Origin of the sequence: Psychrobacter sp. SZ93C1, assembly GCF_015864635.1 — a bacterium.
Classification (GTDB): Bacteria; Pseudomonadota; Gammaproteobacteria; order Pseudomonadales; family Moraxellaceae; genus Psychrobacter; species Psychrobacter fozii.
Genome location: NZ_JADYWY010000003.1, coordinates 57,672 through 173,014 on the forward strand (window position 1 = coordinate 57,672; position 115,343 = coordinate 173,014).

General features: G+C 42.5%; 96 protein-coding genes and 1 pseudogene (2 of these 97 cut by a window edge). 46 read left to right on the forward strand and 51 right to left on the reverse strand.

Features of this window, described 5'->3' with window-relative positions; all coding sequences use genetic code 11:
* Positions 1–50, reverse strand: the beginning of a protein-coding gene (locus tag I6E83_RS04920) for a hypothetical protein (protein WP_197100212.1). 418 nt of this gene lie to the left of the window's left edge; the window shows 50 of its 468 coding nt (coding positions 1–50); it begins with the start codon at positions 48–50; its stop codon lies off the left edge, out of view.
* A 321-nt stretch (positions 51–371) separates the two neighbouring features.
* On the reverse strand, positions 372–2,426 hold the full coding sequence (locus I6E83_RS14970; protein ID WP_197100213.1) for a hypothetical protein: 2,055 nt from the start codon (positions 2,424–2,426) through the stop codon (positions 372–374).
* A 610-nt stretch (positions 2,427–3,036) separates the two neighbouring features.
* Here I6E83_RS14970 and aceE point away from each other — a divergent pair.
* Together aceE and I6E83_RS04935 are read left to right on the forward strand one after the other, a co-directional pair.
* Positions 3,037–5,850 (forward strand): pyruvate dehydrogenase (acetyl-transferring), homodimeric type, encoded by a 2,814-nt coding sequence (gene aceE, locus I6E83_RS04930; protein ID WP_197100214.1) that lies wholly within the window; start codon positions 3,037–3,039, stop codon positions 5,848–5,850.
* 25 nt (positions 5,851–5,875) lie between these two features.
* The gene (locus tag I6E83_RS04935) at positions 5,876–7,603 is read left to right on the forward strand and encodes a 2-oxo acid dehydrogenase subunit E2 (RefSeq protein ID WP_197100215.1); all 1,728 of its coding nucleotides are present in this window, start codon (positions 5,876–5,878) and stop codon (positions 7,601–7,603) included.
* Between the two features lie 239 nt (positions 7,604–7,842).
* On the opposite strand, the gene I6E83_RS04940 is transcribed toward I6E83_RS04935, so the two are convergent.
* A complete protein-coding gene (locus tag I6E83_RS04940; RefSeq protein ID WP_197100216.1) occupies positions 7,843–8,475 on the reverse strand; it encodes an OmpW/AlkL family protein in 633 nt (210 codons plus the stop codon).
* A 352-nt stretch (positions 8,476–8,827) separates the two neighbouring features.
* Here I6E83_RS04940 and I6E83_RS04945 point away from each other — a divergent pair, with 352 nt between their 5' ends.
* Entirely contained in the window at positions 8,828–9,061 is a 234-nt protein-coding gene (locus I6E83_RS04945) for a hypothetical protein (protein ID WP_197100217.1), read from the forward strand.
* A 102-nt stretch (positions 9,062–9,163) separates the two neighbouring features.
* Positions 9,164–10,147, forward strand: a complete 984-nt coding sequence (locus I6E83_RS04950; protein ID WP_197100218.1) for an ion transporter — start codon at positions 9,164–9,166, stop codon at positions 10,145–10,147.
* A gap of 104 nt (positions 10,148–10,251) precedes the next feature.
* Here I6E83_RS04950 and I6E83_RS04955 read toward each other — a convergent pair whose 3' ends face one another.
* The 3 genes from I6E83_RS04955 to I6E83_RS04965 form a co-directional block, all read right to left on the reverse strand.
* Complete coding sequence (locus I6E83_RS04955) at positions 10,252–10,896, reverse strand: TerD family protein (RefSeq protein ID WP_197100219.1); 645 nt, start codon at positions 10,894–10,896, stop codon at positions 10,252–10,254.
* Positions 10,897–11,003: 107 nt separating this feature from the next.
* Positions 11,004–12,122 carry a helix-turn-helix transcriptional regulator gene (locus tag I6E83_RS04960; RefSeq protein ID WP_197100220.1) on the reverse strand — a complete coding sequence of 373 codons (1,119 nt, stop codon included), beginning with the start codon at positions 12,120–12,122 and terminating at the stop codon, positions 11,004–11,006.
* A gap of 167 nt (positions 12,123–12,289) precedes the next feature.
* Complete coding sequence (locus tag I6E83_RS04965; RefSeq protein WP_197100221.1) at positions 12,290–15,118, reverse strand: ATP-binding protein; 2,829 nt, start codon at positions 15,116–15,118, stop codon at positions 12,290–12,292.
* Between the two features lie 388 nt (positions 15,119–15,506).
* Here I6E83_RS04965 and rsmG point away from each other — a divergent pair, with 388 nt between their 5' ends.
* The 10 genes from rsmG to I6E83_RS05015 all read left to right on the forward strand — a co-directional run bounded on the left by rsmG (position 15,507) and on the right by I6E83_RS05015 (position 25,515).
* On the forward strand, positions 15,507–16,223 hold the full coding sequence (rsmG, locus tag I6E83_RS04970) for a 16S rRNA (guanine(527)-N(7))-methyltransferase RsmG (RefSeq protein ID WP_197100222.1): 717 nt from the start codon (positions 15,507–15,509) through the stop codon (positions 16,221–16,223).
* 215 nt (positions 16,224–16,438) lie between these two features.
* Positions 16,439–17,218, forward strand: a complete 780-nt coding sequence (locus I6E83_RS04975; RefSeq protein ID WP_194197440.1) for a ParA family protein — start codon at positions 16,439–16,441, stop codon at positions 17,216–17,218.
* Positions 17,219–17,359: 141 nt separating this feature from the next.
* Positions 17,360–18,508, forward strand: coding sequence for a ParB/RepB/Spo0J family partition protein (locus I6E83_RS04980; protein ID WP_197100223.1), 1,149 nt, complete (start codon positions 17,360–17,362; stop codon positions 18,506–18,508).
* An 85-nt stretch (positions 18,509–18,593) separates the two neighbouring features.
* Positions 18,594–19,316, forward strand: a complete 723-nt coding sequence (locus I6E83_RS04985) for a MotA/TolQ/ExbB proton channel family protein (protein ID WP_110923040.1) — start codon at positions 18,594–18,596, stop codon at positions 19,314–19,316.
* Positions 19,317–19,434: 118 nt separating this feature from the next.
* Positions 19,435–19,866 (forward strand): ExbD/TolR family protein, encoded by a 432-nt coding sequence (locus I6E83_RS04990; protein ID WP_110923039.1) that lies wholly within the window; start codon positions 19,435–19,437, stop codon positions 19,864–19,866.
* A 90-nt stretch (positions 19,867–19,956) separates the two neighbouring features.
* Positions 19,957–21,744: a lipid A export permease/ATP-binding protein MsbA gene (msbA, locus tag I6E83_RS04995; RefSeq protein ID WP_227680819.1), complete on the forward strand. Its 1,788-nt coding sequence runs from the start codon at positions 19,957–19,959 to the stop codon at positions 21,742–21,744.
* A gap of 75 nt (positions 21,745–21,819) precedes the next feature.
* Complete coding sequence (gene lpxK / locus I6E83_RS05000) at positions 21,820–22,956, forward strand: tetraacyldisaccharide 4'-kinase (RefSeq protein WP_197100224.1); 1,137 nt, start codon at positions 21,820–21,822, stop codon at positions 22,954–22,956.
* 51 nt (positions 22,957–23,007) lie between these two features.
* Entirely contained in the window at positions 23,008–23,826 is an 819-nt protein-coding gene (gene kdsB, locus I6E83_RS05005; RefSeq protein ID WP_197100225.1) for a 3-deoxy-manno-octulosonate cytidylyltransferase, read from the forward strand.
* 94 nt (positions 23,827–23,920) lie between these two features.
* Positions 23,921–25,054 carry a DNA polymerase III subunit delta' gene (locus I6E83_RS05010; RefSeq protein WP_227680820.1) on the forward strand — a complete coding sequence of 378 codons (1,134 nt, stop codon included), beginning with the start codon at positions 23,921–23,923 and terminating at the stop codon, positions 25,052–25,054.
* A gap of 113 nt (positions 25,055–25,167) precedes the next feature.
* Positions 25,168–25,515, forward strand: coding sequence for a PilZ domain-containing protein (locus I6E83_RS05015; RefSeq protein ID WP_110923035.1), 348 nt, complete (start codon positions 25,168–25,170; stop codon positions 25,513–25,515).
* A 137-nt stretch (positions 25,516–25,652) separates the two neighbouring features.
* On the opposite strand, the gene ppk2 is transcribed toward I6E83_RS05015, so the two are convergent.
* Both ppk2 and I6E83_RS05025 read right to left on the reverse strand, forming a co-directional pair.
* Entirely contained in the window at positions 25,653–26,732 is a 1,080-nt protein-coding gene (gene ppk2 / locus I6E83_RS05020) for a polyphosphate kinase 2 (RefSeq protein WP_265091204.1), read from the reverse strand.
* A gap of 184 nt (positions 26,733–26,916) precedes the next feature.
* Positions 26,917–28,455, reverse strand: a complete 1,539-nt coding sequence (locus tag I6E83_RS05025; RefSeq protein ID WP_227680821.1) for an acetyl-CoA C-acetyltransferase — start codon at positions 28,453–28,455, stop codon at positions 26,917–26,919.
* Positions 28,456–29,024: 569 nt separating this feature from the next.
* Here I6E83_RS05025 and I6E83_RS05030 point away from each other — a divergent pair.
* From I6E83_RS05030 to I6E83_RS05045, 4 genes are all read left to right on the forward strand, one after another.
* Positions 29,025–30,425, forward strand: a complete 1,401-nt coding sequence (locus I6E83_RS05030) for a 3-oxoacyl-ACP reductase (protein WP_197100226.1) — start codon at positions 29,025–29,027, stop codon at positions 30,423–30,425.
* Between the two features lie 347 nt (positions 30,426–30,772).
* On the forward strand, positions 30,773–31,687 hold the full coding sequence (locus I6E83_RS05035) for a MaoC family dehydratase (protein ID WP_197100227.1): 915 nt from the start codon (positions 30,773–30,775) through the stop codon (positions 31,685–31,687).
* Positions 31,688–31,773: 86 nt separating this feature from the next.
* Positions 31,774–32,358 carry a beta-lactamase hydrolase domain-containing protein gene (locus I6E83_RS05040; protein ID WP_197100228.1) on the forward strand — a complete coding sequence of 195 codons (585 nt, stop codon included), beginning with the start codon at positions 31,774–31,776 and terminating at the stop codon, positions 32,356–32,358.
* A gap of 164 nt (positions 32,359–32,522) precedes the next feature.
* Positions 32,523–33,920, forward strand: a complete 1,398-nt coding sequence (locus I6E83_RS05045; RefSeq protein ID WP_197100229.1) for a serine hydrolase domain-containing protein — start codon at positions 32,523–32,525, stop codon at positions 33,918–33,920.
* A gap of 17 nt (positions 33,921–33,937) precedes the next feature.
* On the opposite strand, the gene I6E83_RS05050 is transcribed toward I6E83_RS05045, so the two are convergent.
* From I6E83_RS05050 to I6E83_RS05060, 3 genes are all read right to left on the reverse strand, one after another.
* On the reverse strand, positions 33,938–35,239 hold the full coding sequence (locus tag I6E83_RS05050) for a cation:proton antiporter (RefSeq protein WP_320158379.1): 1,302 nt from the start codon (positions 35,237–35,239) through the stop codon (positions 33,938–33,940).
* A gap of 164 nt (positions 35,240–35,403) precedes the next feature.
* The gene (gene ilvD, locus I6E83_RS05055; RefSeq protein WP_197100231.1) at positions 35,404–37,290 is read right to left on the reverse strand and encodes a dihydroxy-acid dehydratase; all 1,887 of its coding nucleotides are present in this window, start codon (positions 37,288–37,290) and stop codon (positions 35,404–35,406) included.
* Between the two features lie 180 nt (positions 37,291–37,470).
* Positions 37,471–38,232, reverse strand: coding sequence for a hypothetical protein (locus tag I6E83_RS05060; protein ID WP_197100232.1), 762 nt, complete (start codon positions 38,230–38,232; stop codon positions 37,471–37,473).
* Positions 38,233–38,451: 219 nt separating this feature from the next.
* On the opposite strand from I6E83_RS05060, the gene I6E83_RS05065 reads away from it, so the two are divergent.
* From I6E83_RS05065 to truC, 7 genes are all read left to right on the forward strand, one after another.
* A complete protein-coding gene (locus tag I6E83_RS05065) occupies positions 38,452–39,468 on the forward strand; it encodes a hypothetical protein (RefSeq protein WP_197100233.1) in 1,017 nt (338 codons plus the stop codon).
* A 127-nt stretch (positions 39,469–39,595) separates the two neighbouring features.
* Complete coding sequence (locus I6E83_RS05070) at positions 39,596–40,039, forward strand: HIT family protein (RefSeq protein ID WP_197100234.1); 444 nt, start codon at positions 39,596–39,598, stop codon at positions 40,037–40,039.
* Positions 40,040–40,456: 417 nt separating this feature from the next.
* A complete protein-coding gene (locus I6E83_RS05075) occupies positions 40,457–42,502 on the forward strand; it encodes a BCCT family transporter (protein WP_110923025.1) in 2,046 nt (681 codons plus the stop codon).
* Between the two features lie 117 nt (positions 42,503–42,619).
* Positions 42,620–43,651, forward strand: a complete 1,032-nt coding sequence (gene dusB / locus I6E83_RS05080) for a tRNA dihydrouridine synthase DusB (protein ID WP_110923024.1) — start codon at positions 42,620–42,622, stop codon at positions 43,649–43,651.
* Positions 43,652–43,863: 212 nt separating this feature from the next.
* Positions 43,864–44,751, forward strand: a complete 888-nt coding sequence (locus I6E83_RS05085; RefSeq protein WP_197100235.1) for an SDR family NAD(P)-dependent oxidoreductase — start codon at positions 43,864–43,866, stop codon at positions 44,749–44,751.
* 456 nt (positions 44,752–45,207) lie between these two features.
* The gene (locus I6E83_RS05090; protein WP_265091206.1) at positions 45,208–45,498 is read left to right on the forward strand and encodes a glutaredoxin domain-containing protein; all 291 of its coding nucleotides are present in this window, start codon (positions 45,208–45,210) and stop codon (positions 45,496–45,498) included.
* A gap of 59 nt (positions 45,499–45,557) precedes the next feature.
* On the forward strand, positions 45,558–46,325 hold the full coding sequence (truC, locus tag I6E83_RS05095; RefSeq protein ID WP_197100501.1) for a tRNA pseudouridine(65) synthase TruC: 768 nt from the start codon (positions 45,558–45,560) through the stop codon (positions 46,323–46,325).
* Between the two features lie 66 nt (positions 46,326–46,391).
* On the opposite strand, the gene I6E83_RS14915 is transcribed toward truC, so the two are convergent.
* The 9 genes and pseudogenes from I6E83_RS14915 to I6E83_RS05135 all read right to left on the reverse strand — a co-directional run bounded on the left by I6E83_RS14915 (position 46,392) and on the right by I6E83_RS05135 (position 53,601).
* Entirely contained in the window at positions 46,392–46,574 is a 183-nt protein-coding gene (locus I6E83_RS14915; RefSeq protein WP_281269548.1) for a tetratricopeptide repeat protein, read from the reverse strand.
* Positions 46,554–47,069: pseudogene (locus I6E83_RS05100) on the reverse strand (tetratricopeptide repeat protein); the annotation flags it as partial. The pseudogene I6E83_RS05100 and the gene I6E83_RS14915, both read right to left, overlap by 21 nt.
* A gap of 390 nt (positions 47,070–47,459) precedes the next feature.
* Positions 47,460–48,644, reverse strand: coding sequence for a hypothetical protein (locus I6E83_RS05105; protein ID WP_110923021.1), 1,185 nt, complete (start codon positions 48,642–48,644; stop codon positions 47,460–47,462).
* Positions 48,645–48,828: 184 nt separating this feature from the next.
* Complete coding sequence (locus I6E83_RS05110) at positions 48,829–49,707, reverse strand: carotenoid biosynthesis protein (protein ID WP_110923020.1); 879 nt, start codon at positions 49,705–49,707, stop codon at positions 48,829–48,831.
* A 24-nt stretch (positions 49,708–49,731) separates the two neighbouring features.
* Positions 49,732–50,820: an NAD(P)/FAD-dependent oxidoreductase gene (locus I6E83_RS05115; RefSeq protein ID WP_197100238.1), complete on the reverse strand. Its 1,089-nt coding sequence runs from the start codon at positions 50,818–50,820 to the stop codon at positions 49,732–49,734.
* 12 nt (positions 50,821–50,832) lie between these two features.
* Positions 50,833–51,798 carry a hypothetical protein gene (locus I6E83_RS05120; RefSeq protein ID WP_197100239.1) on the reverse strand — a complete coding sequence of 322 codons (966 nt, stop codon included), beginning with the start codon at positions 51,796–51,798 and terminating at the stop codon, positions 50,833–50,835.
* 70 nt (positions 51,799–51,868) lie between these two features.
* Positions 51,869–52,522 (reverse strand): TetR/AcrR family transcriptional regulator, encoded by a 654-nt coding sequence (locus I6E83_RS05125; protein WP_110923017.1) that lies wholly within the window; start codon positions 52,520–52,522, stop codon positions 51,869–51,871.
* Positions 52,523–52,599: 77 nt separating this feature from the next.
* Positions 52,600–52,806: a DUF4298 domain-containing protein gene (locus tag I6E83_RS14975; protein ID WP_181416264.1), complete on the reverse strand. Its 207-nt coding sequence runs from the start codon at positions 52,804–52,806 to the stop codon at positions 52,600–52,602.
* Between the two features lie 186 nt (positions 52,807–52,992).
* A complete protein-coding gene (locus I6E83_RS05135) occupies positions 52,993–53,601 on the reverse strand; it encodes a nitroreductase family protein (RefSeq protein WP_110923015.1) in 609 nt (202 codons plus the stop codon).
* A 164-nt stretch (positions 53,602–53,765) separates the two neighbouring features.
* On the opposite strand from I6E83_RS05135, the gene I6E83_RS05140 reads away from it, so the two are divergent.
* The gene (locus I6E83_RS05140; RefSeq protein ID WP_181416263.1) at positions 53,766–53,924 is read left to right on the forward strand and encodes a hypothetical protein; all 159 of its coding nucleotides are present in this window, start codon (positions 53,766–53,768) and stop codon (positions 53,922–53,924) included.
* A gap of 347 nt (positions 53,925–54,271) precedes the next feature.
* Here I6E83_RS05140 and I6E83_RS05145 read toward each other — a convergent pair whose 3' ends face one another.
* The 3 genes from I6E83_RS05145 to lipB all read right to left on the reverse strand — a co-directional run bounded on the left by I6E83_RS05145 (position 54,272) and on the right by lipB (position 56,461).
* Positions 54,272–54,739, reverse strand: coding sequence for a hypothetical protein (locus I6E83_RS05145; protein ID WP_110923014.1), 468 nt, complete (start codon positions 54,737–54,739; stop codon positions 54,272–54,274).
* Between the two features lie 159 nt (positions 54,740–54,898).
* Positions 54,899–55,429 (reverse strand): inorganic diphosphatase, encoded by a 531-nt coding sequence (locus I6E83_RS05150; protein WP_010198287.1) that lies wholly within the window; start codon positions 55,427–55,429, stop codon positions 54,899–54,901.
* Between the two features lie 198 nt (positions 55,430–55,627).
* On the reverse strand, positions 55,628–56,461 hold the full coding sequence (gene lipB, locus I6E83_RS05155) for a lipoyl(octanoyl) transferase LipB (protein ID WP_197100240.1): 834 nt from the start codon (positions 56,459–56,461) through the stop codon (positions 55,628–55,630).
* Positions 56,462–56,881: 420 nt separating this feature from the next.
* Here lipB and I6E83_RS05160 point away from each other — a divergent pair, with 420 nt between their 5' ends.
* The 4 genes from I6E83_RS05160 to pncB all read left to right on the forward strand — a co-directional run bounded on the left by I6E83_RS05160 (position 56,882) and on the right by pncB (position 63,160).
* Positions 56,882–58,366: a coniferyl aldehyde dehydrogenase gene (locus tag I6E83_RS05160; RefSeq protein WP_197100241.1), complete on the forward strand. Its 1,485-nt coding sequence runs from the start codon at positions 56,882–56,884 to the stop codon at positions 58,364–58,366.
* 350 nt (positions 58,367–58,716) lie between these two features.
* Positions 58,717–60,672: a glycine betaine ABC transporter substrate-binding protein gene (locus tag I6E83_RS05165; RefSeq protein WP_197100242.1), complete on the forward strand. Its 1,956-nt coding sequence runs from the start codon at positions 58,717–58,719 to the stop codon at positions 60,670–60,672.
* A gap of 151 nt (positions 60,673–60,823) precedes the next feature.
* Positions 60,824–61,708 carry an ATP-binding cassette domain-containing protein gene (locus I6E83_RS05170; RefSeq protein WP_197100243.1) on the forward strand — a complete coding sequence of 295 codons (885 nt, stop codon included), beginning with the start codon at positions 60,824–60,826 and terminating at the stop codon, positions 61,706–61,708.
* Positions 61,709–61,933: 225 nt separating this feature from the next.
* The gene (gene pncB, locus I6E83_RS05175) at positions 61,934–63,160 is read left to right on the forward strand and encodes a nicotinate phosphoribosyltransferase (protein ID WP_197100244.1); all 1,227 of its coding nucleotides are present in this window, start codon (positions 61,934–61,936) and stop codon (positions 63,158–63,160) included.
* A gap of 7 nt (positions 63,161–63,167) precedes the next feature.
* Here the strand turns inward: pncB and xseB are convergent, their stop codons facing one another.
* The 3 genes from xseB to I6E83_RS05190 form a co-directional block, all read right to left on the reverse strand.
* Positions 63,168–63,413, reverse strand: a complete 246-nt coding sequence (gene xseB, locus I6E83_RS05180; RefSeq protein ID WP_197100245.1) for an exodeoxyribonuclease VII small subunit — start codon at positions 63,411–63,413, stop codon at positions 63,168–63,170.
* Between the two features lie 45 nt (positions 63,414–63,458).
* Entirely contained in the window at positions 63,459–65,021 is a 1,563-nt protein-coding gene (gene xseA, locus I6E83_RS05185; protein WP_197100246.1) for an exodeoxyribonuclease VII large subunit, read from the reverse strand.
* Positions 65,022–65,251: 230 nt separating this feature from the next.
* On the reverse strand, positions 65,252–65,620 hold the full coding sequence (locus tag I6E83_RS05190) for a hypothetical protein (protein WP_197100247.1): 369 nt from the start codon (positions 65,618–65,620) through the stop codon (positions 65,252–65,254).
* Between the two features lie 378 nt (positions 65,621–65,998).
* On the opposite strand from I6E83_RS05190, the gene I6E83_RS05195 reads away from it, so the two are divergent.
* From I6E83_RS05195 to purF, 9 genes are all read left to right on the forward strand, one after another.
* The gene (locus I6E83_RS05195) at positions 65,999–66,646 is read left to right on the forward strand and encodes an alpha/beta hydrolase (RefSeq protein ID WP_197100248.1); all 648 of its coding nucleotides are present in this window, start codon (positions 65,999–66,001) and stop codon (positions 66,644–66,646) included.
* 248 nt (positions 66,647–66,894) lie between these two features.
* Complete coding sequence (gene zapE, locus I6E83_RS05200; RefSeq protein ID WP_197100249.1) at positions 66,895–68,001, forward strand: cell division protein ZapE; 1,107 nt, start codon at positions 66,895–66,897, stop codon at positions 67,999–68,001.
* Positions 68,002–68,048: 47 nt separating this feature from the next.
* Positions 68,049–68,693 carry a nitroreductase gene (locus tag I6E83_RS05205; RefSeq protein ID WP_197100250.1) on the forward strand — a complete coding sequence of 215 codons (645 nt, stop codon included), beginning with the start codon at positions 68,049–68,051 and terminating at the stop codon, positions 68,691–68,693.
* A gap of 131 nt (positions 68,694–68,824) precedes the next feature.
* Complete coding sequence (locus I6E83_RS05210) at positions 68,825–70,120, forward strand: NAD(P)H-dependent glycerol-3-phosphate dehydrogenase (RefSeq protein ID WP_197100251.1); 1,296 nt, start codon at positions 68,825–68,827, stop codon at positions 70,118–70,120.
* An 84-nt stretch (positions 70,121–70,204) separates the two neighbouring features.
* The gene (locus I6E83_RS05215; protein ID WP_197100252.1) at positions 70,205–70,663 is read left to right on the forward strand and encodes a SixA phosphatase family protein; all 459 of its coding nucleotides are present in this window, start codon (positions 70,205–70,207) and stop codon (positions 70,661–70,663) included.
* Between the two features lie 338 nt (positions 70,664–71,001).
* Entirely contained in the window at positions 71,002–71,592 is a 591-nt protein-coding gene (locus I6E83_RS05220) for a DUF4870 family protein (protein ID WP_227680822.1), read from the forward strand.
* Positions 71,593–71,753: 161 nt separating this feature from the next.
* Positions 71,754–72,788, forward strand: a complete 1,035-nt coding sequence (locus I6E83_RS05225; RefSeq protein WP_197100253.1) for a quinone-dependent dihydroorotate dehydrogenase — start codon at positions 71,754–71,756, stop codon at positions 72,786–72,788.
* 104 nt (positions 72,789–72,892) lie between these two features.
* Positions 72,893–73,390 (forward strand): CvpA family protein, encoded by a 498-nt coding sequence (locus tag I6E83_RS05230; RefSeq protein WP_197100254.1) that lies wholly within the window; start codon positions 72,893–72,895, stop codon positions 73,388–73,390.
* A gap of 324 nt (positions 73,391–73,714) precedes the next feature.
* Entirely contained in the window at positions 73,715–75,250 is a 1,536-nt protein-coding gene (gene purF / locus I6E83_RS05235) for an amidophosphoribosyltransferase (protein ID WP_110922997.1), read from the forward strand.
* 135 nt (positions 75,251–75,385) lie between these two features.
* On the opposite strand, the gene I6E83_RS05240 is transcribed toward purF, so the two are convergent.
* From I6E83_RS05240 to yajC, 6 genes are all read right to left on the reverse strand, one after another.
* Positions 75,386–75,745 carry an AzlD domain-containing protein gene (locus tag I6E83_RS05240; protein ID WP_197100255.1) on the reverse strand — a complete coding sequence of 120 codons (360 nt, stop codon included), beginning with the start codon at positions 75,743–75,745 and terminating at the stop codon, positions 75,386–75,388.
* Positions 75,735–76,484, reverse strand: coding sequence for an AzlC family ABC transporter permease (locus tag I6E83_RS05245; RefSeq protein WP_413787050.1), 750 nt, complete (start codon positions 76,482–76,484; stop codon positions 75,735–75,737). Before I6E83_RS05245 ends, I6E83_RS05240 begins: the two co-directional genes overlap by 11 nt.
* A 102-nt stretch (positions 76,485–76,586) precedes the next feature.
* Positions 76,587–78,005 (reverse strand): MATE family efflux transporter, encoded by a 1,419-nt coding sequence (locus I6E83_RS05250; protein WP_197100256.1) that lies wholly within the window; start codon positions 78,003–78,005, stop codon positions 76,587–76,589.
* A gap of 304 nt (positions 78,006–78,309) precedes the next feature.
* On the reverse strand, positions 78,310–79,569 hold the full coding sequence (secF, locus tag I6E83_RS05255) for a protein translocase subunit SecF (protein WP_197100257.1): 1,260 nt from the start codon (positions 79,567–79,569) through the stop codon (positions 78,310–78,312).
* A 9-nt stretch (positions 79,570–79,578) separates the two neighbouring features.
* The gene (secD, locus tag I6E83_RS05260) at positions 79,579–81,456 is read right to left on the reverse strand and encodes a protein translocase subunit SecD (protein WP_197100258.1); all 1,878 of its coding nucleotides are present in this window, start codon (positions 81,454–81,456) and stop codon (positions 79,579–79,581) included.
* A 336-nt stretch (positions 81,457–81,792) separates the two neighbouring features.
* The gene (yajC, locus tag I6E83_RS05265; protein ID WP_110922992.1) at positions 81,793–82,119 is read right to left on the reverse strand and encodes a preprotein translocase subunit YajC; all 327 of its coding nucleotides are present in this window, start codon (positions 82,117–82,119) and stop codon (positions 81,793–81,795) included.
* Between the two features lie 710 nt (positions 82,120–82,829).
* Here yajC and I6E83_RS05270 point away from each other — a divergent pair.
* The 3 genes from I6E83_RS05270 (at position 82,830) to I6E83_RS05280 (ending at position 88,370) form a co-directional block, all read left to right on the forward strand.
* The gene (locus tag I6E83_RS05270) at positions 82,830–83,981 is read left to right on the forward strand and encodes a hemolysin family protein (RefSeq protein ID WP_413787052.1); all 1,152 of its coding nucleotides are present in this window, start codon (positions 82,830–82,832) and stop codon (positions 83,979–83,981) included.
* A 506-nt stretch (positions 83,982–84,487) separates the two neighbouring features.
* Entirely contained in the window at positions 84,488–84,982 is a 495-nt protein-coding gene (locus I6E83_RS05275) for a nuclear transport factor 2 family protein (protein ID WP_197100259.1), read from the forward strand.
* 403 nt (positions 84,983–85,385) lie between these two features.
* Positions 85,386–88,370 (forward strand): LysM peptidoglycan-binding domain-containing protein, encoded by a 2,985-nt coding sequence (locus I6E83_RS05280; RefSeq protein ID WP_197100260.1) that lies wholly within the window; start codon positions 85,386–85,388, stop codon positions 88,368–88,370.
* Positions 88,371–88,515: 145 nt separating this feature from the next.
* Here I6E83_RS05280 and I6E83_RS05285 read toward each other — a convergent pair whose 3' ends face one another.
* Complete coding sequence (locus tag I6E83_RS05285) at positions 88,516–89,724, reverse strand: transglycosylase SLT domain-containing protein (RefSeq protein WP_197100261.1); 1,209 nt, start codon at positions 89,722–89,724, stop codon at positions 88,516–88,518.
* Between the two features lie 1,012 nt (positions 89,725–90,736).
* Complete coding sequence (locus tag I6E83_RS05290; protein ID WP_197100262.1) at positions 90,737–91,561, reverse strand: Nif3-like dinuclear metal center hexameric protein; 825 nt, start codon at positions 91,559–91,561, stop codon at positions 90,737–90,739.
* 308 nt (positions 91,562–91,869) lie between these two features.
* Here I6E83_RS05290 and I6E83_RS05295 point away from each other — a divergent pair, with 308 nt between their 5' ends.
* The gene (locus tag I6E83_RS05295) at positions 91,870–93,189 is read left to right on the forward strand and encodes a S1C family serine protease (RefSeq protein WP_110922986.1); all 1,320 of its coding nucleotides are present in this window, start codon (positions 91,870–91,872) and stop codon (positions 93,187–93,189) included.
* 100 nt (positions 93,190–93,289) lie between these two features.
* On the opposite strand, the gene yfaE is transcribed toward I6E83_RS05295, so the two are convergent.
* The 5 genes from yfaE to I6E83_RS05320 form a co-directional block, all read right to left on the reverse strand.
* Complete coding sequence (gene yfaE / locus I6E83_RS05300; RefSeq protein ID WP_110922985.1) at positions 93,290–93,556, reverse strand: class I ribonucleotide reductase maintenance protein YfaE; 267 nt, start codon at positions 93,554–93,556, stop codon at positions 93,290–93,292.
* A 151-nt stretch (positions 93,557–93,707) separates the two neighbouring features.
* A complete protein-coding gene (gene nrdB / locus I6E83_RS05305) occupies positions 93,708–94,841 on the reverse strand; it encodes a class Ia ribonucleoside-diphosphate reductase subunit beta (RefSeq protein ID WP_110922984.1) in 1,134 nt (377 codons plus the stop codon).
* 67 nt (positions 94,842–94,908) lie between these two features.
* Complete coding sequence (locus I6E83_RS05310) at positions 94,909–95,316, reverse strand: hypothetical protein (RefSeq protein WP_227680823.1); 408 nt, start codon at positions 95,314–95,316, stop codon at positions 94,909–94,911.
* A 14-nt stretch (positions 95,317–95,330) separates the two neighbouring features.
* A complete protein-coding gene (locus I6E83_RS05315; RefSeq protein ID WP_110922983.1) occupies positions 95,331–96,170 on the reverse strand; it encodes a hypothetical protein in 840 nt (279 codons plus the stop codon).
* 29 nt (positions 96,171–96,199) lie between these two features.
* Positions 96,200–97,276, reverse strand: a complete 1,077-nt coding sequence (locus tag I6E83_RS05320) for a hypothetical protein (RefSeq protein WP_146221329.1) — start codon at positions 97,274–97,276, stop codon at positions 96,200–96,202.
* Positions 97,277–97,432: 156 nt separating this feature from the next.
* On the opposite strand from I6E83_RS05320, the gene I6E83_RS05325 reads away from it, so the two are divergent.
* Complete coding sequence (locus I6E83_RS05325; protein WP_110922981.1) at positions 97,433–98,026, forward strand: hypothetical protein; 594 nt, start codon at positions 97,433–97,435, stop codon at positions 98,024–98,026.
* Between the two features lie 81 nt (positions 98,027–98,107).
* On the opposite strand, the gene I6E83_RS05330 is transcribed toward I6E83_RS05325, so the two are convergent.
* The 12 genes from I6E83_RS05330 to I6E83_RS05385 form a co-directional block, all read right to left on the reverse strand.
* Positions 98,108–98,476: a hypothetical protein gene (locus I6E83_RS05330; protein ID WP_110922980.1), complete on the reverse strand. Its 369-nt coding sequence runs from the start codon at positions 98,474–98,476 to the stop codon at positions 98,108–98,110.
* A gap of 572 nt (positions 98,477–99,048) precedes the next feature.
* Positions 99,049–99,255, reverse strand: coding sequence for a hypothetical protein (locus I6E83_RS05335; RefSeq protein WP_110922978.1), 207 nt, complete (start codon positions 99,253–99,255; stop codon positions 99,049–99,051).
* Between the two features lie 4 nt (positions 99,256–99,259).
* Positions 99,260–99,904 (reverse strand): hypothetical protein, encoded by a 645-nt coding sequence (locus I6E83_RS05340; protein WP_110922977.1) that lies wholly within the window; start codon positions 99,902–99,904, stop codon positions 99,260–99,262.
* 51 nt (positions 99,905–99,955) lie between these two features.
* On the reverse strand, positions 99,956–102,232 hold the full coding sequence (gene nrdA, locus I6E83_RS05345) for a class 1a ribonucleoside-diphosphate reductase subunit alpha (protein WP_110922976.1): 2,277 nt from the start codon (positions 102,230–102,232) through the stop codon (positions 99,956–99,958).
* A gap of 527 nt (positions 102,233–102,759) precedes the next feature.
* Entirely contained in the window at positions 102,760–103,080 is a 321-nt protein-coding gene (locus I6E83_RS05350; RefSeq protein ID WP_194197613.1) for a YbeD family protein, read from the reverse strand.
* 246 nt (positions 103,081–103,326) lie between these two features.
* Complete coding sequence (locus tag I6E83_RS05355; protein ID WP_197100263.1) at positions 103,327–104,253, reverse strand: bestrophin family protein; 927 nt, start codon at positions 104,251–104,253, stop codon at positions 103,327–103,329.
* 273 nt (positions 104,254–104,526) lie between these two features.
* The gene (locus I6E83_RS05360; RefSeq protein ID WP_197100264.1) at positions 104,527–105,042 is read right to left on the reverse strand and encodes a DUF2798 domain-containing protein; all 516 of its coding nucleotides are present in this window, start codon (positions 105,040–105,042) and stop codon (positions 104,527–104,529) included.
* Between the two features lie 33 nt (positions 105,043–105,075).
* Complete coding sequence (locus I6E83_RS05365) at positions 105,076–105,870, reverse strand: siderophore-interacting protein (RefSeq protein WP_197100265.1); 795 nt, start codon at positions 105,868–105,870, stop codon at positions 105,076–105,078.
* Between the two features lie 16 nt (positions 105,871–105,886).
* Positions 105,887–106,330: a MarR family winged helix-turn-helix transcriptional regulator gene (locus I6E83_RS05370; RefSeq protein WP_197100266.1), complete on the reverse strand. Its 444-nt coding sequence runs from the start codon at positions 106,328–106,330 to the stop codon at positions 105,887–105,889.
* Between the two features lie 293 nt (positions 106,331–106,623).
* Complete coding sequence (gene rpoD, locus I6E83_RS05375) at positions 106,624–108,543, reverse strand: RNA polymerase sigma factor RpoD (protein WP_197100267.1); 1,920 nt, start codon at positions 108,541–108,543, stop codon at positions 106,624–106,626.
* Positions 108,544–109,048: 505 nt separating this feature from the next.
* The gene (locus I6E83_RS05380; protein WP_197100268.1) at positions 109,049–111,223 is read right to left on the reverse strand and encodes a DNA primase; all 2,175 of its coding nucleotides are present in this window, start codon (positions 111,221–111,223) and stop codon (positions 109,049–109,051) included.
* Positions 111,224–111,390: 167 nt separating this feature from the next.
* A complete protein-coding gene (locus tag I6E83_RS05385; RefSeq protein ID WP_197100269.1) occupies positions 111,391–112,482 on the reverse strand; it encodes an outer membrane protein assembly factor BamD in 1,092 nt (363 codons plus the stop codon).
* Positions 112,483–113,447: 965 nt separating this feature from the next.
* Between I6E83_RS05385 and I6E83_RS05390 the strand changes: the two genes are divergently transcribed.
* Together I6E83_RS05390 and I6E83_RS05395 are read left to right on the forward strand one after the other, a co-directional pair.
* Complete coding sequence (locus tag I6E83_RS05390) at positions 113,448–114,518, forward strand: RluA family pseudouridine synthase (RefSeq protein ID WP_413787053.1); 1,071 nt, start codon at positions 113,448–113,450, stop codon at positions 114,516–114,518.
* 222 nt (positions 114,519–114,740) lie between these two features.
* On the forward strand, positions 114,741–115,343 hold the 5' portion of the coding sequence (locus tag I6E83_RS05395; RefSeq protein WP_197100270.1) for a polyphenol oxidase family protein. The gene runs 315 nt beyond the window's last position; only the first 603 of its 918 coding nucleotides appear in the window; its start codon is at positions 114,741–114,743; its stop codon lies off the right edge, out of view.

A 115,343-nucleotide genomic window follows, 5' to 3' on the forward strand; every position in this document is an offset into this window, starting at 1 on the left:
CATAATATAGATGTCATGACTAATTTGGTTGTTATGGCAGAAAATTTCATAATTCGTCTCTCTTTCAGTAAAAAATATTTATTTCACTTCAACAAACCAATTCATTTCGTGAATTTTTCCAACGTGTTTTCAGAATTTTCTGTATGTTTGATGTAAGTAAAATACGTTTTTAGTATTCTTAAGGTAATTATATATCGTTTATTATTTAAGCTCAGAAAAAGCAGATGGAGTGAGTTATAAAACAGCTGAATGGTAAAACTGACTCGTCAAATAGGTAAAAAAAAACNAGTGATTTAAATCTCATTTAGTTTTTGATAAGCGCATCACCATTTAATTAACCATCATTTATTAAGTGAGATATTTGTGCATTATCAATCAGCTAATGATCTAAAATACGTATTTTCTAATAGAATTACAGAAAAGTTAGAAAACAAACATGCTGTTACCGAGCAAGAAGTAAAACAGTGCTTTAATAATAGTAGTGGAGNAAAGCTGCGAATGCTCCTTTTTGTCAACACAGTAGCTATGGTAGTAATAGTTCCATTTTGACCTTTAACGAGACCATCGCTGTAAATGCCAGAGGCTCGTGTTGGATCTGCCAATACAGAGGTAACTGTAGTGTCTGCTGGATTACTAGCGTCATTTTTTTGTAGTACATCTTGCATAATAAAATTGCTAATATCCATATTTGCGCGATTTGTGGCTGTAATTCTATAAGCAATACATTGACCTGGCTGCACATCAGCACCATTCGTTGAGCTAGATAATGCGTTTTTACTATATGTGGTGACCTTGGTCAAGTCTGTAATAGTACATGTATTTGCTGCTTGCTCTTTTTCAAGTACGATGGCTGAATTTTTAGTAATCACTCGGCCAAAATTATTATTTGAGTAACTATAGGTATTGGTTATTAAGCTGATGCTACGTTTATCAATCGTTGTGCGTACAGGGTAGGCGCTCCCACTGTAAGTTTCGATGAGACAAACAGAGCTTTGAGTACCGATGACACTGCTAGCGATGTTAAATTGGTAAGTACCAATATCGCTTACGTTTGTCGAGGTTAAGGTTTGTGTGCCGTAGGTTTTGGTTGGATTCTCACATTTATCTACTAATGTAATTGTACTGCCAGAGATACCTGTTTCAGAAGGGGCGTTCAATATGCCGTTGAAATAATTAGAGTTGTTATACACGCCACTCGTGATGGTGCTATTGGTAGCATCAGCCTGGGCGTCGGTAATGCCACCATTGTCATTAAATACAGTGCCTGTGAACACATAATTAGGGCTGTTTGTGATAGTACATGTGATTTCATCACCATAATTTAGATTGGACAACGTAAATGAGCTGGCTGTGCCAGTAGGCATCACAGTCGTGCTACCGGTTGTCGCATTGGTACAAGTATAGCTAGTGCTGTAGTTACTAGCATTACCATTTATTATACTTTCAGATATGGTATAGATAGTACTTGGAGCTAATTCCAATGGGGTAACAGTGCTTCCGTTAGTTATGGTTGAACCTATCCCTGTTGTCGTAAAAGAAGCTGTAGAGCCTTGAGTATCAGGAGTCAACTTTCCACCAGCTACTTTAATATTGAACTGGTCACGTTTAGTATCGCTGTCGTTAAAACGAGTACCTTCTAATTGTTTTCTTACAGTCAATTTAGGTGGTGCAAGACAAAAGTAGAAGTCTGAGTAGCCCACTACATGGTCACCAGTGGATGCGGTTGTAGAAGCCCCCGTATAGGTATTACCATGAGTGGTAACAAACGGTGTGTTTGCTGACTGTGCTCCCCATTCAATATTAAAGTTACATGGACTAGTGGGGTTACAGTTCGTCCATTGGTTAGCAGTAATCGTTTTGCTTGAATTAGATAATGTGAAGTTGGTTGTAGTGCCTGATGTAGTATAATTGCTAAAAGCACCACCAGCAGTGACAAGTGAGACTGACTCAGTATATTTTCCACTTAGGTTTGCATCTAAATCCTGAACAACAAATCCATATTTTGATACTGGTTTATTAATAGTAGCTGTCAGCCTATGATTGATGTCGATTTTCTCGCTACTATGGCGAATATTAAGAGCATTCGTTGTCACACCGCTAAAACTGCTGACCTCTGGATAGCCAGTTCTAACAAAGTTAATATCAGAAAATGATAGTACTAACTTAAGACCGCTATCGAAGCTATAGGTAGTACTAGCATTTCCTGCTGCTGACCAGCTGAGCGTTGCTTTGGGTGCAGGAGTAGTGCTCTTAGAGCCCAGATAGTACATCGCATGATCGCTTGGGCATGTAGGGTTGGCTTCAGCAAAGGCCAAATTACTGACTAAAAGCATAGGAACAGCGGCTATCAATGCCATCATTCGACATATATATTTACTGAATAAATATGTGCTAATTGAGTCTAAAAGTCGTTGAGTTTGCTGCATGCTGCTGTTCCTATAAACGAAAACTCGGTATAAATGTCTACCTACCAAACCGCTCTATATGTTACATAATACGTATATTAGGTAATAATTTCGTAAAAATCATAGGAAGTTGATGAATGGTAGTTTTGTTATGACCAATCACATCAAGACGTCTTGATTATTAACCTGTTACCTTTTATATACTTGACTTTAAGCTATCGCTATATTAGTCATTTTTAAAAAAACTAATCATTATTTATTTTAAAAATACTTGTCATATTGTCATTTCTTTACAGCTATAAACATCTATGTCATAAGCGCCTATAATAGAGAGTTATTATCGTTTGATAATTGGCTGTAGGCGTTGAGTAATGACTTTGTCCTAACTACCTAACTATTCCATTCGTATGTAATGGATAGTACTGTTGCTTTTAGAATCGTTATCTTGAACGGTTCGATATTGTGGAGCGGTGAAGTACAGTCATACAAGCTTCAATATGAAACGTAACTTCTTAAAATTAACAAGGAAGTCATTGAGCACATCATGTATGTAAGACAGTATTGAGTAATACTTTGATTTTATAAATTCCTGCTATTGAGTAGGATTGACTGACAAACAAGGACAACAAAGATGAATTATTATAAGGATGCTGATAGCACCGAAACACAGGAATGGCTGCAAGCTTTTGAGTCTGTACTCAAACATGCAGACAAAGATCGTGCTCAGTTTTTGCTAAAAGCTTTGTACAACATGGCGGTTCAAGAAGGACTGCCGTTCAATAGATTAGACACCGCTTACGTTAACAGTATTGCTGTCGAAGATGAGCCAATGTACCCAGGCGATCTAGGCATGGAACGTAAGATACGTGCTTTGATTCGTTATAACGCACTTGCTATGGTTATGCGTGCCAATAAAAACGACGATGATCTAGGTGGTCACTTAGCGACATTCGCTTCTAGTGCGACACTTTATGAAACTGGTTTTAACCATTTCTTCCGCGCGGCTAGCGATCACTTCGGTGGTGACATGATTTATTATCAAGGTCACTCAGCACCAGGTATCTATGCACGTTCTTATTTAGAAGGCCGTTTGACCGAAGATCAGCTCGATAATTTCCGCCGTGAAGTGGGTGGTAAAGGTCTATCAAGCTATCCACATCCCTATCTCATGCCGGATTACTGGCAGTTCCCAACGGTATCGATGGGACTTGGCCCAATCATGTCTATCTATCATGCCCACGTACATCGCTATATGGAAAACCGTGGATTACTAGAAAAAGAAGGTCGTAAGATTTGGACATTCTTAGGTGATGGTGAAACGGATGAGCCAGAAAGTTTAGGTGCCATTTCTCTTGCAGGTCGTGAGAAGTTGGACAACCTCATATGGGTAGTCAACTGTAACTTGCAGCGTCTTGATGGTCCAGTCCGTGGTAACGGTAAAATCATTCAAGAGCTAGAGTCAGTATTCCGCGGTGCAGGCTGGCGAGTCATCAAAGTGATTTGGGGTGGCAACTGGGATTCATTACTCGGTAAAGACCATACAGGTGTGCTTAAGCAACGTATGGAAGAAGTGGTTGATGGCGAGTATCAGTTGTACGAAGCGCGCACGCCTGAATTTACCCGCAAAGAATTCTTCGGTAAATATCCAGAGTTAGAAGAAATGGCAGATGCCTTGACTGACGAAGAGATCTCGCGCTTAAACCGCGGTGGCCATGATCCAGTTAAAGTGTATGCTGCATTTAGTGAAGCCATGAAAACCAAAGGTCAGCCAACGGTTATTTTGGTTAAAACCGTTAAAGGTTATGGCTTATCTGCTCAAACGCAAGCGGTCAATAAGTCGCATCAGATCAAGAAGCTTGATCAAGAAGCCTTGATGTATTTCCGTGATCGTTTTGATTTGCCATTTACCGACGCGCAGCTAGAGACCCTACCATTCTACCGTCCTGAAGAAGGTTCAGCGGAGATGAAGTATCTCAAAGGCCGTCGTGAAGCGTTGGGTGGTCATTTACCAAACCGTCGCAGTGGTCATATTCCACTGAATATACCTGAATTATCGATGTTTGATCGAGTGCTAAAAGGAAGTAATGGTAAAGAGCAATCGACGACCATGGTATTCGTCCGCTTACTATCAGCGATGTTAAAAAACAAAGACATCCAAGATCGCGTCGTACCAATCGTACCTGATGAAGCACGTACTTTCGGTCTAGAAGGTATGTTCCGTCAATTGGGTATTTACTCGGCTGTTGGTCAGAAATATACGCCAGAAGATAGTGAAGCATTGATGGGCTATAAAGAAGCCATCGATGGTCACATGCTAGAAGAAGGTATCAACGAAGCAGGCGCAATGAGTACTTGGATTGCTTTGGCAACCAGCTATTCTGTGAACGCATTGCCGATGATTCCAATGTATATCTACTACTCGATGTTTGGTTTCCAGCGTGTGGGTGATTTGGCATGGGCGGCAGGCGACTGTCAAGCACAGGGCTTCTTATTGGGTGCAACGGCTGGCCGTACGACGCTTAACGGCGAAGGCTTGCAGCATCAAGATGGCCATTCACAAATCTTGTTCAATGTCGTGCCTAACTGTGTGACCTATGATCCATGCTTTGGTTATGAGTTAGCAGTAGTTATGCATGATGGTTTACGCCGCATGTATGGTGAAGGCGAGCGCGTTTACTATTACCTAACGCTAATGAATGAGAACTATGAGCAACCTGAAATGCCAGAAGGTGCCGAGGAAGGTATCAAACGTGGTATGTATTTGCTCGAGGACAATGGCTCAGCACAAGTACAGCTATTGGGCTCAGGTGTTATCTTACGTGAAGTGCAAAAAGCATCACAGATCCTAAAAGACGAGTTCAATATTACGTCTAACGTATGGAGCGTGACCAGCTTCAACGAGTTGACTCGTGATGGTATGGTTTGTGATGATTACAACCGTCTGCATCCAATGGATGAAGAGAAAGTGCCTTGGGTTACTGAGCAATTAGCACCGCACGAAGGTATCGTAGTTGCAGCGACAGATTATATGCGCAATTATTCAGAGCAAATCCGTGCTTGGTTACCAGACAACCGTCCTTATACCACGTTGGGTACTGATGGTTATGGCCGCTCTGATACTCGTGAAAACTTACGCAGTTTCTTTAACGTTGATGCCGCGCATATCGTTGTTGCAACGCTTAAACGTTTAGCGGATGAAGGTGAAGTTGAGATGCGTCTGGTAAAAGACGCGATTTCAAGCCTAGGTATCGATGTCGATCAGCCACCTGCATGGCAACAGCAGTCTTATTCGGATCATTCTCCAGATGCGCCAGCACCAGGTAATGTCAATCCAACGCCTGTCCCTGAGTTTATCGCTGAAGACGACGAAGAAATCAGTAGTGAAGGTCGTGCTGAAGATCAAGCAGATGCTAATGTACTCAATGATGGTGATGTCAAAGAATAATAACCATAAGACTAGGAGATAAATCATGGACATTAAAGCCCCCGATTTGGGTGTTGATAGCGCCGAAGTCAGCGAGATTATGGTAGAAATCGGTGATGTCATTGCAAAAGATGACAACATTGTATTATTGGAATCTGACAAAGCCTCAGTTGAAGTGCCAAGCTCTGCTGCTGGTAAAGTCACCAAAATTAATATTGCTATTGGTGATCAAGTTAGCGAAGGCATGGTGCTGATTGAGCTTGAGAGTGCAGAAGACAGTGCGGAAAGTGATGATAGCGCTGCTGATGACAATCAAGCAGCGAGTGATGCAGAAGCTACTGCTAAGTCAGAATCAAAAGCTGAGCCAGCTGAGACTGAATCAAAGCCATCAGAGTCCAGTGCCAAGCCAGCTGCGAATGCTAGTAAGTCAACGACTCATGCACTACCTGATTTAGGTGTTGATGAAGCGCAAGTTTCTGAAATTATGGTCAGTGTGGGCGATACAGTGACTGCAGATCAGTCGATTCTATTGATTGAATCTGACAAAGCCTCTGTCGAAGTACCAGCACCAGAAGCCGGTAAGATTGAAAAAATCTTAGTCCAGACAGGTGACATGGTCGCCAATGGTCAAGACTTTATCGTTATTATGAGCAGTGGTACAGACGCTGCTGATGAGAGTGAGTCTGCATCAGATAGTTCTGAGTCGAAAGAGTCAGGACCAGCCAAATCAGAAGAGAAAGCTGCTGCTAAAACAACTGGTGAACCAAAACAGGCAGAAAAATCTACAACGCCTGATGTGGCCGCCAGTAAGAAAGCTGACAAGCTGACAGAAACACAAGTAAATGAAAAGCTGGTCGATGTTTATGCAGGTCCAGCCGTACGTAAGCTTGCACGTCAGCTAGGTGTAGATATCACACAAGTGAGCGGTTCGGCACTGAATGATCGTATTCTAAAAGAAGACTTGTTTGCGCATGTGAAAGAGAGTCTGACCACTCAAAAAGCAGCACCTGCTAGCAACGGTGTGGCAAGCTCAGGCTTACCGAGCTTGCCTGACATGAGTAATACTGAGGTTTGGGGTAAAACATCGACACTAGACCTTAGCCGTCTACAGAAAGTATCGATACCACAGCTCAATTACAATACATTGCTACCGCAAGTGACGCAGTTTGACTTATCAGATATCACTGAAACAGAAAAACTACGTGGCGAGCTAAAAGGTGGCATGAAAGCAGAAGGTATTGGCTTCACCATCTTGGCCTTTGTGGTCAAAGCGACTGCCTATGCATTGACTCAGCATCCACGCTTCAATAGTCATTTAAGCGATGATAATACTCAAGTTATCTTGCGTAAAAGTGTCAATATGGGTATAGCAGTGGCAACTGATGACGGTCTCATCGTACCAGTTATCAAAAACGTGCAAGATAAAGGTCTGAAGCAGATTGCAATTGAGATCGGTGAGCTTGCTGTTAAAGCGCGTGATAAGAAGCTCAGCACCAAAGATTTGCAAGGAGCGAGCTTTACTATTTCAAGCCAAGGTAACCTAGGTGGTACAGCATTTACACCACTGGTGAACTGGCCACAAGTTGGTATCTTAGGTGTGTCTGAGGCAAGTATGCAGCCACGTTGGGATGCTAAGAAGCAAAGCTTTGAGCCACGTCTGATGCTACCGTTGTCGCTATCTTATGACCATCGTGTGATTAATGGGGCGGATGCTGCCGTATTCACTCGTTATATCGCAACGCTACTGGCTGATCCACGCCGCATTTTGCTATAAATCTAAATACATAATAGTGTTGGTTTGAAAAAAGACTGTCTACGGACGGTCTTTTTTATGCGTTAAAGTTTGAGCGTAATTAAGATATATGGAGTATGCACAAACAGGCTCCATTAGCGCATTTGCAGTACACTTGGGTAGTAACTGCTTGTATTGTCGCTAAACAACAGACACAAAAAAGCCGGTAGATACCGGCTTTTTCATTACTATAAGTACGACTTAGTAAAACGGACTTCTAATTAGAAGCTTTTTACGTAAGCAACACCATATACCCAAGGGCTGATATCTACTTCACCAAGATCATCGCCATTTAGGCTTACGTCTGATTTGATGTCGATATAGCGTGCATCAATACGGAAAGCATCCGTTGGAGTGAATGGGAAATCAACACCGACATGGCCAGCAACGCCAACACTATCGTCGATATCTAAGTTAGCTGAGCTACCAGTGTATAGTTTTTCTTTAAAGAACGTCGTGTAGTTCACACCAACACCAATGAAAGGCTTGATGTTTAAAGGGATGTTGTAACCATCAAAGTGATACTGGACAGACAAAGTAGGTGGTAAATGTTGAGTTTCACCTTTAATTGTATCGCCATCAGCAGTTGTCAATGTGATGTCATGATTGAATGGAATCGCTGCTAGCAATTCAATACCAACGTTATTAGCAACGAAGTATTCGCCAGTAAGTGTTGGACGCGCATCGCCACCAACATCTACAGAGAGTGCGCCATCTGCAAGAGTACCGTTATCACTCTTAGGGTCAACATAATGTGCACCGGCAGCAACTGACCAAGTACCAGCAGGTACTGCAAAAGCAGTTGTCATAGTAAGTGCAGTAGCAGTGGCTAAAACTAGGGATTGTAGTTTCATCGTTTAGTTCCTCAATGTGATAGATGATTATGGGCCAGTTTCTAATAAGGGATAGCATTAGTTACTGATACACAATGTTATGATTGTTGATTAAACTGTAACATTATGACTCTATTATAGTACAAAACCGTTTTATCTGTAAGGTTTTAAATGTATATTAAAGATTTTTATCTCATAAATTACAATATAAAGTTATTTACATTGATATGTTTGGCATTTTTTTAAATAACCAACTATTGTGATGCTAATATGTAGTAGGTACATGTGTGACTATTTGCTTTAAGGTTCTAAGATATTTAGTGTTTCATTTCTTGAATGAATGATTATGGTATAAAAATAGGCGTAATATATTATGCTTGGCTACTGTAGTAACTCTCCTCTACGCTGTGACAATGCCTATTCTATAAAGATATTGAATCGGATGGACTCTTGCTGTCCTGAATGCTGTTTGTTTCTACTACCTGCGCAGGATGTCAGTCAGCAATTGAATGCCGATGAGCAGTTCCTAAGATTTGCCATTATGGTGATTATCTGTACGTTATTTACGGCAGTCTATATTTACTATTTTTATAGTACGTTACCGTGACTTCTCATAAATTTCTATTTTCGCGACTGGCAGCACGCTTATAGTACTATACTGTTGAGTATCTACTAATATAAGACCGGTGTTTCACCGCATAGGGACGGTATGCTATTCCAATCTATACGGCGCCTGCGTATTTTTGTTTATAATATTCTACAAAATGATGAGCATGACACGCTCTTCAGTCGCTATATCGACTATTTTTTAATATTTTTGATCATGACGAATGTGGCGGCGGTTATTGCAGAGTCAGTCGACAGTTGGTATTACCCTTACCAAGATTATTTTACGTGGTTTGAAAACTTTTCCATTGTGATATTTTCCATCGAGTATATGCTGCGGTTGTGGAGCGTGGCTGAAGTAAAACCAGATGGCACGACTTGGCGACAGCGTTGGAACTGGCTAAAAAGCCCGTCTGCGTTGATTGACCTGATCGCTATCATTCCTGCATTCTTGAACTTCTTTGTCTCTATCGATTTACGTTTTTTACGTATCCTGCGTTTATTTCGTATTCTCAAACTTACACGATATTTTGCTTCGATGCGTATTCTGCTGGTGGTCATCAGTAAGGAAAAAGGATCGTTCCAAGCGGTTATCTTTATCTTGATTATTATGATCGTAACGGCCTCTAGTGGGATTTATTTGGTTGAGAATCATGCACAGCCAGAAGAGTTTGAGTCTATTCCTAAAGCGATGTGGTGGGCTGTGGTTACACTCACGACAGTGGGTTATGGTGATGTCACGCCGATTACCAATGCTGGTAAAATACTGGGTGCAGTAATTACGATATTGGGTGTGGGGTTAGCAGCATTACCTGCAGGTATCCTCGCGACAGGTCTGGCCAATGAGCTTGCTCAGCGACGTGAAGGGCTTGAGCAGCACTTTCGAGAGCAACTGATCGATAGTGATTTTGATTTAGTACAGAATCAGATGATGATCGATAAGATTCGCCGCGAGCTAGGGTTAGATAAAGAGCAGGCACAAAATATTGTACTGCAAGTACTGCGTGAGCAAGAGCTTGAGCGCCGTGAAAAAGAGGTAGAAATAGGGCAGAAGAATTTTTGCTCACATTGTGGTGAGCGATTGTAGAAAATTACTTTTTTTACTATGAAGTGTGTTCAAAAAAGGGTGCAGCGTTTTTATAACGTCGCACCCTTTTTATACACTATTACTTGGTGAGTATCGTACGAATGCTATATCCCTTGTAAAGGGAGTGCACGTGCCAGCTCGTGAGCCACTTCTTGCGCGGCACTGGCCAAATCTTCGGCAGGCAGCGGTAAGTTTTGTAATGTTAGATGCCAGTCATCCACTTCTCGACGTAAATGAGCGACCCAAAGCGTTGTACAATCACGTGGTAACTTTTTGAGATTGACTTCAAAACAATGGTTACCCTCATCATCACTTAAGTGAATCTCGCCTGTTTTCACTCTAGAAAATGGATGACCATGGTAAGAGTTGGCAATCATAGCAATATGAGTGATATGTGTTGGAATTTTATCTAAGTATAGTCTGATCTGCTCTTGATCAAGAGGGGCCAAATACATCGCTTGCTCACCGCGATCTTTACCGTTTAAGCTATCACCTTGATGCTTAACCGATTCAGCTTTGTCACGCAATTGTTTGAACCAAACGATATCACTAATAGTACAGTTTTTGTCATACAGCACACAGGCCAAATCAATATCAATCGCGCTTTGATTCTTTTTAAAGCGCTTGAACAACCCTTTTGGTTCAATCTTAGTAAATTCATAGTTTAACGAAAAAAACAAGGTTCCTGCATCTAGGCCCAGTCCTCTTAAACTGTCTGACAGTAATGGTGATGGGGCAGTGATCGACATAGTGTTCCTTATTCGTTCTTAAATTTTAATAGAGGTATATTTAGTTTAGAAGTTTGAATACGTTTAACTGTTAGCGTCATAGCTATTAGTCGTTATTTATCCAGCCGCTATTCATCATCTAAAGACTTGTCTAATACCGCTTGATATAGCAGCTGAGGTTTTGCATCTAATAGACCACTGCCGAAACCGCGCAACCACCAGACCAATTGTGAAGTTAGATTGACCGTTGCCTGTATAGTCAGTTTGTCACCATCTAACGTAACTGTTTGATCGTCGCTGAGCTTGCTTTCAGTGAGGCTTTTGCCTGCTTGTGTGGTGAATTGTAGCTCGATAGCGGTATTTTTACCATGATCAGGCAGTTCACTGAATAATGGGTGACTAAAGCCCATGCCACCTGCATCTAAGTAAGTGTCGAGTTGAAAATTGTCAGGCGTTTTTGCCGCGCTTTCGAGTATCTCAACACTGGCAAATCGATGTAGAGCAAAGGTGCGGATGACCACTTCTGGATCGTCGGTACGAGTTGCCAGCAGGTAAATAATCACACCACGTTGAATGATAGCAATAGGGTTTAGGATATATTCACTAGATTGCGACTTATCACTGCGCGTATAACAGGCTTTAATTTGTAATTGATAAAATAGCGCGTGATAAATATTGTCTTTGCTATCCAAATCGATATGCGGGGCAATCAATGGCTGCGTGGCAGGTTCGATGCGTACTCTATCGATCCATGAATGGGTGACTTTGCTGTTTTTAAGTTGGCGCCGTGCTAAGTCAAACCAAGGAAACAGTTCATCCAAAATAACAGGGGGTAGTAATTGGGTGAGATTAGCCTCCACCATATTAAATGCCACCGCTTGTGATAAGTTCATATGCGGCAAGCTTTGTAGCGGCGCGTCATCGCACCAGCGCCAGCCTTGTGGATTGGCATTGTTTTTTTCGATAGGGAAACGTTTTGCCAGCGCATTTAAATCACGTTGTACCGTGCGTAGACTGATATCAAAACCTGCCATCATCAGCTGCTCGTAGATATGCGTGGTGCCTACCCAGCGATTGCGCTGTAGTTGCGATAGTACTTGCCATTGGCGAGCAGTCGTCGCTGCCCCATGTCGATTATCGTTGCTCACTTCCGAGGTACTACTGCTCTCAGCCGCAAGCGCTTTGGTTTGCTCGTTAGCGTCTGTCTGAGTTTGAATGTGATCGGCGTCAGTCGGATGTACAGTCATTAGGAAGTAGCCTTTATGAAGTATCGAGTCAGTTTTTATAGGGCAATTTTATATGCTAGCGGCGGGTCAGTGACCCTATATCATCGCAGAAAATCCCCGTAGCGTCTAGCAACGGAGATTATTCAATGATTCTGCTGTATATTAACTTATATAGCGTCAATACCTCACTAAGTGTCACTATCCTGAGTACTTGGTTCGTTATGTGTATCTGCTTCGCTATCAATGATTATAGTGCTGTCATTATCTTTACGTTTTTCTTTTTTTCTCTTATCTGCTTTCTTTTGACGTTTAGCTTTTTTCTGCTTTTTGTCTTTCTTTTTTGATTTTTTATCATCAATATCATCATCGCTATTTTGGTTCTCATCCCACAGCATCAGACGGCTTAAGACTTTTCCAAATAATGTTTCTTTACGATAGCGACTTTTTTTGTTCATGGTATCGATAGGTAGGCCAGTCATCAGCGTCAATGCCTCGCTCAGGGTATGGACACCATAGATGTGAAATTCATCCGCATTAACGGCAGCAATAATATCGTCGCGTAGCATGAGTTGTTTGACGTTGGCCATCGGAATGACAACACCTTGCTGGCCCGTTAACTCTTGCTCTCGGCAAGCATCGAAGAACCCTGCAATTTTGGAGTTGATACCGCCTACTGCTTGTACTTCACCCAACTGGTTCATAGAGCCAGTAATCGCAAAGGACTGATCAATCGGTACATTTGCTAAGGCAGATAACAACGCACAACCTTCGCTAACGGTGGCGCTATCGCCATCGATATGGGCATAGCTCTGCTCAAAAGCGAGTGACGCGCTAAAGTTTAAGGCATGATGTTGACTAAATAGGGCCCGCAAGTAGCTGGTCATAATTAGCATGCCTTTGGCGTGTAAGCTACCACCTAAGTCCACATCGCGCTCGATGTCTAAAATCTCACCCGTACCAATATTTGGCTGGATAACTGCAGTAAGACGTGCTGGCATGCCAAATTCACTATCGGCATAGCTGACCACCGTTAGCGCATTGACCTGTCCAACCGCATTGCCTTGCGTCTGGATAAGTTGCTGACCGTTTTTGAGCTCATCCCAATACAGGTCACGTAGGTACCCTGAGCGCTCATCCATATCTTCGATGGCTTGGGTGACGTGATTGGCATTGACGATGTTATTACCGCTCAAACGTGCATGGCGATTCGACTCATGCAACAACTTAATCAATAAATCACTGTGCAAGCTGAGTCGATCTTGGTCTTCTGCTTGTAAGCTCAAATGCTCAAGTAGAGTGGCTTGCGCACTACGATCGAACGGATAGAGGTTGGCATAATCAATAATGTCAGCCATTTTCGCGACCAATGCCAGTTCGTGTTCACTGGTGCGAACCACATCATCGTGGAAATCGGCACGAACTTTGAATACTGCATCAAATTCAGGCTCAAGCTCTAACAGCTCATAATATAAATCTGCCTCACCAAGTAAAATGACTTTAATATCAAGGTCGATAGGAGCAGGCGCTAGCGATAAGCTTCCTGTGAGTGTGAGCATCTGCTCAAGACTTGAGAGTTTAATTTTACGGGATTGTAGTGCACGCTTAAGACCCTGCCAAGCATATGGGTGCTCTAATAAATGACTGGCTTCCAATAATAGGTAACCGCCATTGGCACGATGTAGGGCGCCCGCTCGAATCATACTGACGTCAGTGGTGACAGTACCCAGTTGCGTGATTTGCTCGACATGCCCCAACAAATTTAAATGAGTCGGCAAATCTTCAAAGATAACGGGTGCGCCACTGTCAGGCGTATGACTGACAATGACATTGACTGCATAGCGACTAGGTGTTGTGGTCAGAACGGCCGTCACAAACTCTTCATCATCGCCATTAACGATACGCTCTACATGAGTGACCATATCGGAAAATATCGCTTTAAGATAATTAATAACCAGCAGGTGATTGGCAAATTGCTCATAAACAGGTGTAAATAAAGGTTGTAGCGCACGGCGTGCAATATTTCGATGCAGTGCTTCTATTGCATCATTAGCTTCGTCTTCTAACTGCTCTAAGGCAATAGTCAACTGACTCAAGCGTTTTTGCATGTGGTTTTTTTGGACAAAGTTATTTAGCTCAGCTTCGTATTCACTGTTGCCATATGCGTTAGTGCTGTCATCGTCATTGTTGTCAATACTGGTATTGATATTAGAAATATCAGCGGTATCATTGTCCTCTATCGTCGAAGGAGCTTCATCATTGTTAGAGGATTTTTCATGTTTGACATCAGCATCGCTATTTTCTGTAGGTAGCTTGCTTGGGTGCACAAACATGGCTTTGTTATCGAAAGAGCGGAACGTCAGCGCTAAGTCATACTGTTTACCTTCAGCATTGAGCACTTCATAAGCATGACTTTCTTTTTGATGCGTGTCATTTTTTATGGCTTCGATTTTACTTTGGTATTGGTCACTACGAAAGCGTTGACTCAGTCGCTTTTTGGCTTGTTGCCACAAGTTATTGACTTGCTGCTGCAATAGCGAAGCTTGACCGGCAGGCAGACGTAATGCCAACGGGGTGCGTGGATCGGTAAAGTTGTGCACATAGACCCAGTCATCAGGTGTCGGTGCATCGGCTGCAATGCGTGTCAGCAAGCGGCTGATTACGGTACGTTTGCCTAAGCCGTTTTCACCTGCTGCAAACACGTGGTAGCCACTGGCTTTGATGTCCAAAGCAGTTTGCAGGGCTTTGAGCGCGCGCTCCTGACCAAAGCCAACATCTAAATCTGGTGCCGTACGTGTGTCTGTCGGTAGCTCACTTAGCTCGCTATAACGCTTTAATTGCTCAGCGCTAATAAGGCAGCGCTGCTTTACCTCAATAAAGAGTGGGTGCGGTGCTTTTACTTTTTTGTCATTCGTCAATGTGTCTGTCAATTCAGCGATGGGTGTTGCCATATTTTTAGCGTCTTTTTTATTAGCGTCTCTTAATACTGTAGAGATAGGGGCGTGTGGCTGTTCGGTCATAGGCGTAGGACATATCTTCTTAAAAAGGTGGAGTGTTGATCTCTATAGTTGGTTTTATGCTATCAGGTATTCACATTCATGCTGAACTTTTTATACTTTATATTGAATAGTTAACCAAGAGATTTTACAAGGTATTTTACAAGATACAGCAACGTTTTAGCTAAATCATTAAACGCAATTTTGTATCATTATCAGATATACCAGTGTCTATGATGAATAAATGAGAGACAAATTAACAGTGAGTTTATGGCTATCAAAGCAGAATAACGCCTCAATACAGGCCTAGATAGTATAAGATGTCTCACATTGGCGCAATCTGCAACTATTCAATAGACAGAGTGCATGATAAAATAGACGGTTCACATGTCAAAACTGGATAACTCGTTGTATGTCAGCTTCCGATAAAATCACGTCATCATCTGCTAGTACAGGTACTATCCATATTGATCCTACTGGATTTGTAAAGCTTGGATCACAATTGCCAGTTCTGGCCAATACTCTGACGAAAGCCATTCATGAGCTAGGTCTATCCTTAAGTGAGACGCAGCAGCGCACACTATTATTGTACTTAGACCAGCTTTTGTTGTGGAATAAAGCGTATAATCTGACCGCTATTACTGATCCTGAAGAAGCTTTAATCAAGCATGTGATTGATTGTTTGGCTATTATAACGCATTTGCCATCGGGGTCATTGCTTGATATTGGTACGGGTGCAGGATTGCCTGCCGTGATTATTGCTATTTGTCAGCCTGAGCGCCAATGCACAGCACTTGATAGTAACCAGAAGAAAATCCGTTTTATTAAGCAAATCAGTAGTGAACTTGGTTTGAGTAATATGCAGCCGATTGCTTCTCGTATCGAAGCACATGAAGCAAGCTATGAGGTGGTTACCTCTAGAGCGTTCGCCAGTTTGATAGATTTCGTCGATGTGGCGCAGCCAAGACTAGCAGATAATGGTCACTTATGTGCTATGAAAGGTAAGGCGCCGAGTGAAGAAGAGCTGCAAGCATTGGATAGTGATTGGCACATAAAAACAATCAAGCTAAAAGTACCACGTTTGCATGATAGTCGTCATTTAATTGAATTGTCTCGTAAAAATGTCTAAGCTATGAGCACCTTTCAGTCATGAAATCGCAACTATGAAACAGTGACTGTCCGATTGTGAAACATAGTTTACGTCTTTAATTAAATGACATAATATTTAAATGGTATTGAGACAGAGCGAGTTATTTGTATAACGAATGACTGAGTATGCCTCGATTTTCAAATAGATAGCTAAAAAAATAATAGTAATAAATTCTAATTAAACTGAGTGAGTGTATGGAAATCATAGCGATTGCGAATCAAAAAGGCGGCGTGGGCAAAACCACGACGGCGGTAAATTTGACCGCTAGCTTGGCTGCAAAGCGTAAGCATGTACTACTGATTGACTTAGACCCACAAGGCAATGCCACCAGCGGTACGGGAGTGGACAAAAATGAACTCGCGCTGACCATCGCTGATGTTCTACTCGATGGTGTATCGTTGTCGGATGCTATTGTTACCAGTCCAGCAGGGTTTGATGTTATCGGTGCCAATCGTGATTTGGCTGGGATGGACATCACCCTGATGAACAAGACCAATAGCCATGAGCTGTTTAAAACAGCGATGGTGGCTTTGGTTAACGATCAGATAGCGGCTAAAAAACCTGCTTACGATTATGTCGTGATAGACTGTGCGCCCAGCTTGAATTTATTGACGATCAATGCCTTAGTTGCCACAGACAGCGTCATTATCCCGATGCAATGTGAGTACTATGCACTAGAAGGCCTAGCAGATTTGTCGCAGACGATTGAGCGACTCACGGAGCTGAATCCGAAGCTCTATATTCGCGGTGTGGTGAGAACGCTATTTGATGCGCGTAATACCTTGGCTCGCGATGTATCCGCTGAATTGGAAGCACATTTTGGCGATATCATGTATAAGACTCATATTCCAAGAAATATTCGCTTAGCAGAAGCACCTGCGCATGGTTTGCCAGTTATCGCATACGAGAGATGGTCAAAAGGGGCACGTGCCTATCAAAAGCTAGCCGCTGAAGTGATGAAGCAGAGCAGCTAGTTTTGGTTATAGATAAAAATTTGGTGATAAAAGCATCAACCAGATTAAATAACAAAGCACTAAATATCGTATTTATGAGTAATGAGTAAGCCGTATTCACAATCATTTGGCTTTTATTTTAGCGTTATAGGATAGGTAATCATGGCGAAGAAAAGAGGATTGGCTGCCAATCGAGGCTTAGATGCCTTATTGGGGTCAATCAAAAAAGAAAAGCAAATCACTGCGTCTGCCTTACAAGATGATATGGCAGCGCGTGATAATACTTTGCCAGCTGTAACGCCAGATACTGATACACCAAGCGATAGCACACCCGCTCAAACAGGTCGTGCAAAAGACAAAGAAAAGCTGACTGCAAAGCCAACGGCTGTGGAAGCTACTGATTCTGTTAATCGTAAGGCGCGGGTGCCGCGTACGATGAATAAGAGTGCCGCTAATAAAAATCGTGTTAGTGGAACAGACACCAGTGCTTCTGAAGATCAAATCAGTTTGGTACAAATCGATGTGACACGATTGCAAGCAGGTAAGTATCAACCGCGCCGTGATATGAGTGAAACGGCGCTTGCTGAACTAGCCTCTTCGATTGAACAGCATGGTGTCATGCAACCTATCGTTATCCGTCCATTATTGGCAAATGAAGACAAGAGTGAAGCATTTGTTACTCATGAAATCATCGCTGGCGAGCGCCGTTGGCGTGCTGCAAAAATGGCAGGTAAAGCAGTAATACCTGCGATTGAGCGTGCATTGTCAGATGAGTTGGCTATTGCATTGGCACTGATTGAGAATATTCAACGCGAAGACTTGTCCGTGATTGAGCAGGCAGCAGCATTACAACGCTTTCATACTGAGTTTGGTATGAGTCATGCGATGATTGCGGAAGTTGTGGGCAAGGCACGTACGACGGTATCGAATCTACTGCGCTTGAATCAGCTACACGATACCGTAAAAGATCATTTAGCCACTAGTGCGCTAGATATGGGTCATGCCCGCACGCTGTTGGCTCTATCTTCTGAACAGCAGCCGATTATTGCACAAAAAATCATCGATGGTGGCATGACCGTGCGCGAAGCTGAAAAGCTCGTGAAGTCAATTTTGCAGCCAGCTCCCAAAGCCAATCGTACTGAACAAGCACAGTCTCATGACGCGGAACGTTTGACACAAAGGTTAACGGATATGCTTGGGGCCGAAGTAAAGTTGAAGCATAAAAAAGACGGACAGGGTAGTGTTGAGATATTTTTCCAAAATCAAGATCAGTTGGCCGCCTTGATTAAGCACATAGAAGCACAGGCTTAAGGTATTCATCCAGTTTGTAATGACTGCACAAGTCTAAACTATCTTGGTTACCACTATTTTTATAAAAATATAAAAGAGAGCGAGTATGTGGGAGTTGGTAAAAGCGGGTGGTTGGTTGATGACGCCTATCGTGGTGTGCTCAATACTGGCATTGGTTATCATCATTGAGCGTAGCCATACTTTACAATTTAATAAAATTGTACCTAACAGATTGCGCGAACAATTGATAACGCGCCTACGCGAAAACGGCGGTATCGGCCGTACACAATTAATGAACGTGAAAGAAAAAACACCTTTGGGTGATATTTTGGCAACGGGTTTGCTTTATCGTCAGTATGGTTTAGAGTCAATGACGATGCATATGCAAAACCGTGCGAGCGTACAAGTTCATCAGTTAGAGAAAAATATCAATATGCTTGGCACTATAGGTGCGATTGCACCGTTGCTTGGTTTGTTGGGTACGGTATTGGGTATTATCTCTTCTTTTTTAGCGATTACTGATGGCGCGATGCAAGACCCAACGATGCTTGCTGCTGGCGTATCACAGGCATTGATTACAACTGCTGCTGGTATGATTGTTGCGATTCCTGCATTGGTTGGCTATCGTTATTTTCAGCGCCGGATCATTGATATCAATGCCCAGTTTGAAACCCAAGCAGGATTGATGATTCAAGAGTTGTATGACTATCAGTTGCTAGGAAATGTGCATACTTCTGGCTTTGATACGCTTAATCCTGATGTTTCATTACATGGCACGATAGGTAATGATTCGGTAAGTTTAAGCGACGGAGTCACAGTGACTTCTTAGTACTATTTTTAATACTATTAGTATTATTTTTAGTACTAAGGGTCAGATGAATTATCTAGTCATCCTATTTGCATTTTAAACACGCCTTAAGCATAGTAAAAATATTAAAGAGAGTGATATGCGCTTTAGAAAACCAACCGTTGAACCACTTGAAATCAATCTAACACCAATGATTGATTGCTTATTATTTTTAATTGTATTTTTGCTGCTTGCGACCTCATTTAATCATTTTAGTCGCTTGAATATTATTCTTCCTGAAGCTGAAGGTGTCGCACTGACAGAACAAAATAACAGCATTGAAGTGGCAGTACAAGAAGACGGCAGCTATTTGGTAAATGGTATCACCCTTGGCAGTAGCAATGAGGCTGAATTGATCAGCATGCTACAGCAAGAGGCGGGTAGTAATCGTGATATGCTATTTGTGATCGCTGCTGATGCTAACGCTACCCATCAATCTGTGGTACGGGTGATGGATGTCGCAGGAAAACTAGGGTTTTTGAACCTTAATATCAGTACGGTTGTACCACTTGGCCAACCGTTACCGCAATAATGTATGGCTATATTAGTGTCATAAATACTCCTATAAAACTGTGCTTTGAGTACAGTTTATTCATATCATGATACCCAAATTGAGGCTTTTATGAGCCAAACATATCAATCCGACTCTACAAAAAAATCTGCTAAAAAATTGTCAGCAGAGCCATCAGATGTACCTAAGCGTACGACATTATTGCGCCTGTTACGCTATCTTAAGCCATATTGGTGGGCGTTAGCATTAGTGGTTTTAGGTTTCGCTATCAATGCTGGAACAGAGATATGGGTGGCCAAACTTCTACAGTACATCACTGATGCTATCAATCAAGGTGATCAAAGCAAACAGAATTTGTTTCCATTATTGATCATCACATTGTTCTTTGTGCGTGGTTTGGGTAGTTTTTTGGGTAATTACTATTCTGCTTTGGTTTCACGAAATCTGGTATATGAATTGCGAGTAGAAGTTTTTAATAAGCTGTTGCGTTTGCCAAGCTCATTTTATCTTGCCAATCCAGCAGGTACTATCTCATCAAAGTTGATATTTGACGTTGAACAGGTCACAGCAGCCAGTACAGAGTCAATGAAGACCTTGCTGCGTGATGGGTTGACAGTATTGGCATTAATTGGATTTTTGCTCTACAGCAATTGGCGCTTAACTTTAATTTTATTTCTCGTACTGCCACCGATATTATGGCTCATTCGCATAGCATCTAAGCGTTACCTAAAATTGTCTAAGGGTATTCAAGAGACGATGGGTGATGTTAGTCATATTACCAACGAAGTTATTGGTGGCTATCAGGTGGTTAAAAACTATGGCGGACAAGCATACGAAGCCGAACGTTTTGACAAAACATCAAAAAAGAACTTGCTCCAAGGTATGAAGGTAGTCGTTACCAATAGTATCAATACGCCAGCAGTACAGCTACTGATGGCAATAGCCATGTCTGTTGTGGTGTGGCTCGCACTGCGTCCCTCAGTCATCAATAACATCTCGGCCGGTGAGTTTATCTCATATATTGCAGCTGCTGGATTACTCAGTAAACCAGTGCGTTCACTGACGGATATTAATCAAAAGCTGCAAAAAGGTATCGCGGCTGGTGAGTCAATTTTTGCTCTACTAGATGAGCCAGAAGAAAAAGACACGGGTGTGATCAGCTCAGCCCTAACGGGTGAGATGAAGCTTGATAATGTCAGTCTGATCTATCCGGATTCGACAGTGGCACTGCGCGACTTTACGTTAGATATACGTGCAGGAGAAACCGTTGCACTGGTAGGGCGTAGTGGTGCGGGTAAATCATCTTTAGTAAATCTATTGACACGCACCTTATCAACTTCTGCAGGGCAAATTACTTTAGATGGTATACCAATCGAAGATATCAAACTAGAGAGCCTACGTGCTCAAATTGCGATGGTCAATCAGCAAGTGGTTCTGTTTAATACGACGGTATTTAACAACATCGCTTATGGCAGTTTAGCAAATAAGAGTCAGTCCGACGTTGAGCGTGCCGCAAAAGATGCATTCGCTCATGACTTCATAATGAAGATGCCAAATGGCTACCAAAGTGAAATCGGTGCCGAAGGTTTGCAACTATCAGGTGGGCAACGTCAGCGCTTGTCTATCGCGCGTGCACTACTAAAAGATGCGCCAATTCTCATTTTAGATGAAGCGACCAGTGCGCTAGACAATGAATCAGAGCATTATATTCAGCAAGCATTGGATAATGTGATGAAAAACCGCACGACATTAGTGATTGCACATCGATTGACTACTATTGAGTCTGCTGATCGTATCGCCGTGTTGGATGCAGGGCAGATTGTCGAGCTAGGCACGCATACAGAGTTGATGCAGTTACAAGGCCATTATGCACAGATGTATGACCGTGATTTCGAATAGAGTCATGTGACTCTATTTCAATATGCATTTTATGATAAAGCAGCACTGAATTTATAGAATAAGTGGTCAATAAACATGAGCATTGAAGCGACAGTGACACGTGCATGGCAACGCCAAGCTCTTTGGTTGTGGCTATTGCTACCCATTAGCTGGTTGTATGGACTCATTACCATGCTTCGTCGTCAAGCTTATAGAATTGGTTTGCTATCAAGTTATTGTGCGCCCATTCCCATCATGGTCATCGGAAATATCAGTGTCGGTGGTAGCGGTAAGACACCATTGATTATTGCTTTGGTCAATGAGCTACAATCACGAGGCGTCAAGGTGGGGGTCATTAGTCGCGGTTATGGTGGTGATACCAGTCAGATGCCAGCATTGGTTAATATAGATAGCTTACCTAATATAGTTGGCGATGAGCCGTGTTTAATCGTTAGCATGACAGGTGCCGCGATGGCAGTCTGCCCCAATCGTCAGCAAGCAGTAACTACCTTATTAGATGCTTATCCAGATTTACAATTAATTATTGCAGATGACGGTTTGCAGCATTATGCATTGCAACGTGATATCGAGTGGATTGTCGTTGATGCAGCACGCGGTTTTGGCAATGAGCAACTACTTCCCACTGGGTTTTTACGTGAGCCAATGTCACGATTAGAAGGCGCAAATGTCATTTATCATGAAAAGTTAGAAACAGGAGCAGTTTATCAAGATAATAATACTCTGCCTCTAGCCAGTCGTTCGACTATGCATTTAGTGCCTGATAAATTGCAGCGCCTGTGGCAACTTAAATTAACTGATGCTAGAGCTACTGACTCCAAAGTGAAAATTGACATGCCTGAAAAGGGTAGTCAGGTACATGCTGTGAGTGGCATAGGTTATCCGCAGCGGTTCTTCGATACCCTAAGTTCACTAGGCTTTGATGTCATAGGTCATCCTTATCCTGACCATTATGATTTTAGCTTGGCTGAGCTCCTGCAGTATCGCGATGATCCGATAGTCATAACCAGTAAAGATGCAGTGAAAATTAGAGCATTGCTAGTCGAATATACAAGTAAGCAAGCACTGAGTGATGAGTATGAAGAACTGGCAAGTAGACTGTGGGTGCTACCAGTGACAGCCGTACTTTCTGATAATTGTTATGACAATCTAGACGAGCAACTAAAGACACTAGGTATTCAGTCTGATCCTGATATCAGTATGAAAACTACGTGATAGATAACCGCTAATACTTTACATTGCCGCAAAATTTTATAGGAACAAACCATGTCATCAGTCGCCATACCTGCCAAAACTCATATTGTCATTCCTGCTCGCTTTAAAAGCACACGACTACCTGGCAAACCATTGCTACAGATACATGGTAAGCCAATGATTCTTTGGGTGGCTGAAAAAGCTCAGACAGCACACTTTGCAGATGATATGTGCATTGCAACTGATGATGCAGATATCGCGAAGGTATGCACGGATGCAGGATTTGATGTCGTAATGACTAGCCCTGATCATGCCTCAGGCACAGATCGGCTAGCCGAAGTGGCTGCCATAAAAGGTTGGGCTGACCATGATATTGTGGTCAATATGCAAGGCGATGAGCCGTTGGTACCACCGTTATTATTAGAGCAGGTAAAAGCACTTCTAGTCGCAGATGATGAGAGTGTGATGGCCACTTTATGTGAGCCTATCGATGACTATGAGACTTTTATGCGCCCATCAGTAGTAAAAGTGGTCAGTCAACAATCCAATGATTTACAGCGAGCGCTTTATTTTAGTCGCGCGCCCATTCCTTGCGATCGTGATGTCGTGTTGGCTGAGGATAATCAAAGACAACCACCGAAAAATGCGTATCGTCACTTGGGCTTATATGCTTATCGCGTGCGTCTATTACAGCAGTTTGTCCATTGGCCACAGACACCGCTCGAAATGCTAGAAAGCTTAGAGCAATTACGTGTGTTAGAAAACGGTGGTCATATCGCGATTGCTGCCGCCGCTTGTCATTTACCAGCAGGTGTCGATACGCAAGAAGACTTAGATCGTTTAAATGATATGAGTCTAGCTGACTTTTTAAATCCTATCGGTAGTCTATAGATTAATAACCCAATTAAAAATTTATATCTTTTATTTAAAGCGTTATCAACGCGCTATATCCTGAATAATCGAGCAATGTTATAGGGCGACAGCTATGAATGACGCAACGGGAAATATGGGTACAGCAGATATCAACGACGGCATTTATTTTGCGCCCTTATTACCATGGCAGCAGTCGTTATGGTCACAACTGACAGAGCGAGTATTGCAGCAGCAGTCCTTACCTCATGCGCTACTAGCAGCAGGTATGCAAGGTATGGGCAAGCGTGCTTTTGTATGGCGACTGGTCGCTTGGTTGCTATGTCGCAGCCGTGACAGTCATCCAACAGGTGCTTGTGGCATGTGTGAGAGCTGTCAATGGCTGAGATCAGGCACCCATCCGAGCTTGCAAGTATTGCCACTGGTCAGTATGCCTATCAGTGCAGAGCATGCTGATAGCAAAGAAAAGTCAAGCAACACCGCTAAAGACAAAAAATCTAGTAAAACTGCTAGCAATAGTGCTCTCAAGACTAAAATTGATGATATCCGTGCCTTGCAACCTTTTATTTATCAAGGTGGACAAGGAATGCGGATTTGCGTGTTAGATCATGCGGAGAAAATGACCATTGCTGCAGCCAATGCCCTACTAAAAACCTTAGAAGAGCCACAAGCACAAGTTCATCTGTTTCTGATCAGTGATACGCCTGCCCAGTTGCTGCCGACCATTAAAAGCCGCGTACAACAGCTGGCATTACAAACGATTGAGCCTGCGATAGCTGTTGACTATGTAACAGGTGAGCTGGGCCATACTATCAATCGTGAAGCAGTCAGTACCGCTGCCATTCATCAACTTATTCAGCTGGCAAATGGTGCGCCTTTAGCGGCGATAGCACTGGCACAAGCGCCTTGGTATAGCAAGCGTGCACTGTGGTTGACGACGTGGCAAGCGTTACGTAGTGGTAAACGTAGCAGTATCGCAGCCAGTGATTATTGGCAAAATCAGCTTAACATCGCAGAGTTCATCCAACTGTCTGAGCTGATGCTGCTCGATATACGCCGTGTTTGTCTAGGGCTGGATGAGCTACAAAAAGATGTCAACTTATCAGCATTGCTAGAGGCTTATCAACCGACTGATAGTGGGTTGGAAGCATTTGCTAATAGCTTGCAACAAACCAAAATTGCACTACAACAAAATGTGCAAGAAAAATTTGCCTATGATAAGCTAATGCAAGAACTGGCATACTTATAAAGCAATTTTTATGGCATTTGATAATCGTTTGGGAATGGTTTTAATGCTTTGCTCTACATACCGTTAGTCACTCATAAAAATATACTTAACCCAATTAATAAAGGAAGCTAACTATGGCGATGCCAGGACGCGGTGGGGTATTAACCTGCCATATTGAAAATATCGAAATGCTATATGCTAGCTACTTATCCTTTGTAAGTAATGGGGCATTGTTTGTACCTTCGACTCAAGACCAACAGCTAGGTGATGAAGTGTTTATCGCAGTTACCTTACCGAACTCTAGCGAGCGTTTACCTATGAACGGTAAGGTGGTTTGGATAAACTCTAAAACACAAGGTGGTCGTCCAGCAGGTTTTGCCGTACAAATTGGGACAGATATTTCTGGTCAGCGGATCAAAAACGAAGTTGAGCGCCTATTGGCTGGTAAAGTAGATGGTTTGCAGGCGACTTATACGATGTAGTCTTTACAACCATTAATATTTTTATCCATTACGATAATTAGTTGTGAACAAATGCCGCTATAGAAAAGTAGCCTTATACTTGGTATAAGGCTGCTTTTTAGCAAACATATAAAAAACTGGCGGAATGTGAGAGTGTTCTAATAGCGCGGTGGCACATACATATCGTTTGGGATAGGTTCACGGTAGTATTCATCATCACGCTTACGATTCGGCAATTCGACCTCGTCACGAGGTATTTCTTTATAAGGAATTTGTTCGAGTAAATGGGCAATGCAGTTTAGCCTAGCACGTTTTTTATTGTTGCCTTCTACTACCCACCATGGCGCTTCAGGAATGTGAGTTCGTTCAAACATGGTTTCTTTGGCTTTGGTGTAATCTTCCCAACGTCGGCGCGACTGTAAATCCATCGGTGAGAGTTTCCACTGCTTAAGCGGATCATATATTCGGCTCATAAATCGCGCATGCTGCTCATCATCGGTAATAGAAAACCAGTATTTTACTAGGCGAATACCTGAGCGTACGAGCATGCGTTCAAACTCAGGTACTGATTGAAAAAACTCTTCATACTGTGCATCTGTACAGAAGCCCATCACGTGCTCAACACCGCCGCGGTTATACCAACTACGGTCAAACAGTACAATTTCACCAGCTGCTGGTAAGTGGGCGACATAGCGCTGAAAATACCACTGCGTCTGCTCGCGTTCTGTGGGAGCGGGTAATGCGGCAACACGGCACACTCTAGGGTTTAAACGCTGAGTGATGCGTTTAATGGCACCACCTTTACCAGCAGAATCACGCCCTTCAAAGATAACAACGATGCGCTCACCGCGATCAACGACCCAGTCTTGTAGCTTTATAAGCTCGCGTTGTAGCCGGACCAATTCATGAAAGTATGTTCGTCGGTCTAGCTTTTCCTGCTCGCTCATCTCGCGGCCATCAAAACGAAAATCACGTGCACAGTCATCTATTTCATTTTCTAGCTCTTCATCATAGGTATCGATTAAATCTTGATGCATTTTTCGACGCAACTCATCATCCAGAACTTCTTTTTCGATACGCTCTGAAAGAATAGCTTGTTCTCGATTGTATTGATCTACATGCTCTTTAGTCGCTAAAGATTCAAAATCAGTCGTTGTACGTGGTTCTGACATCACAAATTTTTCAGAACCGAAGATGACTTCCCTTAGCTTTTCTAATAAATATTTTGTCTTACCCATAAATATTACCTTTGGTTGGCATATTGGATTTTGTAAGATACTACTCCTGGTTCACTTTTATAATAACAAACTATAGGCAATAAAAAATGCCCTTTAATTAACTTAAAGGGCATTTTTTACAGACAGATACTGATTGAAATAATAGGTCAGCATATCTCTTTTTTTAAACTAAATGCAATCCAGATTATTTTTCTAGAATGCAAGTCACACCTTGACCACCTGCTGCGCAGATAGAGATAAGGGCACGGCCTGAGCCTTTCTGATCTAGCAATTTAGCAGCAGTTGCTAAGATACGACCACCAGTGGCAGCAAACGGATGACCTGCTGCTAATGATGAGCCGTTAACATTTAGCTTAGTGCGGTCGATAGACCCTAGCGGCGCATCAAGTCCTAAACGCTCTGAACAGAAGCTTTCATCTTCCCAAGCGGCCAATGTTGATAATACTTGTGACGCAAAGGCTTCATGGATTTCATAAAAATCAAAATCTTGTAAGGTTAGGCCAGCACGTTCAAGCATGCGCGGTACGGCATACGCAGGTGCCATTAGCAGACCTTCAGTCGTGCCTGATTTGCCTATGAAGTCAACGGCAGCGGTTTCTTGATGGACGATATAAGCCAATGGCTTAAGTCCATGCTCTTTTGCCCATTCATCAGTACCCAACAGCACACAAGAGGCACCATCAGTTAATGGGGTAGAGTTGGCAGCGGTCATCGTTGGGTTGGCATTCTTTTTGCCAAATACAGGTCTAAGTTTAGCCAGTTTTTCTAAGGTTGTGTCTGGGCGCAAGTTGTTGTCACGAGTCAGACCTTTGTAAGGCGTGATTAAGTCATCAAAGAAACCTTCATCATAAGCACGTGCTAGATTTTGATGGCTATTAAAAGCCAGCTCATCTTGCGCTTCGCGGCTGACATTCCACTCAAGTGCTGTGATCGCTTGATGATCGCCCATTGACAGACCAGTGCGTGGCTCACCGTTTTGTGGTGAATCAATTAGATCTTTTGGATTTAGACCCATCAATGCTTTTAGGCGTTGCTTGTTGTCTTTTGCGGCACCCAATTTGATAAGTACTTTACGTAGGCCATCACCAACTGCGATAGGCGCATCAGAAGTGGTATCAACACCGCCAGTAATGGCTGAATCGATAATGCCTAATGCGATTTTGTTTGCAGAAGCAAAGGTCGCTTGCAAGCCAGTACCACAAGCTTGTGAGATATCATAAGTTGGGGTATGTGGGTTCAGTGCGGTATTTAGCGCGGCCTCACGAGTTAAGTTGATATCGCGGCTTAGCTTCATCACAGCACCAGCCACTACTTCACCTACGATTTCGCCTTGTAGGTTATAGCGTTCAACCAAACCATCTAAAGCAGCCGTTAGCATGTCGGTGTTGCTGACATCAGCGTATGAGCCGTTTGAGCGAGCAAATGGGATACGGTTGCCACCTAAAATGGCCACTCGGTTTAGATTTGAGGCAGGCTTCGCTTTGCTGGTCTTTTTAGCAGCAGAATTTTTGACAGCAGTAGTTGCTGATTTATCTTCAGTTGCTTTTTTGTCCTCAACCGTTTCAGCTTCTTTAGTCGAAGCACTCACGGTTTTTTTAACAGCTGTTTCTTTTTTAGTACTGTCAGTAGAGGTTGCTTGTGAGTTTTCGTTTTTTGTATCACTGGCTTTTACGACAGTGCTTTCGATAACAGGGCTATCAGGGTGGTTATTTTTATTACTCATAATATTATCCTTAAAAAATATGGGTAGAAGAAAAAGAGGGTAATAATAAAAAATTCAATTGAATTAAAAAATACAGTTAAGAGATTCAAAATAGATAAGAGGTAAATATTATCATTTATTATGCGTTATGGCTGTTTAGGATAAAGCGTTTTTACGACCTTACTGTATATCTTTAGCAAACTATGTGACACTTATATATAAGATTGATACTGGCTTTGAAAACAGTTAATAATATAACTTTCGTAGACTGGCTGGTATTGACTATTAATATTGCATAAAAGCTGTTTTGATAATATATTGTTATCGATAATTCTATTTACCATAACTTATAGGTCTGATTTTAGCATAATGTTGTGGTTTTTAAATCTAGAAAAAGCGGCCGTCTTGTGTACTTGCTTGTTTACAGATTTTTGTGGACATTGTCAGTTTTTGGACTTGTTTATGATGGCAGTGTATAGTTAGGCCAGTTTTGTACGCACTTACTAAATATCAATAATTATAATGTTGCCGAGTCTATATGATAGGCACATTGCATTTTTTATTTTAATCATTTTTATAAGGATTATATTATGTCAGACCGTTACGGTGATTTTGTTCAGTCTTCTCTTGGCAAAAAAGTGGCCAAAAATTTGGGTTTGCCATTACCAGTGACTCTTGATCGTTTCGAGAGTGGTGAGAATTTAGTACGCGGTAGTGTGTTGGTTGGTCGTGCTAAGGGTGAGGATAAAAGCGTTAGCGCATCGATCTCACGTATTTTGTCAGACGTACATGCTGATGTTTATGTAAATAGCAGCGATGATATCAAAGATGAATTAGCTGATGCGAGCATTGAAGCAAAAGCCAATACTGGTGGTGATGACAAATTCAAAGTTCTATTGTTTGATGCCAGTAATATCGTCAATGCCGAGCAGCTCAAAGAAGTGTATGAATTCTTCCATGCTGTTGCTCGCCGTGTCGACAAATCTGGTCGAGTCATTATCGTTGGTCGTACACCAGAAAACATTACTGACATCGAAGCAGCAATGGCTCAGCGCTCACTTGAGGGCTTTGTAAAGTCTGTTGGTAAAGAATTTAAGCGCGGTGTTACGGCACAGCTTATCTACGTTGAAGAAGGCGCAGAGCAAAATCTAGATTCGACGCTACGCTTTTTCACCTCAGCTCGTTCAGCGTATGTCTCAGGGCAAGTTGTACGTGTTAACAAAGGCGAATCAGTTGAAGTAGATTGGACACAGCCTCTAGGTGGCAAAACTATGCTAGTGACTGGCGCAAGTCGCGGTATCGGTGAAGCAATCGCTCGTGTGTTGGCTCGTGAAGGTGCTCACGTCATCTGTCTCGATGTGCCGCAGCAGCAAGCTGATCTACAAAAAGTCGCGAGTGAAATCAGCGGTTCTGTCGTGACCGTGGACATTACTAGTGAAGACGCAGGCAAAGAAATCGCTGAAGCAGCACAAAAGCGTGGCGGTCTAGATTCTATTATCCATAATGCTGGTGTCACACGTGATAAGACATTGGCAAACATGGATGAGAAAAAATGGGACATGGTTATCGATATCAACTTAGGCAGTATTGCTAGGCTAAATCGTTACTTACTAGACAATGACGTGCTAAAAGAAAATGCACGTATCGTATGTGTATCATCTATCTCAGGTATTGCAGGCAACATGGGTCAAACCAACTATGCCACGTCGAAAGCGGGTGTTATTGGTCTGGTTGATGCGACGGCTAAGCAACTAGAAAACAATGCTAAAGGCATGACAATTAATGCAGTGGCACCAGGATTCATCGAAACTCAAATGACTGAAGCGATTCCATTTGCTATTCGTGAAGCCGGTCGTCGCATGAACTCAATGAGCCAAGGCGGCTTGCCAGTAGATGTTGCTGAGACCATCGCATGGTTTGCATCACCTGCTTCTGGTGGCTTGAATGGCAACGTTGTTCGTGTTTGTGGTCAGAGCTTACTAGGGGCCTAACACCTATTTCTAAGTAGACAGAGGTAAGGATTAAGCCTATAGTAAATATATAATGTAGTGCATTATTTATTATTTACCTCACATATGCTTACGAAAAAATTGCTGATAAATCGTAATAAAGCTGCCCGAGGGTGGCTTTTTTATGATAAAAACACAGAAACCATCAGCCAAATTATGTTTCGTTATAATAAGTGCTTGTAACCTGTATTAAAAATCACGTAGATTACTTATACTTTGGATTGAGTATAGCGCTTAAGATACTGTTTACTGGTAAGCCTTAACGAACGACTTTATAGCATCTCTGTATGCACCAAGAAAATTTGCTCAAGCCCCACTTAGGATTTATTATGTCAGACAAGCATTATGATGCGCTGCCAAAAGCGCATACGACCTACGCCAATATCGTCAAAAGTTTATTGCCTATCGTCAATAATGGTAAAGTTAGTAGAGATCAATTGCCGCAATCGACCTATTATGTGGACGATCTGCACATCGATCAGGGTAACTTAAACGATTATCGTAAAATTTGTGGCTTTGCTGATAATGGCAATATCCCGATTACGTACTTTTCGGTGCTGTCTCAAACGCTACAAATGAACATGATGGTCAAAGAGCCGTTCCCATTTGCTATGCTGGGATTGGTACACGTCGATAACAGTGTGACTCAGTATCGTTCAATTGGTGAGCGTGAAACGGTCGCTATGTCTGTCACCTTTGATAATTTGCGTGACCATGCTCAAGGTCAGCAGTTTGATTTTGTGACAACGGTTAAATCAGAAGACAAGGTGATTTGGGAAGGGACGTCGACTTATCTGTCACGTAGCAAACAACCAAGCCGCAGCAAAGACAAAAAAAGCACGCCGCGCCCAGTCGTGGTCAAACCGTCAGTCAATCCAAAAGGCGTTCACAGTATCTTTGAAGTACCAGAAGATATCGGTCGTCGTTATGCCTTTGTGTCAGGCGACTTTAACCTTATCCACTTACATCCATTATCTGCGCGCGCTTTTGGCTTCCCTAAAGCCATCGCTCATGGTATGTGGTCAAAGGCCAAGTGTCTTGCCATGATGGATGAGTTGCCAGACGCTTGTACTGTTGATGTGTCGTTTAAACTGCCTATCTTTTTGCCAGCAGAAGTCGAACTCATTGCTGATCCAGTGGCACAGCTTGAGAGCGCAGATGGCACTTGTGAGTTTGGCCTATATAGCTCTAAGAATGACAAGCCGCATTTGGCAGGTACGGTTACATTACAGAGTGATAGTTAACGAAAGCTAGCATAGAAGTCAGTAACATGACTGCCGTTTAACTAACAACTATTTCAATAGCAAACTTAACGAACAACTTTATACTTATGACTGCACATACGAAAGCAAAAAGCCCAGAACAACTTGATAATTCAGCTGCCAATGACGATGTCGCTAACAACGACGTTGTTAACAATGAGGCTGAGACTACAAACGTCACACCTGACCAAGACGCTCCTGATAATGGTGTCGATCTAGCTGCCATTTTTGAGCCTTATTTTCGTCCTGATGATAACACCATTGTATGCGGTGCACTCGATGACGAAAAGGTGGTAGCTTTAGCGAAAGCGGGTGTCGAGCTAGTGATTAATTTGCAGCCTGATAACGAATTAAGCTTTGATGAGTCATCAGCGGTCGAGCAGGCAGGTATGCACTATGAGCATTTGCCTATCAGCGGTGCAGCGGATTTAAAACAGCTGAAAATATTGGCGTTTGACAATATTTTACGCCAAAATCATGGCAAGAAAATCGCCGTACATTGTGGAACTGGTAATAGAGTAGGCGCGGCAATTGCGCTGCGTGCAGGTTGGTTACGTGGGCGTAAGATGGATACTGCTATGGAACGTGGGCGCAGTCATGGTTTGACTAAGCTTGCCGAAGAAGTCCATAATCGTCTATTGGTACCACGTTAAAGTATAAGCACGTTTGACGAGTAAAAAGGCGACCGATAGGTGGCCTTTTTTTTGAGTAAATAAAAACAAGTTTGAACCGCTAATCGTACTTTTTGGGGTTGGTATAATACTAAGCGCTAAGGTTTTTCATACTTAGCTATTCTACAAAACAGAGCAGGAAAACTATGACCGATAATAATAAAACTGATCATAATAATCAGATTAATACACAGCTTCAGCAGCACTTACAGCAACTGCTCACCGATTTACAGCTTGATGATGCGCCAGCAGGTGGTGCGGTGGTTGTCTATCAGGCTGGCAAGTGTATTGCTCAGGCAAGTACGGGGTTGGCACGTTTGGACATGTCATGGCAGCCTGACACTTTAGCGATTAACTTTTCGACAGGTAAAGGTATATTGGCGACGCTGGTGCATGTATTGGTTTCGCAGCAGATGCTTGATTATGACACGCCTATTGCACACTATTGGCCAGCATTTGCGGCACAGGGTAAATGTGAGCTGACGCTACGCAATGTGATGTCACACCAAGCCAATTTATTTTCCATTCAAAGTATCGAGGTAGACAGTGAAGCCTTGCTTGACTGGGAATACATGCTTAGGACGGTTGCTGCAATGCCAATCACTGCACCAGACCATGCCGAGCTATATGACAGCGCCTATAGTGCTTTAGTCTATGGTTGGGTATTGGGCGGTGTGATAGAAGCCGTTACTGAACTGTCTTTGGCTGAGGCGCTGCACCATTATCTCACTGAGCCTTTAGGTATTGCTGATAGCTGTTACTTTGGCGTACCAGCAAGCAAAGTCAACCAAGTGGCAAAGCTGGCCAAAGATTTTGAGTCATCAAATGAAGACAACTCACAACTGCGTAGTAAACGTCAAAAACCAACCTTAAAGGTAGATTCACAAAGTGTTTTACGTGCTTACGAAAACCTGCCTAGTTACGCGTGTTGGCAGCAACAAGCCTTAGCAAATATGAAATCAGCAGATATTGGTCAAGCTGATGAGCAAACCAGCTTGCCTGTGTTGGACACGGCTTATATTAATCGTTTGTACTTTGACACGAGTCAGCTTAATCTAAAAAACTATAAGGCAGCGTTGATACCTGCTGGCAAACAAGCGATCGATTATCATAGTCGTGAGACGCTACAGGCCGTGATTCCAGCCGCCAATGGTGTCGCCTCAGCTCAGGCCTTGGCAACCATTTATGCCATGCTTGCCAGTGGCGGCGAATGGCAAGGGAAAACGCTGATTGATAGTGACACTTTTGCACAGTTATCTACCCCGCAAGTTGAAGGTCTGGATGCTGTCATGCCAGCAGCGATGCATTGGCGCTTGGGTTATCACCGCCGGTTTGATATTTGTCAAAACGAAGCCAATGAAACAGCTGATGTAAACAAGCAAGGATTTGGGCACATGGGCTACAACGGTTCAGTTGCTTGGTGTGACCCTGAGCGCCAGTTATCATTTGCCTTTGTCCATAATTTTGATTCAACGATGCTCAATGATATCCGTCAGTTTGCGCTAACGGAATCTGTGTTGAGTATGATTGATGCAGCGCTTTAAAAACCTTATTGATAAGTTCAATGAGGCTTATTCGGTGTCATTTTAAGTAGCCTAGTTGCACTCAAGCCATGAATGAAGATTGAGGCTAGAATCACAATTGAGCAGACAATCCATAACTTGAGTGCGTCTTCATCACCGAAGAACCCTTGGTTTAGCGCATAAGATAAATAATACAACGTACCAATACCACGGATACCTAATGCTGAGATAGCGTATTTTTCAGTGCGAGGAAGATTCAACCCTGATAAAGCGATAAACCCACCAATGGGACGTATCAATAATAAGAAGGTGAAGCTGACAATGTAAACCCGCCACGTCAGCTCCACACCTGACTGCAATCCTTGACCTAGAAAAATGCCAAACATAACCAGTACAAGCGACATAAGCAAACCTTCGGATTGCTCTGCGAAATCATGGAGTTTATGATGGTAGCTGTGCTCATGCTCTGAACGCCGGAAAGAAAATGCTGCAATAAATACGGCGATAAAACCGTAACTGTGTACAAACTCTGCTAATCCATATGCTACAAGTGTCAGGGCGATGACCACATAGCCTTGAGAAATAGTAGTGTCTTGGCTATATTTCGAAAATACTAGCTTTGCCATGACTTTACCAACGACGATACCCACCACCAAACCTGCGCCAATTTTCCACAGTACATCATGGGTAAACCACGACCAAAGCATCTCACTAGTGAAGCTATTACCCTCACTAAATGCTTCCGCTATTTTTATGGCCAAATAAACGAAGGGAAAAGCTAACCCATCGTTAAGTCCTGCTTCTGAGGTGAGGGTAAAGCGCGGTGTGTCTTCGCCACCTGTATTAGGCGGCCCTACCTGAATGCTAGACGCCAAGACTGGATCGGTTGGGGCTAGCACAGCCCCTAGCAAAATAGCTGCTCCAAGGCTCAAACCAAACGCATAATATCCCAAAATGGCCATCGCAAAGATACCAATCGGCATGGTAATTAGCAATAGGCGTACTGTCGGCCTCCACAATCGCCAAGACAGCTTGGTATCAATCTTAATACCAGCGCCTACCAATGACACGAGCACCACGATTTCGGTTAGTTTTTCGATGATTAAACCGTTATCCATCGGGTCTAAAAAAGACAAAGACGTCCACCAATAGCCCATGATTAGACCAAAGCTGACCTGTAGCATCGGTAATGAGACGGGCGTGCGTCTAAACATAATAGGAAATAACGCTCCTAGTAAAAAAGCGACACCGCAAATTAATAAGAATAAATTATAGTTTTCGATCATAAGGAGTAGGCACGTCGTGGTTTTTAAGGGGGCAGTTTTGATAACCCTTATCATGACGCCAAAAAAAATCAATTACCGCAAAAAATCGTTATTAAAACGTCTGCTACGTTGTTTTTTGGTGAAAAAAAGCCTGCATAAGATATGCAGGCTTTTCATGGGTCTTTAGATTGATGTGTTTTAAGATAGCTTACTTGACCTTAAAACACAGTCTGCACGTTTTAGCGTTCTACTTGGCTCACATCACGGACAGCACCAGTATCGGCACTGGTCGTCATAGCAGCATAGGCACGTAGCGCAGGGGTCACATGACGATCACGGCTCACAGGCTTCCATGCATCGCGTCCGCGTGCTTCCATCGCATCTCGGCGTGCGGCCAAGTCGGCATCACTGACTTGCATGTTGATGGTACGGTTAGGAATGTCGATATGGATGGTATCGCCTTCTTCAACCAGACCGATGGCACCACCTTCGGCTGCTTCAGGGCTGGCATGACCGATTGATAGGCCTGATGTCCCACCAGAGAAGCGACCATCGGTGAGTAGGGCACACTCTTTACCCAAGCCTTTTGACTTTAGGTAAGTCGTTGGGTAAAGCATTTCTTGCATACCCGGGCCGCCTTTAGGGCCTTCATAGCGGATAATGACCACATCACCGGCAACGATATCATCAGCCAATACCGCAGCGACGGCATCATCTTGTGACTCAAATAGACGCGCGCGACCAGTAAATACTAAGATGCTTTCGTCAACGCCTGCGGTTTTAACCACACAGCCACGCTCGGCGATATTGCCATACAGTACGGCCAAACCACCATCTGTAGAATAGGCATGTTGGGCACTACGGATACAACCAGACTCGCGGTTGACGTCTAGATTTGACCATTCTTTTGATTGTGAAAATGCTTCAGTGGTACGTACGCCACCAGGCGCTGCCAGGAAGCGTGCGCGTGCCTCAAGGTTATCAGGATTCATAATATCCCATTTATCAATCGCTTCTTTCATCGTTGGACTATGAATGGTTGGTACGTCAGTGCTCAGTAATCCAGCACGATCAAGCTCAGCTAATAACGCAAAGACACCGCCAGCACGATGCACATCTTCCATATGGTATTTTTGTGAGGCAGGAGCGACTTTTGCAAGACAAGGCACACCACGACTTAGACGGTCAATATCATGCATTTTAAAGTCGATTTCTGCTTCATTAGCCGCAGCTAACAGATGCAAAATAGTATTGGTTGATCCACCCATTGCGATATCCAAGGTCATCGCGTTTTCAAAAGCAGCTTTGCTAGCGATTGAGCGTGGTAAGACTGAATCATCATCTTGCTCATAGCGACGTTTGGCCAATGACACAATGGTACGACCTGCCTCTAAAAACAGCTCGCGACGCAGTGAGTGAGTGGCAAGTAGTGAGCCATTACCCGGTAATGCCAAGCCTAAAGCTTCGGTCAAGCAGTTCATTGAGTTGGCAGTAAACATACCAGAGCATGAACCACAAGTCGGACAAGCTGAGGCTTCGATAGCGGCCACATCTTCATCACTAATGCTGTCATCAGCGGCATCCATCATTGCATCGACAAGGTCAAGTTTACGAACCGCGCTGCTGTCACTGCTATCAGTATTGTGGCTCTTACCAACGGTACTGGCTAAGATTTTGCCCGCTTCCATTGGGCCACCTGAAATAAACACTACTGGAATGTTAAGGCGCATGGCGGCCATCAACATACCCGGTGTGATTTTATCGCAGTTAGAAATACACACTAGCGCATCCGCGCAGTGAGCATTGACCATGTACTCGACAGAGTCGGCAATTAGGTCGCGACTTGGTAGCGAGTACAACATACCGCTATGACCCATCGCAATACCATCATCGACCGCAATAGTGTTGAATTCTTTGGCAACGCCACCTGCTTGCTCAATCTCACGTGCGACCAGTTGTCCAAGATCTTTTAGATGCACGTGACCAGGTACAAACTGGGTAAATGAGTTGGCAATGGCAATAATTGGCTTGCCAAAGTCGCCGTCAGTCATGCCAGTTGCACGCCATAATGCGCGAGCGCCTGCCATATTACGACCACCAGTAGAGGTTTTTGAGCGATAATCCATGTGATATTCCTTACAAATAGGCGAGGTTTGTGAAAATGTGCAGCCTCAGCTGTGATATTGATAGTGTGCTTTTTATGATGCGTGAGGACTAGTGAATAATTCTAGGTTGTTACCATACCATTAGCTATGAATACCTAAAAACAATTCGTTGCTTATGATAAATGATGGATCAAAAAAGTGCTATTCAAGACGCTCTAATATCGCCGTCTCAAACCACGGCAGCTCGACTTTATCTGCATCCAGTTTGGCGATAATCGCTAACGCATGAGTCGACGGCAAAAGCTGATAGTCGCTACTCACATCGATGTTCATAATCTGGGCGTTAGCGGGTGCTTGTTCGTCGATACTGACCAGCGCCTGCTGAGTGTTTTTATAGAGCACATCCACTCGGCCAAAAAACTGCCAGTCTTTAAACGAAGCGGCGAGCGCGTCAGCAGCATTTTTGGTATAGATTTGCTGCGTCTCTTTGCCTGTATTGGTCCAATGTAGACGTACTGCTAGTTGCAGAGTCTCACTAAAAACAACCAGTGAGCCGATGACTTTAACATGCCACGGGCTACTCAATAGCGCTTCACTAATACCAATTAATTGAGCGGCTTCATGAGCTGTCATGGGTATATTGAATTTAGCCAGTAGCGCAGGTGTGAGTGGATGCGTCTGTTTAATCACATCATCTAAACTGTCGTAATGATACAGAAAAGGCAAAGGAAGGTCTTGAGTGACTGTTTTTTTGCTGATTTTACAATTATGAATCCGCCAAGCGATTGTTTTATCAGTTAAGGCATCTGCCAAAATAATGGTATTAGGCGCAAGGGTTTGCGCGCTATTATTAGCATTAGTTTGCTCCGCATCGCTCGCAGACACTGTGTCATCGGATACAGAGGTTGATGGCGTGTCATTAAGTGTGGAATGAGCGTGATTGTCATCTGATTGAGTCGTCAAGGTAGGCGAGTCCATAAACATCATGTTATTAAAATAGAGGGTCAATATAACATTTTAAGGGCATGGCTCGCTAATAAATTGGTGATCTGAGGAAGTGATTTATACTGGTAAAAGAATATCATTGGGTAAATAGTCAATTATGAACTAGTCGTATTTTGTTTGTTAAAAGAATGTAGGATATAACCGAATTTTTAGATAAGTATATAGATAGAATAATTAATGAAAACCCCTTCCGATAACGAATCTATCCAAGAATGGATGACATCAGACCGTCTCTATGAAGAGTATCTCTTCTTTTATTTACTCATATGCCTATTTTGGTTTTTCGTTGGCTTATTTTCTATTGGTATACGCATACCAGTATTCAACGATATTCAAAACCTAATCCTCAACTCAGTATGGTTCTTGCTCTTATGTGTGGCCTTAAGTGTTCCTAAGTTTTGGTATCGGCTGATAAAAGGCAAAAATGCGTACCTGTTTCAAGCTACTGCCAAAGTGTATGAAACGCTAGACAGCATAGAGGATATTGAGCAAAGAGAGCAGGTACATAAGCAGATTACTAGCAATGGCAAGTTGCCCCCTAACCGATTAGAAACGCTATCACTGGCATTTTTATTTGCATTCATACTCTTCGATATATTGTATACCCGCTGCTGGATAAGGGATCTGAGCCTAGTGTGGCAGCCTGACTGGGTCAATGCCTGCATTGGTTGGATACATAATAACTTGACGCTACCACCAATTAATGAGAACAGAAAATTTTTTGATTTATATTTTAGTGGTAATAGTGCAGATACCAAACTGAAGCAACAGTTTGGCGACGAATGGGCGTTTTTGGCTTCTCCATTTGGTGATGCTGCAATGTTTTACCACTTTATCCGAGTGATGATGTTTGTTCCTATCTTAGTGGCATTGTCGATCGTATTGTGGAAGCCATTGAAATGGATGGGAATGCAGCAGATTGACCCTAGAAATATTCATAGCTTCATGTCTTTTTTACGTAGTTGTGCTTGGTCGCTTATTTTTGGATTTTTTATGGCCATTGGCATGTTAGCGTTTTTAACCAATGCAAACTGGTTCACGTTAGGTTTGATAGACCAAGAAGCATGGTTTCATAATTTATACATCAACGGTTTATACATATTTATCGTTTTTGGTGTCCGGTTTTTTTATGGCTGGCTCATTTTTTGGAAAAGTATTTTTTTAAAGCTCGTTAACAAAGCCAGTTACAATTGATTTAATAATCTTGATCTCACATTGTTGGCTTGTACTCAGTTTGGATTTCGTCCACTATATAAAAAGTGATCAGCACCATTATAAATATAATGAAATATCTAATAATCATGTAATCAAAGGAAAAATAATGACTGAATTGAATCAACAAACTACTTATGATAACAACAACATTTTTGCCAAAATGCTAGACGGTGATATTCCCTATCATAAAGTATATGAAGATGATAAAACCCTTGCCTTTATGGATATCATGCCACAAGCAGAAGGCCACGTTTTGGTCATACCGAAGCAAAAGGCTGTTGATTTGGCAGATCTTGAGCCAGAGTATGCCTCGGCTGTTTTGATGACGTCTAAGAAAGTCATGCAAGCCCAGCGCCAAGTGTTTGCGCGAGAAGGAATTATTCAAATGCAATTAAATGGTGCGCAGGCAGGGCAGACCGTGTTTCATTATCATATACATTTGATTCCTAGCAGTATTCATGAGCTGGGTCGCCATGCTGCTGTGATGGCTGACCAAGAGCAGTTGGCCAATTTGGCTAAGCAGTTGGCGGCGGTGATTGATGCTGAATAAATAAAATACAATTAGAGATTAGGGCGTGTCTTCAATGCACTCGATAGTCATCTAAATGGGCTAAAAATGGCTAAATCTTGCCAAACATCGTCAAATAGCTGGTTAATATCCCGATATTATCTGCGCTATTTTTCTTGTTTGACGGCAATTTATCTCATTTTTATCACCATTTTTGAAATGAAGACACGCCCTAGAAGCATTAATCTCGCTTGAGATGTCAGTTATAAATCTCGAATAAGCCTATAGCAATAAAAAGGCAGCTAACAAGCTGCCTTTTTTTATTGCTTGGTAATAGTCATGTAACAATCTTTGAAGTAATGTTACGAATTCAGTGCTTACCTAGGGTTTCTGAAAGGAGTGTGATAAAAATCATACCTATCTACGTTCGTTTGATTCATTTTGAGGACATTATTTTTTATGAGTAAATTACCTCGTTCGACTATTTTACTGCCAGTGTTTGTACCAGCAGCGATTATTATGCTGTTATTGGTGGTTGGTACGGCTATCAACCCTGATGCAGCGGGAGCGCTGTTCAGTGATGTGCTGAACTTTACCACTGAAACGTTTGGTTGGTTTTATATGCTGGCAGTAGCATTGTTCTTATTATTTATTATCGCATTAGCATTTTCGCCTTATGGCGGGATTAAGCTTGGACCTGATCATGCAGAGGCTGAGTATAAATTCCTAGAGTGGTTTGCCATGCTGTTTTCGGCAGGCTACGGGATTGCGCTGCTCTTCTTTGGTGTGGCAGAGCCTGTCATGCATTTTGCCAGTCCGCCCATGTCTGCGCCAGAGACCATTGCCGCTGCAAAAGAAGCGATGCAAATTGCTTACTTCCATTGGGGTTTTCACATTTGGGCGATTTATGCAGTAGTAGGGTTATCGCTGGCGTATTTTTCCTTTCGCCATGGTTTGCCGCTGTCGATGCGATCCACGCTATATCCTCTGATTGGCGATAAGATACATGGCCCTATCGGTCATGCGGTCGATGTGTTTGCGATTGTCGGTACCATGTTTGGTATCGCGACCAGTTTGGGTCTATCAGTATCGCAAATCAACGCGGGTCTGAATTATCTCATGCCAGATCTGGTTCCCGTTAGTACGGGCGTTCAGGTCATTGCCATTGCAGTGATTACCGCTGCTGCACTGGCATCAGTGCTGGCAGGTATGGATAAAGGCGTAAAGCGACTGTCTATCTTAAATATGCTATTGGCAACCGCCTTGATGCTATTTGTATTTATCGTGGGACCGACAATATTTATCCTTAATGCCTTTATGGAAAATACAGGGAGCTACTTGGGTAATATCGTTGAGCGTACCTTTAGCTTGCAGGCTTATGAGCACAATGACTGGATTGGCAATTGGACGCTGTTTATCTTTGCATGGACGATTGCATGGGCACCGTTTGTCGGCTTGTTTATTGCTAAGATTAGCCGTGGTCGTACGATTCGTGAGTTCGTGTTAGGGGTGATGTTAGTACCGACTTTCTTCACCTTTTTCTGGTTTGCTGTATTCGGTGACACCGCACTGAATATGATTATGATTGATGGCTATAATTCACTAATTGGCGATGTGCAAAATAACCAAGCGATTGCCTTGTTTAAGCTATTAGAGAATTTGCCGTTTACTCAATTCGTCTCTTCACTAACAGTTCTATTGATTATTACCTTTTTTGTGACCTCATCGGATTCTGGCTCATTGGTCATTGATGCGCTAGCGGCTGGTGGCCGTAGTGATACGCCATGGTGGCAGCGGACGTTTTGGGTGGTGACAGAAGGTGCGGTCGCTTCAGCACTGCTATTGGCTGGTGGACTAGAAGCCTTGCAAACAGCCGCTATTGTGAGTGCCTTGCCGTTTGCCGTCATTATGTTGATTGCGATGTTTGGTATGTGGCGTGCGTTACGTATCGAAGGTCATCGTAACCAAAGCTTGGATAATAATAGCAAGCTACCACCGCATCTATTAAATTCATCAGCATGGCGCGATCGTATTGATTACATCACCGATCAGCCTACACGAGACAAAGTTTTAAGCTATATCAAAAACGTAGTCATGCCATCGATGACTGAGGTTTCAGAGAAGTTCGCTGAAACAGGTTGGAAGCCATCTGTAAATTATGATGCCATTAATAATCGCGCGATACTGGAACTACAGCGCGGTGACGATGTCGAGTTCTGGTATGAAGTGCGCTTGTCAGAGCATGATGCCCCTGATTATTACACTGAAAAAATGGCCAATGATTTGCCACAAGAGCATCATCACCGTGCAGAAGTATATCTGCGCCGTGGCGGTCAAACCTATGATTTGTATGGTTATAAGTCAGACTCTGTCATCAATGATATCATCGACCAGTTCGAAAAATACCTGCACTTCTTAAACGTGTCTCCAGATAGCCTACCGTGGCGTATGCAAGAGCACGATGAGGACATCACATTAGAGCAGGGCAGTGTGTTCGATAAATAATCGGCTTGATGATGAGTTAGTGTTTATCGATGCAAGTTATTCACGTTAATAGCTTGCAATAAATGCAGGATTCCTTAGAATAACGGCTTGTTTTCTCTGCAGATCAAGCCGTTTTTTATGTCTATAGATTCTCCTGTTTTACCCTCGTCTTTGCCAGTGTCTGATCATCCATTATTGCAGCCGTTAACTATCGGTGGTCTGACGATTGAAAATCGTCTGATGGTGGCTCCTATGGCGGGTGTGACAGACAATCCTTTTCGCCGATTGTGTAAGTCATTTGGCGCAGGTCACGCAGTCAGCGAGATGATTATCGCTGATACTGCTCTTTATGCACGCAAAAAATCACTCTATCGTGCCAATTTTGATAATGAAATTGCGCCCATTTCTGCACAGATAGCAGGAGCGGAACCGGATAAGTTGGCTGAAGCTGCTCGTTATCAAATTGATAATGGTGCGCAGATTATCGATATCAATATGGGCTGTCCTGCCAAAAAAGTTTGCCGTAAGCTGGCAGGCTCTGCGTTGCTGCAGGATGAAGATTTGGTTGCGCGCTTGCTAGATGCAGCTGTCAATGCAGTCGATGCACCAGTCACCCTAAAGACACGTTTGGGTTATGAAAATGGCCGTGAAAATATCTTGCGAGTGGCCAAGCGGGCAGAGCAAGCAGGCATTGCGGCGATTGCGATTCATGGGCGCACGCGTGAGGATATGTATACGGGCGAAGCACGCTATGAGCTGATACGTGAAGTTAAAGAAAGCATCAGTATTCCAGTCATCGCCAATGGTGATATCGATAGCGCACAAAAAGCCCAACGTGTATATGAACTAACAGGCTGTGATGCCGTCATGATAGGGCGTGCAGCCCAAGGTCAACCATGGATATTTCGTGATATCGGGCATTTTTTACGGACTGGTGAGACTCTGGAAGCACCTAGTGTCAGTGAAATCAAAGAGATTGTGCTAGCGCACTTGCAAGAGCTATATGGCTTTTATGGTGAGTACTCTGGTTGCCGTATCGCGCGCAAACATATCGCTTGGTATACAACAGGCATTCCAAACTCCAATGCCTTTAGGCAAGCGATGTATGGTGAAGAGAGTACCGCTGGTCAGTTTCGCGTTGTAGAGAGTTTTTTAAAAGCCCATGAGTGATAGGTAATACAAGCGTTTACTGCCACAGGAATATTGGGTTATTGAATCGGTGAAATCGCAAATGCAGTAATCACACTATTATAAGTTTTTGAATTCCCAAAGTCGTCAAATTATCTGGATGCGATGGCTGTTTTATTCACTTTAGTCCATGCTTTCTTGCTATTCTATAATTGAGATGATCATAGGCATAGGACAAACAAAAAGGAATTTTTATGGCCAATCCCTCGAAACAAGCGATAACCAAAGCAGTAACAGGTAAGAACATTATTATTACAGGCGCTTCAAGTGGTATTGGCGAACGTACTGCTTTTTTGCTTAGCGAATGCGGTGCTCATGTTATCCTATTGGCACGTACTGAAGACAAACTGAAAGCCGTTAAAGAAAGTATTGAGGAGCTGGGCGGCAAGGCCAGTTATTACCCTTGTGATTTGACTGATATGGATGCTATTGAAAAAGTTAGTGAGCAAATTTTGATAGATTTTGGCCATGTTGATGTCTTGGTCAATAACGCAGGTCGCTCGATTCGTCGTTCAGTTCATGAATCGGTCGATCGTTTCCATGATTTTGAGCGTACGATGGATATCAATTACTTTGGTGCCGTTAAAATAGTTCTTGGATTTTTGCCGACGATGATTGAACGTCAGACGGGCCAAATTGTCAATATATCCTCGATTGGTGTACTGGCAAACAGTCCGCGCTTTGCCGCTTATGTCGCATCTAAGTCGGCATTAGATGCTTTTAGTCGTTGCTTAGCTGCTGAAGTAAAAGGGGACAATGTGACGATTACCAATATCTTTATGCCATTGGTTCGTACGCCTATGATTGCCCCAACCAAGCTATACCGCTACATGCCTGCGTTGATGCCTGATGAAGCCGCGTTGATGGTCGCAAGAGCTATCGTCGATAAGCCAAATAGCATTGCCAGTAATATGGGCAAGTTTGCGTCAGCTACTTATTCATTGGCACCAGCGATCAACGTTGGCATTCAATCGATAGGTTATCGTATTTTCCCAAGCACCCGCGCTGGAATGACTACCGATAAGAAGTTAAACCTTGCCCAGCGTGCTTTTGCCAGAATCCTTCCTGGTGAGTATCATTAAAACAGCAGATTGATTGGTTCTGATATAAGATCAAAGAGGATACTGCGGTATCCTTTTTTAGTACCTGAAGAGATATTAATACTGGGTAGAGCAGCGGTGCTTTTTAGCTATCTAGTGACTAGAACCACGAGACTATTAGATGCTTTAAGCTTTTGTTTTTAGCACCTCAGCATAGATGCCTCGTTTACGATGCTAACCAATGCGGTTGAGAGTATAGTAGAATGAGTTTGCCATGATTTAATCATCTCGACTTCTATGCTCAACGAGATTACCAATTAAGCTTTGCACATCCGAAAAATCCTAACAGCCACACAAATGCACATTAAGCACTCATTCTCTGAGTGTTAAAGAATTCACATAAGATAATTTGAAGAGGTAAGAATGTTAGTTAAATTGCTACGAGAAGGTCTAGGACGAATTATTGCTGGTATAAGTGTCATGACCCAAGGTAATGCTATGAAACGTACTGAAGAAGATCAAGCTCTTGTTAATAAGGCTGGTGAAGGTTTATCGTTGTACCAATTTCAATCTTGTCCTTTTTGCGTAAAAGTACGTCGTCAAATTCATAAGTTAAATGTGCCTATTGAACTTCGAGATGCAAAAAATAATGAGCAATTTCGCAATGAGCTTGCTGAAAACGGTGGGCGAATAAAAGTGCCTTGTTTACGTATTCAAGAAAACAACGATGTTCAATGGATGTATGAATCTAATGATATCAATGCTTACTTGCAACAGCGTTTTGGCTAGGGCGTGTCCTCAACTCGAACAACAACTGTTAAAACGGCTAAAGTATGAGCACTGAAAACATGGATATCGAAAGCGAAACCGCTAACCAAGCTAACCCAATAGAAATCATCTATGAAGATGAGCATCTAGTAGCGATTAATAAAGAAGCTGGTCTACTGGTGCATCGCAGTTGGCTGGATAAAGGCGAGACGCGCTTTGCTATGCAACTTACCCGTGATGCAGTCGGCTGTCATGTGTTTCCAGTGCATCGGTTAGATAAGCCTACATCAGGTGTGTTGTTGTTTGCTAAGAGCCCAGCCGTGGCGCGCAGCCTTACTGAGGCGTTTACGGCACACGAAGTGACCAAGCAATATTTAGCCGTGGTGCGCGGCTTTATGTCAGAGCAGGGCAGCGTTGATTATGCGTTGAGCTTTAAGCCTGATGCCATCGCTGACAAGTTTGCCAATTTGGACAAACCCGCTCAAGAGGCGGTGACTCATTGGCAGAGTTTGGCACAAATTGAGCTGCCGTTTGCAGTGTCAAAAAAGCATGACACTAGCCGTTATAGTCTCATGCGCTTGACACCAGAGACTGGGCGTAAACACCAGCTGCGTCGGCACATGAGACATTTATTCCATCACATTGTAGGTGATACCAGCCACGGTGATATACGTCACACACGATTTTTCCGTACTCAATATGACTGTACGCGCATGCTGCTGCATGCTCAAACGTTAGCGCTCAGCCATCCGGTCACTGGCGAGCCGTTATTGCTAAAAGCAGGATTAGACGATCAATGGCTGCGTATCATGGAAGAATTTGGTTGGGTAAGTAGCACTGAAGATTGAGCAGCGTAAAGTTGAGAGGTTATTTTTGATAATCCCTTTATCTTGTCTGAAAAGGTTTAATATTCTCTATCTTGCATTTAATTGTTGATACTTATTACAACCATCTTGATTCCCATTGTCGCAAGATTTACCAAACCATTCTTTAGCAGTTTCAGAGTTCTGACGCACGCCTAAGCCTGCGTCATACATCAACCCAAGATTGTATTGAGCCTTAGCATCGCCCTGATTCGCTACTTTTTCATACCACACAGCCGCTTTCGCATAATCCTGGCGTAAGCCCTCGCCTTTGAGATACATCACTCCAAGGTTATATTGAGCCTCAGGAATTCCTTGATCCGCAGATTTTTTATACCACTCGGCTGCTTTTTCAGAATCCTGACGCACGCCTAAGCCCTTGTCATACATCACTCCAAGGTTATATTGAGCATCAGCATACCCTTGATTAGCCGATTTTTTATACCATTCAATGGCTTTCGCAGAATCCTGATGCACACCTTGGCCATGGTCGTACATCATTCCAAGGTTATATTGAGCCTTAGCATTATCTTGATCAGCCGCTTTTTTATACCACGCAGCTGCTTTAGCATAATCCTGATGCACACCTTGGCCATTGTAGTACATCACTCCAAGGTTATATTGAGCATCAGCATACCCTTGATTAGCCGATTTTTTATACCACGCAGCTGCTTTAGCATCATCCTGATGCATGCCTTGGCCGTTGTTGTACAGTATTCCAAGGCTATATTGAGCATCGGCTGATACTTAACAATAGATAACAAAATCATTTTAAATAAATACGGCTCTAAACTTGATGACACTGATACATTTGCCTAGAAATAATACCGTTTTCTATGGAGGTGCATGAAAGAAGTCGAATACCAAGTCACCTGCAATAAATCGCCAAGACAGGTGTGGTTTGATTATTATCTTCAGGCTGCGTAACTAAAATTTCGGGAGTTTCCCAAGTTTATGTGTCCGGATTGACGGATGGGCTCAAAACCTCTTATCAGGTGTCCTAAATTAGTTGACCACTACACCCCAACTTACTCTTCATTCAGACCTTTATGTTGCACTGCTAGTTGAATCCACGACTTGTTCCATAATCCAAAATAGGAATTAAATAATCAGATTTATTTAATTCCAAATATAAGCCTTTTTATTATTGCCAAAAAACATTTGCTCCCATAATCCTTCTTGTTCAATTACTTGCACCTTTCCATCTTTTTCAATTGTTAGAATTACCTTACCTAGTGTTCTTATATACGTTGGGTTAGCCCCCATCATTTTTGCCATTGTTCTTTTTGCAAAGGAAAGAGAGCTAAGAAGACTATCCACAGCAATATCCTTCTCTCGTATAAATTCTACTTTATATACCGTACCGTCATCAGACTCTTGAATATAAGTTAGGCTATTATCATAGAACTTACCTGTCACTGGGTGTTGTATCGTGTCGCCTCTAATAACAACTGTTTTACTTTGGTCAAATTCGAAAATAACACCATCTTTTGCAAGCATAAACTGAGATATCTGAGTGAATCCTGTCTCTTCTTTCGAGATAATATCACTGGCAATGATATTGTATTCTCCAACTTTAGCTCGCCCCCAATACCAATGATTAATAATTTTATCCATTGAGATATTTCCCCAATTATGATCATGGTATCCCGTGCCTTTAAGCTCTTTAGTAACACCATCAACGGTTAAATTAGCGGTAATATCTGATGAAGGCTGTGCAACAAACCATGCCATAAAGTTCTCTTTTTTATCGTCAAAGTAGGCATATCCTGTATCGGGTCTCCACATAGGAAGAGTGGATTTCATAAAAGCACTAAATTCTACTGAGCCATCATTAAAATACAACTGATAGTCTCCATCTACATATTTTAAATAAGAGTCTCCAACGCTAACGTCTCCTTTTTCTTTTGAGGCATTAATTAAAGTCCCTTCTGGCTCATTTACACTTCTTTTTACCTCAGTTCCATCAGGGTAGGTAATCGTTAATTTTACGTTTGGATTAGAAGGGCCTGATATATCAAAACCACTCGTTGTATAGAATGCGGCAACGACTGTTATTCCATCGTTTAATTCCATATCAACATACCACCACTCATATGAGCCAGATTTCCCATCTGTTCTCATACCGTCTTCCCATATGGCCGTCTCACCTTCTTTAATGCCTAACTTTTCATACATTTCTGCTGATTTCGCTTGTCCTGCAAACTCATGAACGCCATCATTTATTGGTTCTGACGTGCATGCCGTTAAAAAAGCAACTACACAAAAAATTGTTATCGTTTTAAAAACTTTATTTTTAAACATTTCATTTTCTTCTATTACGTTAGATGACGTTGCGGTAAAACACTTATAAGTGTCTACCTAATTTGCTTATAAACAGATCTTTGCCTTTAAGTTTACCAGTAACCCAATTACCCAATAATATTCCGGCACAATATTATGATTATGCCGGAATAGTTTATCTACCTTAATAGTAAAGCTTATTAGCCTAATTTTTTTTCATGTTTTTATTGCTTAAAACTTTTACTGTACCTAGAACAGTAACAAAAAACATTGTGAATATAGAAACCAATGCCAAAGATCCAAGTAAATCCTTAGTCCACCATTGATGACCATCCAATGTCGTAATTAAAGTATTTTCATTAAAGATATAGGTTGTTATGAACTCAACAGCAATAACGCCATACATTAAAATAGGTTGTAACCAATGGTTTCTGTCATATATTGATATTGCTTCTTCAGGAAACTTCTCACTTTGTGATCTTTGATACAGTGCAAAAATCTGAAATATTGTGAACACACATAGGAACCATCCTAGAAAATTACTAAAAGGAACTCCAAAAAATACACCGCCATTTTCCCATGTCCATGCTTTTAACATAGTGGCTCTATGTGGATCCATTGAAAGATCCCACATTACCATAAGGAATGATGCTATCAGTGGAACTGTATATACTGAAGAATCTTTAAGTTTAGCATCAAACTTATCTAGTAACACATGTGCTACTGTCCATGTTAGGTACCCCACTGCAAAATATGAAGGCATTATCTGAATTGGAACAAGCCATATCTTTTGTCCAAGAAATGCAGAATAGTCATAACTCCCAAATGGGAAGCCCGTCAGAATACTAATCGTTTCATAAGTCCAACTTACAACACAAGTAATGATAAAAAATATTAGAAACTTTTTAAGACCATATTTGTGTATTCCGTGAACACATGCAAATACGAACAATACAATCGTTGTATAAAAAGGCGTTAATGGGCCAAGTAAGCCATCACCAGTACTTCCGAGAATGAAGTTTAGTACAGCAAGTAAGGCTATACACATCCACATGGTTTGTTGTTGAAATTTTGTGTTTATCATTGTTGAATTTCCAACCTATCAATTTTAATCTTCCAAACCAAAGAGTTTACGATATTTACTAATGAATAAATCTTTGCCTTTGATAGCACTCGTTATCCAGTTTCCAAACGTACCAATAACCAAAAATGAATTGCCTTTTTTAGGACCTAGCGGTAGAAATAACGGAGATTTTCCGTCTTTCCATGGTTCATAAGGTTTAATTTCTGCTAGTTGCTGTTCTGCTGCTAGTGCTTTGAACGTTTTGCTTAGCCAAGGCACCTGTCGGCCAACAGCTACAATCGTCATTGCATCACCCCCACTCGCCACATCACCTGCTGCAAATACATTAGCAAAAGAAGAAGGGCGTAAGTAGTTATCGACTTTCACTCTTCCAGATTTCTCTATATTAATGTTAGGTAGTCTGGCTAATATGTCAGATACAGCATGTGAACCAACGGCTGGAATGATCAAATCTGCAATGACAGTCGTCCCATCTGACAATTCAAGAGTGCCTGAATAGGGATCTGTTAAACTCTCAAGGTTATTCACTCGCACACCAAATTTTACATCAACACCAGCGTCATTAAGTTTTGATGTAAGTTCAGCACCAAACTTCGGTGGCATTTGTAGAAACAGGCTCGCCTCGCTAGAGATTAACGTGACGTGTTTGTCAGGCATGCCATAGCTGATTTCACCCGCCATTTCCGAGCCAACCGTACCAGCGCCGACAATAGCAACAGACGATGCTGCTTTTAACTTGGCATGTAAACCTGTAATGACAGCACGGAAGTCATCGATACTATCGCCCGCAGGTTTGAATGCAGCGCCATTAGTGGAGCCCGTCGAGATCACGATATAGTCAGCATCGACCTGTATGCCATCCATTAATGTGACACCGCTTTCATCGACGCTAGTTACCTTGCCGTGCAACACCTTCCCTACTGAAAGAAGATTATCGTAAGGCATTAAAGCTCGATCCAACAGCGTTGTGTTAACTATGGCACGTATCATCGCGGGTGCATGAACGAAGGCTTTTCGTTGCTCTATGAGCGTAACATCTAGATGATTTTCTAATGATTTGGCCAGTTCAGCGCCTAAATATCCGCCACCGACTATTATAATTTTCTTTGTCATTCTTGATATCTCTTATTTTTTTGGGTAAACAATTTCATGCAAACCTTCTGACAGATAGGTCTGGGTGACACCATCACGAGTAACGATGAGCTCTTCCTTGGCTATGTAACGATAAGCATCTTCTCCGGGCATAAACTGTCCTGGCTCAACCATTACTAATTCTTTAAGGTCGATATTGACGATATAGCTTAAATCGCCTTTTGAGCCTGTCAGCGTCAAGCTTTTTGAGAAAGTGTAACCCATCGTTTGTTCGCTCATGGTGTCATTAATGACTGCCGTGGCTTTAACGTTCTCTGGGTCTGTTATCGATTCAGAAGGAGATATGATGAGATTTTCACGGTCAGTGACCAATGCACCAGTCTGCAATATAGTGTCATCAAAATTCATAATGACTGAATAATCAACGGAGATATCAGGTGAATGCACTTTTCCCCAGTACCAGTTTTTTACCATGCCTGCTAGGCTTTTTTCACCCCAGTTATGATCGTGATAGCCAGTGCCTTTTACTTGGATGGTTTCGCCATCCTTATAAAGCTCACCTTCTATATCACCAGAAGGAACTGCAACCGTCCAAGGCATAGGCGTGTCGGTACCTTCAGAGGTATACGGGTGATTACCTTTGTTGAGCGTTAACTTAGCTCCATAACCATCAATCATGGTATAGAACTCCAAATAGTCGCCACAGTCTTTGCAGTACTCTTCTTCACCAAAGGTCACATCGCATTTTTCATAACTCGTTGTGACATCTGCTTCTGTGTATTTTCTTATTCTAGCGATTTCAGATTGCCCCTTAGGGTAGATGTTTAATCTAATAGAAGGCTGCCTTGGTTTTAACCGAGTGTCATTTAGCGAGTACATAACGACAAGGTAGTCGCCATTATCAAAATGGGCGTCGAAGTACCACCACTCCATGTGTTCTTCTCGATTGGTTACTGGGAAATCGATATGTGTTGCGTCTGCTCTAATATAATCCGTCATTTACGAACCTCTTTTAAGTAGGAATTTTACCCAGAAATATCTTTTGGTTAATGAGTGTGGTTCATCGCTTTTAACTAAGGCTGTTTTTGTCACTAAAGAGCATTAAAACATAGTCAACATGTCGCTCTATAACCTCATCAGAAAAAGCATCTTCGCCTGATAATCGTTCGAACTCAGGTGCAAAAGTGAAGATAGAGGTCGCAGCACCAATAAATAAATACCGTATGTGCAAACCATTACCTTGCGGAATCAATCCCAACTCTTGAGCTTGACGCAAAATACTTAATTCAGCTTCAGAACCTGACGTCAGGAATCGATCGGCCAGCCAGTTCAATCGCTCAGAACCATTTTGATTTGCCTGCACCATGAACCGATTAAAATCTGGAACGATGGCGCAAAACTCTATGAAGTTTCTGAGGAGTACACGAATCATGGCATGAGGTTCTATTCCTTTCAGTGCCATAATCCGTTCTTTAGATAGCCTATCGTATCTTTCAAAAACCCATTCCGCTGTGGCCTTCCAAAGTGCTTCCTTACTTCCAAAATGATGAGAAATAAGGGTGTGATTCACACCTGCTTGGCTAGCAATCACTCGGACAGAGACACCTTCAAAACCTGAAGACGCGAACTCAGATAATGCCGCCTCAAGAATTTTTAACTTAGTCTCTTGGGATCGCTCTTGTTCGGAGCGTTTTTTTATTTGCTTCTCATTTTTAGTGTTCATAGTTACCTCAAGATGACCAACTCACTAAACTAAACGATTGGTTAATATATATTACTTCGAAAAATAAAGTTTTAGAATCAACGGTCTATAACATCTAGTTCCAGCCTCATCCAGAAAACTACCTGTTCTTGGTGATCGGTTAATGCACTCCAAAGAGCGTCTTCACTGATGATGGAACACCTATTATCTGCGCAATCAACCATCAGGTTGCCTTCATGACCGTCTCTCCACTGCTCACTTTGGTAGTAAGTTTGTAGCTCAGACAATAATGTACAGGCTGCCACCCATTTTTTCTGCGCACCTTTTATCTATTCATGTAGCTCATGCTAACGCTCATATTTTTTTGTAGCGCTTGGGCATCAAAAACATTCATTACATTACTCCAGCTTATAATTATAAAAAAACCAATGAAACCGCTCAGATATATTCATAGCAGCGTCATTGGTTGTATTTTATTAAAAGCTAATATGTTAGCCAAATACTTTCATACGATCTTCAACGGGCTGGAACTCTTTGTTGCCTGCTGGCTGCTCAATAGCACCGAACACCATTTGCGCATTCAACTCCCAATCATCAGCAATATTCCATGCCTCAGTAACTTTCTGATCGATGACAGGATTATAATGCTGTAAGTTGGCACCGATATTAATACTTGCCAATGCCGTCCAAATCACATATTGATGCATAGCACTGGTTTGATGTGCCCAGATTGGGAATTTATCCGCATACAAAGGTGCTGCTTCTTGCATGTTTCTCACAACGCCTTTGTCCTCGAAGAACAATACTGTACCCGCACCCGCTCTAAAGCCTGCGATTTTATCTTTAGTACCTTGGAACTTCTCGTCATCACCGACGATAGCCTTAAGTGTCTCTTCAGTGATGTCCCATAATTTTTTATGATCCTCACCGAATAACACCACGATACGTGCCGACTGTGAGTTAAAAGCGGATGGCGTATGCAAGACTGCATGCTCAACCAGTTTAACCACTTCATCGTTAGAAACAGGCAGCTGATCGCTTAGTGCATAGATAGAACGGCGCTTTTCGGCTAGTTGTTGTAAGTCTTTTAAATTTGACATAATTTTCTCCAGTGATTATTTATGAGTCTAAGAACTAAGTTATACAGCTAAATGGTAATCAACCTTTAAAGCTTTGATGTGATTCAGGCGCTGGCAGACGTTGCATGTCAGAGTCGACATTACCAAAACGCTTATGACCGTTATTCCAATCGACAATTGATCTCTTGCTTATTATCCGCGACGAAGTTCCACCAGAGCTATACCATACTGATAGCACGCGCCGCACCACCAGTGTCTGGAAAGATGCTTTGTTCCGTGCTCAGACCCATACCTACGGTCATGACACTGACTTGGTTATTAGTAGTGACTTACTTGTTACTTGAGCTATTTTTATGCAAAATATTACCTTGTGGATTAATCTCAACTCACTAAACTAAACGATTGGTTAATATAAATCAAGTAAATTAAACTAATGTACAATTTAAAAAAAGTTATACAAATTGTATAGATGTGCACGGTATACCCCAAGGGAACCAGCTATTTCACCCTTCAAACCTATTAACAGACTACTCAAAACAGACTGGTATAATGGAACCACTCAAAACAGACTAACGCCATTAGCAGAGCTCTTTAGAATTTTAGCGTCATCTATGCAGATAATTAGATTCACTAGCTGCCGCTAGTCGGTATAAATGTTTATAAGAAGAACGACACAGTATGGTGCTTTTACTTAACCAAACACTTGCCATAATATCCAAAACAACCCTGCCATAACGACAGCGATAACCAGCAACCGTTTTACCCAATAAGGCAGTAATGGTTTTTTATATCCTAAGTCATCAAGCTGACTCTCTACACCATCTTGCAGGTTCTTAAACGATTTACCTGTCTTATTGACTTTGAGACGATTTTTGACCAATTTATCAGATTTATCTTCCGTTTCTGGTTCTCTATCAAAACTAATAGCCTGACTGGGTATGCCTTGTTTATTTGCGATAGTATTGAGCTTCTGCTGCTGTTTTACCTTTAGCTGTGTCTCATAAGCATCAATCCGTATCTTGGCTTCATCCATGCTGATGTTTTCGTCAGATGCCAATGTTTTGATGGCCATCACCAGATTGTTTTTTTCAATCATGATGGTGATTTCTTTTGGCAGCTTTGTATTGACTGGTTTTGAGCTAGGATCGGCGTTAAACATGGTTGTCCTTATTGCGACGTAAAAATATAAATATAGTGTTGCGTTTATTATAGCTGCTTTACAGACGTAATATTCAAGCAAAAAAATACCGCAATCATAATCATGACTGCGGTATTTTAATATCTATCTTTATCAGCATTTTTGCCAATCTTTGATAAATTATAAATCTTTCCAACGTTGGATAGACTCTTTGATGACTTCTTTGGCTTCTGCAACATCACCCCAAGATTCAACAACCGTAGTACCTGGTTTTTTCAGGTCTTTATAATGGCTGAAATGGAACTCTAATTGGTTGATCAGCTGTTTTGGTAAATCAGCTAGGCTGTTGTAAGCATTGCCTGTGTCACGGTCGTCAGCAGGTACGACAACGATTTTGTCATCCACTTCGCCGTCATCAACGAACTTCATGACACCGATTACTTTGGCTTTTAAGAAAATGCCTGTCGGTAATGGTTGCTCAGTAAGCAATAATACATCTAACTCATCGCCATCTTCGTCAAGCGTTTGAGGGATAAAGCCATAGTTGCAAGGCTTAGCAAAAATCTGTGGATCAATACGATCAAGCTCAAATACGGCTAGTTCGCGATTCCATTCGATTTTGTGGCTGCTACCAGCTGGAATTTCTACTACTACGTTGATGATGCCGCCATCTACGTCGCCTGCGTCTAGAATTTTATTAAAATCAGCCATAAAATGCTCCAGTTCTATTTTGTTTTAAATATTCGAATAATATATAAGGGTTGGGCTGCGATATTGTCATATCATCGCTGCACCAATTGTACCGACAGCGATTATAGCAAGTTTGCTACAAATTTTCTCATATTGCTTAAGTCTAAGGGCGCAAGAGATTATGCAAAAAAAGATTATGCAAAAATGAACTCAAAGCATTTATTTGGGTGCGAGTGCTCGTAACTCAATCAGTCCAGCATGGCGCTTGGCAATATTATCAATCAGCTTCTGAGTTACTTGCTGATAGCTTAAAGCGTTGCTTATCTGTTGAGTATCTTGTGCATCTGGCGCTTTCTGCATGGCCACAAAATCAGACAGTCGTAACATTTGCATACCTGCATAACCACAAGGATTGATGGCGTTAAATGCTGACAAATCACAATTTAAATTGACAGCAATACCATGGTAACTAAAGCCATGCTTGATCTTAAAGCCTAGAGAGGCCACTTTCCCAAGCATGATTTTATCATCAGGAGAGGTATCATTGGTTTGCGTATCGATATTGTTATCTGGTTCAGGCATATCCGCATATAAGTAAACACCGGGTGCATCACGGCGTGCGTGGGCACTGATATTGTCACTCTTTGAGGCATCCGACTCTTGTAAGCATTCATTCATCACATCTTCGATAGCTTGTTCTGCATGTGATACCAAGTTGCGCACACTCCAGCCTAAGCTGTGCAAGTCGAATAGCCAATAAATAACCAGTTGTCCATGGCCGTGCCAAGTGACTTGACCACCGCGATCAGTCTTGATAATTGGGGTGTCAGTGCGCTGTAATATGTGCTCTTCTTTGCCTGCCTGCCCAAGTGTATAGACGTCATTGTGATCGACAATCCATAATTCATCAGGTGTGCGTATACCTTGCTCTTTTTTTAAGGCAATCCGCTCAAGCGTACGCTCAAGCATTGCATCATGGGTCGGATTATAGTCGGCTGCTGATAGATATTTAGTGATAAATGTTTCACTAAGCGGTTGCGTGGTATTTTCCATGAGAGTAGCAGTCTTATTGTTGTCTGGTTTAAGAGTTTGAATTATTAATATTTTGAATGTGTCGTTTCTTGATATGAAGTGTAGCAGTTTTTCAGATTGTCACCCAAAGTTATATTTTGTGCCTGTGTAAAAAGTGCTTGTGTAAACTGTATCTCTATAAATTGAGACTTTATAAATTTCGCCTCTGTAAAACTCATAAAGGCCAGCTGTGTACAGACGCAGTAGTCAACTGAATCTGCTGTTCATTGGCTATCGACTAGGCTACATTAGAATGTAATGAATGGAAGCTCACGATTATTTATCGTTTAGAGGTTGCCATTGCCGCAATCCCTTGACTAGAAATATAGAGTCTGTGACCCAATATAAAAGCTATAACCCAAGATAGTATAGTGACGCCAAGACATATAACAAGGAAGCTAAATGACAGATAACAACCAAAATACTAGCGAGCAGACTGCAATCGATACCAGTCTAGTCACACAAGGAGCGCCTAAAATGCTTAGTACCGCCAATACTATTGATGAGATGCACGCACAGTTTGCACATCTGCAAGCACTAAGCCGGACGAAGCCAATCAATGATTGGGCAACTCGTGAGACGCAACTCGACAACTTAGAGATCATGCTCAGCGATAATCAAGTCAGTTTTGCTAAGGCAATCAATGCAGATTTTGGTTATCGTAGTGAGTCGGAGACGCAGTTTGCCGAGCTGTTTCCGAGCTTTACGGGTATCAGCCATGCCAAAAAACATGGCAAAAAATGGATGAAAACTCAGCGTGCTTCTATTTCAGCCTTGTATATGCCAGCTCACAACGAAATCCAGCCGCAGCCACTAGGTGTCGTCGGTATCATGGTGCCTTGGAACTACCCGTTGTTTTTGGCAGTAGGGCCGTTGATTGATGCGTTGACGGCGGGCAATCGGGTGATGATTAAAATGAGTGAAGCAGCACCGCAATTTGCCCAAGCATTTGCGGATGCGGTTGCGCGGTATTTTTCTCCAGACATGGTCTGTGTGGTTTTAGGCGAGGTCGATATCGCTGCTGCATTTAGCTCGTTACCGTTTGATCACCTGCTTTATACAGGGTCAACGGCAGTGGGCAAAAAAGTCATGGCAGCGGCTGCTCCTAATTTGACGCCAGTCACGCTTGAGCTTGGTGGTAAGTCTCCCGTGGTTGTATTGGATGATGCCAATCTAGAGTCTGTGGTCAATCGAGTGATGATGGGCAAGACATTAAATGCTGGTCAAACCTGTATTGCCCCTGACTATGTGTTGATTCAACGTCAATATCATGAGCAGTTCATCAGTTTGGCAAAAGCGTGGATGGAAAAACACTATCCTAATATTGAAAACAATCCAGATTATTCGCGCATCATCAATGGTGACCAGTTTAAACGAGTCAAAGGCTATCTAGATTCGTTGTCAGGTAACGAGATACATCCGCTTACTGCTGTTGAGGCCAATATTGAAACGCGTCTAATGCCGCCAGTGATTGTGAGTGAGCCTGCGGCTGATAGTGCCGTCATGCAAAATGAGATTTTTGCACCGATACTGCCATTGATGCATTATGAGACGCTTGATGATGCAATTGCGTTTGTGAATGCACGTCCACGACCGTTAGCCTTATACATTTTTGGTGATAACCATGGTGGTATCGAAAAAGTGCGTAACAACACGGTCTCTGGTGGTCTATGTATTAATGAAGTTCTGATACATGTGGCCCAGCATGATCTGCCGTTTGGCGGTGTCGGTGAATCAGGTACTGGTGTTTACCATGGCAAGGCAGGATTTGAGCGTTTAAGCCATATGAAACCCGTGTTTGTACAATCGAAGCTAAACGGTCTGAATCTATTATTGCCACCTTATGGCGGCTTGTTCAAAAAGGCTATGGCACTGTTTTTGAAATAGTATTTTGAAGTAGTGATATATTCAAGTTTGAAATAGCGATGCTTTTAATATTACTGTGTTTAAGCAGCTGTTTTGACTATGTCAGGGTCATATCATTGATATGCTAAACAGACAATATGATAAGAAATAGCATTTACTTAGGTAAGTGCTATTTTTTTGTCAAAAATATGAGTAGATTGATAAGGTTTAATCACTATTTTCAATATTATTAGCAGCGTGATAATGGTGCTGACTAAGCGAAAAATAAGTATTTGTCATCAGTCTGATAAGTCGCTACACTTTATAGTAAGTCTAGACAGTAGTATCGTGTCATCGATTTAATGCCGCATCAATTATCAATAGGACACCCCATGCGCCAATGGATTGCGTTAAGTTTACTCTGTATGATCTCGCTGTTACTGTCGATATCGGCGTCAGCAGCTTGCGAATCACCGATTAAGTTTGGCGCGCTGACATGGGAGAGTGGCCAGTTCACCTCAGGGGTGCTCAAGTACATCGCTGAAGAGGGTTATGGTTGTACAGTTGAAGAGGTGCCAGGAGCAGGCCCTGCGCTTGATACGGCGTTGTCACAAAATGATATCCAAGTCATTGGTGAGCAGTGGGTTGGCCGCTCACCGATTATGGAGCGAGCTATTGAGCAGAATAAGGTAGCAATCATTGGTGATACGCTTAAGGGCGGCGCAACCCAAGGTTGGTATGTCCCTGACTATGTATTAGAAGAAAATCCAGGTCTACGCAGTTATCAGGATCTGCCTAAATACGCTGAGCTGTTTAAAGATCCTGAAGATCCTAGCAAGTCTCGTTTTATGAACTGTCCCTCTGGTTGGACGTGTGAGATTTTTAACACACGTTTGCTAAAAACCACAGGTCTAGACAGTGTCTTTAACAATGCCCATCCTGGTACAGGTGCTGCGCTTGATGCCGAAATTTCTTCTGCCTTTGAGCAGCATAAGCCACTCTTATTTTACTACTGGCAGCCTACTGGCCTGATGGCAAAATATGACTTTGCGCCATTGGGTTTTCCGGCTCATAACGATGCCTGCTGGCAAGATTTGTTACGAGCTGATGGTACTGTTGATTGTGTCTCTGGATTCCCTGTATCGCCTTTAGGTATTGCAGTCTCTACGCCATTTATTGAGTCTAATCCTGAGCTGGCAGATGTCTTCAAAAAAATACAGTTTACTTCTGATGAGCTCAATGGCGCTATCTTAGAAATGAGCGAAAGCAAACGTAGTGGCGATGAGCAAGCATTGGTTTTTTTGCGTGAAAACCCAAACGTTTGGCAAAAATGGTTATCTGACGAGGCTGCTACCAATCTTGCGGCGAAGTTAGGTATCAGCTTAACAGGCGATGCTATCGACAATACGGCTGTTAATAATAACTCTGCCAGTGATAACTTTGCCAGTGATAACCAGCTCGGCCTCGCATCAAGCTTCCCCTCATGGTCACTGGAGACACCGCTCAATAACACATTGGCAAGTATTGTTCAAAATTACGGCGACGTCTTTCGCAGCATCAGTACGATGGCATTAACCTATTTATTGCTACCGATTGAGCGCCTATTAACAGCCATTCCACCATGGTTGATTATTGCGTTTGTCACGGTATTGGGTTGGCTTGGCGTGCGTAAGGTTTGGTTTGCGCTGGCATGCGGTGCAGGGCTGTTCCTCATTGGTGCCTTTGGACTATGGGGTGCGTTGATTGATACTTTTGCACTGCTCATCGTATCAGTATTGGTTACGGTAGTAATTGGTATTCCTATTGGCATTGCGATGGCTGGCAGTCAGCTGCTCCGCAAGGTTGTGACACCGATACTAGATGTTATGCAGACCATGCCAAGCTTTGTCTATCTCATACCAGTACTCATGTTGTTTGGGATTGGTAAAGTGCCTGCATTGTTTGCCACTATTATTTATGCACTGCCGCCATTAATTCGTCTGACGACATTAGGGATTACGCAAGTCAATCATGAAATGGTAGAGGCGGGGCGCTCATTTGGTAGCACACATTTGCAGTTACTTATTTGGATTAAATTGCCCCAAGCATTGCCTAGTATCATGGCGGGCGTCAATCAAGCGGTAATGATGTCGTTATCCATGGTGGTGCTTGCTTCTATGATTGGAGCGCCTGGTCTTGGCGAAGATGTTTTGCAATCTATTCAAACCCTCAATATAGGTCAAGGCTTACAAGCTGGTACGGCGATTGTCATCGTTGCTATTATTATTGACCGTATTACTCAGGCATTTGGTCAAGGCAAACGTGCCCGTCAAAAAACGATTGACGCGAGCAGACACTCGATTGGTTAATGGTTTGGCTAACTATAAAAGAAAGTAAGCTGACATTTGAATATGAGAGTTTGAATATGAGAGTTTGAATATGAGAGTTTGAAGATGAACATTTGAATGGGCTAACAATGCAGACAGGCCTCAATAAAAAATAACAATAGCGAGAACCGCAATGAATCACATCCGGCTACAGAACATCAGTAAGATTTATAATGCCAGCAGCACGCAAGCAAAGTCTGTGATGGCATTATTGGCTGAAGGTATGGATAGTATTGCGGTAAAAGAGCAGACAGGTTACTCGGTTGGGCTATATGACATTAATCTAAACGTTAAAGCGGGCGAGCTACATTGTATTATGGGGCTATCAGGCTCTGGTAAATCAACATTGATACGGCATATCAATCGCTTAATCGATCCAACCAGTGGCAAGATATGGGTCGATACGAGTATCGATGCGCAGACCACTATCACAGATGACGATGTACTTGCTGCTACTCAAAAACCATCTGCTGCTATCAATGTATTAGAGCTGAATGATAAGGAGCTACAACATTATCGCCAGCAAACCGTCAGTATGGTCTTTCAGCACTTTGGCCTTGTGCCGCATATGACGGTTATGCAAAACGTCGCTTACGGTTTGCGTGTGCGAAAAATGAGTACCGAAGAGCGCCACGAGGTCGCGCGGCATTGGCTAAATGAGGTGGGGTTACCTAATCTGGAGCATAGCTATCCGGATGAGTTGTCAGGGGGCATGCAGCAGCGTGTGGGTCTGGCGCGTGCTTTGGCAACTGATAATCCAATCTTACTGATGGATGAGGCGTTCTCTGCACTTGATCCACTCATTCGTGCTCAATTGCAAGACCAACTACTTGAGCTACAAGAGCGGCTACATAAGACTATCGTCTTTATCACTCATGACATAGATGAAGCGGTGAAAGTCGGTCAGCGGATCAGTATTTTGAATGGCGGACGTTTAGTGCAAACGGGCACACCTTATGATTTACGCCACAACCCAGCGGATGATTATGTTGCACAGTTTATGCGTGCTAAAGCATAAAGCCTGTTCAGTATTTATTGATAGGTTTGTGCGGTATATTTATGGAAGGTGTGAGTAATCGTAGTAATTCTGCTGCAATTAATCGTGAACTCTGAAATGAATGGCAAACTTCGTTATACTTGACGGCTTGTTAATGACTCTTCATCTTTTATTATTCGCATATGATGTCGCTTTGAGTATTGGGTGGCGTTTATTTCTTATTTCTGTGTTTTTTAAGGCCATAGCATGACCGCTAACTATGCACCTATTATTACCTCGTTACTTGATAATGACTTATATAAATTTACGATGCTACAAGCCATGCTGCATCAGTTTCCACAGACACATGGTGTTTACCGCTTTCGCTGCCGTAATAATGAAGATACTGTCTATCCACTGGCTGATATTAAAGAACAGTTAGAGAGGCAACTAGACAGTTTATGCGAGCTACGATTTTTAGAAGAAGAGTTGGACTACTTGCGCAGTTTACGCTTTATGCGTTCAGATTTCGTCGATTATTTGGAGCTGTTTAAGCTAAAGCGTCGCTTTATCACTGTCAGTACCGATGATGAAGGTCGCTTGTTTATCGATATTGAAGGGCCGATGATTCAAGCGATGTTTTTTGAAGTATTCGTCTTAGCCATTGTTAATGAATTATATTTTGATGCGTTATCCAGTGACACTGTCATTGAAGAAGGTCAGCGTAGGCTAGATGAAAAAGTCACGTTATTGCATCAATATGCAGTAGAGCAGACAAAAGAAGACGGTGATACACCACCGTTTATTGTCGCTGACTTTGGCACTCGTAGGCGGTTTAGCAAAGCGTGGCAATCGCATGTGGTGCAGACGTTACATCACGCTGAACCAAAAATTGTTAGTGGTACATCCAACGTGTATCTGGCAAAAAAATTAGGCATGACGCCAATCGGTACCATGGCGCACGAGTTTATGCAGGCATTTCAGGCATTGGATGTGCGTTTGCGTGATTCACAAAAGGCTGCGCTTGAAGCATGGGTACATGAGTATCGTGGTGATTTGGGTATTGCATTGACCGATGTCGTTGGGATGGATGCATTCTTACGTGACTTTGACTTATATTTTGCTAAGCTATTTGATGGCTTACGTCATGATAGCGGTGACCCCTATATCTGGGGTGATAAAGCGATTGCTCATTATGATAAGTTGAAGATAGACCCTAAGACTAAAATACTCACCTTTAGTGATGGTTTGAATCTTGACAAGGCTTGGGAGCTGCATCAATACTTTAAGGATCGCATTAGAACCAGCTTTGGTATTGGCACAAATCTCACCAATGATATGGGTATTACACCGATTAATATCGTGCTGAAATTGGTTGAGTGTAACGGTCAGCCAGTGGCTAAACTCTCTGATAGCCCAGGCAAGACCATGATCAATAATGACACGTATCTTGCCTATCTTCGCCAAGTCTTCGAGGTGGATGAACCGGAATAAGTGTAACTTAGCTGTCTACTTCACCAGATTGAACGTCTTCAGCAAAGGCAGCATCTAGTGCTTGTTGTACCGCATTGATGCGGGTCTCACAAACGCGATAAGCCGCAATGGATTCTTCAACAGTCGTCATCAAGTTATCAATATCAGGCTCGTCTTGCTGCTGTAATTCAGCTGCATTGGTTTTTAGAATATCATAAGCCGCCTTAAAGGTTTTTGGGGCGGCTTTTTTGCGTCGGCGAGTAGGGGTAGTCATAAAATTTCCTAATTTTTAAAGGTAAGATAAGTAGTTGGGTAATCGTTAAATATTATTATGTGGTTGAGTTGGCATATCTGAGGTTTCCGTCGCTTTTTGATCCGTACTGACATCAATAATCTGCGCTTTTGCCTTACCGTCTTTTAGGACGATATGCACAGTTTGCTCAGGAGATAGCTGGGTGCTACTGGTCAGTATCTTCTTTTCTTTTGTGTCAGTCAGCATGGTATAGCCTTGCTTAAGCACACGAGATGGTCGATGCAGTAGCACAATGTCACGGAGATGCTCACTGTCACGTTGTGCTTGTATGACTTGTTGCTGAGCACTTTGCATGACAGATTTCTGATGATTCTGACTATAAGTAGCAGCCGTTATTAATTGCTGATCTGCAGAGGTTTGTGTTTGTACGCGTAGCTCGCTTGTCAGTCTAATGGCTTGCTTTACTTGGCGCTGTGCGCTTTGCTGGATATTTCGCCATGCGTAATCGCTGTCTTTTCGTAGTGCAGTTAGTTGACCAATCGTTTGCGACTGTACTTGGCTCAATTGTCGTGATGTTTTTTGCTCGGCAGTATTCAATTGGCGCTGAGCAGCTTGCTTGATTTGCGCTCGATATTGTAGTGTCTGAGAGACCAGTTGCGCCAAATGACTGCCAATCGCAGCGATAACTTTTGAGGGTGTGTCAAAGCTGGTATGAGCGACTTCATCTAATATAACTTTGTCACGTTCATGCCCAATGCCGACCCACACAGGAATAGCCTGCTCAGCGACCAAAGCGGCCAGCTCGTAATCATTGAGATAGGCCAGATCACCAACAGCACCGCCACCACGAATAATGACTAATAGATCTGGCAAATGCTGATACGTGTCGTAAAACTGCTGCTGAGCGCTGACGATAGCTTGACGGATTTCGGCAGGCGCATGATTGCCTTGAAAAGTAGCGTTATGATAATGGAAATGACAAGCACCTGTACTGGCTAAACGATCCGCATCTGCTTGAAAATCTCCTAATCCTGCCGCTTTTTCAGGTGCAATCACAAGGACATGCTCTATATCAAAAGGGGCAGGCAGTTGCTGATTGAGATGCAATAGTCCTTCGCCTGTCAAACGGTCAACCATTTCCGCATATTGTCGTGCCAGATCACCTAGCGTATAGCTAGGATCGATGTCTTCAATGGTGAGCGAGAAGCCATATTGCGCATGAAAACCTGCCGATACTTTTAATAAAACCGTCAAATCACGATCGAGTGGCATGCCCGTTGCGCGCTCAAACTTTGCTAAGACACGTGCCGCTTTAAAGCGCCAAAGATTACCACGGCAGCTAGCAATGACCTTGCCGTCGTCATCTTTTTCTGCCAGTTCAAAATAATAATGTCCGCCTTTGCTAGACAGGTTACGAATTTCTGCTTTTACCCATACACGGTGATTAAAGGTTTGTTTGATAACCATATCAACCGCTGATAAGTAGTCGCTCAGACGCAATACGGTATCTTCTAAGTTAACTTCAAGGTTGTTTTCCTGCTCAGCCAGTTCGGCCTCTAAAGTCGCCAAATCTTTAGCAGGCGTTATTACTTTCGCTTGTTTGATACTTGAAAGATTAGGTTTGCGCATAAATAGTAGACCGAAGATGATGAAAGCTTAAAAGCGAGTTGCTTATTGGTTTTCTATAGACCGATAACTTATAGATTGACTAGAAGCTATTGAGTATTGAATAGGGTAGTTTACCCCAAAAGCGTACACACAAAAAGAGAAGCCAACAAGTCTGCGATAAGAATAATATATTAATCGCAGACTTGTTGCCTAAATGCTAAACAGCAATTTTTTTCTGAGGGATATTTATATTATTGGCAACGGAAATTAATCATGTACTCATAATCGTCATCACGTGACAACTCTGGCGAGCCTGTACCAAAAATTGAACCGACGACTGCACCTACTTGTCCAACCATACGGCCAGTGCGTTCATCTAAAATGCCGTTATAAGTTACTGTATCATCGACAATAATGACCTGCTTGCTTTGGCAGGTTTTTTGCGCGCTGTCTATCGCATTTTGCTGTGCTTTTACTTTGGTCTCTGCGATGCCAGTTGTCTCATAAATAGAGTTGGCACGCTGTATAACGGGTGATGAAGGTGTACTTTGGCAAGCACTTAAAGCAAGTGCGGCAGCCATAGTCGCGGTTAAGATGGTAGTTTTATTAAAAGTATTCATAAGTGGTTTTCAATCCTTGTCAGTCGAACATAAATATCAATGTTAAGCAGATATTGTGTGAGCAATATATCAACTAATGTGTCGTCCAGTAACGCTTAAGAATTTAACCTATTCGACTCTTGGCTGTCTAGGCGGTTCTTGTGTTCTGTATTGCAGGGACATTTCATAGCTGCTTTGCTTGTTCGGCTATTGTTTATCTCATTTCTATCGCTACTTTCAAAATAATAATACACCCTAATATTATAGATATAGCCAATGCTAGCCGTTCATCGTTCGTCAAAAATTTAAAAAAGCCGTCCTTGGACACAGCAAATCACTTGAAATAAAAACCATATCTAGGATAATTGAGCCATTCACTCTTAATTAATAAGTAATTGTATGCAATTGATTCCTGCTCCTGCTGGCGTGCTAGAAGTTGACGCACTATGGCAACAAGATAACCCTAACGATCCAAACACCGATACCGTGGCATTACTTTGCCATCCAAATCCGCTATTTGACGGTACGATGAACAACAAAGTGGTCACCACCATGTATCGTTTTGCCCGTGACAATGGGATGCATGTCGTGCGTTTTAACTTTCGCGGCGTAGGGCAGTCAACTGGTGAGCATGATTATGCTGAAGGGGAAGTGGTGGATGCAATGACCGTGCTACAATGGATTGCTGAGCAGACCAATGCACGAAAGTTATGGCTTGGTGGTTTTTCTTTTGGTGGTTATGTGACAGCGCGTGTGGCTGAGCAAGTAATCGAGGCATCCCATATATGGGGGCTAAGTGACTTTGAAGTGTCAAACGTTGCGTTAATCGCACCATCGGTTGAAAAAAATGACAGCAGTGACATTAGCTTGCCTGCTGATAAAACCTTTGAGATTTATGGCAATGCAGATGAAGTCATCGACCCTAATAATATGCAGGAATTTGCTGATAGATTGGGTATTCCTGTAAGCATCGTAGACGGAGCAGGTCACTTTTTTCATGGGCGTTTGTCAGAATTGAAAGGTTTGCTAGAAAAACATAGCATTTAAAGGTTTTACTTGAATGTGGTCAGGTAAAATTTATCTATTATTTTAATATTTATTTAGGGTGTGTCATCAATTAGATTGTGAGGCTTAAAATGAGAAAAATTGTAGCTAAACAAGGAAGAAATTGCCGTTAATATGCACATATTGACAAAATTTCTAACGATGTTTAGCAAAATTTAGCCATTTTAAGACCACTAAATGTATTCATGTACTAATTGATGACACGCCCTAGCCTAATGATGAGTCGTATTATGAGTTTATCTCCATTGCAACGTTACGAGCAAGCCGTCAGTACAGATGAGTTTACTCAAGATGAGCAACAATTCAAGGCCATGAGCTATCTTGATGAGATACATCATCAGCTCGCCAATAGTGTGCCACAAAAGAAAAGTTTTTTTAGCTTTTTAAAAGCCAAGCCCGTAGCACCAACAGGCTTATATATGTGGGGCGGCGTAGGTCGCGGTAAAACATGGATGATGGACATGTTCTATGATTCATTGACCATTGATCGCAAGATGCGCCTGCATTTCCATCACTTTATGCAGCGTGTGCATCAAGAGCTACACAAGCTACAAGGCGAGAGTGATCCCTTAGAGAAAGTGGCTGATATTATCTATGAAGAGGCGGTCATCATTTGTTTTGATGAGTTCTTTGTCTCTAACGTCTCTGATGCCATGATTTTGGGCGATTTGTTTACCATGCTGTTCAATCGTGGTATCACGTTGGTCGCCACCTCGAATATTGAGCCGTCGGGGCTGTATAAAGATGGTTTGCATCGCGACCGCTTTATGCCGGCGATTGCTGAAGTTGAACGGCATACGGCGGTAATGAATATCGACTCTGGTATCGATTATCGTTTGCGCGTGTTACAACAGGCTGAGCTATATGAGTCGCCAATGACCAAAGCCAATCATCATTGGTTAGCCAACCGTTTTGCCAGCTTGTCTAATAACCAGAAAATTAGTAATGAGCCAATTACTATTAATGGACGAGAAATAAAAATCAATGCTCGCACCGAAGATATTCTATTTTGCGACTTCCGTCATTTGTGTATGGAGCCACGTTCAGCGTCTGATTTTATCGAAATTGCTAAACAGTTCAGCACAGTATTGGTCAACGCCGTGCCCGCATTAGAGGATGACACTTACCGTGATCCAACGCGTCGCTTTATTTATCTGGTCGATGAGTTTTATGATCGCCGCGTAAAACTCTTGGTGCGAGCAGAGCAATCTATTTTGGAGTTGTATCAAGGAGAGAAGCTAGCGTTTGAGATTGAGCGTACACGTTCACGCTTGCTTGAGATGCAGTCAGAAGACTATTTGCGCATGGAGCATCGTGTCGAAGTTACTCCAGCATAAAGGCAGCAGTTTTTTAGATAAAAAATAATAATAAATAAGGAACGATAATGACCACATCTAACAACAATGATAAAAAACTGTCTATCAAAGACGTAACCACTGACAGTATGCCGATTACCAGTGAAGAAATGATTGGCTGGATCAACTCAAGACGTAGCATGGGTAATCTGGATGCACCAGCACCCACTCATGCACAAGTTGAAACAGCGATTGGATGTGCGGCAACAGCACCAGATCATAAGAAACTACAACCATGGCGTTTTATCGTCACTGAAGGCGATGCTCGTCATAAGCTAGGTAATGCGTTAGCAGAAGCTGCCCAAGTGAAAGCAGTGCAAGAAGGAGAAGAGCTGTCTAAAAAAGACATTGAAAAGGCTCATAATATGCCTTTACGTGCGCCCATGATTATTACTGTCGTTACTAAAATACAAGCGCATAAAAAAGTCCCACCTTTTGAGCAAATGCTAAGTGCTGGTGCTGCTGTTCAAAATCTTATTTTGGCACTAAAAGCGCAAGGGTTTAGTACCGTGTGGCGTACTGGGTTGTTATGTAACGAACCAGCTGTCAAAGCCTACTTTAATGTTGGTCCAGATGATTATGTCACGGCTTTTGTTTATACTGGGACCAGTCCTAAAGACGAGGCACCACGTAAAGCCATTGATATCGAGTCGTTAGTACGATTTGAGTCATAGCGCCTCTGAGCATCGCCTGTTTAGTCAAAAAAGCCAAAAAAGCCAAAAAAGCCAGATAACTTCAGCACCCAAAATGCCTAAGTCATGATAAGTTCTATTAATAATAAGTCAGTCAACATGGATAAAAGAATATGACCAGCCCCAATAATAGCCATAAAAAAACCAGTCACGAAAATAGCGAAACAGATAAGAATACGCCAGAAAAGCAAAACAGTCTGCTGGCAGGTATCATTGAGCGTGCAACCAAATCAGGTATTGGCCGTAAAAAGCTAAATCCTAGTGCGGTAGAGTCCGCAGTGGCAAAAAACATGGCGGATATTCACAGTAATCCTACCAAGCTGCGTTTGGCATTTTTAGGTGGTGGTAGTTTTGGTACGGCAATGGCAAATTTGGCGGCCCGCAATGGCTGTGATACCACGCTATGGGTACGTAATAAACGCACTGTAAAAGCGATGGTAAAAACCCAAACCAATAAAAAATACTTGCCAGGTTATAAGCTTGATGATCGCCTCAAATACAGCCATGATTTGGCGGCAAGCGTCAAAGACAAAGACATTATTTTTATTGCTGTACCGGGTTTGGCATTTCGAGAAACCTTAAAAAATATTGCGCCATTTATCACTGGACAGTCTATTGTGTCATTGACCAAAGGGATGGAGAAGGACACCTTTGCAATGATGAGCGACATTATTAAAGAGGTTTTGCCAGAAGTGAATTTTGGTGTCATGTCAGGGCCAAACCTTGCAATAGAAATCATGAAAAATATGCCTTCTGCTACCGTCATCGCTAGTGAATCTGAGCCACTGCGCCATGCAGTACAAGCCGCACTACATAGTGCGTTCTTTCGAGTGTTTGCCAGTGATGATGTCAAAGGTGTGGAGCTGGGCGGTGCGCTCAAAAACATCTATGCGATCGCAATGGGTATGGCAGCGGCTTACGATGTCGGCGAAAACACCAAAGCGATGATACTGACCCGTGCCTTAGCAGAAATGAGTCGTTTTGGCGTCGAAGCGGGTGCGAATCCACTGACGTTTTTAGGGTTGTCTGGCGTTGGCGATTTATACGCCACTTGTAGCTCAGAGTTGAGTCGTAATTACCGTATCGGTAATATGCTTGGCCGTGGTATGAGCATCGATGCAGCGGTGAAAAAACTTGGTCAGACGGCTGAAGGGGTCAACACCATTCAGCAAGTACATGAGAAAGCCACCAAAGAAGGCATTTATATGCCTATTACTCATGCGCTTTATGCGGTTATTTATGAAGATAAAGCAGCATTGGGTGTGGCGTTACATCTCATGGAAGCAGGGTTCCGCAGTGATGTCGAGTTTGTCATGGCGCATGACCACAGTAATGCGGCACTTACCGCGCAAATGAAAACGTCAAGCGACAGCGCTGATGATGAAAGTGGCGATACTGATAGTAAGTAAAAACCCCAATGTTAAATGATGACGTTGTTTTAAGAATGATGATTCTACAAGCAACGCCATCATGACAGTACATCAAGGAAGGTTATGAAAATTATACTCGTTCGTCATGGTCAAGCAGAAGATGAATCGCGCCCAGACAGCGCGCGTCAGTTAACGGATTTTGGTCAACAGCAAGCCATACAAACGGCAGAGTATGTGACGGCTCATTACAATCCCGATTACTTTGTCGTCAGTCCTTACGATAGAGCGCAGCAGACACTAGCTGAATTTCAGTCGAGAGCATCTACAGTACCATCGGTCGTATTAAAAAACATTACTCCTTCTGATGATGCGCGTCAGGCTCTCATAGATTTGGCTAATATTGAAGCTGAATGTCTGGTCGTCGTGTGTCATATGTCTATCGTTGCTTATATCGCTGGTCTACTCACAGGTGATTATCCCGAGTCGTTTTCTTTGGCAGAAGCCAGAGTATTTGAGATGGAGTTTGTGATGATGGGGATGGCAACTGAGGTTGATCGCTTTGTACCTGAGCAGCCATATTAAGCTCTTTACTCATGTATTTTTTTAAGGCTAATTAATAAACCATTGGTCCCATATTTCCCATTAGACCGTATCATACGAACGGTCAAAAAATTTCATAAAACCGATACGCAAAACAATATCTATCAGAAACTCTTAAAGGAATTCAGAGTAAATAATCCAATTCAGGGATAAGTGCCCACCATTTCATGCCTGTGTGTTCTATGAGCATGTGCTATCTTCCAACAGAGTATTATGAATACATCGCTCTCAAATCACTGTTTATCATGAGACTCATTGAAAAGCAGCTCATCTACTCCCATCAAATAGTGATTAGTTACTGTTAATTATGGAAATTTACTATGGATCCTTCCTTTAATCACAATTCTGATGATCGTTTGCAAAAACAGACAAAAACTGCTGATAACAGTCATCATGAATCAGGTGGGGCTAGTTTTAATAATGAGGGGTTTAATGATGAGCGTTCTGATTATGGTGTATCTCAGCAACGACAAGGTAATATGATGAGCGACAGTATGAATAACGATAATATGAATAACGACAAGCGCCGTTCTCTCACCACATATAACCACATTACTTATTTTTTATATGTGATTAGCTACTTTACCGCTGGTCTATTGTGGATTGTGCCGATTGTGATGAACTATGCCAAGCGTCGTGATGCTGATGGAACATGGCTGGCCACACATTTTGATTGGCAGATTAAGACTTTTTGGTACAGCATTGTTTTATTTGTCATTGGTATCATGATTATAACGTTTGCCTTGGGCGGCTTTGGTGTCAGCATGTTGGCTGACAGTGATCATATCGCTATTGGCTCGTTACTGTTAGCCACATTTGGTTTTTTAATTATGATATTTACCTTTGTCTGGCATCTATACCGTATCGTCCGTGGTTGGATAGCACTAACGGATGGTCGTCCTGTGCCTTGATAGTCCGTTAGTCGTTACTTATCTATTAGGCTGTGGTTTTAATATAGAAATTTACCGTATGAAACTTTGCTCTTATTTCTGTTAAGCTGATATAATCGCAGCGCCTGATTTCATTCGCACTTTTCATTCACTATGTCTTTTTAGCAGGGTCTGTCATTACTATGTCTTATGCCTTACTTCGTCCTTTTTTCTTTAAGATGGATCCCGAGCACGCCCACGAGATGACCTTGTCCTTATTGGATAAAGCTCACAAAGCACGTGTTTTAGGTTTGGTGTACGGTCAGTCGATGCAGCCAACAGACTGTATGGGTTTACAGTTTTCTAATCCAGTAGGCCTAGCCGCAGGATTGGATAAAAACGGTGACTATATTGATGCCTTGGCTGAGTTAGGATTTGGTTTTATAGAGGTCGGAACGGTCACACCGAGGCCACAGATAGGTAACGACAAGCCAAGATTGTTTAGAATAAAGCAAGCAGATGCCATTATTAACCGTATGGGCTTTAATAACCAAGGCGTCGATTATCTGATCGAAAATGTCAAACGTTGCAAATACAAAGGCAATATTGGCATTAATATTGGTAAAAATGCCGATACGCCAGTAGAGCAGGCAGCAGATGATTACGTCTATTGTTTAGAGCGTGCTTACCCGCATGCCTCTTATATTACCGTCAATATTTCTTCGCCAAATACCAAAAACTTACGTGATCTGCAAAGCGGTGAAGCATTGACTCAGCTTTTAGATACCATTAAAAACCGTCATAGCCAATTGGCGACCGAGTATGGATTTTATGTCCCATTGGTACTGAAAGTTGCCCCTGATTTAGAGCCTCTGCAAGTGGATTATATTTCACAGCAGCTGATAGATTTTGAGATTGATGGTTTGATTGCGACCAATACGACTTTGAGCCGTGTCGGCGTAGAAGACTTACGTGATGGTGATCAAATGGGTGGTCTATCTGGTCGTCCAGTGAGCCATATTAGTACCCAGATTTTACAACAGTTTTCTGATCAGTTGGATGGTAAGGTCGCTTTGATCGGTGTCGGTGGTATCGATAGTGGTGCCAAAGCCGTCAAGAAAATTCAAGCCGGTGCAGAGATGGTGCAGCTCTATACGGGGCTTATCTATCGTGGACCTGGATTGGTACAGTCTTGTATTCAGGCAATCGGTGGCTATTATGATGCCATGGAAAGCTAGACTGTCCATAAACCTATTACAAATTGAATGCTCAAAAATTAATCTTGTCATAAACACTTAAGTAAATACTTGATAAAAATACCATAGGGTATGAGGCATAGAAAATGAGTGGTCTGGATATTGTGATTGCTATTGTTGTCTTGGTTGGCTTGTGGCGCGGCTTTCAAGTAGGGTTGATTAAGACGGCCATTGGTTTGGTCGGTTGGTTGATTGCGCTAGTCGCTGCTACGCGTCTGGCGGGTGTTGTGTCGCCTCAATTAGCAGGTATCGTAGAAAACCCTGTCTTACAAATGGCAATGGCATTTTTATTAGTGGTGATTGTGATATTAGCCATCATGCACACTATTGCATTCGTATTCTCAGGGGTGCTCAAAACCTTACGTCTGGATATCGTTGATAAGATGGCAGGTGGCGTCCTTGGTGCGGCTAAAAACGTACTGATGGTCTTAGTCGTTCTGAGTGTCAGTGCGCCACTGTTGGTACAGATGCCGCAATGGCAAACCTCAGTTCTAGCGCCAGAGCTAATGCCTTATGCACCGATGGGTAAAGCATTGGTGTCAGATGTGCTTGGTATGGCTTGGGATCAAGTCAATCAGTCATAAGATAATCGATTATATTTTTAAGCCCTAATGCTATTATTTTTATCATGTCTTTTTTACCACTCAAGCTTTTATAGCATCAATAACATCGTATTCGACATTCATTCTTGAAAAAATAATTTTTGATAGCAGTTAAGGCTCATAAGTCAGCATCAGTGAATTATGGATGCTTATTTTTGAAAACCGAAAAGATAAATGCTTGTTAAATGTTTCGTAAATATCATCAGGTCGACGGTAAGTGGCAGCACGTATTTTAGATAGTGTGCCGTTTAATTTTTTGCCGTTATTGTAGTACTAATGTATGGGTCAAAATAGGATATAGCTATTATGTGTGGAGTCATTGGAGTTGCAGCTCACGAACCAGTCAATCAGATACTTTATGACGGTTTGACGATGCTACAGCATCGCGGGCAAGATGCAGCAGGTATTGTCACTTTGCAAGATGGACGACTCTATCTACGTAAAGAAAATGGCATGGTACGTGACGTGTTTATGAATCGTCATATGATGAAACTGGTTGGTAAATTCGGTATCGGTCACGTTCGTTACCCAACGGCAGGCACGTCAAGCAGTGCTGAAGCTCAACCATTTTATGTCAACTCACCTTATGGTATTACCCTTGCGCATAATGGTAACTTGACCAATGCTGAGAGCTTGGCCAAGTCTTTGTATATCGAAGATCGCCGCCATCTTAATACTGATTCAGATTCAGAAGTATTGCTAAACGTACTGGCCCATGAAATGCAAAATTTGGGTAAAACCAAAGCAACGCCTGCTGATATCTTTGAAGCAGTCACAGCTGTATATGGCCGTGTCGAAGGCGCTTATGGTGTTGTCGCACTTATTACTGGTCATGGTTTACTTGCCTTTCGTGACCCGAACGGTATCCGTCCGCTTATCTATGGTAAGCGTATGGCTCCAAATGGCGGCACCGAGTATATGGTCGCTTCAGAGTCAGTCGCATTGACAGGATCTGGATTTACGATTATTCGTGATGTCAAACCAGGCGAAGCTATCTTTATTGATCTCGATCATAAAATACATACCCATCAGTGCGTAGAGCAAAAAGAATACACACCATGTATCTTTGAGTATGTCTATTTTGCCCGTCCAGATTCAATCATGGACAATATCTCAGTTTATAAAGCTCGCTTACGTATGGGTGAAAAACTGGCAGATAAAATCATGGCTGAATGGGGCGAAGATCACGATATCGATGTGGTTATTCCTATTCCAGATACCTCGCGTACTTCTGCAATGGAGTTGGCGCTTAAGATGAATGTTAAGTACCGTGAAGGGTTTATGAAAAACCGCTATATCGGTCGTACTTTCATCATGCCAGGTCAGCAGCAACGCAAAAAATCTGTCCGCCAGAAGCTTAGCGCTGTGCCGTTAGAATTTAAAGGTAAAAACGTACTGTTGGTCGATGACTCTATCGTTCGCGGTACGACATGTCATGAAATCATTCAAATGGCTCGAGACGCTGGTGCCAATAAAGTATTTTTCGCCAGTGCTGCGCCACCGGTTAAGTATCCAAACGTGTATGGTATCGATATGCCAGTACGTAGCGAGCTTATTGCTTCAGGTCATACAGTCGAAGAAGTGCGTGAAATCATCGGTGCTGATCGTTTGATTTTCCAAGACTTGGATGACTTGATCGATGCAGTAAAAGATACCAAGCATAGCAAAGTTGAAGGCTTTGATTGTGCCGTATTCAATGGTTGCTACATCACTGGTCAGATCAATGAAGCCTATCTTGATCATCTACAAGAGCAGCGTAATGACACGGCTAAGACAGGTAAAAAAGGCGTGCAAATAGTGGCTGATACCCCAGTCGATATGATGGGTGTTGAAGAGCTTTAAGAAGCAACCCTTCTTAACTAGCTAGCTTTATACAGTACGTTTAGAAAAAGGCTGGATTCTATTAAGAATCCAGCCTTTTTTATGTTTGAAACATTGTTTAACGCTTTGTTTGGCACTAAATTCTAGCTAATGCTTTTAGCCTAGAAAGTTCGTAAATACCCACAACAAGCCACTAATAGCGGCGATACCGACGATCATGCTGACTAATAATTGACGGCTGATATGGTAGACAAGTAAGACTAAAAGTAGGGCACCAATTTGTGCCATCAATAAGTGCCATTCAGCACTATTTAGAGTCGTGGTCGCAGACAGGTCTTGATAAGAGAGACTGGTCAAAATAAGCAACACCATAACGGATAGCGGTAAGCTCTCATTCAGTCGATGCAACCAAGGTGTGTCTAATAGTTTTCTGGGTATTAAAGAAGGCAGCGCTCGCGTGATAAAGGTAACAGCGGCCATCGCAAAAGTCGCGAAAATAAGATAACTACTGGTCATCAGTTTCTCCTGCCATGTTGTTCTTTTCTCCCATGCCTCGCTGCACCCAAAATCCACGTGCTAAAATCAGCAACATACAAATGGTAATCGCAACTAATAGTAACCAGTTACTCGTAAATAACGAGGCTGCTGCTAGAGAGACTACCGCAATACCAATTGGGAAATAGCGTTTGATACTTTGAAACTGCTCATAAGCCAAAATTGCAAACAAGCAAACCAAGGCGAAATCTAAGTGAGGTACCAAATCGCTGAGCGTACTGCCAATCATGATACCAATCGTACTGGCCAGTACCCACCAACTTTGGTTAAAGAGACTGATTGGTAGTATCAAAGATTGTCGCGTCTCATTAGGCAAGCTGGTCATGACTGAAAAAGTCTCGTCAGTTAGCGCAAACAGACAATAGATTTTAGCAAGTTTGTTCTTTGGTAGATATTGCAATAATGGCATACCATAGAACACATGGCGCAAATTAATAGCCGCAATATTCGTCGCGATATTACCAATCGGCAAACCAGCACTCAGCATGGGCAAACAAGCATATTGCGCAGCGCCAGCATATAATACGATACTGAGCATAATGATAGCCCACACAGGGATACCAGCAACTTGCGCGAGTACACCAAAGGCAATACCTGCAGGTAAGTAGCCCATTGCCACGGGTAAGCTTTTTTTGAAGCCTTCAGCCCAGTCATAGCGCATTTTATATGGCTGATGTAATTCTTTTGAACGAGTAGTCACAGAATATCCTAATGGTCTTTGTGTTCAAATTAAATTGAACCGACTATATTACAAACACTTTATAAAAATACGTTATTCAATACCATGTAGTTAAGAGTGGTATTAAGGTTCAGGCTGTAGCTTTTCGTAGCTACCCGTTTGATGCGCGTGGTACAAGAAGCCACCTAAAATAATTAGCCTAAGTAATAATAGACACCACACACTCAACCAAATACCAGTCATGTTCCATTGCTGATAGAGAAACCAACTGAGTGGGAAAAATATAGCGGCGAGTATCAGAGCGGCATTACGGATTACATGACCAGCTGTTAAGCCAAAAAATATACCATCTAACCAATAGGCACCGACCCCGACGAGGGGTAGTAATACGGCATAAAGGTGGTAATTATATGCCAATGTAAAAACCGTCTCGATGTTGGTCATGAACCCTAAATATGTTGGCATTGCAAGCCACCATATTGCACTCAAGGCGATAGCAAGTCCGTAGCTGACGATACCTGTGCGCTTGATAATAATGCGAAAACGTAGCCAATCTCGGCGCCCAGCGGCTTGACCACTTAATGTCTCAGCGGATACCGCAACACCATCAAGGGCAAAGGCTGAGATGCTCAGGACCTGGAGTAAAATAGCATTGGCCGCCAGTATGACATCACCACTTTGAGCAGACAGACGAGTGATCCAAGCAAAACTCAAAGTTAAGATAAGCGTACGAATAAAAATGTCTTTATTTAATGAAAATAGCCTAAGTATGCGCTCTTTAGTAAAATATTGCTTATCAGCAGTAAACAAAGCCCGCCAAGATATTTGTAGATGATGACGACTTAACCACAATGCTAGTAATACACCAAACCAGAAAGCAATGGTCGTACCTAGTGCGACACCAACCAAGCCCATTTCCATCGTAAAGACAAAAAACAAGGTTAGGACAATATTGAGTATGGCAATAAAACCTTGTTGATACAGCATATAGCGAGTTTTACCTTGCCCTGCAAACCAACCAATAAATGCAAAGTTCATCAGCTCAGCAATCACGCCCCAAAACCTAACATCTAAGTAAGTCTGTGCAGCACGTCCACTATCTGGATTGGCTGATAGTGCTTGCAAACCAAAATCTATCAACCAAGGCTTTGCCAATAGCAAGATAGCACCGATACCAAATGCCAGTAGTAAAGCACGTTGCAAGATAGACAGTAGAGGTGAAGGGGCCGTATTAACTGACGTTGCCGTACCATCTGTAGCACTGGTGGTATGATTGGCCAGTTGTCCCATTGCTTGTGCTGACAGCCCAGACGATGCGTATTGTAAAAAGTTAAAACTGACGAGCAATAACGACAATAACTGTATCGCGAGTCCCATACCAGCCAGTTTAGCCGTATCATTCATATTACCGACGATCGCTGTATCGATAACGCTTTGTAGAGGCATGGCAAGATTGGCCAATAATACTGGCAAAGCGATGGCGATAATACGCGTATAACGGGTATCGATGGTCGGCATTGGACTAGATATGGGAGTAGTCATTTTTGGCTCGTTTATACTTAAAACCCAACAAGGATTGAGCGTAGCATATGTGCTATTTATGACAAACACAGCTACAAAGACAAAAGCACCTAGACTCATTATTCATGAGTCAGGTGCTTTGATTTAAACGTTACTACTGTTATTTATGGCAGAATTTTATAGTCAAACTTATATAAATTAAATAAGATATCAGGCTCGCTCAGTCTATTGTTAGTACTTTCACGAGCCTGTCTGTATCTAAATCATGTTGGACTGACTATAACATTTTAGTTAGCTACCATTATGATTGAATACCATTAAACATTTATTCAAACATTTTTGGATCGTTAAAAGTAACGATTTCTTCTTCAAACTCTGGTTTTACTTTTACAATAAAGTCATCACGAGATAGACCCATACGTAATGGAATCGAACTTGCGATATAAGTTGATGAGTAAGTACCAGCAATTAGACCGATGAAGAGGGCAACTGAGAACCAGTATAGACCATCACCACCTAAGAATAGCATTGCTAATACCACTAACAATACCGTTGAGATGGTCATAATCGTACGACGCAGCGTCTCTGTTAAAGACAAGTCGATAGTCTGGCGCGGCGTGATACCACGGACGCGACGGAAATTCTCACGGATGCGGTCATAGACAACAATCGTATCGTTCAATGAGTAACCAATCAAGGCCAAAATAGCTGCCAACACAGTTAAGTCGAATGGAAAGCCAAATAAGGCAAACACACCAATAGTGACAACCGCATCATGAAACAGCGACATGACTGCACCAAGCGATAATTTGAATTGGAAACGCAGGGCAACATAGCCAAGCATACAGGCTAGTGCTAGCGCTAACGACATCACTGAGTTTAAGTAGACTTCACTACCTACTTGACTACCAATAATATTGACGTTACTGATTTCAACGCTATTATCAGCCAAGGTCAATGCTTTGGTCAGACTGGTATTGAGTCCATCAACATTATCAGACTGAGGTGGTAGGCGGATCAGTAGCTCTTGTGATGTTCCTAGATACTGTACGACGGCATCATCAAAACCATTGTCTGACAAGGCATTCACAACATCAACTTGTTCAACAGACTGCTCATAACGTACATCTGCTGAGACACCACCCGTGAAATCAAGTCCCAAATTCAGACCGTTTACGGCGATAGCAATGATACTACCAATGACCATTAATAAAGATAAAATTGCCATCGGCTTTTCTATCTTCATAAAAGGAATGATACGCTGGTTGCCAATGGCTTTGATACCACCTTCAGCTTGTGCCGCCGCATCATCTGCCGCATCACCTGTTGCTAGATTAGGATCAGTTGCTTGAGTGGCCAGCGCTTGACTGTCTTTACTAGCACCTTTGCCACCGCGACGAGTTTTACTGTTACTCGGCTGCGCGGTGACAGGGTTATTGGCTTTAGTATTGCTACCTTTACCATCACGGCGTGGTTTGTTACGGCGGCGCGTGCTTGCATTGTTTCCATCGCCATTTGAGCCGCCTGAACCATTTCTATCTGGACTATTCTGCTGTTCTAGAGGATTTTTATTCTCGATAGCCATAATGTTCTCCTAACCGATGCTCAGACGTTTGACGGATTTACGCTTACCATAAGCAACTTGTACCAGCGCACGTGTGACCAGAATAGCCGTAAACAGCGAGCTGATAATACCAATAGCTAGCGTGATCGCAAAGCCTTTAATCGGACCAGTACCAATCGCAAATAAGATAAATGCGACCAATAAAGTTGTAATGTTGGCATCGAAAATACTACTAAAAGCTCGGTCAAAACCTGCCACGATAGCAGATTTCGGCCTTACTCCATTGGCAATCTCTTCACGTATTCGCTCAAAGATTAGTACGTTTGCATCAACTGCCATACCGATGGTCAAAACAATACCAGCGATACCGGGTAGGGTAAGCGATGAGCCTAGGATTGACATGATAGAGATGATGATAATCACGTTGACTGCTAGTGCTACGTTAGCGATGACACCAAACAGACGATAGAAGATAATCATAAACGCAAAGACTAGTAGATAGCCGACCTGCGTAGAGAATAGACCTTTTTCAATGTTCTCTTGACCCAGTGATGGACCAATGGTGCGTTCTTCTACAAAGTACATCGGTGCCGCAAGTGCTCCTGAACGCAGTAGTAGTGCAAGCTCAGCAGCTTCAGCACTGCTGTCTAGCCCAGTAATACGGAAAGAGGAACCTAGAACCGCTTGAATATTGGCACGGTTGATGACCTTGGTTTCAGCATAAGGCGTACGTATTTCTTCCGTCTCGCCAGTTACTGGGTCTTCTTCATAGGTGATTCTTTGCTTGTTTTCAATGAACAATACAGCCATCTGTTTACCAACAGCGGTACGAGTAGCGTTTTGCATGAGCTTGCCGCCAGCACTGTCCAATGTAATACTTACTTCAGGTAGACCGCTTTCATCCAAGCCAGTTTGAGCATTGGTCACTTTATCGCCGCTGACAATAGCTTGACGTTCGAGCAATACAGGCGGGCCATCCAGTGTTTCAAACGGGAACGCTTCAGTGCCCGCTGGAGGAATACCACCTGTATAGTTGTCGGCATCTTCTGCCACCATACGGAATTCAAGGTTTGCGGTACGTCCAAGGACACGTTTTGCTTCTGCAGTATCCTGTACACCTGGCAATTCTACGACGATACGATTGGCACCTTGTGATTGCACTAGGGCTTCAGTAACACCCAGCTCGGCAATACGGTTGCGTAGCGTTGTCAAGTTTTGGTTGACAGCATAGCTATTGATTTCGTCAAGTGTCGCATCGTTATACGATAAGAGTAATGCAGGACCTTGATCATCAATAGAAGACTGCAAGCTAAAGGTGGTGCCCATCGATCCTTGTAGGATGTTTTGTGCACGATTGCGAGTGTCTGTATCAGCGAAATGCAGTACCACGCTTTGATCTTCGGTCTTGATACCTTTGACTGCAATGCGTTCAGCACGTAGCTCGCGACGCATGTCGCTACTAGCACCCGTCAGACGTTGCTCAAGTGCTTTGTCCATATCGACTTCGAGTACAAAGCGCACACCACCACGTAAATCAAGACCAAGTTTCATCGGTTTTGCGCCGATGTCACGTAGCCACTGCGGTGTTGTCTGTGCTAAGTTAAGAGCGACCACATAGTTTTCGCCCAAATTTTGACGTAGCACTTCTTGCGCCTTTAGCTGATCGACTGAATTATCAAGACGAACCAGCGCACTATTGCCCTCAAACGTGCCATCATGGTTATTCAGACCGGCGTCTTTGAGTAAGCTTTGCGACTGCGTTAATATCTCTTCAGACAGCTGTGTACCTGCAGCAGCACTTGTAATCTGCACAGCGGGCTCGTCAGGATAGAGGTTAGGGGCAGCATATAGACCGGCAATGAGTATCACGACGGTAATAAGTAAGTATTTCCAAGCGGGATATTGCATAATCACTTCTTTAAGTTGATAAACAACTGGCGACGTAGGCCACAAGTTAGCAGATGGGAAGTTAGCGATAGCAAAGGTCTAATGCTGCGTATAAAAGCCATCATTATGTACCGTTGCGATCATCCGCGGTGATAGTAAAACAAAAAATAAAAACAACCTACTCAATAAGAGTAAATATAGACTATCCAGCAGTCTATAAGACTATTTTGTTATAAGACTACTTTGTCTCATTTCTTTATAGCGAAAAATGACCGTAAATAATGTACGGTCATTTTTAGTCGCGACATCTACTGATGATACGACCATCAAACAATCATTCATAGCAATGATTGATGATTAAATGCTTTCGATAGTGCCAGCAGGCAATACTGAGATAACAGAAGCACGTTGTACTTTGATATCAGTATTATTATTTAAGCTAACCACTGCATAGTCGCCTTCTAGGTTTTTGATGCGACCCATTAAGCCACCAGCAAAAATGATTTCACTACCAACGCTCAAGGCATTGACCATCGCACGATGTTCTTTGGTACGCTTAGACTGCGGGCGAATAACCAAGAAGTAAAAAATCGCAAAAAAAGCAACAGGTAGTAGAATCTGACCAAATAGTGACGCAGCACCGGCAGTTTCGGCAGCATGAGCAGCTTGAATAAATAAGAACATAGTTTCTCTCAGTAAGTCATGGATAATAATAAAATTAAACGCATAGTAACAAAAAATCCCAGACTTGGTAACTGTTAATCATAGCCTGAGTACGTTTTTCTTAAGGTAATCGTCAAGCCAGCGGTCATTACTTCTAGTGGCCGTATTTTTGATAACAGTATTTCTGACGACAGTATTTCTAATGCAATACGTAAGTTGTGTTTGTTGTAATACGATAAGTGATGACAAAGTGCTGCGATTATAGCAAATTTCAGATATTTAGTGGATATTAGGCAATAGTAGCGTAATACAAGGTATCAAAAAGCAAAGACTTAAAAAAAGCGACTTATTGTGAAATATCAGCATCAGTGCTACTATCAAATGGCAATAATTGGCTGTGTTTAGCCCACTATTTATTGGAATGTCATTAAGCCTAATATGCAGTATGAAGTTAGCTTTAAGTAGCTATCTAGAAAGTGTTGGCAGATACCTTTATGTATTTTTATTTTGGTGCTGCTATTTGCTCTCTATATCTGCTGCTGTTTGCTTAAGATTCCTTTTTCTCTTTTCTGTTTAGGTTACCCAACTTGTTCACCACTTTTATGTTTGTACCTCGTTTATGTCGTCCGCGCGCTTTTAAAGAAGCGTCAGCCAAACCTCCTCCGACGCTGCACTATTTTAAGCGTCTTAGAAGCATGAAGCCTATTTTTGGGCTACTAGCGTTACTCGCAATGCTACTACCTTATCCGGCATTTGCTGCTGATGCTTCAGCAGATCCCACAGCGATCAATATTCTGTTATTGATATTCTTTGTGGTTGTGGCCATCGGTATCTCGTTTGTTTGCTCCTTAGCAGAATCCGCATTACTCAGCATGACACCGTCTTATATCGCTGACGTTCAAGAAACCAATCCAAAAAAAGCAAATATGCTCAGACGGTTAAAGGTTGATAATATCGACCAGTCGTTGGCAGCTATTTTGACATTGAATACCGTCGCTCATACATTAGGTTCTATCGGTGCAGGTGCTCAGGCAACGATTGTCTTTGGTAGTGCATGGTTTGGTCTATTCTCTGCCATTATGACATTGGCTATTTTATTCTTATCTGAGATTATTCCAAAGACACTAGGTACAGTATATTGGCGTCAGTTGAGTGGCATTGTCGCTTATTTTGTCCGTGGTATTATCTTGCTGCTGTACCCACTCATTTGGGTATCAGAGCGTTTGACAAAACTGCTGGTGCGCGGCAAAGAACCTCAGGCATTTAGTCGTCGTGAGTTTGCAGCACTTGCGAGTATCGGTGAAGAGTCAGGACAGATTGATCCCTTAGAGTCGCGGATTATTCGTAACTTACTGGCATTTGGCGCCATTAAAGTTGAAGATATTATGACGCCGCGTTCGGTAATGCTCGCGTTTGAGGAAAACAAAACAGTCGCTGAATTATTAGTTGATCGCCCAAAGCTGACGTTTTCACGATTACCAATTTATGATGGTGACTTAGATAATGTTACTGGTTTTGTATTAAAAACAGATATGTTGTTAGCAAAAGTGAACCACGCTGTAGATAAGCCGTTGACTCAGTTCAAACGTGAAATAACTTTTGTATTCTCCAAAATGAAGCTGTTTGATTTATTAGAGCTCATGCTAAAGAACCGCATCCATATCGCGATTACTGTCGGTGAATATGGCGAGGTCAAAGGTCTGGTTACTTTAGAAGACGTGTTTGAGACTTTATTGGGTCTAGAGATTGTTGATGAGATAGATCGCGTTGAGGATATGCAGGCACTGGCTCGACAAATGATGGACAGACGAGTAGAGCGTCTAGGTATGAAGCTCAGTGATGATGAGCGCTATGATAATAATAGTACAGACACCAGGCTTTAAAATAGCACCGTCAAACTTGTTATCGATTGATAGACAGTGGTTTCAAGCTGAAGCGAAGATTGAGTTGTAGTTCGAAAGAGATGACTCAGTCTGCGCTGATGCACACTTATTATAAGATCATGATATTACTAGTACTTTAAAGGCGATGACTGTGCCTGTTTTGACATTCGCAATAATTACACAGGGTGTCACATAGCTGTGAGAATTAAATGATAGGCTCACTCTATGATACAACAACGCTGTCACGACTATTAAATATATGGTTATGATAAAGATAGTTATTTAAAGGTATCACTAGCTAGCTGAAGATTATTACTGTATAAAAAGTATCACTATTTAAGAAGTCTCATTAGCTAAGAAGTATCGCTATTGAACCAAAGCATGAGAGCCAACAGCATTCGCTTAGTTTATGATTACATAACTAGGTAATAAGTTGAATCAAATGATAGAAACACGTTAGTCGTCAATATATGACAACAACGGAAACTGTATTGCTAAGGATTATCATGAAACGATTATGGGGAAAAGGGCTTTTGGCGTTGTTAATCAAAGGCGCAGGCGTGGCTGCTGTGGTAGCTATTGCAAGTACCGTAAGTATCAGTGCGCAAGCGGCGACCATGACCGAAGCGTTGGTGCAAAACTATGCCTCAGCAATGAAGTCATCAGCAAATAGCCGAAATGTCAGTCAGGTTGCTCGTCTCGTCTCTGATGATGCGCTGATTTCGTTGTCTAGAAAGGGTAAGTCTACTAGCTTGGACAAAGATGCTTATTTGAAGTTGCTACAAAATAGCTGGAATGACACCTCTAACTATCGCTATGACATATCCGTAGACAACATTGTCATTACGGGCGAGCAGGCCAAAGCTAATGTCACTACTAACGAAAGTTGGGTAAAAGATGGTCAAACTGTCTCATTCGTCACCACATCTAGAGTGACTTTGACGCTATCAACTGGCAATGCAGTGCTGCTGCGTGCGGTATCACAAATAACGATTAACTAGCCAACTCATTAGAGCGTGTTCTAAAATTAAGGACATGCTCTAGCGATTCAGCATTGATTACACGCTATATGAACCATTCAGTCATTAACACCAATTTGGTATTGAACGGGTTTATTTAGAAATCTGATTTATTCAAAAAGCTGCTTCATTCAAAAACACAGTTACTATCTACTAAAAAGACAACCATTATCTATCGAAGCCTGCTAATTCTGTACGATGTGGGTTATTTTCATGATTGTCTGCTTGGACGGAATAATCTGGCGCCTTAGTAGACCAATCTAGATGTCGACTCAACTTATGACTATTATCTTTTTATATTAACTGGTCTTTGCTTTATATTGCATATTATACTATCAAGCAATTCTATCTCATCACTTCTTGTCGTTAGGAAACTCTTAATATCATGTCTACTGTGCTATCAACCTCTCGCTCATTTATCGCGTTGCCATTAACGCTTGCCGTTTCGACTTTGCTTATCAGTGCGTGTAGCAATACGTCGACGGTAAAAAACAATGGTGCGACCAATAGCTCATCGGTTATTACTAAGCCTGCCGCCAATCAGACTGCTGCCACAAGTACTGATTACTCAACTGCGTATTTGGATGCAGATAGCCTGGACGAATTGGCAGACTTATTAGAAGCCTCTGACATGACAATGGTAGAAGGCAATCAGCTTGCTATTCAGCAATATGGTGATTTGTGGAATCGTCTGCGTGCTGGTTATCGTATGAATGGTGGCCAACCGATTTATAATCAGCGTATTGAAGGACAGAAAAGCTGGTTTACCAGTAGACAAGATTATTTAAACCGCTTAACTGCGCGTGCCAGTCGTTATATTTATCATACGGTAAGAGAAGCTGAGCGCCGCAATATTCCAACTGAGCTTGCATTGCTACCAGTCATCGAAAGCTCCTACGATCCAAGCGGTACCAGTAGTGCCGCCGCCGCAGGTTTGTGGCAGTTCATTCCAAGTACTGGTCGTATTTATGGTCTCAACCAAAGCAGTACTTATGATGGCCGCCGTGATGTTATCGAATCGACTCGTGCTGCTTATGATTTCTTAACCGCGCTACATAACCAGTTTGGCAGTTGGGAATTGGCATTGGCCGCCTATAACGCTGGCCCTGGTCGTATTCAAAAAGCCATTGATGCCAATAGAGCTCAAGGCTTACCTACGGACTACTGGTCGCTTAGACTGCCTACTGAAACGATGAATTATGTGCCACGATTCTTGGCAGTGGCCGAAATCGTCGCTAAGCCTGAACAGTATGGCGTATACCTACCAGCTATTGCTAACCGTCAGCATTTCCGTAGTGTGCCAGTGAATTATGGCGTCAGCTTATCTGAAGTAGCGCAATTGACAGGTGTGACTTACGACGAGCTAGAAAAGTTGAATACAGCACTTACCTCTGGACGAGTTGATTCTTCAGGTCCGCAGCGTGTTATTATTCCTAATGATGTTAGCCTAACGACTGATGCCAAATTGAGCACGCTAAGAGGTAACGGTACCGGCAACGTACTGGCAGCAGCAAACACGCCAAGTACGACGACTACCACGCCAAGCTATAACAATAAGCCGTACAGTGGTTCTTCATTGCCATCTACGGGCAGTGCGTTGGCTGATTATGCGGCTAGCGCGAGTGTGCCACAGCAGACGACCAGTTATATCTCGCCGTCAGTCACACCAACCAGCAGTTCTTCGTATGGTAATACGCCAGCACGTACTGAGCCACCATTAAGTGCCGCAGAGACCAATAAAATCAATGCTGAGCTTAAGAGCAGCAACAGTCTACCAACCACCTCTGCGCAGATTACGCAAAACAATACGATTGTCCAAGAGCCACCGCTAAGCAATGCAGAGCGTGATTTCATTGCCAATCAAATCCGTAGTAGCACATCGGAAACCAACGTCATTAATGCTGATGGCAATATCAATCTATCAGCAGTTCAAACGCAGCAATCGATACTAGAAGCCAGTGGTACAGAGAAAAAGCTGAGTTTTGCACAGACGTCGGCAAGTAAGCCAAAACCACAAGGTACGCGTACCACTTATACCGTCAAACGTGGTGATACGTTGTCTAACATTGCCAGTCGTGCTGGTGTGAGCTGGCGTGATATCGCAGAATGGAACCAAATAGATGCTAGCGCTAGTTTGCTATCGGGTAGCACTTTGTATCTATACAATGCAAAAAGCATTGAGCCAATAAGCAGTGCGAGTAGTACAACAGATAGCCAGCCAGAGAGTTACACGGTACAAAGTGGTGATACGCTGATTGGTACGGCCAATCGCTTTGGTTTATCGGTCACTCAGCTAGCAACTTATAACAACCTGAGCAGCCGTTCGGATCTGCGTAGAGGCCAAAAACTATGGCTGATACCAGGTAAAGTGACTGCGCCTGCAACCACATCTGCGGCACCTTCTACCAAACCGACCAAATCAAGCACTGCGACTAAAAACTATAAAGTAAAAGCAGGCGATGGCCTGATTGCATTGTCGCGTCAATTCAATGTATCGACTGATACCTTAGCCAGTCTTAATGGTATCAGTACCACAAGCTCATTGTATGTTGGTCAGACACTTAAAGTGCCAGCGAGCGTTGATTTTAGCTCGGCGTCTACTAGCACTAGCAGCAGCGCTAGTAGTCAAAGTAGCTCAAGCTCAGTGGCAACCACTAACTATAAAGTCAAATCTGGTGAAACCTTAATCGGGATTGCCAATGACCTTGGGGTTAGTGCAGCGGATCTTGCTGCAGTAAACAGCAGTTTTGATGCAAAAGCTCGCTTACAACGCGGTCAAACCATCAAAGTACCAGCTTCTAAAGAACTGGTCGATCGTCAGTTAAACGATAAAGCTGTCAGCTATAAAGTAAAGTCAGGTGATACCTTGACGGGTGTGGCCAAACGTTACAATATTGGCTTAAGTGATTTGGCATTAGCGAACAAATTGAACACCAACTCTAATCTTATACTCGGTCGTACTATTACCATTCCTGCTAATGGTAGTGTCGCCAGTGCGTCTAGTAGTCAAAGCAGTAGCGCTACGAGTAGTAGCACTAGCACCGCGAGCAGCAGTGGTAAGACGCTGAGCAACACGGAAAGCTACAAAGTAAAATCAGGTGATGGTCTGATTGCTTTAGCACGTCAATTTGGTGTTTCGGTAGAAGACTTGGCTGCGACCAACAGTCTGGCGACCAATGCACAGTTGCAACGTGGACAGTCACTCAAAGTACCAAAAGCCACAGTAAGCTATACCGTTGGGTCAGGAGATAGCTTGATTGGCTTAGCACGCAAATATGGCGTATCTACGCAGGAGCTAGCAGATATGAACGATATCGCAGCAGATACCATGCTACAGCGTGGTCAGCGTTTGACAGTGCCTAATCGCTAAGCAGTGGCTTGTTGTTACAAAAGCATAAGTATCTCGAAGATAGGTTGCTTGAAAGTAGATTGTTAGTCACAAAAAAGCTGCTCTTATAATAAGAGCAGCTTTTTTATTGCAAAGTTATTGTGATTATCTAAGCTATCCAAAACAACTAGACCGTTTGCGTCTTAATCGTCTCAAGGTAGCTTCTGATATTACTCACATAATGCATCGCTTGACCGTAACGGCTATTAGACGCTCTGTTTTCAGCGAGGTATGCATAGACATTGGCCCAACTTTTATCATTGACACCTTGCGCTTGTAAGGTGCGCTGAATGCTTTTTACCGCATTGGGTCCCATGTTGTAGCCTGCCAGCGCAAACCAAATTCGATCCGATTTTGGTACATCGGCGAAGTCATCTTTCATTTGCTCTAGATAACGCGCACCGCCACCGATACTTTGGTATGGATCAACACGATCTGATACGCCCATTGCTTTGGCCGTGTTATTAGTCAGCATCATTAGGCCACGTACGCCTGTTGGCGACACTGCATCCGCATCTAGATGTGACTCTTGATAGCCCATGGCTACCAACAGCTCCCAATCGTGATTATAGTTGCGTGCTTGCTCTTCAAACGAAGACTGATAGTCTGGTAGCTTTTCAGTTAGCGTCTTTTGAAAATGGTCCTGACTGTAGGCGTCTTTTAGCAAGTTTTGATTATAAAAGGCCGCAAGCTTTTGCGTGTTTTGCAGCTTGATACTGTCACATAAGAAGTAACTGGCTTTTTCTGATAGCGGGTCATTAGACGAGTTAAACGTCCAGCTGACCTTTGGGTGTAAGCCGTTTTTAGTCAAGCTGGCATCATAACCACAGCTCACGTTAATCGATGACAGATTAAAGCTACTTTTTAGCTTGGTACTGGCCGTTGTCAGCGCCATGTCTGCTTCGCCTGATCTTAGCGCTTTTAATGCCGCTTCTTCGTTGGCGTAAGCTTTGAGATTCACGTCAACACCCAGCTCGTCAGCATAGGTACGTACCAAGTCAAAGCCAAAGCCATGTTGAAAGCCATCGGTTGCAAAATAAGTGCTGTCGCCTGGGACAGCAGCAATGGTTAAAGTGTTCTGTAACATGACATTGTCATAGGCTGGCACTGGCGAACCCATGATAGTCAAACTCTCAGCAGGTAAAGAGAGCAGGGCAATACTAGACAACTGCACCAATTTTTTTGTTTTGGCAAAATGGGCCGATGTCGTTGGGGTAACGGATGAAACGATGTTACTTTTAGTGTTTAGTAGGCGTTTAGATGGACGCAGTAAATAAGAAATACGGCGTTTGGCCCCTTGCGCAGATACTTTTACACGATAAGTAATACGCTGCATGGATGTCTCCTGATTTTAGCCATCCTGCTTACCGTAAAATGTTCATGGATGCATGCTAATAATAAAGGCATACATCGATGTCACATTTAAACAATCTCACGCTTTTTAATAGTATAAGCGTGAGATTACTTGTTTAATAACAGTGCCTTTAATAACAATGCCGCTAATCGCTGCTTTATTAGCATGAGCGGTATTGTTTTGTACTAGCTAACTATCTGTTGGCATATACATTAAGAGCTGAAATATTACTCCTAACGTATCAATATAAATCACAAAAACGCACAACACCGAGAAGGCTATAAATCAAATGATTCCTTCAACGGTGGACAGATAAGGCTAATACCAAAACAACTACATATTAAACATAGGTAAGGTCATGAAATAAGTTATTGAAACAAAAACGCAAAAATAGAAGGAATACCAATATATCTGAGTATCCAACTTTTTTACGTTAAATCAGTCGCTATCTACTCTTTAAATGGTTTGTAGTAAAGTAAATAACAACTCAAATATTTTGTTCAGCAACAAAGGTCAGCAGATAATTCTGTTTAATAGTGAATAGAATGTCTATTAAAGTAAGCTATCAATCAGGTATCACTAAACCATTATTGCAACGCTAAAATTCGGGAGTAGTCAGCCATAAAAATGTATTTTGGCTGAGCCATATCAGCTCATTTATCATATAAAAAATGAGATTTTAGATATTTACCATCATTTAAGCGCCATAACCGGAAGCTGTAATAAATGGGAAGTCTCATGACAAGACGTTCTTTCTTCAAGTAATAATATGCGGATATTCATCCGATTATTCAAGTATAGTTAAGAAATTAGCGATAAAACTTAACAATAGGGCTACAGACGGTTAAAAAAGCACCTTTTTTGGTGCATGAATTGAGATGAAATTCATTGATTGTGAGAATTGAAAGAGTCGTCTCTATTCTCAATTCCCACAGAGAACTCTGGATTTAGAGATAATAGCTGAGGTTATAAACTAAGGTTATAAACTGAGGTTTTAAGCAGGATTGTCGATATCGATAAAAGTCACAGGCACGCCAAACTCTTGAGATACTACCTTACCCAATGCCTGAATGCCGCCTCGTTCTGTTGCGTGATGTCCACAAGCAAAGTAATCAATTCCAAGCTCACGTGCAATGTGGGTAGTGCGCTCAGAGATTTCACCAGATATAAATGCATCACAGCCCATCAATGCGGCTTGCTCGATCATATCTTGTGCGCCACCTGTGCAGATACCGATACGTTCTATCAATCTATTACTTGTTTCAGAAGATGAGTTTTCATGATACTCAGCTGCGATATGTAGTGGTGTGCGCCCTAATGCTTGAGTAATCTTTGCGATAAGATCATCGGCGCTTTGCGGTACACAAGTGGCAATATTACCAACTGGGTGAGATTCAGCAGGATAGAGTGGCCCAGTGATGGTCAGATCTAACATATCAGCGAGCATGGCATTGTTGCCAACGATAGGATGGGCATCTAGCGGTAAGTGATAGCCAATCATAGAGATGCCATGTTGCATCAATTTGCGAATACGTCGACCTTTCATACCTGTGATAGTGGCAGGTTCGCCTTTCCAAAAGTAACCATGATGTACCATAATCGCATCAGCTTTATCTGCGATAGCAGCGTCAATCAATGCCTCACAAGCAGTCACACCCGTGACGATGCGCTGGATAGGTCGCCCACCATCTACTTGTAAACCATTGGGTGCATAATCTTTAAACGCATTGGCTGACAAATAGTCGTCACAAAACTGCGTTAGCGCCTCTGCTGTTATGGTAGTGTTGGTTGATTCTGTCGAAATGTCGATAGCCGTCATGGTATGCCCTTATCGTTGTCGCAATCGGTCAAATGATTGCAAATAATCCATAGTTTTTTATAATAATCATTTTAACATGGTGTTGTAAAAGAGTAGACAAAGCTACTAACTGAAATGGTACACGATACGTTACCATTTGGTATGGTTGGCGGTTATAATTTGTAGGCGTGAGCTGTACTGATTGATAGCGTCTTATTAGAGCGTGGCATCAATACTGGTTTTAGTATTAAATAAAAAGAATCAAATCAGCAGCAGTGTACACTCATTACTTATCATCATTTTTTGTATTAAATTTATAGAGGTTGTATATGTCGTCATCCCGGAACACCAATAACAAGACTTCTTTATTAAAATGGTTACCTTGGGTCTTATTGCTGCTAGTGCTGGCAGCGTTTATCTGGTTGTTTACGAGTATGAAATCGACGTCAGAGGCTAAGTGGGAGCCGCCGAGAACCTCAGCGGCTGATCAGCAAGCGTCAGAACCTGTTGCCGATACGCCAGCACCTATCTCCTCTTATCATAATGCGGTCGCCCGTGCATCCCAGTCGGTCGTCAATATCTATACCACACAGACAGTAGCAGAGCATCCTTATATGGATGACCCTGTGCTGCGTCGGTTTTTTGAGTATCATGGTGGCCAATCAGCAGAGCAAGGCAATACCAACTTAGGCTCTGGTGTGATTGTGTCAGAAGATGGCTATATCGTGACCAATGCCCATGTCGTCGAAAAAGCCGATGAGATTACGGTTGCCTTTAATGACGGTCGTAAGAGCCGCGCTAGAGTGGTAGGTACCGATCCAGACAGTGATTTGGCCGTAATTAAAGTTGATATGACAGGATTGACGCCGTTAGGATTCCGCGAAGATCCTATTCGTGTGGGTGATTTGGCATTGGCGATTGGTAATCCGTTCGGGGTGGGTCAGACTGTGACCCAAGGTATCATTTCAGCGACAGGTCGTACTGGGTTAGGTGTGAATAAGTTTGAAGACTTCATTCAGACGGATGCTGCGATCAATCCTGGTAACTCAGGTGGCGCATTGGTGGATGCTCGCGGTGAGTTGGTTGGTATCAATACCGTGATTTTTTCACAATCTGGTGGCTCTCTCGGTATCGGTTTTGCCATTCCTACCTCTATCGTAGAGCAGGTTATGAATGCCTTGATTAAAGATGGTAAGGTCAGTCGAGGGTGGTTGGGTATCGAGATACAATCACAGCTACGTGATCCAACGCAGTTAGAGACGTCAACGGGTGTAGAAGTGCTAAACGTCATTGATAAAAGCCCAGCTGCGAAGAGTGGTCTACGCGTGGGTGATATTATCTTGACCATTGATGGTATTGAGATGACGGATGCCAACACGTTGATCCAATATGTCGCTCGCAAGTCTCCTGATACACAGCTTGATGCACAGATATTGCGTAATGGTAATAACAAGCAGGTCACCATCTCGCTAGAAGTACGTCCAGAGCAAGAGCCTGTTGCACTTCCTGCTTCTGTGCAAACTGAGAGCTTTGCTCAGCCTGATCTACAAAGCGAACAGCAGAACGTTCCAATGATGTCGGAAGCAGAGCGTGACCGTATGCGTGAAGAGCTGCTAAAACTGTTTGAGAATGATGGTGCTCCTCAGTAGTTACCTTTAACATCTCTCGTCATCGCTCATAGCAATGAGATATTAGTATAAAAAAAGCGCGCTATCTATATAAGATAGCGCGCTTTTTATTTGTTTTTCTCTACTTTACGATAGGCTCATGATTGATATGTATAACGCCTTGTACACGGCAACAGCAAGGCAGTATCTCATCCTCGTCAATCATGGCGAGTGGCTCAAATGGATAGTCGACCGTATGTGAGCTTGCGATACGTTTGACTCGGCAACTCCCACAATAGCCCTCGCGGCATTGATAATTAACCTCATGTCCGGTGCGCAGCAGTCCATCGAGCAGACTCTCATCGTCATGCAAGTAAAACTGCTGCTTACTGGTCATTACCCACGTCATAATTCATCCTATTTGGATTTGACTATCTTGCTGCTATATCCTACAGCCATCGAAGCGTAAAACACTATTAATGCCTAAAGTACTGTTGACACCTAAAACACTATTAAAGCGTAAAACTATTACAGTTCAAAGATCTTATAATTCAAAGCTCTTATAATTCAAAATCATCAAAGTCGCTGTCTGATAAGTCTGAGTCAATCTGACCAACCAAGTAAGAGCTGATTTCTGTCTCTTGCGGAGCCACTTGCACATTGTCAGACGACAACCATGTATTGATCCATGGAATCGGATTTGATTTCGAGTTCGGGAACACGGCTGGCAGGCCAACGGCTTCCATACGCAAGTTGGTGATGAATTCGATGTATTGGCAAAGAATGTCTTTATTTAGACCAATCATCGAGCCATCTTTGAACAGATAACCTGCCCATTCTTTTTCTTGCTCGGCAGCCTTGCGGAAGATCTCGATGCTTTCTTCATAGCACTCTGCGGCAATCTCGACCATCTCAGGATCGTCACGACCATTGCGCATGAGGTTGAGCATATGCTGCGTACCCGTCAAATGCAGTGCTTCATCACGAGCAATCAGCTTAATGATTTTAGCATTACCTTCCATTAATTTACGTTCAGCAAAGGCAAATGAACAAGCAAACGACACATAGAAGCGAATGGCTTCTAAGACGTTGACTGCGACGATACACAGATACATCTGCTTTTTCAGAGATCGCAAATCAACAGTCACTTCCTCGCCATTGACGTTGTGCGTACCAGCGCCGTACAAGCTATATAGCTGCGAGTTGCGGTACAGATCATCGTAATATTGTGCAATATCCGAGGCACGCTCTAAGATGTGCTCGTTTTGCATGATGTCATCAAAGATGATGTTTGGATCGTTGACGATATTACGAATGATATGAGTATAGCTGCGTGAGTGAATGGTCTCAGAGAATGACCATGTCTCAATCCAAGTCTCAAGCTCAGGGATAGACACGAGCGGCAATAGCACCACGTTTGGGCTACGGCCTTGGATAGAGTCGAGTAGGGTCTGGTATTTGAGGTTACTCAAAAATATATGCTGCTCATGCGAAGACAGGTTGCCAAAGTCCATACGGTCTTTTGACACATCAACTTCTTCTGGACGCCAAAAGAACGAGAGTTGCTTTTCAATCAATTGCTCAAAGATAGGGTGCTTTTGTTGGTCATAGCGCGCTACGTTGACTGGATTACCAAAGAACATTGGCTCTTTTAGCGCATTGTTTGGTGTCTGTGAAAAAATCGAGTAGGTCATGAGACTGCCTTTATAATTGATACGGTTATTGATTTATATAGTTGTGACTGGCTTTCATTTAATTGTATTACAAGTTTTCTAACGATATCTGTGACGACTCTTGTCCATCGTTCATATAGGCTTTGAATATCTCGCTCAGCTCACTATCATCGAGCGCTTCTAATTCATCGAGTGCGCTTTTGCGGAGGGTACTCACATCAGACTCTTCCGCTGCTGTTTTTAAGTCTTTTTTAGCTGCTCTCGATACTGGTTTTTTGGCTGCTTTTGCGACAGTTTTTTTGGTGACGGCTGCCTTTGGTGCTTCGCTCGCCTCTAACTGCTGACGCACCGCTGCAATATCAACCTCGACTTGTACGATATGCGAGCCACCATCGTTTAGGTCTGAAAATACATTTGGGATAAACAAACCACCGTCTTTGATGATTGCGGTATATTGCACATGACCTCCGTCATTTTTATTGTTTGTGTATTTCAATGATATGTCCTAAATTAAATGGACCATTTGATGCCTATTAAGGGATTTTCTTCAGCTTTTTGTTGCCAATACATCATCTTCTCATTATCTGCTTCAGTGCCTTTAGCGCTCAACTTTTTATAATGCTTTGCTAGCCTATGAATGGCCAAGCGGCTGCCTTGGTTAGCCAGCGCTTCAATCTTAGGCAGTACGTTTTTGACACAATCAGCATCTGAGCTGTCAAAGTCTTCATCAATCATCATCACTTCTGTATCGAGTGACCCTGCTTTTATGAGTAAATTGAATACTTGAGTTGGATCATCATTTCTCCAAAGCGGATTGGCCTTGCTGATGCCTCCATCTAAGGACATAGCTACGCCTAGTATCAGCTCGTCAACATACTCTGGACGGGCATGATCATAATATTCAACTAGCTTTTCTAAGTAAGCGATGGCTTGATAGTCATCTTTTGGCACGTATTCGCCTAAGTAATAATAGCCAAATAAGCTTATTAGTTCTTTTACAGCGACTTCCTGTGGTATGACATGACCTCTGTCTATCAAGTCCTGCATTTGAGCATAACTGTCATAATCAGAGATGCTGCCTGTTTCGCTAAAGGTTGCAATATCAGCATTCATAATGTATTTATCAGCGAACTGACGCTTTAGCTGAATGAGTTTAGCAGCTTCTTTATCTATGGTTACGGCAGCGTCACGTTTGATGAGAGGATGGCTTAATGTCTCTCTATAATAGTAACCACACTGGTCACGTGTATTGACTTCTACCTCTATCTCTTCATTATTTGTCGTTTCAGCATAACTGCTAGTCGCTAACAATAGTGTTGATAGTAGTAATGAGGTCTTAAAATTTTTCATGAACCATCCTTAATTAGGCTTGATTAGCATTACTCTTCTAAAGCCAAAGGAACAGCAACTGTGTTCGCTATTTTAAATTTACTCTGCTGCACTGTAATATCTTCTAATAATTGATATTCGTAGAAAATATCAAAATAACCATACTCTTCTTCTGTTGGACAGCTTGTACGACATTTATTAATAGCGACATATGCTTTTATATTATTATCAAAAGTATAGTCTTTCGGATTGACGAACGGTTCAACAAAGGGTTTACCCGCTATATTCTGATAAATAGTTTTGGGTGATACAGCAAGGTTTTCCATATCTTCTAATGATGAATCGTCTTCGTTTGTTATTTCAGGAACAAAGCGTTTAGTCGTTTTGCCTTGCTCAAATACGAGGTAGTCCTCTTTAATAGTTGCCTTAACAGTATCTTGATAAGTTAAATTGATACGTGCTGAGATAGCAAAGTCATTAAAATTATTTTTATTATTAAAGGTATAGATATCTATTTCTTTATCACCGCTATTCTTGTCGTTAGGGTTATAAGCAAGCGAGATTGAATTATATTTCTGAGGTAGCTTGCTAATATAAGGTCTTTTACTGCGATCAATATTTTTATTCAAAATAGGCGTCAGCGTTGGCATCTCATTCAATACATTATCGTAGTTTATGAACGTATTATGGCTAAAATAAATACCATTAAAAACTACTCGACTAGTCTCATTCAACTCAGTGGTATGACGACCATAGACGTTGAAAGGATAAGCGTCATAAGCCAGTAAGTGTAAATATTTACCATCTACCACTCGCCAATCACCAATCCTAATAGGGGTAGTAAAGCTGGAGCCAATTATTGTATATTTTCGATTTTTAGAAAGTGTAATTAGCTTTTGTTCCGCTTTAGACCCTTGTCCAAAAGATAACGTATAGTGTCCAACTAAATTATTCTCTATATTTTTATACTTATCGTCTATCTTATAAATTGGATCAGCAAGCTTTGACTTGGCTGAGCTGTTTGTTAATGAGCTATCAACCTCTCCAAAATTTTGAGCACTCACTGGTGTAGATAACAAAGGGATCATGAGTAGACAAGAGAGTAGTGATATATTACTTATTTTCATAGTGGTACTCTCTCGTCATTCTCGTAAATATTAGATTGTTATCTTATCGGTGCGCACCCTACAACTTAAGTTTGTTATTATAGTTATGATTATATATTTATAACGTCTTCTTAATACTATAGAATCGTCTGCCAATACAAGTTAAGGGCTAAATTTATGCTATCAAATATACTGCGTTTTTCAGGATCATTGTCTATAATTTTTCTAATAGGGTGTGCTGATAATACCTCTATATCAGATCCGAGCCAGCCTGCTAGTGAAACCTCTCAACCAATATCAACACCACAACTAACCTCTGAAGATACTCTTGAAGAACCAGCTAGTATAGATTCTGCTGAACGTAGTAGCAGTAACAACAACATAGCTGAACGAGATGTAAATTATGCTAATAACCAAAACGGTTATAAATCAATAGACTTTTTAACGCCGACTAACTATTCAGTAAAGCATTTGAGCAAATATAGTTTTCAGGAAACATCTGAAAGAAGTTCGTGGAAAGCGGTAAATAATAATGCTGATAACGATGTCGATAATTGTCTTAAACCTGCTATTGAATTGGTTGCGCTTCCTAAGATAAAAAAAGAAGGTTATTCTTATGACTCTTTCGATGCGTTAAATAAAGCAGGGCTATCTGCTGAAGAAAAACAAAAAGTTGAAAATATTATTTACAGTGATCAAGAAGCGATGGATAGTATAACAACGTATCTAGTGAACTGCATGGTAGATCATGGCTACACCTATTCAAAATAATTATAAAGCACGGAGTAGGTTAGGCAGTTGCTCACTTACCTTAGCGTACATTGTTCATATCATCGGTGCGCTGGGCGCACCTTACGATTCAATAAGCCAGCCATTATTATTCGCGATATTTTCAATTAATCCGAGATGTGCACAATCAGCATGTTTCTCGAAATCTTGACCGATATCCATTCTAATTTCGCTAATCAAGCCTTTAATCTGTTGCCAAGTTAAGTAATCGATAAAGTCTTCAGGCTTACTGTTGTTTATGTCAAATGAGTCTTTGAACAGCAACGGCGGATGGTAACGTTTGCAATCATTTGGCGAGTCATGAACGACTTCCATAAATATACAATAATTTCTGTCGTCATCTGCGGTGAATCTTAATTCAAGCGAGCCACCATCACGGTAAGTTGTTGCATTAGCAGAGCATTTATAACTGATTGGTGAAGACAGCTGCATTTTTATCTAACCTATTTAGTAGGCATAGGGTAAATTCCATGCATCTTTTCAATTATTTTATAAAATCGATATGCTAAGCGCACTTTATAAGTCTTTTACATAATTAGACTCTTGACCGTTCCAACCACACTCTACACAAACACCATCTGTAAAATGATGGCTACAATTTAAATAGCCATAAAGTTTGTGAGCGCAATTAGGGCATAAACTTGCCATCTTTGAGCTATCTATAAAGTATGATGATTCGCACTCATCACAAGTGCTATTTGCTCTATTCATGATTTGATTCAAAGACCAATATTTTGACGTAGTAGGCGTAGGGTGTGCTTTGCGCACCTTTAAACACAATTTCTATATAATCGGTGTGCTGGACGCACCCTACAACTAATATCTATCTAACTGTTAGGTGTTGCAAGCTTTACATAACCTACGTTTGCTGTATTTTATAAACAGGTTTATGGTGAGTTAGCTAAAGCGTGAACCATCAACAATATAGTAAATACATAGATGGTATATTACGTTTTACCGTCATTCTCTACGACAATTTGGAAAACTAACTTACCCTACACTGACTATTTTTTCTTATTAACGATAAGCTCCATGTAAGAATTATCCCGGTTATTTTGAGAATTGGCTTCTGGTGAACGTCCTTCATTTATCGTTATAAATGAAGGTTTTACATCGGTTGTAGGCATGTCTGAGTTTATATCTAAATTAGACTTTCTGCTGTCTCCAATATTAATCTTCTTGTTAATTGGATTTGGCTTATTGTTGCTCATATTATTATCCTAATATTTTCAATGAGATTAAAATTGCTAAAGAGAATGTTATTAATGCTATGAAAAACTTAATATTCTTCGATATTGATATAATATGTTTTTGCTTACTACTGACTGTTTTGTCTGTAGCATCGATTACTAGTTGAAAACAACTAATTAAGTAGTGCTTATATTCTACTGAATTATTCATTTTTGTACTTTCAAGAGTATTTAGAATACTGGGCATCTTTTGCAGTTCAACTAAATCGAAGCACTTTAAAACTGCTCGGAAAGTTAGAAAGCCAAATATTGAACCAATTGAAAAAGTAGTTACAAAGACTAGAGTCAATATAAAGTACATCAACGAAACTTTATAACTAAATACCAAACTTTCTATAGCTGAACTCGAAAGTACAACAAATAGCCCAGTAAAGATTATAGAAATCACTAGTAAATATTTATTAGCTTTTTCATCTACATTTCTAAGTCTAAGAGTACCTTGTGAATATTCTTCTCTCAATATAGAAATACTTATATCGTACTTAGCTGCCCAATCATCTATCCTTGAATGATCTTTTCCACCATCCCCATTTTCTATTCTTTCATCAGAAAACGTAGAGCAAGAATTTTTATTAGTACAGTCATAGCGATTAAAACTATTAGAAATCAAGGAATTATAATCTCCATTATGTTCAAGAAAAATCGTACATCTAGAGAAATCCTAAATCTTACATGCACCGCCAGCACAATCATCTTCCATATCCGCTTGGGCATCGTTCGCACCATCACGAGTGTTATGGTAGTACAACGTCTTCACACCCATTTTATAAGCGTTTAGCAAGTCTTTTAGCAATATCTTCATCGGCACACGGCCACCAGCATAACGGACTGGATCGTAGTTGGTATTGGCAGAGATACTTTGATCGACGAACTTCTGCATGACAGCGACCAGCTTTAGGTAACCGTCATTGTTTGGCATTTGCCATAGTAGCTCGTACTGATCTTTTAGCGTCGTAATCTCAGGCACGACTTGCTTTAAGATACCATCTTTTGACGCTTTGATAGAAACCAGACCACGTGGTGGCTCGATACCATTGGTCGCGTTGGCGATCTGACTAGAGGTCTCAGACGGCATCAAGGCGGTTAGGGTAGAGTTGCGTAGACCGTGCTCAGTGATCTCGCCACGTAGCGTTTCCCAATCGAGATGTAGCGGCTCTTGGCAGATTTTGTCCAAGTCGGCTTTGTACGTATCAATCGGTAAGATACCTTGTGAATAGGTAGTCTCATTGAACGCAGGGCAAGCGCCTTGCTCTTTTGCCAATTTGTTTGACGCTTTCAAGAGATAAAATTGCAATGCTTCAAATGTCTGATGGGTTAGACCAAGCGCGCTGTCGTCTGAATAGCGCACGCCATTCTTGGCAAGGTAATAAGCATAGTTAATCACGCCCACACCGAGCGTACGGCGACGCATGCTGCCGTTTTGAGCCGCTTTGACTGGATAGTCTTGATAATCGAGCAGGGCATCAAGTGCACGGACGATTAGCTCGGCTGGCTCTTCGATATCGCTGACGTTTTCGACTTTACCCAAGTTGACCGCTGATAGCGTACAAAGCGCGATTTCGCCTTCTTCGTCATTGATATTATCAAGTGGCTTGGTCGGTAGGGCGATTTCCATGCATAGGTTTGACTGGCGAATCGGCGCAACCGTCGCGTCAAATGGGCTATGCGTGTTGCAATGATCGACGTTTTGGATATAGATACGACCCGTACTGGCACGCTCTTGCATCATTAGGCTGAACAAGTCGGCTGCTGGAATTTGACGGCTACGAATGCTTGGGTCATTTTCGTACTTGGTATATAACTCTTCGAATTTGTCTTGATCTTCAAAGAACGCATCATAGAGGCCTGGGGTGTCACCTGGTGAGAATAGCGAGATGTCTTGGCCTTTGATGAGGCGCGTGTACATCGTTTTGTTTAACTGGACGCCGTAATCCATATGACGGACACGGTTGTCTTCGACACCGCGGTTGTTTTTGAGTACCAGTAATGACTCAACTTCTAAATGCCATAGTGGGTAGAACAATGTCGCAGCACCGCCACGGACGCCACCTTGTGAGCAGCATTTAACCGCAGTTTGGAACAGTTTATAGAATGGGATACAGCCAGTGTGTTGTGCCTCGCCGCCACGGATAGGGCTACCAAGGGCACGGATGCGACCCGCATTAATGCCGATACCAGCACGCTGTGATACATAGCGTACGATGGCACTGGTGGTCGCGTTGATAGAGTCTAGGCTATCACCACATTCGATCAATACGCACGAGCTAAACTGACGCGATGGCGTACGTACACCAGACATGATAGGCGTTGGTAGTGAGATTTTGAATTGTGAGGTCGCATCATAGAAGCGCTTCACATAGTTCATACGCTCTGACTTTTCGTAACGGCTGAACAAGCACATACCGACCAGCATGTACAAGAACTGAGGGCTTTCAAAGACGGTTTTGCTCACGCGATCTTGGACGAGGTATTTGCCTGCCATTTGCTCAACAGCGGCATAGGCAAGATTCATATCGCGCCAGTGATCAAGGTATTCTTCTAACTCATCAAATTCAGCACGGCTATAGTCAGCTAGGATATGCTCATCATATTTGCCAGCATCAGTTAGCGTTTTGACATGATCATACAGATGCGGCGGCGTAAATTTGTTGTAAGCAATCTTACGTAAATGGAAAATAGCCAAACGCGCCGCTAGATATTGATAATCAGGCGTGGTTTCAGAGATAAGGTCAGCAGCCGACTTGATAATGGTCTCGTGGATATCACGAGTTTTGATGCCTTCATAAAACTGGATGTGCGATTTTAGCTCAACTTGTGATACCGACACATTATCCAAATTGTGAGCTGCCCACTCGATTACCTTATGAATTTTATCTAAATCAATAAGTTCTAATCGTCCGTCACGTTTGGTCACTTTGATTTTGTCGATATGTGTCATGCTGGCCTCTATTTTGGTTGCTTATATTATTCGTTAAACGGTAAAGCCCGCTCAACGTTTTTTATCGTACTGCTTATCTAAACACGCTATCTAAACATGGTAACTGCTGGCGTTAGCTGCTCTTTTTTTAGGCAAAAAATACCCAATACTCGTAGTGACGATTAAAATCACTGAGTACTACATATAGCGTGTTTATTAATTGGTAGGCACAATATAGCGGGAAAATTTTGAAAATACTATATTGATTTTAGAGTGAAACTATGTTGCTGAGGGCTTGTGTGTTGTCCAAATTTTGGCAAAGGACGATGGGATAAGGGTTAGACGCAAATGCGCTCATTATAAATTTTTTGTAAAAATATCGTGACGGTTTGATTTTTATTTTATCGGTTATTGTCGACTGATAATAGTGATCGTACTGGCGATAATGCGGGCGCAGATTGTACACCAAACCACAAAAAATCGCCACCCATATGAGTGACGATTTAGACGGAAAAGGGGTTGTTTTTTTCTAAACACCCATTACCTGTTTATACGACCATGCGAACTGTTTTGGCATTGTCCAATGACGCGTAAAGTGTATTCACTTGATCGGCGTCTGTGAGGTACAAATTGACGCGTGCTGAATGGAAGCGCCCCGTTTTAGACGGTTTGACTTCTATAGAGGCCAAATCAAAATCAGGGAACTGACTACCGAGGATCAGCTTCACTTCATTAAGCAAGCCCTCATGCTCGCCTTCATGACCAATGATGCTCAATGGGTAGTTCATTGGGAAATCCCACAAATCTGGATTTTGGATGTCTGTTCTTTTACCTTTTAAGACGCCTTCATTGGGTGTCATGTCAGTCATCGTGACGTCTTTGGCGTTTTGATTAGTAGCGTCTTTGGCGCTTTGATTGGTGCTGTTTTGATTATCAGTGTCTTTTGAATCATCACTCATGATATGTGCCTCGCTTTTATTAAAATTTGAGCTATTAAGAGAATAGCTTTATTGGCTATTTATAGTGGTGCTGACCTTATTATTCAAGTGATGGGGCACGGCAATTACTTTGATAGGGAACGCCACCACCTTATTATCACTCTCTGTCGCAAACAGCTACTGCAAATAACTGTTGATAGGCGCGATCTCAGGCGGTAGGTCTGTCTCTCCCATCGCTTCTAATAAGTTGATTTCAATCGTGCGTGACAATGCCATAAGTGGCAGTTGATTAGACGCAAAACCAAATGGCTCCTCTAGCTCTTCACTAAGGGCATCTAAACCGAAAAAGGTATACGCAATGACAGCACAGATGAGGGGAGTCGCCCAACCGAGCGAGGCCACCAAGCCAAAAGGCAACGTAATACAATACAGGTAAGTCGTACGATGCACTAGCAACATGTAAGCAAACGGCAGTGGTGTGTAATGAATACGCTCACAGGCTGCCAATACAATCGTCATAGACGTCAAGCGCTCGTCCATGTTTTGTACCATAAGTTCCGATGATAACTGTTGACGACGCACATCACCAAGCTGCTTACCTAAGAGGCGCATCAGATAATTAGGTAGGTTTTTCGATTGACGCATACTGTCATGATAGGTCGCTGCTACAAAAGGGTCGACATCTTGCCAAGGAGACGTACCGCGCAGCCGATGGCGCACAGCGTGAGAAAAGGCGATTGTCAGATGAATCATCGAACGTTGGGCATCGCGGCCAGCTTCGGTGTCATCATCTACAAATGAAAGCACTTGGCGGGCAAAGCTGCGAGAGTCATAGACCAGTTGACCCCATAGCCCTCGTGCTTCCCACCAACGTTGGTAGCTGGCATTGTTCCGAAACCCTAGAAACAATGACAATGCGATCCCTAGCAAGGTAAAAGGAGCCATACCATAATAAGGAAAAGAGTCAGGATACCAGTGTTGCACAATCGTTATGAGTGTGCTGAGAATGGCGATAAGTAAAATTTGCGGATAGACTTTCGGAATGACTGATCCACGCAGGGTAAGAAATATCTTAAGGGCGTTTGGTGTTTGCCGGACAATCATGTTGGCTCCCTAGCGACGATGTAGCGGATTTATATGGACTTGACTATATGCTGTTAAGTATTGAAGCCGTGCATTATACAATAGCGTTATTAAAATTTAAGGCTTTTTACCGTTGATTACATATCGGATATCATTTAAAAAAGTGATACACATCGCTAAATGCTATCAAACACAAGTTTGCTAACATGACTAGGGCGTGTTGAATAGTCAACACGCCCTAGTTGGTTTTTTATTGTGGCTAGATTCTTTAGGGTCTGTTAAACATTCAGATATTTAACTTTTCAAAAAGGCCTCAATTTTAGGCTTGATGGTCATGGACATAATGATCATTAATGTCAATCCTACTGGTAAGGCGACCAAAAACCCTTCTAACCAGCCGTTCAAAAATGCAGCTTGATCGGCAAAACCAATCGTCTTTGAGGCAGTACTAAAGGCCAACATAGACTCCATGATACAAGCCATCAATACGCCTGTAATGAGATTGCGTTTGTACGCTTTGGTATTAGGCAGCCTGTGATTAATGGTTTTTGTGATTAGACCCATTAATAAGAAACCAATTGGCATTATCGCATACGCTGCCAATAGCGCTCTAGACCAATCGTGAAAAAATGTATTGGAGTATCCAACATTCATATAGGTCATTACACCTGTTAATAGACCACCTATGACCGTCATCATGGTCAGTATCAATAACACTTTATAGAGCAACGGTGTTTTTTTAGTGCCACCAATGAGCAAAGTCTCGGTATTTGCTGGCATAGGATTTGGAGCCATAGGGTTTGGAGCCATAGTTATTTTCCTATCATCATAAAGAGCGATTAATTAGTCGGTGTTTTTCTCTGCTTGTCTATCGCTTACAGATTGGTCTTCAGCTACGCCTGCTTTCCAATAGGAAAAAGCATATAATTCATCCTTTGACCACTGTTGCTCGATTTTTAAATAATGACGCAGGGCTTTAACCGATGAAAACTCGCTAGCGATATAAGCGAAACGGCTTTGTTCAGCATTTGGTAAGGTGAGAGACTTTACAGTATCGACTAGCTGACTGCCTTGCATTGGATCTGGGTTATGTAGCCATGTCATGGTGATATTGGCTGGAGTGGGCAGCTCTTGCTCGTCTTCTGCACCATGCACTTCGATGATGCATTGACCGGTCGCGTTCTCAGGTAAGGTTTCTAGTATCGAGCCAAGTACGGGTATGGCAGTGGCATCACCAACCAACAGAATGTTATCTGTAGCAGGGCAAAGCGCTTTATTTTTTGGCTTCATTAAGATACCAATCTCATCGCCAATTTGAGCATGAGTTGCCCAACCTGAGGCAGGCGCTTCATCACCGTGAGCGACAAAATCAATCCATATCTGTTGTTTTTCGACATCGGCACCGCGATGCGTATAAGTACGGATAACGAAAGTAGATTTGTCCTCTAAGTCGAGAGGCTGCGTCTTGTCTTTAGGGATGAGTACTTTATTGTTGGCGCCGACTGTCATGGTGGCAATATTGGCGATCGTCTCTGCCTGACTTGTCAGGTATATACGAATATAGTGCGGGGTAATCATTTGTTTATGGGCAACGGTCATGATTTCTCGTACGGGTTTTTGATTTATTGTGTTGTTCATACGAATTTTTCCTTACTTATTTGTCGGTAGTCTTGTTGGTGCTAACGTTGTCTATCATGGTGCGACTGACGCGAAAGAACAGGGCAATATCGACAGGGCTCAAATCTTGAGTCAGTTGTCCTTTAGCCCATTCCTCTGCCGCATCAAGCTTTGCCATAATTGCCTCGCCTTTAGAAGTCAGTTGTAGTAATTGGCTACGACCGTCCAGTGGATTGTCCGTCTTAAGGATTAACTCAGCCGCTAATAGGTCATTTAAGGCACGAGTGATTTGCGCTTTGTCTCGTTGCATGTGCTTAGAGATAGATAGTGCGGTGCTCTTTGGGTTGTAACAGACCCCTTTTAGTGTTCGGATGTTTGTCACGGACAAATCCACACCTTGCTGCCGAATACCTTCTAATAATAGGTTGGTGTAGGTATGCATTAATTGATGTAGCGTTTCGCTCAATGAATTATCCGACATAAGAGAACCTTTAATATAGTTGATAGAAGCAACTATATAGAATAAGGTTGATAGTGTCAACTATAAATTGGTTTTTGACATTAGCATTCTGCCCATGATTAGATATTTTTAGATAAGAAAGCCTTGCAGGTAGGGAGGCATGATAAGGAGTATAGAAAAGAGGGATAGAAGGCTTTGTGATTAAGAAAATCAGTAATTAACGAGCAGGCACAAAAAAGCCGAGATATACTCGGCTTTTTTATTTTTCTAACTATTTAAAAACTATGAGCTAGGCTCAGTATTTCCTTAAAAATTTAGTCATTTTCAAGGAAAGAACGTAGGTGCTCAGAGCGTGATGGATGACGCAATTTACGTAGTGCTTTTGCCTCAATCTGACGAATACGCTCACGCGTCACATCGAACTGCTTACCGACTTCTTCAAGAGTATGGTCAGTAGGCATATCGATACCGAAACGCATTTTTAGGACACGTGCTTCACGCTCAGTCAGGTTGCCCAATACATCACGAGTTGCTTCTTGTAGACCAGCAGCCGTCGCATCATCGACAGGGCTTGAGATCGTACCATCTTCGATGAAATCACCTAGGTGTGAATCTTCATCATCACCGATAGGGGTTTCCATAGAAATAGGCTCTTTAGCAATCTTAAGCACTTTACGGACTTTGACTTCGTCCATCTCTAAGCGTTCGCCTAATTCTTCAGGCGTTGGCTCGCGTCCCATTTCTTGTAGCAACTGACGTGAGACACGGTTTATCTTGTTGATCGTCTCAATCATATGCACAGGAATACGGATGGTGCGCGCTTGGTCAGCGATAGAGCGGGTGATTGCCTGACGAATCCACCATGTCGCATAGGTCGAGAACTTATAACCACGGCGATATTCAAACTTATCAACGGCTTTCATCAGACCGATGTTACCTTCTTGGATCAGATCCAAGAACTGCAGACCACGGTTGGTGTATTTCTTCGCGATAGAGATAACCAGACGTAAGTTAGCCTCAACCATTTCTTTCTTAGCACGGCGAGCTTTTGCTTCACCGACAGCCATACGGCGCGCCACGTCTTTCATATCGTGGATTTTCATATCGAGCTTTTGCTCGTAATCACGAATCTTACGTTGTAATAAGATCACGTCATCAGTGACTTTTTCTAACGTAGCAGCAAAGGCAGGCTTGCCGCTTATACGCTCAATGAGCCAATCAACATTGGTTTCATTGCTAGGGAAGGTTTTACGGAACTCTTCACGCGGCATACGACCACGGCGGATCACCAAACGCATGATTTGACGCTCTTGCTTACGCACATCATCATAGACATCATGCATGATGGCCATGACTTGATCTGACAAGCGGTTATTCAGCTTCAACATCATAAAGCGTTCTGCGAGTAGGGCATAAGCAGTATCTGCTTGTACACTACCACGGCCATAATCGATTAGGGCTTGCTTGGCTTTGATGAATAGGTTTTCGATCTCTTCTAGACGTAGGCGTACTTCTTCTGGATCGATACCGCTGGTTTCTTCTTCGGCTTCTTCTTCATCACCGTCTTCGTCTTCATCGTCATCGTCAAGTGCGGCTTTTGCACTGGCTTTTGGCTTGACTGGTGGTGGGTTTTCTTTCTCTTCTTTGATACGCTCTCTTTCTTCTTTCGCCGCTTCTTTTGCTTCTTGAGCAGCGATTTTGTCTGCTTCGGTTTCAGGGTCTAAGAAACCAGTGATGACATCAGAGAGTTTTTTGTCGCCATCTTGTACTTTTTGATACTCGTCAAGGACGAACTGTACCGTACCAGGCCAGTAAGACATGGCATGCTGTACGTCACGAATACCTTCTTCGATACGCTTAGCAATGGCAATCTCGCCTTCACGGGTCAGTAGATCAACCGTACCCATTTCACGCATATACATACGTACTGGGTCAGTGGTGCGACCAGGCTCAGTCTCAACAGAGGCTAATACTGCCGCTGCCTCATCTGCTGCCATGTCATCATCACTTGAATCATCGTTCATCAAGATGTCATCGGCATCAGGGGCAGACTCAAAGATTTTGATGCCAACGTCGGTTAGCATTTGCACAATATCTTCGATCTGATCGCTTTCGGTAATAGAGTCGGGCAGTTGGTCATTCACCTCAGCATAGGTTAGATAACCTTGCTCTTTACCCATTTGGATTAAGGTGGCCAGTTGAGATGTGGACTTAGAAACTGACTTATCGTTCATAAATACTCGCTTACTTGCATCGGACATTTTTATATCGTGACGCGCTATCGCTGGCTGGGTGCGTTGATCTTATCAGTCGATTGATCAAAATATGGCGTAGAGGTTGTCAATAATATCAAAAATGAGTGGATATGAATAAAGGCTCAAAACACTACAATAACAATGCTGAAAAACAGCTAAACATTAAAAAAGACTTCAAAATAGCATTCATTAAAAACTGCTACTCAAAAATAATACCTAAAATTTGTGCCTGACGATGCATGCTTATGATAGTTCGCTAAGCAATGCTGCAAATATACAGCCGCATAGTTTAACACAGACCACAGTAATCAAGCACGAGACAGTGAGACTTACCGATCATTTTCTACTGATTATTTGCTATCAGTTGAATGTTTAACATTCTTTTAGATTCGGTTTTGACTACTCGGCATAATCATTAGTAGTGGGGGCAGCCACTGTATTTTTAAAGGGTTGATAGTTTATTCATCAAAAATGAAGGTCAATGTCAAGATTTAACCGTGGTCATTTGTGCTGACTGCTCGGCTTGCTGCGCACGTAGCCAGTCATTTAACAGCTGTGATTGCTTACGGACAATCGCCAGCTTAATATGATCAGGATTTTTAATCAGCTCCTGCATCTTTTTTTGCAGATGTAGCTTGAGCAGTTGCATGACTAAGTTTTCGACCAATTCATCAAGGCTTAAAATATTTCTTGCCGTCAAGGTTTTATAAAACCCACCCCAACTACGGCTGAGTGTTTCTTGAGTCATCGGTCGCACGTTGGACAATATAAAGTGCGCCGCTGCGTTAGCGTCTGCTGGTAAATATCTTAAGCAACGCTTAATCGTACTGACAATATCTAGCAGGTCGGTATCTTGTAAATCTTCCCAAGCAAGCGGCCGCAAGGTATCGCTCGCAGCTTTTTGTTTGATATGTGCAGGCAGTTGTAAGTCACTGATACCTGCCTGTTGCCAAATCGACTCAATGGGATCTTCGAGCAAGGCGCGCGGCTGGAATAAAAAGCACAGCTGCAACTGCTGACTGATGGTCATGTCACCATCAAAATCTAGCAGGGCGTCCTTGGCTTCGATATTCTGACTGCGTTTACCGCCCAGCTTTTGATAAACGTCATTGTTAAGCAAATACTTAAAACTACTGCCTTTGGGCAATGCCATGGTTAATGCGCGTACTTGGGACATGAGCTTGGCTTTACCTTCTACCAAGGTCAGATCGTAGCGCTCACTTAAATACGCAAAGATATACTGCGACAGAGGTATGGCATTGGCGATTTGCGCACGCATGGCATCACCGCCCTGACTTTTGATAAACGTATCAGGATCATGATTATTCGGCAAAGTTAAAAACCGTAATTCTTTGTCATCGGCAAGTACTGGCAGCGCAACTTCTAGGGTGCGCCAAGCGGCTTTTTGTCCCGCACTATCCCCATCGAAACTCAAGGTTAGGGTAGGATTTAACGTCAGTAATCGTGATATTTGGCTTTCATTAATCGCTGTGCCCATCGACGCGATGGCACCATAAATGCCCGCTTGATAGAGGGCGATGACATCCATATAGCCTTCGACCACGAGCCAGTCGTTGGCGCGCTGCTGGCGAGATTCATAATAACCATATAGCACATGCTGCTTATGAAAAACGGGCGAGTCGGACGAGTTGATATATTTAGGCTTTACTTCGTCGTCTAATGCTCGACCACCGAAGCCTATCGTACGGCCTTGATTGTCTCGAATCGGAAATATAACTCGATCACGTAGTAGATCATAATCGCGTCCAGACTCTGATTGGCGCACTAATCCCAAGGTTTTAAGCCCTTCAATATCCTGCGGAAACTGATGCTCAAGATGCTGCCAACCAAAGGGTGCATAGCCCAAACCAAACGTCTCAAAGATGTCTTCAGTGATACCGCGCGATAAAAAGTAATGTTTGGCATGAGGATGAGTCGTCAGACTATTCTGATAAAACTGCTGAATTTGCTCTAACAGATCGTATAGGTTGCCATCAGCATCGGCACTATTATCCATACCGTGTAGGTTGATGGTCTCATCGCTGTCGCTGAGCCAAGCTGGTGGGTAGCTCGTATCATCTGAATACTCTGAACCATAAGCATCTGCCGGATAAGGCGCAGAGTCGTAGGCATCTAGTGGTGGATAATCCTCGTAGCTATGAGCATCATCATAACTAGCCTGTGCCACATGGCTTGGTTCTATACCGCTTTGTTTTACACCGCCTTGGTCTGTGCTGTTCTGACTTAAGTTGCTTTGGTCGACAGCTGAGCTAGGCACAGACGGCAGTGAGCTTGATTTAGGCGTGGTAGGTTTAGGAACAGCAGGTTTGGGTGCACTACGCTGATAGCTAACGTTTTGCCGCTCTTCTTTAGGTACTTCGATGCCCGTTTGCTTGGATAGCTCGTTGACCGCTTCTATAAAGGTGAGGTTTTCATAATCACGTAAGAAGCTAATGGCATTGCCACCGACACTACAGCCAAAGCAGTGATAGATGTTTTTTTGCGGATTGACATAAAAAGAAGGTGATTTTTCACCATGAAAAGGACAACAGCCCTTAAACTCACCACCCGCTCTTTTGAGCGTAGTATGACGCCCAATAATACTGACTAAGTCAGCTTGGCTATTTAGTTGCTCAAGGATATGGTTAGGAATGCTCATACAAAAAACAGTTTACCATAGGTCAATTATGTTGGAACACAAAGCGTGTTATAGAAACAGAAAAATAAGGCCAACATGAGCGTTGGCCTTATTTCTTATGAGACAGCTTCTAAGTCATTCATTATTCACATTGAAAGAATGTGTTGAAAGTATTAGGGATTGACAGATTATGGGATGATAGGTGCATCTTGGTTTGGTTGGGTGATGCCGCGTGGTGGCTGACTGTTTTGCAGATCGCCATTTGTACCACGTGCAGGAGCAGCATTACTTGCTGGCGCATTGGCAGAAGCAGCATTTGCGCTAGGCAATCTTAGCTGGCTAGCATTACGAATCATCTGTGTTTTGGTTGCACCATTGTAGTTGCCTGACGCTACTGACTCATCGTCTACGCTTGAACGACCAAGCTTACCAAAGGTGATTTTGTTCAGCCAAGTGCTGTCACGTTTGGTCTCTAGTTTCACACTGCCATCACTGGTTAACCAGCTTGGATAGTTAATCTGTAATAGGGTTTTGTACTCATTTGCCAAATCCGTTAGACCTAGTTTTTCATTGCTATAAGCTAGCGTGGCAAGGGATTTTGGGATGGATTCACTGAGTGGGTAGTACTGGAATACCCATTTGGCACGGTTGGCAGCGGCGACATAAGCTTCGCGCTCGATGTACCAGTTGGCAGCACTCATTTCGCTTTCAGCAAACTGATTGTAAATGAAAGTCATACGCTGTGCAGCATCTGGTGTATAAGGGCTGTTTGGGTATTTATTAACAAGCTCTTGGAAGTTGGCAAAAGCAATGCGTAAATAAGCGGTATCACGTTCGGCTTGGTTCATTTTGAACAGTTTTAAGCCTTCTGATGATCCTTGCATGTTTGCCACGCCGCGCACATAGTAGGCGTAGCTTACTTGTGGATTAGAAGGGTATAGACGAATGAACTGTTCAGCGCTTGCCGCTGCCATTTCATATTTACCGCCTTCATATTGTGCGTACATCATATCGAGTAGTGCTTGTTCAGCATATTGCCCGGTAGGGTAGAAGGTACGTAGGTTGGTCAATTCTTCGATAGCTTGTGTGTGGTGGCTCTTATCAAGCTGTTCGATGGCATCGTTATAATAACTTTGCTCTGATTTTTGAGCGGTTTCTACCGCATCGACGTCAGCACCGCCAGTCAGGTTCTTAAAAGTTTGACAACCGACTAGGCTTACACTTAGCGTAAGTAGAGTTATTGAGGACAGTTTGATAAACGTATTGCCAACAGCTTGCATACTTCTTCTCCGACACGAGGCGCATAATAACAGCAGCGCTATTATGCTACATAAAAGGTTAATAATAAAAAACGATGCTTTGAGGCATCCGCTAACTGTCTAGTATCAAGCATACTCATCGTCGAGCAGCCTCACCATCAACATGGTTTTTATTGAATGCAGTTTATTATAATGGTGTATGGGCTTAACAGACCCTAATAAAAACGTTATTTTTTAATTCAGTGCAATAGCATACAGCAAAACATAGTCATACTTTATAGAATAACGTTTGCTTCGTCTATTTTTTCGATATGTGCAATCTATCGTATTGGATATTCGACCATGACAGTGGCAAAGGTTTTTTTGCAAGATCTAAGTCAGGTCATGGTTGCCGAGCCGCAGTACTTATAGTGCTAGTATCTATGAGATGGCTGGCAATACGGCTAGCAATAAGCCACATAATATCTGATTTCAGTTCGGCATTTTAGCATGAGCGGCTATCACGAGCGATATCGAATGTCGCTGATACCGATAAATATACAGTAAATTACAGCAATGTCATATTTTAGAGAGTTAACCGGAGATACTGAGTGTGTGTAAGTTATCATCAAAAATGACAGATAACGAGCAGCTTCTATAGGGCTTAAGCACTCGGCATGGTACACTATCGCGATATTGCTGCCGATTTTTTTGACGATGATTGCTATTATGATAAGCAATAAATACGTGACTGGCAGTCTGATTTTTTGTAAAATTTTTAAAAAGTTGCCTGACAGAATGAGGTTAGGCGCTTTGCTATGTATTAATTTATTATGAATAATAATGCTATAACCACCCATTTACCACCGAATCAATCGTTAGATACTGATTCATCAGCACAAGAGTCACCGATGACAAATGACGTTTTAAAAAATAGTGAGTTACTTGACGACAATCAGCCAGCGCTTGATGAGCAATTGCATGATGATGCGATTTCAGAAGAAGTGATGCGACCAGATAGTGATGCAGATGACATCGATGATGGTGATATTGACGATAGCGACATTGACGATAGCGATGATGATGAGCCTTCAGTTTCGGGTCCAGCTGTTCCAGTAGCGATAGAGTTGACCCATACTGTCACAGAAGATCAGTCAGGTCTGCGTATCGATAAGGTTGCCTCGCTAGCATTCAAAGACTTCTCGCGTGTGCAGATACAAGGCTGGATAACTGACGGTAGCTTACTCTATAACGGTAGTGTGCAAAAACCAAAGGTTCGTGTCAAAGCTGATGATGTGTTGCATCTATCAACAACGCTAGAGCAGCATAGTGAAGACCAACCAGAAAATATAGACATCGATGTCGTCTATGAAGATGACGACGTATTGGTTATCAACAAACCTGTCGGCATGGTCGTGCATCCTGGTGCTGGCAATCAGACGGGTACTTTGGTCAATGCATTACTGTATCACTATCCGCAGCAGCACCATCTACCACGTGCAGGTCTGGTGCATCGGATTGATAAAGACACTTCTGGACTGTTGCTTATCGGGAAAACCAAACCTGCTCAGATGGCACTGATGGAGCAACTAAAAGACAAGTCAGTCTATCGTCACTATCAATGTGTGGTGGCAGGTGATAAAGCAAGCCTAACGCGCCATCGTCATATTGATGCACCAATCGGTCGTCACCGCAATCAACGTACCAAAATGACTGTGATGACAGCAGGACGTGAGGCAGTCACTCATCTATTAAATGTGACGCCGCTTAATGGTAACTACTGTCTATTAGATGTAGGACTGGAGACGGGTCGTACTCACCAGATTCGTGTGCATTTAAGCCACATTACTTATCCGATAGTGGGTGACCGCGTCTATGGTGGCCGTCGTCAGTTGCGAGCCGGTCTCACAGAAGCACAGCGTCAAACGATTAATAACTTCCCGCGCCAAGCCTTGCATGCTTATACGCTAGGTTTTGTACATCCAACGACAGGTGAAGATATGGAAGTCACCACGCCACTGCCTGAAGATATGCAACAACTCATAGCCGTACTTAGTGATGGTTATGATGCTGAGTAAGCAATTATTCAGAGTAGTTGTGTAAAGTATAGTGTGTTCAATATGGTTTAGAAGAGGTTAGACAGGCGAGTGAAAGTACTACAAACAGTAGACGATACTAGCCTGACATAAATTTGACTCTTTATTATCTACGCTATATAAGCTATAGAGCTAACTATAAAACCAAGTGTTGAAATATTGTCAGCCACATATACATGATTCATTGAGATGGTAGATCCAGTCATGATTAATAAGCTTCCTATGACATTGCTAGCACAAATTGATGATGTTGTTGTTTTTCAAACGGCGGCTTTTTTGACTGATGTCGTCAATGAGCTTGACTCAACCAGTCAACCTGCAGAACAGACAGCAGATTTTCAAGTAGGTCAGGCGAATTATGGTGAGCTGAACTTAGGGTTACATGTCAATGATGATGCGACAAAGGTATTGCACAATCGTATGTGTCTACTGTCTGGCATCAATGAAAGCTTTTTAGCATCAGAATCAGCATCAAAGCGCTTTCAATACGTGCCGATTAAACGTTTGCACTGGGTCAGTCAAGTCCATGGTAATCAAGTTCACGATGTCGATGCCTCCGCGCTCAGTATGACACCTATGGCGGCTGATGCGATGGTCAGTCAGCAACAAGGTATCGGACTTGCCATAATGACGGCTGACTGTGTGCCGATTGTTTTGTACCAGCCAGCGACAGGACAGATAGCCGCGATTCATGCGGGCTGGCAAGGTCTGGCTTGCGGTGTTATCAAGACGACAGTGAATAGGTTCGATCATACGATGCCGATTCAAGCTTGGATTGGCGTTTGTATTAGTCAGGCGAATTATGAG

Bases quoted from the DNA above. Each gene is read 5' to 3' on its own strand.
- I6E83_RS05225 (WP_197100253.1), top strand. From the start codon at position 71,754: ATGTCTTATGCCTTACTTCGTCCTTTTTTCTTTAAGATGGATCCCGAG.
- ppk2 (WP_265091204.1), bottom strand. From the start codon at position 26,732: ATGGGTAAGACAAAATATTTATTAGAAAAGCTAAGGGAAGTCATCTTC.
- I6E83_RS05195 (WP_197100248.1), top strand. From the start codon at position 65,999: ATGCAATTGATTCCTGCTCCTGCTGGCGTGCTAGAAGTTGACGCACTA.
- I6E83_RS05330 (WP_110922980.1), bottom strand. From the start codon at position 98,476: ATGCAGCTGTCTTCACCAATCAGTTATAAATGCTCTGCTAATGCAACA.
- I6E83_RS05270 (WP_413787052.1), top strand. From the start codon at position 82,830: ATGCTACTACCTTATCCGGCATTTGCTGCTGATGCTTCAGCAGATCCC.
- I6E83_RS05315 (WP_110922983.1), bottom strand. From the start codon at position 96,170: ATGAAAAATTTTAAGACCTCATTACTACTATCAACACTATTGTTAGCG.
- I6E83_RS05125 (WP_110923017.1), bottom strand. From the start codon at position 52,522: ATGAACACTAAAAATGAGAAGCAAATAAAAAAACGCTCCGAACAAGAG.
- I6E83_RS05065 (WP_197100233.1), top strand. From the start codon at position 38,452: ATGAAAACCCCTTCCGATAACGAATCTATCCAAGAATGGATGACATCA.
- I6E83_RS05030 (WP_197100226.1), top strand. From the start codon at position 29,025: ATGTCAGACCGTTACGGTGATTTTGTTCAGTCTTCTCTTGGCAAAAAA.
- I6E83_RS05120 (WP_197100239.1), bottom strand. From the start codon at position 51,798: ATGACGGATTATATTAGAGCAGACGCAACACATATCGATTTCCCAGTA.
- secF (WP_197100257.1), bottom strand. From the start codon at position 79,569: ATGGCTATCGAGAATAAAAATCCTCTAGAACAGCAGAATAGTCCAGAT.
- I6E83_RS04940 (WP_197100216.1), bottom strand. From the start codon at position 8,475: ATGAAACTACAATCCCTAGTTTTAGCCACTGCTACTGCACTTACTATG.
- secD (WP_197100258.1), bottom strand. From the start codon at position 81,456: ATGCAATATCCCGCTTGGAAATACTTACTTATTACCGTCGTGATACTC.
- I6E83_RS05365 (WP_197100265.1), bottom strand. From the start codon at position 105,870: ATGAACAACACAATAAATCAAAAACCCGTACGAGAAATCATGACCGTT.
- I6E83_RS05370 (WP_197100266.1), bottom strand. From the start codon at position 106,330: ATGTCGGATAATTCATTGAGCGAAACGCTACATCAATTAATGCATACC.
- nrdA (WP_110922976.1), bottom strand. From the start codon at position 102,232: ATGACACATATCGACAAAATCAAAGTGACCAAACGTGACGGACGATTA.
- I6E83_RS05205 (WP_197100250.1), top strand. From the start codon at position 68,049: ATGACCACATCTAACAACAATGATAAAAAACTGTCTATCAAAGACGTA.
- I6E83_RS04965 (WP_197100221.1), bottom strand. From the start codon at position 15,118: ATGACCGAACAGCCACACGCCCCTATCTCTACAGTATTAAGAGACGCT.
- I6E83_RS05090 (WP_265091206.1), top strand. From the start codon at position 45,208: ATGAAACGTACTGAAGAAGATCAAGCTCTTGTTAATAAGGCTGGTGAA.
- aceE (WP_197100214.1), top strand. From the start codon at position 3,037: ATGAATTATTATAAGGATGCTGATAGCACCGAAACACAGGAATGGCTG.
- I6E83_RS05355 (WP_197100263.1), bottom strand. From the start codon at position 104,253: ATGATTGTCCGGCAAACACCAAACGCCCTTAAGATATTTCTTACCCTG.
- I6E83_RS05115 (WP_197100238.1), bottom strand. From the start codon at position 50,820: ATGACAAAGAAAATTATAATAGTCGGTGGCGGATATTTAGGCGCTGAA.
- I6E83_RS05085 (WP_197100235.1), top strand. From the start codon at position 43,864: ATGGCCAATCCCTCGAAACAAGCGATAACCAAAGCAGTAACAGGTAAG.
- truC (WP_197100501.1), top strand. From the start codon at position 45,558: ATGGATATCGAAAGCGAAACCGCTAACCAAGCTAACCCAATAGAAATC.
- I6E83_RS05035 (WP_197100227.1), top strand. From the start codon at position 30,773: ATGTCAGACAAGCATTATGATGCGCTGCCAAAAGCGCATACGACCTAC.
- I6E83_RS05010 (WP_227680820.1), top strand. From the start codon at position 23,921: ATGAATGACGCAACGGGAAATATGGGTACAGCAGATATCAACGACGGC.
- pncB (WP_197100244.1), top strand. From the start codon at position 61,934: ATGACCGCTAACTATGCACCTATTATTACCTCGTTACTTGATAATGAC.
- I6E83_RS05275 (WP_197100259.1), top strand. From the start codon at position 84,488: ATGAAACGATTATGGGGAAAAGGGCTTTTGGCGTTGTTAATCAAAGGC.
- I6E83_RS05135 (WP_110923015.1), bottom strand. From the start codon at position 53,601: ATGTCAAATTTAAAAGACTTACAACAACTAGCCGAAAAGCGCCGTTCT.
- I6E83_RS05290 (WP_197100262.1), bottom strand. From the start codon at position 91,561: ATGACGGCTATCGACATTTCGACAGAATCAACCAACACTACCATAACA.
- I6E83_RS05110 (WP_110923020.1), bottom strand. From the start codon at position 49,707: ATGATAAACACAAAATTTCAACAACAAACCATGTGGATGTGTATAGCC.
- I6E83_RS05215 (WP_197100252.1), top strand. From the start codon at position 70,205: ATGAAAATTATACTCGTTCGTCATGGTCAAGCAGAAGATGAATCGCGC.
- I6E83_RS05015 (WP_110923035.1), top strand. From the start codon at position 25,168: ATGGCGATGCCAGGACGCGGTGGGGTATTAACCTGCCATATTGAAAAT.
- lpxK (WP_197100224.1), top strand. From the start codon at position 21,820: ATGAGCATTGAAGCGACAGTGACACGTGCATGGCAACGCCAAGCTCTT.
- I6E83_RS05145 (WP_110923014.1), bottom strand. From the start codon at position 54,739: ATGTTTAACGCCGATCCTAGCTCAAAACCAGTCAATACAAAGCTGCCA.
- I6E83_RS05295 (WP_110922986.1), top strand. From the start codon at position 91,870: ATGTCGTCATCCCGGAACACCAATAACAAGACTTCTTTATTAAAATGG.
- I6E83_RS05285 (WP_197100261.1), bottom strand. From the start codon at position 89,724: ATGCAGCGTATTACTTATCGTGTAAAAGTATCTGCGCAAGGGGCCAAA.
- I6E83_RS05335 (WP_110922978.1), bottom strand. From the start codon at position 99,255: ATGAGCAACAATAAGCCAAATCCAATTAACAAGAAGATTAATATTGGA.
- msbA (WP_227680819.1), top strand. From the start codon at position 19,957: ATGAGCCAAACATATCAATCCGACTCTACAAAAAAATCTGCTAAAAAA.
- I6E83_RS05350 (WP_194197613.1), bottom strand. From the start codon at position 103,080: ATGACTGACATGACACCCAATGAAGGCGTCTTAAAAGGTAAAAGAACA.
- I6E83_RS04990 (WP_110923039.1), top strand. From the start codon at position 19,435: ATGCGCTTTAGAAAACCAACCGTTGAACCACTTGAAATCAATCTAACA.
- I6E83_RS05040 (WP_197100228.1), top strand. From the start codon at position 31,774: ATGACTGCACATACGAAAGCAAAAAGCCCAGAACAACTTGATAATTCA.
- rpoD (WP_197100267.1), bottom strand. From the start codon at position 108,543: ATGAACGATAAGTCAGTTTCTAAGTCCACATCTCAACTGGCCACCTTA.
- I6E83_RS05320 (WP_146221329.1), bottom strand. From the start codon at position 97,276: ATGAAAATAAGTAATATATCACTACTCTCTTGTCTACTCATGATCCCT.
- ilvD (WP_197100231.1), bottom strand. From the start codon at position 37,290: ATGGATTATCGCTCAAAAACCTCTACTGGTGGTCGTAATATGGCAGGC.
- I6E83_RS05050 (WP_320158379.1), bottom strand. From the start codon at position 35,239: ATGATAAGGGTTATCAAAACTGCCCCCTTAAAAACCACGACGTGCCTA.
- I6E83_RS05170 (WP_197100243.1), top strand. From the start codon at position 60,824: ATGAATCACATCCGGCTACAGAACATCAGTAAGATTTATAATGCCAGC.
- I6E83_RS04945 (WP_197100217.1), top strand. From the start codon at position 8,828: ATGCTTGGCTACTGTAGTAACTCTCCTCTACGCTGTGACAATGCCTAT.
- I6E83_RS04955 (WP_197100219.1), bottom strand. From the start codon at position 10,896: ATGTCGATCACTGCCCCATCACCATTACTGTCAGACAGTTTAAGAGGA.
- yfaE (WP_110922985.1), bottom strand. From the start codon at position 93,556: ATGACGTGGGTAATGACCAGTAAGCAGCAGTTTTACTTGCATGACGAT.
- I6E83_RS05240 (WP_197100255.1), bottom strand. From the start codon at position 75,745: ATGACCAGTAGTTATCTTATTTTCGCGACTTTTGCGATGGCCGCTGTT.
- I6E83_RS05210 (WP_197100251.1), top strand. From the start codon at position 68,825: ATGACCAGCCCCAATAATAGCCATAAAAAAACCAGTCACGAAAATAGC.
- I6E83_RS05230 (WP_197100254.1), top strand. From the start codon at position 72,893: ATGAGTGGTCTGGATATTGTGATTGCTATTGTTGTCTTGGTTGGCTTG.
- I6E83_RS05380 (WP_197100268.1), bottom strand. From the start codon at position 111,223: ATGAGCATTCCTAACCATATCCTTGAGCAACTAAATAGCCAAGCTGAC.
- I6E83_RS05105 (WP_110923021.1), bottom strand. From the start codon at position 48,644: ATGTTTAAAAATAAAGTTTTTAAAACGATAACAATTTTTTGTGTAGTT.
- I6E83_RS05360 (WP_197100264.1), bottom strand. From the start codon at position 105,042: ATGGCTCCAAACCCTATGGCTCCAAATCCTATGCCAGCAAATACCGAG.
- I6E83_RS04935 (WP_197100215.1), top strand. From the start codon at position 5,876: ATGGACATTAAAGCCCCCGATTTGGGTGTTGATAGCGCCGAAGTCAGC.
- xseA (WP_197100246.1), bottom strand. From the start codon at position 65,021: ATGCGCAAACCTAATCTTTCAAGTATCAAACAAGCGAAAGTAATAACG.
- I6E83_RS05070 (WP_197100234.1), top strand. From the start codon at position 39,596: ATGACTGAATTGAATCAACAAACTACTTATGATAACAACAACATTTTT.
- xseB (WP_197100245.1), bottom strand. From the start codon at position 63,413: ATGACTACCCCTACTCGCCGACGCAAAAAAGCCGCCCCAAAAACCTTT.
- I6E83_RS05045 (WP_197100229.1), top strand. From the start codon at position 32,523: ATGACCGATAATAATAAAACTGATCATAATAATCAGATTAATACACAG.
- I6E83_RS05385 (WP_197100269.1), bottom strand. From the start codon at position 112,482: ATGCAAGCTGTTGGCAATACGTTTATCAAACTGTCCTCAATAACTCTA.
- rsmG (WP_197100222.1), top strand. From the start codon at position 15,507: ATGTCAGCTTCCGATAAAATCACGTCATCATCTGCTAGTACAGGTACT.
- I6E83_RS05150 (WP_010198287.1), bottom strand. From the start codon at position 55,429: ATGGCTGATTTTAATAAAATTCTAGACGCAGGCGACGTAGATGGCGGC.
- I6E83_RS05025 (WP_227680821.1), bottom strand. From the start codon at position 28,455: ATGAGTAATAAAAATAACCACCCTGATAGCCCTGTTATCGAAAGCACT.
- kdsB (WP_197100225.1), top strand. From the start codon at position 23,008: ATGTCATCAGTCGCCATACCTGCCAAAACTCATATTGTCATTCCTGCT.
- purF (WP_110922997.1), top strand. From the start codon at position 73,715: ATGTGTGGAGTCATTGGAGTTGCAGCTCACGAACCAGTCAATCAGATA.
- lipB (WP_197100240.1), bottom strand. From the start codon at position 56,461: ATGGAAAATACCACGCAACCGCTTAGTGAAACATTTATCACTAAATAT.
- I6E83_RS05390 (WP_413787053.1), top strand. From the start codon at position 113,448: ATGCGACCAGATAGTGATGCAGATGACATCGATGATGGTGATATTGAC.
- zapE (WP_197100249.1), top strand. From the start codon at position 66,895: ATGAGTTTATCTCCATTGCAACGTTACGAGCAAGCCGTCAGTACAGAT.
- I6E83_RS05160 (WP_197100241.1), top strand. From the start codon at position 56,882: ATGACAGATAACAACCAAAATACTAGCGAGCAGACTGCAATCGATACC.
- I6E83_RS05220 (WP_227680822.1), top strand. From the start codon at position 71,002: ATGGATCCTTCCTTTAATCACAATTCTGATGATCGTTTGCAAAAACAG.
- yajC (WP_110922992.1), bottom strand. From the start codon at position 82,119: ATGTTCTTATTTATTCAAGCTGCTCATGCTGCCGAAACTGCCGGTGCT.
- I6E83_RS05325 (WP_110922981.1), top strand. From the start codon at position 97,433: ATGCTATCAAATATACTGCGTTTTTCAGGATCATTGTCTATAATTTTT.
- dusB (WP_110923024.1), top strand. From the start codon at position 42,620: ATGTCTATAGATTCTCCTGTTTTACCCTCGTCTTTGCCAGTGTCTGAT.
- I6E83_RS05250 (WP_197100256.1), bottom strand. From the start codon at position 78,005: ATGACTACTCCCATATCTAGTCCAATGCCGACCATCGATACCCGTTAT.
- I6E83_RS05165 (WP_197100242.1), top strand. From the start codon at position 58,717: ATGCGCCAATGGATTGCGTTAAGTTTACTCTGTATGATCTCGCTGTTA.
- I6E83_RS04975 (WP_194197440.1), top strand. From the start codon at position 16,439: ATGGAAATCATAGCGATTGCGAATCAAAAAGGCGGCGTGGGCAAAACC.
- I6E83_RS05075 (WP_110923025.1), top strand. From the start codon at position 40,457: ATGAGTAAATTACCTCGTTCGACTATTTTACTGCCAGTGTTTGTACCA.
- I6E83_RS05280 (WP_197100260.1), top strand. From the start codon at position 85,386: ATGTCTACTGTGCTATCAACCTCTCGCTCATTTATCGCGTTGCCATTA.
- I6E83_RS04950 (WP_197100218.1), top strand. From the start codon at position 9,164: ATGCTATTCCAATCTATACGGCGCCTGCGTATTTTTGTTTATAATATT.
- I6E83_RS05190 (WP_197100247.1), bottom strand. From the start codon at position 65,620: ATGAATACTTTTAATAAAACTACCATCTTAACCGCGACTATGGCTGCC.
- I6E83_RS04980 (WP_197100223.1), top strand. From the start codon at position 17,360: ATGGCGAAGAAAAGAGGATTGGCTGCCAATCGAGGCTTAGATGCCTTA.
- I6E83_RS04985 (WP_110923040.1), top strand. From the start codon at position 18,594: ATGTGGGAGTTGGTAAAAGCGGGTGGTTGGTTGATGACGCCTATCGTG.
- I6E83_RS04960 (WP_197100220.1), bottom strand. From the start codon at position 12,122: ATGACTGTACATCCGACTGACGCCGATCACATTCAAACTCAGACAGAC.
- nrdB (WP_110922984.1), bottom strand. From the start codon at position 94,841: ATGACCTACTCGATTTTTTCACAGACACCAAACAATGCGCTAAAAGAG.